The sequence below is a fragment of the Streptomyces sp. NPDC057697 genome (genome assembly GCF_042799335.1).
In the GTDB taxonomy this organism is placed as follows: domain Bacteria; phylum Actinomycetota; class Actinomycetes; order Streptomycetales; family Streptomycetaceae; genus Streptomyces.
In genome coordinates this window covers 55,985-153,716 of sequence record NZ_JBHVJA010000002.1, presented here as the reverse complement: position 1 = coordinate 153,716, position 97,732 = coordinate 55,985, and the positions used below count along the sequence as shown (strand labels likewise).

Sequence of the window (97,732 nt, the reverse complement as noted above, 5' to 3'; positions counted from 1 at the left end):
ACCTTGGGGGGGCGCATCTCTGGGTCGTATTTTATCTACGGGTGGTGTTGGGGGCTTACTGTTCCCCCTATCGGGCGAACGCTGGGGCCCGGGGCGCCCTGGCCCGCCGCGCCCGACTGCACACGTACTGCGGGGTTCTTCGCTCAGCCCTTGTCGGACTTGAGTGCCTCCATCGCCCGCTCGGTCACGTCGGTGACCTTGCCGAGCGCGGAGATGGTGACCACCAGGTTCTGGGCCCGGTAGTAGTCGATGATCGGCTCGGTCTGCGAGTGGTAGACCTCCAGCCGGGTGCGGACGGTGTCCTCGGTGTCGTCGTCGCGCTGGTACAGCTCGCCGCCGCAGACGTCGCAGACGCCCTCGGACTTCGGCGGGTTGTACGTCACGTGGAAGACGTGCGAGCCGTCGTTCCGGCAGATCCGGCGGCCGGCGATGCGCTTGACCACCTCGTCCTCGGGGACCTCCAGGTCCAGGACCGCGTCCAGCTTGGCGCCCTCGTCCTTGAGCATGGCGTCAAGGGCCTCGGCCTGACCCACGTTGCGCGGGAAGCCGTCCAGCAGGAAGCCGTTCTCGGCGTCCGGCTGGGACATGCGGTCCTTGGCCATCCCGATGGTGACCTCGTCCGGAACCAACTTGCCGGCGTCCATGAAGGAGCGGGCCTGCTTGCCAAGGTCGGTGCCCTGGCTGATGTTGGCGCGGAAGAGATCGCCCGTGGAGATCTGCGGAATCGACAGGTTCTTGGCAAGGTACGCAGCCTGCGTTCCCTTGCCGGCACCGGGCGGCCCGACGAGGACGATTCGCATCAGCGGAGGAACCCTTCGTAATTGCGCTGCTGGAGCTGACTCTCGATCTGCTTCACGGTCTCCAGACCCACACCCACGATGATCAGGATGCTCGTCCCGCCGAACGGGAAGTTCTGGTTTGCGCCGCCGAAGCCTGCCAACGCCATCGTCGGCACAAGAGCGATCAGACCCAGGTACAGCGAGCCCGGCCAAGTGATCCTGTTGAGCACGTAGCTCAGGTACTCGGCAGTAGGTCGACCAGCCCGGATACCCGGGATGAAGCCACCATACTTCTTCATGTTGTCGGCGACTTCCTCGGGGTTGAACGAAATCGCCACATAGAAGAAGGCGAAGAAAACGATCAACAGGAAGTACGCCGTGATGTAGTACGGGTGGTCGCCCTTGACGAAGTTGTCCTTGATCCAGGTCGCCCAGCCCGCGGTGGAGTTGGAGAACTGGACGATCAGGGCGGGAATGTAGAGCAGCGAAGAAGCGAAGATGACGGGGATCACACCCGCCTGATTCACCTTCAGCGGAATGTACGTCGAGGTACCGCCGTACGACCTGCGGCCGATCATGCGCTTCGCGTACTGCACCGGGATACGGCGCTGGGCCTGCTCGACGAAGACGACGAGGCCGACCATCACGAAGCCGATCAGGATGACGGTGCCGAATTCGATCCAGCCGTCGGCCAGCTTGCCGCTGGTCTTGATGGCCCAGAGGGCGCCCGGGAAGCTGGCGGCGATCGAGATGAACATCAGGATCGACATGCCGTTGCCGATGCCGCGGTCGGTGATGAGCTCACCGAGCCACATCACGGCCGCGGTGCCCGCGGTCATCGTGATGACCATCACGATGGTCGTGAAGATCGACTGGTTCGGCACGATCTGGTCGGCGACCGGGCAGCCGCTGAAGAGGGCGCCGCTGGTGGCGGTGGCCACCAGGCCGGTGCCCTGGAGGATGGCGAGCGCGACGGTCAGATAACGCGTGTACTGCGTGATCTTGGCCTGGCCGGACTGCCCCTCCTTCTTGAGCGCCTCCAGTCGGGGAATGACCACGGTCAGCAGCTGAAGGATGATGCTGGCCGTGATGTACGGCATGATGCCGAGCGCGAAGATCGTGATCTGCAGCAGTGCACCACCGCTGAACATGTTCACCAGGCCGAAGAGGCTGTTGTTGCCCTTGCTGGCCTGATCAACACAGGTCTGGACGTTCTCGTAGCTCACTCCCGGTACCGGGATGTGTGCCCCGAGCCGATAGAGCACGATGATGCCGAGCGTGAAGAGCAGCTTCTTGCGCAGGTCGGGCGTCTTGAACGCCCGGGCGAACGCGGTGAGCACGGTGCCTCCTGCGACCCCCGCGCAGAGCGTAGAGGTGACGGTCTTGAGGATCGACGAATACGTAAACAGTCAAAGGTCCCCGGGCGGGTGCCCAGGGGTTACCACACAACGACGCACGCCACCTTACCGGCGACCATGCCCCCCTAGGAACGACCAACCGGGGATGCCCCATATGAGAGGCATCCCCGGTCGGATGTTCAAGCCATCGAGTTGTCTCAGACGAGCTCGGTGACGGTGCCGCCGGCGGCGGCAATCTTCTCCTTGGCGGAGCCGGAGACGGCGTCAACCGAAACCTGCAGCGCCACGGAGATCTCGCCCTGTCCGAGGACCTTGACGAGGTGGTTGTTGCGCACCGCACCCTTGGCGACCAGGTCGGCCACGGTGACCTCTCCACCCTCGGGGTAGAGCGTCGCGAGCTTGTCCAGGTTCACGACCTGGTACTCGGTGCGGAACGGGTTCTTGAAGCCCTTGAGCTTCGGGAGACGCATGTGGAGGGGCATCTGCCCACCCTCGAAGCGCTCCGGAACCTGGTAGCGGGCCTTGGTGCCCTTGGTGCCACGACCGGCGGTCTTACCCTTGGACGCCTCACCACGACCCACACGGGTCTTGGCGGTCTTGGCGCCCGGGGCGGGCCGGAGGTCATGGGCCTTCAGCGGCTTGTTCTCCGCCATGTCAGTCGACCTCCTCAACCGTCACGAGGTGGCGGACGGTGTGCACCATTCCGCGGAACTCGGGGCGGTCCTCCTTGACAACCACGTCGTGCAGGCGCTTGAGCCCGAGCGAACGCAGGGTGTCGCGGTGGTTCTGCTTGCTGCCGATGTACGACTTCGTCTGCGTGATCTTGAGGCGAGCCATTACGCACCCGCTCCCGCACGCGCACGAAGCAGGGCCGCGGGGGCGACGTCCTCGAGGGGCAGACCGCGGCGGGCCGCGATCTCCTCGGGACGCTGCAGGCCCTTGAGGGCCTCCACGGTCGCGTGCACGATGTTGATCGCGTTGTCGGAGCCGAGCGACTTCGACAGGATGTCGTGAACGCCGGCGCACTCCAGAACGGCGCGCACCGGGCCACCGGCGATCACACCGGTACCGGGGGAAGCCGGCTTGAGCAGGACGACGCCCGCGGCCTTCTCGCCCTGGATCGGGTGAGGAATGGTGCCCTGGATGCGCGGAACCTTGAAGAAGTTCTTCTTGGCTTCTTCCACGCCCTTGGCGATGGCCGCGGGAACTTCCTTGGCCTTGCCGTAGCCGACACCGACGGTGCCGTCACCATCGCCCACCACGACCAGCGCGGTGAAGCTGAAGCGACGACCACCCTTCACAACCTTGGCGACGCGGTTGATCGCGACAACGCGCTCAACGTACGCGGTCTTCTCGGCGGCAGCTGCGCCGCCGTCACGGCCCTTCCGGTCCCGCCGCTCGCCGCCACCGGCACCGCTTCCGCGGCGCTGGGGTCCAGCCATTGGATTTACCTCTCTCTGTTACGTCCGCTGTGCGTAGGAACCGGGCTCAGAACTTCAGACCGGCTTCACGGGCGGCGTCAGCCAGAGCGGCAATCCGCCCGGCGTACTGGTTACCACCGCGGTCAAACACGACGGCCTCGACGCCTGCGGCCTTGGCGCGCTCAGCGACCAGGGCGCCGACCTGCTTGGCCTGGGTGCTCTTGTCGCCCTCGCCACCACGGATGGAGACGTCCAGGGTCGACGCCGACGCGAGCGTGTGGCCCGCGATGTCGTCGATGACCTGGGCCACCATGTGGCGGTTGGACCGCGTCACGACCAAGCGCGGACGCTCCGGCGAACCGGAGATGTGCTTGCGGACGCGGATGTGGCGACGCTTGAGGGCGGCACGCTTGTAGGCGTCGCCCTTGGCGATCTTCACGCCGTATGCCATGGCTACTTACCAGCCTTTCCGACCTTGCGGCGGATGACCTCGCCGGCGTACTTGACGCCCTTGGCCTTGTACGGGTCAGGCTTCCGCAGCTTGCGGATCTTGGCCGCGGTCTCGCCGACCTTCTGCTTGTCGATGCCCTCGACGGAGAACTTCGTGGGGGACTCCACCTTGAAGGTGATGCCCTCCGGGGCCTCGATCAGGATCGGGTGGCTGTAGCCCAGGGCGAACTCCAGGTTGGAGCCCTTCGCCTGGACGCGGTAACCGACACCACTGATCTCGAGCGCCTTGGTGTATCCCTGGGTCACACCGGTGATCATGTTCGCCACCAGCGTGCGGGACAGGCCGTGCAGGGCCTTGTTCTGACGCTCGTCGTTCGGGCGGGTGACGCTGAGGAAGCCGTCCTCACCCTTGGTGACCTCGATCGGCGACGCGACGGTGTGCGAGAGGGTGCCCTTGGGCCCCTTCACCGCGACCGTGCGGCCATCGATGGTGACGTCCACACCGGCGGGAACCTGGATGGGGAGCTTGCCGATTCGCGACATGAGCTATTCCTCCGTTCCCGACTACCAGACGTAGGCGAGGACTTCCCCACCTACGCCCTTCTTGCTGGCCTGCTGGCCGGTCAGGAGACCGTGGGACGTGGAGATGATCGCCACGCCCAGGCCGCCGAGGACCTTCGGCAGGTTGGTGGACTTTGCGTATACACGCAGACCCGGCTTCGAGATTCGCTTGATGCCGGCGATCGAGCGCTCGCGGTTCGGGCCGAACTTCAGCTCGAGGACGAGGTTCTTGCCGACCTCGGCGTCCTCGACCTTCCAGCCGGTGATGAAGCCCTCCTGCTGGAGGATCTCCGCGATGTGCGACTTGATCTTGCTGTGCGGCATCACGACGGAGTCGTGGTACGCCGAGTTCGCGTTACGCAGACGCGTGAGCATGTCTGCGATGGGATCAGTCATGGTCATGAATTGGCCTTCGGCCTCTCTCGCCGGGGTTTCCTGTATGCGCCATCCCTCTCCCCACTCAGAGGCAGGACGGGTGCGGTGCGGGGACCTACGGCGTAGTAAGTCGGTCTAGGGCGGCAGGCGCCCAACCCCACAAGCCTACGGCATGTGAGGGCGGGCTCCTGCCGACCAGATGCTTACCGAGAGCTTCCGTCAATTCCCAACGCCCAAAGGGCGAAGGAGAATTACCAGGAGCTCTTGGTCACGCCCGGCAGCTCGCCGCGGTGAGCCATCTCACGAAGGCACACGCGGCACAGGCCGAACTTGCGGTAGACGGAGTGGGGCCGGCCGCAGCGCTGGCAGCGGGTGTACCCGCGAACGCCGAACTTCGGCTTACGGGCGGCCTTAGCGATCAGAGCCTTCTTCGCCACGGTCAGTTCTCCTTGAACGGGAAGCCGAGGTGACGAAGGAGGGCACGACCCTCGTCGTCATTGGTCGCCGTGGTGACCACGGTGATGTCCATGCCCCGGACCCGGTCGATCTTGTCCTGGTCGATCTCGTGGAACATGACCTGCTCCGTGAGACCGAAGGTGTAGTTGCCACGGCCGTCGAACTGCTTCGGCGACAGACCACGGAAGTCACGGATACGCGGCAGCGCGAGCGACAGCGTACGGTCCAGGAACTCCCACATCCGGTCACCGCGGAGGGTGACGTGGCAGCCGATCGGCTGACCCTCGCGCAGCTTGAACTGCGCGATGGACTTGCGGGCCTTGGTGACGGCCGGCTTCTGACCGGTGATCGTGGTGAGGTCGCGCACGGCGCCGTCGATCAGCTTGGAGTCGCGGGCGGCGTCGCCCACACCCATGTTGACCACGATCTTGACCAGGCCGGGAATCTGCATGACGTTCTCGTAGGAGAACTCCTCACGCAGCTTGCCGGAGATTTCCTCGCGGTACTTCGTCTTCAGACGCGGAGTGGTGGTGGTAGCCATCAGATGTCCTCACCCGTCCGCTTGGCAACGCGGATCTTGTTGCCTTCGTCGTCGAAGCGGTAACCGACGCGCGTGACGACCTTGTTGCCGTCCTTCTCCACGACGAGCTGAACGTTGCTCACGTGGATGGGGGCCTCGGTCGTGACGATGCCACCGGTCTGCGAACCGCGAGCGGTCTGACCAGCCTTGGTGTGCTTCTTGACCCGGTTGACACCCTCGACGAGGACGCGGTCCTGAGCGGGGTAGGCCACGATGACCTTGCCCTGCTTGCCCTTGTCCTTACCGGTGATGACCTGAACCAGGTCGCCCTTCTTGATCTTCATGCTTACAGCACCTCCGGCGCGAGCGAGATGATCTTCATGAACTTCTTCTCGCGCAGTTCCCGGCCCACCGGGCCGAAGATGCGGGTGCCGCGGGGGTCACCGTCGTTCTTCAGAATGACGGCGGCGTTCTCGTCGAAGCGGATGTACGAGCCATCCTGACGGCGACGCTCCTTGACGGTGCGAACGATGACGGCCTTGACGACGTCACCCTTCTTCACGTTGCCACCGGGGATCGCGTCCTTGACGGTGGCGACGATGACGTCACCGATGCCCGCGTAGCGGCGACCCGAACCACCGAGAACACGGATGGTGAGGATTTCCTTCGCACCCGTGTTGTCGGCGACGCGAAGTCGCGACTCCTGCTGGATCACGTCTATCTCCTGATCGTCTGCCGGTTCCCGGCGGGGGCCGCTCCGTCACCGGAACGGGCCCCCGCCGAGCCTGGCGGAACTTGCCTGAGGGGAATGCCCCTCAGGAATTACTTGGCCTTCTCGAGGATCTCGACGACGCGCCACCGCTTCGTGGCGGACAGCGGCCGGGTCTCCATCAGGAGGACGCGGTCGCCGACGCCGGCGGCGTTCTGCTCGTCGTGCGCCTTGAGCTTGTTCGTACGGCGGATGACCTTGCCGTACAGCGCGTGCTTGACACGGTCCTCGACAGCGACGACGACGGTCTTGTCCATCTTGTCGCTGACGACCAGACCCTCACGGGTCTTGCGGAAGCCGCGGTCGGTGTTGCTGGTCTCAGTCACAGTCTTCTCGCTCATCAGGCGCTCTCCACCGTCTCGATGCCCAGCTCGCGCTCGCGCATCAGGGTGTAGATCCGGGCGATGTCCTTACGGACGGACTTGAGCCGGCCGTGGTTCTCGAGCTGCCCGGTCGCCGCCTGGAAGCGGAGGTTGAACAGCTCTTCCTTGGCCTCGCGGAGCTTGTTGAGGAGCTCCTCGTTGCCCAGCTCGCGCAGCTCGGACGCCTTGGTACCGGCCGACATCACGACTCACCTGCCTCGCGCCGAACGATCCGGCACTTCATCGGAAGCTTGTGAGCAGCGCGGGTGAGCGCCTCACGAGCAATCTTCTCGTTCGGGTAGGACAGCTCGAACATCACCCGACCCGGCTTGACGTTCGCGATCCACCACTCGGGAGAACCCTTACCGGAACCCATGCGGGTCTCGGCCGGCTTCTTCGTCAGGGGACGGTCCGGGTAGATGTTGATCCAGACCTTGCCGCCACGCTTGATGTGGCGGGTCATCGCGATACGAGCTGCCTCGATCTGGCGGTTCGTCACGTACGCCGGGGTCAGCGCCTGGATGCCGTACTCGCCGAACGCAACCTGCGTGCCACCCTTGGACATACCGCTGCGCTTCGGGTGGTGCTGCTTGCGGTGCTTGACCCTACGGGGGATCAGCATTTCGGTCAGGCCTCCGTTCCGGTGCTCTCGGCAGCCGGAGCGGCAGCGGCGGGAGCCTCGGCCTTGGGGGCCTCGGCAGCCGGAGCCGACTGCTGCTGCGGCTTGCGACCGCGGCCGCCACGCTCGCCACCGCGGCCACCACGGCCGGCCGGGCGGTCAGCGCCGCCACGGGCCGGGCGGTTGCCTGCGCGGGCGGCGGCGTTCTCGGCGCGGACCTCGGCGATGTTCTTGACGTCGCCCTTGTAGATCCAGACCTTCACACCGATGCGGCCGAAGGTCGTCTTGGCCTCGAAGAAGCCGTAGTCGACGTTCGCGCGGAGCGTGTGCAGGGGCACACGGCCCTCGCGGTAGAACTCCGAGCGGGACATCTCGGCGCCGCCGAGGCGGCCACCGCACTGGATCTTGATGCCCTTGGCGCCGGCCTTCATCGAGGACTGCATGCTCTTGCGCATGGCCCGACGGAAGGAGACGCGGGAGGAGAGCTGCTCGGCGACGGCCTGGGCCACCAGCTGAGCGTCCACCTCGGGGTTCTTGACCTCAAGGATGTTCAGCTGGACCTGCTTGCCGGTCAGCTTCTCCAGCTCGCCACGGATGCGATCGGCCTCGGCGCCGCGGCGGCCGATGACGATGCCCGGACGGGCGGTGTGGATGTCGACACGGACGCGGTCGCGGGTGCGCTCGATCTCGACCTTCGAGATGCCGGCCCGCTCCATGCCCTTCGTCATCATGCGACGAATGGCAACGTCTTCCTTGACGTAGTCCTTGTACAGCTTGTCGGCGTACCAACGGGACTTGAAGTCCGTGGTAATGCCGAGCCGGAACCCGTGCGGGTTTACCTTCTGGCCCATTACCGGGTTCCTTCCTTGCTGCTGACGACCACGGTGATGTGGCTGGTCCGCTTACGGATCCGGTAGGCACGGCCCTGAGCACGCGGACGGAACCGCTTCAGGGTCGGGCCCTCGTCCACGTACGCCTCGCTGATGACCAGCGAAGAGGCGTCGGTGTGGTCGTAGTTGTGTGCGGCGTTGGCAATGGCGCTGTCCAGCACCTTGCCAACCGGCACGCTCGCGGCCTGCGGGGCGAAACGCAGGACCGCCTGAGCCTCCGTGGCATCCATGCCACGGATGAGGTCCACCACGCGGCGGGCCTTCATGGGCGTGACGCGGATGTACCGCGCCTGGGCCCTGGCTTCCATGGTTGTCCCTTCGGTGTAAGTCATAGTCAGTCACCCCGCGTTAGCGGCGCTTCGACTTCCGGTCGTCCTTGACGTGGCCGCGGAAGGTGCGAGTCGGCGAGAACTCGCCGAGCTTGTGGCCGACCATCGACTCGGTGACGAACACCGGGACGTGGATCTTGCCGTTGTGCACCGCGATGGTGTGACCCAGCATGGCCGGGACGATCATCGAGCGACGGGACCAGGTCTTGATGACGTTCTTGGTGCCTGCCTCGTTCTGAACTTCCACCTTCTTGATGAGGTGGCCGTCGACGAAGGGCCCCTTCTTGAGACTGCGCGGCATCTAAACCCGCTCCTAGCGCTTCTTGTTCGTCTTGCGGCGGCGGACGATGTACTTGTTCGATGCCTTCTTCGGCGAACGAGTACGACCCTCCTTCTGACCCCACGGCGAGACCGGGTGGCGACCACCGGAGGTCTTGCCCTCACCACCACCGTGCGGGTGGTCAACCGGGTTCATCGCGACACCGCGGACGGTCGGGCGGACGCCCTTCCAGCGCATGCGGCCGGCCTTGCCCCAGTTGATGTTCGACTGCTCGGCGTTGCCGACCTCGCCGATGGTGGCGCGGCAGCGGGCGTCGACCAGGCGGATCTCACCCGACGGCATACGAAGGTGGGCCATGGTGCCCTCCTTCGCCAGCAGCTGCACGGAGGCACCCGCGGAGCGGGCGAACTTCGCGCCGCCGCCGGGCCGCAGCTCGATGGCGTGGATGGTCGTACCGACCGGGATGTTGCGCAGCGCCAGGTTGTTGCCGGGCTTGATGTCGGCGGCCGGGCCGTTCTCGACACGGTCGCCCTGCGACAGGCCACGCGGCGCGATGATGTAGCGCTTCTCGCCGTCCGCGTAGTGCAGGAGCGCGATGCGCGCGGTGCGGTTGGGGTCGTACTCGATGTGCGCGACCTTGGCCGGCACGCCGTCCTTGTCGTGACGACGGAAGTCGATCACTCGGTAGGCGCGCTTGTGGCCACCGCCCTGGTGGCGAACGGTCACACGACCGGCGTTGTTACGGCCGCCCTTGCTGTGCAGGGGGCGGACCAGCGACTTCTCCGGCGTGGACCGCGTGATCTCGACAAAGTCGGCGACGCTGGAGCCACGACGGCCCGGGGTCGTCGGCTTGTACTTGCGGATACCCATTTCTCAGTCCTCGTCCGATTCCGGACGATCCAGACCGCCCTCAGGCGGTCGGACCGCCGAAGATGTCGATACGGTCGCCCTCGGCGAGGGTCACGATGGCGCGCTTCGTGTCGGCGCGCTTGCCGAAACCGGTGCGGGTGCGCTTGCGCTTGCCCTGCCGGTTGATCGTGTTGACCCCGGTGACCTTGACCGAGAAGACCGCTTCCACGGCCTGCTTGATCTGGGTCTTGTTGGAGCCGGGCGCGACGATGAACGTGTACTTGTTCTCGTCGAGCAGCGCGTAGCTCTTCTCGGACACGACCGGCTTGACGAGAACGTCGCGCGGGTCCGAGTAGGTCTTGCTGGTAACGGTCGCCTCGCTCATCAGGCGTCGCTCCCTTCGGTCTCAGCGGTCTGGGGGCCAGACACGAAGGACTCGAAGGCGGCCTGGGTGAAGACCACGTCGTCAGAGACGATCACGTCGTACGTGTTCAGCTGGCCCGGCTCCAGGATGTGCACCTGGGGCAGGTTGCGGGCGGACAGCCACGCGGCCTCGTCGGCGCGGTCGACGACCAGGAGCAGGTTCTTGCGCTCCGAGATCTTGCCGAACAGCGTCTTGGCGGCCTTGGTGGAGACGGCACCCTCGACCACGCCGGTGACGACGTGGATGCGGGAGTGACGGGCCCGGTCCGAGAGGGCACCGCGCAGGGCGGCGGCCTTCATCTTCTTCGGGGTCCGCTGCGAGTAGTCACGCGGCTGCGGGCCGTGGACGACGCCACCGCCGGCGAACTGCGGCGCACGGGTCGAACCCTGGCGCGCGCGGCCGGTGCCCTTCTGGCGGTACGGCTTGCGGCCACCGCCACGGACTTCGCCGCGGGTCTTGGTCTTGTGCGTGCCCTGACGGGCAGCTGCCAGCTGGGCGACAACGACCTGGTGGATCAGCGGAACGCTGGTCTTGGCGTCGAAGATCTCCGCGGGGAGCTCGACGGTCCCGGCCTTGTCGCCTGCCGGCGAAAGGATGTCAATGGTGCTCATCGGTTCCTCAAGCCCCCTTGGCCGCGGTACGGACCAGGACGAGGCCGCCGTTCGGACCAGGGACTGCGCCCTTGATGAGGAGCAGACCCTTCTCCGCGTCAACCGCGTGGATGGTCAGGTTCTGGGTGGTGACCCGCTCGTTGCCCATACGACCCGCCATGCGCATGCCCTTGAAGACACGGCCGGGGGTGGCACAGCCACCGATGGAGCCAGGCATACGGTGCACACGGTGGGCACCGTGGGACGCCTTGCCACCCTTGAAGTTGTGACGCTTCATCACACCGGCGAAGCCCTTGCCCTTGCTCTTGCCCGTGACGTCGACCTTGACGCCGGACTCGAACACCTCGGCAGTGACCTCCTGGCCCAGCGTGTACTCGCTGGCGTCAGGGGTGCGGAGCTCCACCAGGTGGCGGCGCGGGGTCACGTCGGCCTTGGCGAAGTGGCCCTTGAGGGGCTTGTTCACCTTGCGGGGGTCGATCTCGCCGAAGGCGATCTGGACTGCCTCGTAGCCGTCGTTGTCGTTCGTGCGGACCTGGGTGACGACGCAGGGCCCGGCCTTGACGACGGTCACCGGGACGACCCGGTTGTTCTCGTCCCAGACCTGGGTCATGCCGAGCTTCTCGCCCAGGACGCCCTTAATGTTCTTAGCCATCTCGCGCGTCACCTCAGAGCTTGATCTCGATGTCGACGCCGGCCGGCAGGTCGAGACGCATCAGCGAGTCAACCGTCTTCGGCGTGGGGTCGAGGATGTCGATGAGGCGCTTGTGCGTGCGCATCTCGAAGTGCTCGCGCGAGTCCTTGTACTTGTGCGGCGACTTGATGACGCAGTACACGTTCTTCTCAGTGGGCAGCGGCACCGGGCCCGCGACCGACGCACCAGTGCGGGTCACCGTCTCGACGATCTTCTTCGCCGAGGAGTCGATGACCTCGTGGTCGTAGGCCTTGAGCCGGATGCGGATCTTCTGTCCCGCCATGGCTACTAGTAGTCCTGTCTCTCGTAACGCTCTGGAACCCGGGGGCTCTGACGACTCCACCTCCGACCCACGCGGTCGGGCGTGTCGCATCCCCTCTACGCAGATCTCCCGAAGGATTTCCCAACCAAGGGGGTGCGGGCCCGAGGACCGCAGGACCGGGGGCGAAACACCCACCGGGCGCCTGGCCGGTGCCCCACTGACGCTTCCCGGAAGATTCCCGTACGTCCGACCCGCGAGGGGTCGACGAGTACTGTGGGACTCGCTTCCGGTCCTCCCGGCGGGAGGCGCGCAGCATTGACACTCAACCGAGCAACCTGGTCAGTGTGCCATACGGGGCGTGAGCCTGGCCAATCGGGCGGAGGATCTTACCCCCCGCGCCCGCTCGGTCAAACGCGGGCGCGCAGCGGGCGCCGTGCCGGGCGCCCTCGTCCTAATTGGGTCGAGCGATGCGGACGGCCCCACCTAGAGTGACCGGCCGGGCCGGACCTTCGTCACCAGGGGCATCGATCATGCGTACGCACTACCCACGCACCGCCCATCTGCCCTGGTCCCCCGGAGCCACCTCGGACGACGTACGGATCGCGGATCTCGCCGCGCTGACCGGCCGCGAGGTCGTCGTCACCGAGAAGCTGGACGGCGAGAACACCACGCTCTACGCCGACGGGCTGCACGCCCGCTCCCTCGACTCCGCGCACCACCCCTCGCGGGGCTGGGTGAAGGCCCTCCAGGGCCGGATCGGGGCGCGGATCCCGGACGGGTGGCGGGTGTGCGGCGAGAACATGTTCGCCCGCCACTCCATCCCGTACGAGAACCTGGAGAGCTACTTCCACGGCTTCTCCGTCTGGGACGGGGAGCGCTGCCTGGACTGGGACCGGACCGTGGAGTTCCTGCGGGAGCTGGGGATACCGGCGCCGCCCGTGCTGTGGCGCGGGGTGTTCGACGCCCGCGCCCAGAAGGCGCTGCGGGCCCTGCGGCTGGACACCGCGCGGCAGGAGGGGTACGTCGTACGGCCCGCGGACGGCTTCGGGGCGGCGGACTTCGGGCGGCTGGTGGCCAAGTGGGTGCGGCCCGGTCATGTGCGGACCGATACGCACTGGATGCACGCCGCCGTCGTCCCGAACGCGCTCGGCCCGGCCGCCGCCCTGTGGGCCGTACGGTCCGGGGCACCGGTCGACGCGGCGGCGCTGGCCGCCGCCACGGGCACGGACGCGGGGGACGCCGGGGCCGCCGCCGCGATGGGCGACGCCCTGGACGCGCTGGGCCGGACGGGTGAGGACCGGCTGGCCGGGGTGCTGGCCGCGCTGCTGCACCGGGGCCGCCGCGCCGCGCTCGCCCCCGCGCTGGCCCCCTCGCTCGGGATGCCGCTCGCCCGCCGCGTCGCCGACCTGGTCGGCCTCCACCCCGGGCTGCACCGCCCCTACCCGGACGAGGAGCGCCGCACCGGACTGGTCCGGATGTCGTTCGCCGCCAATCTGCCGCTGCTGCACGCGCTGGCCGCCACGGTGGCGGACGGCGCCGGGGCGCGCGAGCAGGTGGAGTGGTCGGCGCTGCACGCGGAGGGCCTGGCGGAACCGGCCGGGCTGCGGGAGGCGTTCGCGGAGCTGGAGCCGGACGCCGCCGACCGCTGCCTGGCGCAGGCCCGTGAGGCGTACGCGCTGGGCCGGGTCACCACCGCCGGGGAAGCGGTCGCCGCGACCTGGCGCTGGCGGGACGGGGACTTCCCGCGCCTGGTCCAGCTGGTCGGCCCGTCCGGCAGCGGCAAGAGCACCTTCGGGCGCGCCCTGCCCGGCGTCGACACCTATCTCTCGCTCGACGATCTGCGCTCCGCCCGCGGCTCGCGCGCCGACCAGAAGGCCAACGGGGACGTGCTGCGCGAGGGGCTGGACCGGCTGGACGCCGCGCTCACCGCGGGTGCCACGGTGGTCTGGGACGCCACCTCCCTCAACGTCCACCAGCGTTCCCTGGTGCACGCGGTCGCCCGGCGCCGGGACGCGCTGCTCACCCATGCCGTGGCGCTGGTGGACGAGGCGGAGCTGATCCGCCGCAACGGGCGCCGCAGCCACCCCGTACCGCCCGGGGTGCTCACCTCGCAGCTGCGCAGATTCGTGCCCCCGTACCCCGGCCAGGCCCACCGCACCTGGTACATCGGCGCGAGCGGGACCGTGGAGGACCGGGCGTAGGGAGCGGCGGCAGAGCCGTCGCGGGTGACGACACCGCGGCGAGGCACGGCGCCTGGGCACACGGGCCCGGCGTGATCCGGACGGAAGGCCCTGAAATGCGTACCAGCGAGGAGATCTACCACCGGGTCCGCTGGGACACCCGGTTCGACCCGGCGCGCTTCGTGATGGGCGTGGCGCAGCGCGGCACCGTGCCCGAGCGGGTGCCGCTGCCCCGTTTCACGCCCGGCGGGGACATCCCCTGGCACCGGGTGCTGTTCATCGAGGCGGACGGCGAGGTGGTGTGGGACCGGTCCTCGGGTGTGGACCGGATCGACGCCACGGACGCCGGGCGGGTGCGCGCCCCGCGCCGGCTGCCCTCCCCGTACTTCGTCTCCCGCACCCCGCACATCTTCTCGGCGCCCGGCGCGGGCTGGGTGCCGGTGCCCGAGGACCCGCCGCCGCCCGTTCCGTCTCCCGGCCCGCTGACCCTGCTGACCTGGAACACCCTCTGGGACCGCTATGACAGCGACCGCATCGACACCGCCCGGCGCAGGCCGCTCCTGCTCGACGCGCTGCGCGCCGCCGACGCCGATGTCATCGCCCTCCAGGAGGCCGAACCGGCCCTGCTCGCCCTGCTGTTGGCGGCGCCCTGGGTCCGCGCGGACTACACGTTCTGGGCCGATCCGGCCGGCCGGGACGTCGCCGACTGCGGGCTGCTGCTGCTCAGCAGGGTTCCGGTGCGCGAGGCGGGCCTGCACGTCCTCGGTCCGCACAAGGCGGTCGCGGCCGTGGTCGTGGACGGTCCGGGCGGCCCGGTCACGGTCGCGGCGACCCATCTCAGCAGCGACCACTCGCCCGACGGCGCCCGCCGCCGCGATGCCGAACTGGCCGATCTGGCCACGGGGTTGGCGGCGATCGAGGGCGAGGTGGCGCTGCTCGGCGACTTCAACGACGGCGGGGACACCCCGCAGGACCGGCTGGGGATGACGGACGCCTGGAGCCGGGTGCACGGCGCGGAGGACCGGACGCCGACCTTCGACCCCTCGGTCAACCCGCTGGCCGCCGTCTCCTCCCTGACCGGGCGGGTGTCCCGGCTGGACCGGGTGCTGATCCGCCCGGACGGGCTGCGGCCCGCCTCGGCGGCGCTGCTGGGCGATGTGCCGACGGCGGACGGACTGTACGTCTCGGACCACTTCGGCGTACGGGTGGAGCTGGCCGCCGCCACGGCGGGGGTGACGGTACGGGCGGACCCGGCGGAGGAGGCGCGCGCGGCCGAGATCGTGCGCCGGGTGTCCGCCGCCCTGCCCGGCGGACGGGTCCTGTCGGTCGGCTCGCGCCGGATGGGCTGCGCGCTGCCCGGCGCGGACGTGGACCTGGTCGCGGCGCTGCCCGGTGCCGCGGATCCGGCGGGGGTACGGAAGCGGCTGGCCGCGGCCCTGCCGGACGCCGTGGATCTGCGCGAGGTGACCGGCGCCCGCGTACCGGGCCTGCGCTTCGCCCTCGGCGGCCTGAAGGTGGACCTGGTGACCGTGGCGACGGGCGGCCTCGACCCGGCCGGGGCGGTGGCCCGGCGCAGCGAGCTGGGCGGGGCGGCCGCCACGGCCCTGAGCGCGGTGAGCGACGCGGACGCCGTGCTCGCGGCGGCGGACCCGCACCGGGAGGCGTTCGCGGGGCTCGCCCGCGAGGTGAAGGCCTGGGCGCGGGCGCGCGGGCTGGACTCGGCGCCGTGCGGCGGGCTGCCGGGCCTCGCCTGGTCGGTGCTCGCGGCCCGTACCGCCCACGCGTCGGGCGACCTGCCCCCGCTCCCCCTGCTCAGGCACTTCTTCGCCACCTGGGCGGCCTGGGACTGGGACCGGGCGGTCGGCCTCGGCGGAGGCAAGGAGACCGTTGAGGCCGAAAGGACCAGCGGCACGGGCGGTACTGGCGGCACGGGCGGCGACGGCAGACCCGGTGGCACTGGCGGCACCGGCAATCCTGGCGGTACCGGCGGCACCGGCAATCCTGGCAGTCCCGGCGGCACCGACAGCACAGGCGACACAAGCGACACAGGTGGCACCAGCAGTCCCGCCAGCCCCGGCGGCACAGACTGCCCTGGCACTCCCAGCGGCACAGGCGGCCCCGACAGCACCAACCACACCGACAGCACAGGCGACACAGGCGATGCAGGCAGCACCGGCAGTCCCGACGGCGCCGACAACACAGACAGCCCTGGCAGTCCCGGCGGCACCGACAGCAGAGGCGGCACGGGCGACACAAGCGACGCAGGCAGCACCGGCAGTCCCGGCGGCACCGACAGCACAGGCGGCACGGGCGACACAAGCGGCACGGGCGACACAAGCGGCACCAACGACCCCGACAGCCCCGACCACACCAACACCCCCGGCGAACGCCCCCTCACCGTCCTGACCCCCACCGCCCCCGTCCGCTCCTGCACCGCGCAGGTCTCCCCCGCCGGCCGCGACCTCCTCGCCGAGGAGCTCTTCCGCGCCTGGGAGATCCTGGAGTCCACCCCCGACTCCGCCCCCGTACCACGCGCCCTGCTCCACGCCCCGCCCCCGATGGCCGCGCAGCACGCCGCCTGGGCCCTCGTCTCCGTGCGGCACGGCGCTGACGAGGGGCGCTTCCGCGGCCGCCTCCTGGCCCTGCTCGCCGCCCTCGCGGAGGCGGGCTCCCCGGACGCGCGCGCCTGGCCCCGCCCGTGCGGCACCGACGCCTCCCACACCCAGTACGCCATCGGTCTGGGCCGCACCCCGCCCGACGGGGCCCGGCTCGCGGAGATCGGCGCGCGGCTGCTGCGCGGCATCCCGGAGGCGCGGCTGCGCGGGGCCGACCGCTCCCAGGCGCCGGACCTGCGGTGACGGCCGTCGGCAGGAATCCCCCCATGGACACCGGTACCACCCGCCCCGCCCGCCCCGAGGACGTCGAGGCGCCGGCCGAGCTCCGGGCCGTCGCTATGCGGCCCGACCTGGAGCGGCTCGGGCGCCACGACGAGCAGCGGGTACGGCAACGGCTGCGGAACGGCCACGCCCCGGGGCACACCTCGGTCGTGGTCGTGGACGGCGGGATCGCCGGGACCCTCACCCTGCGCCCGGCCGAGGGCGGGCTGCGGCTGGAGAACTTCTGCCTCTCCCCCGCCCTCCAGCCGCGCGGCACCGGCGGTGCGGTGCTCCGTACGCTGCTCGCGCGCGCCGACCGGGCCGGTGCGGCCGTCCGGCTGGACGTGCTGCGAGGCACCGTCGCCCGCGCTCTCCACGAGCGGCACGGGTTCACCACGGAGCGGCAGGACCCGGTCGACGTGTTCATGGTGCGTACACCCGTGAGTTGAGCCGTCCGGGTCACATCATCGGATATGCAGGCAACCCGCCTCCTCGAATCTCCGTCTATCCCCCCGCAGCAGCGGCCGGTCCCCCGCCGTGGCCTGCACGGATTCGGCACGCAGCACAGGGCCGCACAGCCGCCCGCCGCTGCGGGGGAAGTGGACGGAGCACGGTGTGACGGATCGACCCGCCCTGCGCGCAGCCCGCTCGGGACCGCCGCGGCGCACGGTACTGGCGGCGGCGGGCGCGACCGGCCTCGCGGCGCTCACCGCCTGTACGGCGCCCGCGCCGCCCCGGCGCCGCGATCCCGCCGCCGACCCGATGCCCGGACTGCCGATCAGCACCTCGCACCCGGCCCTGATGATGCAGGTCCTCGCCCACCCGGACGACGACCTGTACTTCATGAACCCGGACACCCAGCAGGCCCTCGACTCCGGGACCCCGCTGGTCTGCGTCTATCTGACCGGCGGCGAGGCCACCGGCGTCAACCTGGTCCCCGGCCGCCCCGCGCCCCCGCCCGACAAGGCCGCCTACTCCTCCGCGCGTCACCAGGGGCTCCGCCAGGCGTACGCGACCCTGCTCGGCCTCGGCCGGTTCGACCCCTGGCACCGGACCGTCATCGAGCTGCACGGCGGCCATCGCGCCGAGATCAACACCCTCGCCCACCGCGGCCGCAGGGTCGAGCTGATCTTCATCAACACCGCCATGCACACCACGTACGGACGGCTGGGTCTGCCCAGCCTCTGGCAGGACCGGCGGCTGGTCCTGCCGACCGTCGTCGCCGAGGGCTCCCCGCTGAAGAAGGCGGGGTCGTACACCTACGACGGGCTGATCGACGCCCTGGCCGGGCTCTTCGAGCGGTACCGGCCGAGCATCCTGCACACCATGGACCCGGACCCCGACATCCAGCACAGCAGCGAGGCCGTCCGCCGCCGCGACAGCGAACAGAAGGGCTACTCCGACCACCCCGACCACACCGCCGCCGCCCTGTTCACCTGGGCCTCACTGATCCGGTGGGTGGCCCGGACCACCGCCAACGGCGGCGAGGTGCCGAGCTTCGCCACCACCGCGTTCCGCGCCTACTACAACCGGCACTGGCCGAAGAACCTGCCACCCGCCGTGCTGGCCGAGAAAGCCTCCCACCTGGTGCCGTACGGCGGCGCGGCCGACTGGCGCTGCGGCAACCCCGGGGGCTGCGGGGACTACAACGTCGGCGGCAACCGGCCGCTCACCAACCGGAAGGGCTGGGTGCGGTCCACCCACTACCGCTACCCCGGCCCCCGGCCCACCGTCGCCACCGAACCGGACGGCCGGCTCGTGACCTACGAGGTCCTGGGGCTGCGGGCGGTGCGCCGACGCGAGGACGCGCCGGGCAGCGGGGTGTGGGACGCGCCCGACGACCTCGGCGGCGGCCCGCTCGCCCCGGTCCTGGGCGGTGCGACGCTCCCGGACGGGCGCCATCTGCTCTTCGGCCTGCGCTTCTCGGCGCTCAGCGGGCACGGCGCCGACAACGAACGCGAGATCGTCGCACTGGAGCAGCGCGCGCCCGGCGGTGCCTTCCGCGCCTGGCAGGGGCTGGGCAACCCGGTACGCGGTCACGACGGCGGGCGCCGGATCGGTGTCCCGGTCGCCGTCGCCGCGCCCGACGGGCGGGTGCATCTCTTCGTCCGGAACGCGGAGAAGGGCCTCAGCACCCGGGTACGGGACACGGCCGGCCGGTGGAGCGACTGGCAGGACATGGGCGGCGGCGAGATCCAGGACGGGCTGAGCGCGGTCGTGGACACCGAGGGCCGCGTCCATGTCTACGCGGCGGGCCGCTTCGCGGTGCACCACTGGACGCAGGACGCTCCCGGCAAGGCGGTGACGGCGCGCACCCAGATCACCGGCGTTCCGGTGCCCGGGGACGGTCCGGCCGCGCTGGCGGGGGCGGACGGCAGCATCGAGCTGTTCTACCGCGCGGCGGCGAAGGCCGCCCTGACGACCGTGCGGACCGGGGAGACGGCGGACGAGACCGGCATCGACGGCTACGGACGCCTGATCCGGGACCGGACGGGCTTCGACGGGTACGGACCGGTCGCCGCCGCCGGGACGCCCGCCGCCCCGGTGCTGCTGGGACGCACCGCCGGGGGCCTCGTCCAGCTCCGTACGCCCGCCGGGCACTTCGTACGGCGGCGCGGGCCGGTGGCGCTGGACGGGCCCACGCTGCACATCGGGAACGACGGACGGCCGACGGTGGTCGCCCTGGGCCCCGACGCCCTGCCCTGGCTCTGGCGGCCCTGACGGCCCCGGCGCCCCGGACATGCCGAAGCGTCCCGGACACGAAGAAGGGCCCCGGTCCACCGCTCGCGCGGCGGGCCAGGGCCCTTCTCGGTGCTCTGTACGGAGCAACCAGGTCAGACAGTCAGGTAATTACTTGACGATCTTGGTGACCTGGCCGGCGCCCACGGTCCGACCACCCTCACGGATGGCGAACTTCAGGCCCTCCTCCATGGCGACCGGCTGGATCAGCTGGACCGACATGACGGTGTTGTCGCCCGGCATGACCATCTCGGTGCCCTCGGGGAGGGTCACGACGCCGGTCACGTCCGTGGTACGGAAGTAGAACTGCGGGCGGTAGTTGTTGAAGAACGGGGTGTGACGGCCACCCTCGTCCTTCGACAGGATGTAGGCCTGGGCCTCGAACTCGGTGTGCGGCGTGACCGAACCGGGCTTGATGATGACCTGGCCGCGCTCGACGTCCTCGCGCTTGATGCCACGGAGGAGCAGACCGACGTTCTCACCGGCCTGGCCCTCGTCGAGCAGCTTGCGGAACATCTCGATGCCGGTGACCGTGGTGGTGGTCTTCTCCTGCTTGATACCGACGATGTCGACGGTCTCGTTGACCTTGAGGACACCACGCTCGATACGACCGGTGACGACGGTGCCACGACCGGTGATCGTGAAGACGTCCTCGATCGGCATCAGGAACGGCTTGTCGACGTCACGCTCGGGCTGCGGGATGTTCTCGTCGACGGCCTTCATCAGGTCGAGGACGGTCTGGCCCCACTCCTTGTCGCCCTCAAGGGCCTTGAGCGCCGAGACCTTGACGACCGGCAGGTCGTCGCCCGGGAACTCGTACTCGGAGAGGAGCTCACGGACCTCGAGCTCGACGAGCTCAAGGATCTCCTCGTCGTCCACCATGTCGGCCTTGTTCAGGGCGACGACGATGTACGGAACGCCGACCTGGCGGGCCAGGAGCACGTGCTCCTTGGTCTGCGGCATCGGGCCGTCGGTGGCGGCGACCACGAGGATGGCGCCGTCCATCTGCGCGGCACCCGTGATCATGTTCTTGATGTAGTCCGCGTGACCCGGGCAGTCGACGTGCGCGTAGTGACGCGACTCCGTCTGGTACTCGACGTGCGCGATCGAGATCGTGATACCGCGCTGGCGCTCCTCGGGAGCCTTGTCGATCTGGTCGAAGGCCGAGGCCTCGTTCAGGTCCGGGTACGCGTCGTGCAGCACCTTGGTAATGGCGGCCGTGAGGGTCGTCTTACCGTGGTCGATGTGACCGATGGTGCCGATGTTGACGTGCGGCTTAGTCCGCTCGAACTTCGCCTTCGCCACTGGGTCCTCCTGTGGAGTGGTTCTGTACGCCTTGCTTCATCGGCGCCAGGTGATCTTTGCTGGGATGCCGGGGCCGGGGGCATTCGGCACAAAGCTTGCGCTCCGCGACGAATGCCCCACCAGGCTCCGGTGACAAGCCTAAAGCGTGAGCTCGGGAGAGTTACTCGCCCTTGGCCTTCGCGATGATCTCCTCGGCGACGTTCCGCGGAACCTCGGCGTAGGAGTCGAACTGCATCGAGTAGCTTGCGCGACCCGAGGTCTTGCTGCGGAGGTCTCCGACGTAGCCGAACATCTCCGAAAGGGGCACGAGGCCCTTCACGACGCGAGCGCCGCTGCGCTCCTCCATGGCCTGGATCTGGCCACGGCGGGAGTTGATGTCACCGATGACATCGCCCATGTAGTCCTCGGGCGTGGTCACCTCGATGGCCATCATCGGCTCCAGGAGCACGGGGGACGCCTTGCGGGCACCCTCCTTGAACGCCTGCGAACCGGCGATCTTGAACGCCAGCTCGGAGGAGTCGACCTCGTGGTAGCCACCGTCGAGAAGGATGACGCGGACGCCGACCATCTCGTAGCCGGCCAGGATGCCGAACTGCATGGCTTCCTGCGCACCCGCGTCCACCGAGGGGATGTACTCACGGGGGATGCGGCCACCGGTGACCTTGTTGACGAACTCGTACGAGGCCTCGCCGCCCTCGATGGGCTCGATCGCGATCTGCACCTTGGCGAACTGACCGGTACCACCGGTCTGCTTCTTGTGGGTGTAGTCGATGCGCTCGACGGCCTTGCGGATCGTCTCGCGGTACGCGACCTGGGGCTTGCCGACGTTCGCCTCGACGCGGAACTCGCGCTTCATGCGGTCGACGAGCACCTCGAGGTGCAGCTCGCCCATACCACCGATGATGGTCTGGCCGGTCTCCTCGTCGGAGTGCACCTGGAAGGACGGGTCCTCCTCGGAGAGGCGCTGGATGGCGACACCCAGCTTCTCCTGGTCACCCTTGGACTTGGGCTCGATGGCGACCTGAATGACCGGCGCCGGGAAGTCCATGGACTCCAGGATGACCGGGTTCTTGTCGTCGCACAGCGTCTCACCGGTGGTGGTCTGCTTCAGGCCCATGACGGCGATGATGTCGCCGGCGCCCACCGACTCGATCTCCTCACGCTTGTTCGCGTGCATGCGGTAGATCTTGCCGATGCGCTCCTTCTTGCCCTTGACGGAGTTCAGCACCGAGGTGCCGGACTCCAGGCGGCCCGAGTAGACCCGGACGAAGGTGAGCTTGCCGAGGTGCGGGTCGCTCATGATCTTGAACGCGAGGGCCGCGAGCGGCTCCTCGTCGGACGGCTTGCGCTTGACGACCTCCTCCGGGTCCTTGACGCTGTGGCCCTCGATGGCCTCGACGTCCAGGGGGGAGGGGAGGTAGCGCACGACGGCGTCGAGCAGGGGCTGGACGCCCTTGTTCTTGAACGCGGTGCCGCAGAACACGGGGGTGACGGTCGTCTCGCCGCCCTTGCCCGAGTTGATGGTGATGCGACGGATGCCCTCGTAGAGCTGCTCCACGGAAGGCTCTTCGCCCTCCAGGTAGAGCTCCATGAGCGCCTCGTCGTTCTCCGCGGCGGCTTCGAGGAGCTTGGCGCGGTACTCCTCGGCCTTCTCCGCGAGCTCGGCGGGGATGTCGACGATGTCGTACGCCTCGCCCTTGGTCGCCTCGACGGGGTAGACGAACGCCTTCATCGTCACGAGGTCGACGACGCCCGTGAAGTCGGCCTCGGCACCGATCGGGAGCTGCATGACGATCGGGGTCGCGCCGAGGCGGTCCGTGATCATCTGGACGCAGCGGAAGAAGTCGGCACCGGTGCGGTCGAGCTTGTTGACGAAGCAGATGCGCGGCACGCCGTAGCGGTCGGCCTGACGCCACACGGTCTCGGACTGCGGCTCGACACCGGCGACACCGTCGAACACGGTGACGGCGCCGTCGAGGACGCGGAGCGAACGCTCCACCTCGACGGTGAAGTCGACGTGACCCGGGGTGTCGATGATGTTGATGGTGTGGTCAACATCATTGAGCGGCCAGTGACAGGTCGTCGCGGCGGACGTGATCGTGATGCCGCGCTCCTGCTCCTGCTCCATCCAGTCCATCGTGGCAGCGCCGTCGTGGACTTCACCGATCTTGTACGAGACGCCGGTGTAGAACAGGATCCGTTCAGTGGTGGTCGTCTTGCCCGCGTCGATGTGGGCCATGATCCCGATGTTGCGGACCTTGGCCAGGTCAAGCGAAGTGGTGGCCATAAGGCTCAATCTTCTCTCGGTCTCGATGTGGGTAGCGACTACCAGCGGTAGTGCGCGAAGGCCTTGTTGGACTCGGCCATCTTGTGGGTGTCCTCGCGCTTCTTGACGGCAGCGCCAAGACCGTTGGAGGCGTCGAGCAGCTCGTTCATGAGGCGCTCGGTCATGGTCTTCTCACGACGGGCGCGGGAGTAGCCCACGAGCCAGCGCAGCGCGAGGGTGGAGGCACGACCGGGCTTGACCTCGATCGGCACCTGGTAGGTCGCGCCACCGACACGGCGGGACTTGACCTCGAGGGAGGGCTTGACGTTCTCAAGCGCGCGCTTCAGCGTGATGACCGGGTCGTTGCCGGTCTTCTCGCGGAGGCCCTCCATGGCGCCGTACACGATCCGCTCGGCGGTGGAACGCTTGCCGTCCAGCAGGATCTTGTTGATCAGCGAGGTGACAAGAGGAGAGCTGTAGACCGGGTCGATGATGACCGGGCGCTTCGGGGCGGGGCCCTTACGAGGCATTCTTACTTCTCCTTCTTGGCGCCGTAGCGGCTGCGGGCCTGCTTGCGGTTCTTGACACCCTGGGTGTCGAGCGAGCCGCGGATGATCTTGTAACGAACACCCGGCAGGTCCTTCACACGGCCACCACGCACGAGCACGATCGAGTGCTCCTGCAGGTTGTGTCCCTCACCCGGGATGTAGGCCGTGACCTCGATACCGGAGGTCAGACGCACACGCGCGACCTTACGGAGCGCCGAGTTCGGCTTCTTCGGGGTGGTCGTGAACACACGCGTGCAGACGCCGCGGCGCTGGGGCGAACCCTCGAGCGCGGGCGTCTTGTTCTTCTCGACCTTGTCCTGCCGGCCCTTCCGGACCAGCTGCTGGATCGTAGGCACTACTTCTCCGGTTTCTGTGTGCCGTTCGTGAAACTAACCTGGAACGTCACCGACCCACGCGGTCGGGTGTGTCGGATACTGCAGGCTTCTGCCGCAAGGCAGAGGGAGCGCAGATCGCGGTGGCCACTGACGGACTCGCCGTGCGGTTGAGGACACGCACACGAGCCCAGGCACACCCCAGGCACAAGGTCTGAGCGTACCTACCTCGTCGACTCCGGTCAAAACAAATGCTGTCCACCGGGACACGCCCGGCCGTGTGCCCGGCTTGTCCCGACCCGTACCCATGGCTTCCCGAGCCCCGGAAGCCCTCCACAGCCCCGTACAGGGCCTCCGGGCCCCGTTTCCGGGCCCCGTTTCCGGGCGGCGGCGGGGCCCCGGCCGGCGCACGGCAGTGACGTATCACACGCCGGAGGGCGGCCACCCCGTACGCAACGGGGTGACCGCCCTCCGGTCGATCAGGCGACTCGCCTACTGGTTGTACGGACCGTAGTCGTAGTCCTCCAGCGGAACGGCCTGGCCGGAGCCCGTGCCGAACGGCGAGTAGTCGATGTCGTCGTAGCCGACGGCCGAGTACATCGCGGCCTTGGCCTCCTCGGTCGGCTCCACCCGGATGTTGCGGTAGCGGGACAGACCCGTACCGGCCGGGATGAGCTTACCGATGATGACGTTCTCCTTGAGGCCGATGAGGCTGTCGGACTTGGCGTTGATCGCCGCATCCGTCAGGACTCGGGTCGTCTCCTGGAAGGAGGCGGCCGACAGCCAGGATTCCGTCGCCAGCGAGGCCTTGGTGATACCCATCAGCTGCGGACGGCCGGAGGCGGGGTGACCACCCTCGGTGACCACACGACGGTTCTCGGTCTCGAACTTCGACCGCTCGACGAGCTCGCCCGGCAGCAGCTCCGCGTCGCCGGACTCGATGATCGTCACGCGGCGCAGCATCTGCCGGATGATGATCTCGATGTGCTTGTCGTGGATCGACACGCCCTGCGAGTTGTAGACCTTCTGGACCTCGCCGACCAGGTGGACCTGGACCGCGCGCTGACCGAGGATCCGCAGCACGTCGTGCGGGTTGGTGGCACCCACGGTGAGCTTCTGGCCCACCTCGACGTGGTCGCCCTCGCCCACCAGCAGACGGGCACGCTTCGAGATCGGGAAGGGGATCTCGTCGCTGCCGTCGTCCGGGGTGACGACGATCTTCTTGGTCTTCTCGGTCTCCTCGATCCGGACCCGGCCCGCGGACTCCGAGATCGGGGCGACACCCTTGGGCGTACGGGCTTCGAAGAGCTCGACGACACGGGGCAGACCCTGGGTGATGTCGTCACCGGCCACACCACCGGTGTGGAAGGTACGCATCGTCAGCTGGGTACCGGGCTCACCGATGGACTGGGCGGCGATGATGCCGACCGCCTCACCGATGTCGACCAGCTTGCCGGTGGCGAGCGAGCGTCCGTAGCAGAAGGCACAGGTGCCGACCGCGGACTCACAGGTCAGGACCGAGCGGGTCTTGACCTCCTCGACGCCGGCGCCCACCAGGGCGTCGATCAGGACGTCACCGAGGTCGACGTTGGCAGGCGCGATGACCTTGCCGTCGACGACGACGTCCTCGGCGAGCATGCGGGCGTAGACCGAGGTCTCGACGTCCTCCGTCTTGCGCAGCACGCCGTCCGCACCCTTGACGGCGATCTTCAGCTTGAGGCCGCGGTCGGTGCCGCAGTCCTCCTCGCGAATGATCACGTCCTGCGAGACGTCCACCAGACGACGGGTCAGGTAACCCGAGTCGGCGGTACGCAGGGCGGTGTCCGCCAGACCCTTACGGGCACCGTGCGTGGAGATGAAGTACTCCAGAACGGTGAGGCCCTCACGGAAGGACGCCTTGATGGGACGCGGGATCGTCTCGTTCTTGGCGTTGGACACCAGACCACGCATACCGGCGATCTGACGCATCTGCATCATGTTTCCTCGGGCACCCGAGTCAACCATCATGAAGATGGGGTTCGTCTTGGGGAAGTTCGCGTTCATCGCCTCGGCGACCTCGTTGGTCGCCTTGGTCCAGATCGCGATGAGTTCCTGCGTGCGCTCGTCCTTGGTGATCAGACCGCGCTCGTACTGCTTCTGGACCTTCTCGTCCTGCGCCTCGTAGCCCGCGACGATCGCCTTCTTGGCCTCGGGGACCACGACGTCGGAGATGGCCACGGTGACACCGGAACGGGTCGCCCAGTGGAAGCCCGCCGCCTTCAGGTTGTCGAGCGTCGCCGCCACGATGACCTTGGGGTAGCGCTCGGCGAGGTCGTTGACGATCTCGGAGAGCTGCTTCTTGCCGACCGAGTAGTCGACGAACGGGTAGTCCTCGGGCAGCAGCTCGTTGAAGAGCGCGCGGCCCAGGGAGGTACGCAGCCGGAACGTGTCGCCCTGCTGGTACTCCTGCTCGCCCTCCTCGGCGACCGGCGGCACCCAGCCGCGCGGCGGGATGGTGCCCACCGGGAAGCGGATGTCGACCTTCGCCTGGAGCGACAGCTCGCGGGCGTCGAAGGCCATGATCGCCTCGGCCGTGGAGCCGAAGGAACGGCCCTGGCCGATGACCTCGCGCTCCTCCTCGTCCGTGGTGAGGAAGAACAGGCCCAGCACCATGTCCTGGGTCGGCATGGTGACGGGACGGCCGTCGGCCGGCTTCAGGATGTTGTTCGAGGACAGCATCAGGATGCGGGCCTCGGCCTGCGCCTCCGCGGAGAGCGGCAGGTGGACGGCCATCTGGTCACCGTCGAAGTCCGCGTTGAACGCGGTGCAGACGAGCGGGTGGATCTGGATGGCCTTGCCCTCGACCAGCTGCGGCTCGAAGGCCTGGATGCCGAGGCGGTGCAGCGTCGGCGCACGGTTCAGCAGAACCGGGTGCTCGGCGATGACCTCTTCCAGGACGTCGTACACGACCGTGCGGCCGCGCTCGACCATGCGCTTGGCCGACTTGATGTTCTGCGCGTGGTTCAGGTCCACCAGGCGCTTCATCACGAACGGCTTGAAGAGCTCCAGCGCCATGGCCTTCGGCAGACCGCACTGGTGCAGCTTGAGCTGCGGGCCGACGACGATCACGGAACGCGCGGAGTAGTCCACGCGCTTGCCGAGGAGGTTCTGACGGAACCGGCCCTGCTTGCCCTTCAGCATGTCGCTGAGGGACTTGAGCGGGCGGTTGCCCGGACCGGTGACCGGGCGACCACGACGACCGTTGTCGAAGAGGGCGTCAACGGCCTCCTGAAGCATGCGCTTCTCGTTGTTGACGATGATCTCCGGAGCGCCCAGGTCCAGCAGGCGCTTCAGACGGTTGTTGCGGTTGATCACGCGGCGGTACAGGTCGTTCAGGTCGGAGGTCGCGAAGCGGCCACCGTCCAGCTGCACCATCGGACGCAGGTCCGGCGGGATGACCGGCACGCAGTCGAGCACCATGCCCTTGGGCTTGTTGCTGGTCTGCAGGAACGCGGAGACGACCTTGAGGCGCTTGAGCGCACGGGTCTTCTTCTGGCCCTTGCCGGTACGGATGATCTCGCGGAGGCGCTCGGCCTCCTCGTCGAGGTCGAAGGACTCCAGGCGCTTCTGCAGGGCGGCGGCGCCCATGCAGCCGTCGAAGTACGTGCCGAAGCGGTCACGCAGCTCGCGGTAGAGCAGCTCGTCGCCCTCCAGGTCCTGGACCTTGAGGTTCTTGAAGCGGCTCCACACCTCGTCGAGGCGGTCGATCTCGCGCTGCGCACGGTCGCGCAGCTGCTTCATCTCACGCTCGGCGCCTTCGCGCACCTTGCGGCGCACATCGGCCTTGGCGCCCTCGGCCTCCAGCTCGGCCAGGTCGGTCTCGAGCTTCTTGGCGCGGGCTTCGAGGTCGGCGTCGCGGCGGTTCTCGATCTGCTGACGCTCGACGGAGACGTGCGCCTCCAGCGAGGGCAGGTCGCGCGTACGGCGCTCCTCGTCCACGAACGTGATCATGTACGCGGCGAAGTAGATGACCTTTTCCAGGTCCTTCGGCGCGAGGTCGAGGAGGTAGCCCAGGCGCGACGGGACGCCCTTGAAGTACCAGATGTGGGTGACGGGAGCGGCAAGCTCGATGTGACCCATGCGCTCACGGCGCACCTTGGCGCGCGTGACCTCGACGCCACAGCGCTCACAGATGATGCCCTTGAAGCGGACACGCTTGTACTTGCCGCAGTAGCACTCCCAGTCCCGGGTCGGACCGAAGATCTTCTCGCAGAAGAGTCCGTCCTTTTCGGGCTTGAGCGTGCGGTAGTTGATGGTCTCCGGCTTCTTCACTTCGCCGTGGGACCAGGTCCGGATGTCGTCCGCGGTGGCAAGGCCGATCCGCAGCTCGTCGAAGAAGTTGACGTCGAGCACTGGTCGTCAATCCCTCTTTCGGGGGTTCGAGCCCCCTCGCGTCAGGCGAGAAAACGGGGCACTTCAGCAATGGTCTGAACGGGTCCGGGGAGAGCCGGCCGGATCACGGGGATCCGGCCGGCCAACCCGTCAGACCTCTTCGACGCTGCTCGGCTCGCGCCGGGACAGGTCGATACCGAGCTCCTCCGCCGCGCGGAAGACGTCCTCGTCCGTGTCGCGCATCTCGATGGACATGCCGTCCGAGGACAGCACCTCCACGTTGAGGCAGAGCGACTGCATTTCCTTGATGAGCACCTTGAAGGACTCGGGGATGCCGGGCTCGGGGATGTTCTCGCCCTTGACGATGGCCTCGTAGACCTTCACGCGGCCGGTGACGTCGTCGGACTTGATCGTCAGGAGCTCCTGGAGGGCGTATGCGGCGCCGTAAGCCTCAAGGGCCCACACCTCCATCTCACCGAATCGCTGACCACCGAACTGGGCCTTACCACCCAGCGGCTGCTGGGTGATCATGGAGTACGGACCCGTCGAACGCGCGTGCAGCTTGTCGTCGACGAGGTGGTGCAGCTTGAGGATGTACATGTAGCCGACCGAGACCGGGTCCGGGAACGGCTCGCCGGAGCGGCCGTCGAACAGCTTGGCCTTGCCGGAGGGCTGCACCAGGCGGTCGCCGTCGCGGTTCGGGATCGTGGCCTCGAAGAGACCGGAGATCTCGTCCTCGCGCGCACCGTCGAAGACGGGGGTGGCGACGTTGGTGCCGGGGGCGACCTGGTCGGCGCCGATGGCCTGCAGGCGCTTGGCCCACTCGTCACCGAGGCCGGAGACGTCCCAGCCGCGGCTGGCGAGCCAGCCGAGGTGGATCTCCAGGACCTGTCCCGGGTTCATTCGGGACGGGACACCCAGCGGGTTGAGGATGATGTCGACCGGGGTGCCGTCCTCCAGGAACGGCATGTCCTCGATCGGCAGGATCTTCGAGATGACGCCCTTGTTGCCGTGACGGCCGGCGAGCTTGTCACCGTCGGTGATCTTGCGCTTCTGCGCGACGTAGACGCGGACCAGCTGGTTCACGCCCGGCGGCAGCTCGTCGCCCTCTTCGCGGTCGAAGACGCGGACGCCGATGACCTTGCCGATCTCGCCGTGCGGCACCTTCAGCGAGGTGTCGCGCACCTCGCGCGCCTTCTCACCGAAGATCGCGCGGAGCAGGCGCTCCTCGGGGGTCAGCTCGGTCTCGCCCTTGGGCGTGACCTTGCCGACGAGGATGTCACCGGCGACGACCTCGGCACCGATACGGATGATGCCGCGCTCGTCGAGGTCGGCGAGGACCTCCTCGGAGACGTTCGGGATGTCCCGGGTGATCTCCTCCGGGCCGAGCTTGGTGTCACGGGCGTCGACCTCGTGCTCCTCGATGTGGATCGAAGAGAGGACGTCGTCCTGCACGAGGCGCTGCGACAGGATGATCGCGTCCTCGTAGTTGTGACCCTCCCACGGCATGAACGCCACGAGCAGGTTCTTGCCGAGGGCCATCTCACCGAACTCGGTGGCCGGACCGTCGGCGAGGACCTGGTCGGCGACGACCCGGTCGCCCTCGGAGACGACGACCTTCTGGTTGACCGAGGTGCCCTGGTTGGAGCGCATGAACTTGGCGATGCGGTACGTGGTGTACGTGCCGTCGTCGTTGGTGACGGTGATGTAGTCCGCGGAGACCTCCTGGACCACACCGTCCTTCTCGGCCTTGAGCACGTCACCGGCGTCGGTGGCGCAGCGGTACTCCATGCCGGTGCCGACGAGCGGGGCCTCCGACTTGATGAGCGGCACCGCCTGCCTCATCATGTTCGCGCCCATGAGGGCACGGTTGGCGTCGTCGTGCTCCAGGAAGGGGATCATCGCGGTGGCGACGGACACCATCTGGCGCGGCGAGACGTCCATGTAGTCGACGTCGGTGCCGGGGACGTAGTCGACCTCGCCGCCACGGCGGCGGACCAGCACGCGGGACTCGGCGAACCGGAGCTCGTCGGTCAGCGGCGCGTTGGCCTGCGCGATGACGAAGCGGTCCTCCTCGTCGGCGGTCAGGTAGTCGACCTCGTCGGTGACCTGGTCGTCGACGACCTTGCGGTACGGCGTCTCGATGAAGCCGAACGCGTTGATCCGGCCGTAGGAGGCCAGCGAGCCGATCAGACCGATGTTCGGTCCTTCCGGCGTCTCGATCGGACACATGCGGCCGTAGTGCGAGGGGTGCACGTCACGGACTTCGAAGCCGGCCCGCTCACGGGAGAGACCACCGGGGCCCAGCGCGTTGAGACGGCGCTTGTGCGTCAGGCCGGACAGCGGGTTGTTCTGGTCCATGAACTGGGACAGCTGGCTGGTGCCGAAGAACTCCTTGATGGAGGCGACGACCGGCCGGATGTTGATCAGGGTCTGCGGCGTGATCGCCTCGACGTCCTGAGTGGTCATGCGCTCGCGCACGACGCGTTCCATGCGGGCGAGACCCGTACGGACCTGGTTCTGGATCAGCTCGCCGACGTTGCGGATACGACGGTTGCCGAAGTGGTCGATGTCGTCGGTCTCGACCATGATCGAGCGGCCGGACTCGCCGACCGTCTCGGTCTCACCGGCGTGCAGCTTGACCAGGTACTTGATCGTCGCGATGACGTCGTCGCTGGTGAGCACACCGGCGTCGAGCGGCTCGTCGGCGCCGAGCTTCTTGTTCACCTTGTAGCGGCCGACCTTCGCGAGGTCGTAGCGCTTCGGGTTGAAGTAGAGGTTCTCCAGCAGCGTCTGAGCGGCCTCACGGGTGGGCGGCTCGCCCGGACGGAGCTTGCGGTAGATGTCGAGCAGCGCGTCGTCCTGGCCCTGGGTGTGGTCCTTCTCCAGGGTGGCGCGCATGGACTCGTACTCGCCGAACTCCTCAAGGATCTGCTCGGTCGTCCAGCCGAGAGCCTTCAGGAGAACGGTGACGGACTGCTTGCGCTTGCGGTCGATGCGGACACCGACCATGTCGCGCTTGTCGATCTCCATCTCCAGCCAGGCACCCCGGGAGGGGATGATCTTGGCGGAGAAGATGTCCTTGTCGGACGTCTTGTCGATGGAGGAGTCGAAGTAGACACCCGGCGAGCGGACCAGCTGCGACACGACGACACGCTCGGTGCCGTTGATGACGAAGGTGCCCTTGTTGGTCATGAGCGGGAAGTCGCCCATGAAGACCGTCTGGGACTTGATCTCGCCGGTCTCGTTGTTGGTGAACTCGGCGGTGACGAAGAGCGGGGCGGCGAACGTGAAGTCGCGCTCCTTGCACTCGTCGATCGAGTTCTTCGGGGGCTCGAAGCGGTGGTCGCGGAAAGTCAGCGACATCGACCCGGAGAAGTCCTCGATCGGCGAGATCTCCTCGAAGATCTCTTCCAGGCCGGACTTGGTCGGGACGTTTTGCCCGCTGTCCAGAGCAGCCTCGACGCGAGCCTTCCACGCGGCATTGCCGAGGAGCCAGTCAAAGCTCTCGGTCTGCAGCGCGAGGAGGTTCGGAACCTCGAGGGGCTCCTTGATCTTTGCAAAGGAGATGCGCAGCGGGGCGGTGCTGGCACCGTTGTTCGTATTCGCGGTCGAGGCGTTGCGCGAGGCGGCCAAGAGGGGGTCCTTCCGAGGGCTCGGACTCACTACGCGCGTACCGGTCCCAAGCCGGACACGGAGACAGTCGGTTCCTGATTCGACCGGAAAAGGCCAGGTCAGAGACGATCAGTCATCGGTGCTCAAGCGAGGGCATGCCCCTGGTGACGGGCAGGAGGCAGCTAACAGGCAGCGCAAAGGGTCAGTGTAGCCAAACGGCACACTGATGTCCAGTCGGGGTTCTCAGAGACCCACGTTGCTCTCAACAGCTCTTCTCAACACCTATGGCTAGCCCTTGCGCGTGGTGCGCTCTTCTTTACTGCCCGCTTCGCCCACGATCCATGCCTCGGATTCGGATCGATGTGACGACGCGTCCTGAGAATTGCGCGCCGCGTGCGGTTCGTCAAGGCCCCCCTGCGGGGACGGAGCCCCGAGGTCCTCGCCCGACGGCCTCCCGGCGCCGGTCGGCCGCCCCTGAGAGGCAACGGCGATGATCACCATACTCGTCGCCACGGGAAGAGCAAGGCAGCCGCCTCGGGTACGCCGAAGGGCGACCACCCGGATGGGTGATCGCCCTTCGTCAGATGACGTCCGTGCCGTGCGGCACGGGGCGCCAGGAGGAGTCAGCGGACTCCTTGAGTCACTTGACCTCGACGGAAGCGCCGGCGGCCTTGAGGGACTCGGCAGCCTTCTCGGCGGCCTCCTTGGCGACCTTCTCGAGGACCGGCTTCGGGGTGCCGTCGACGAGGTCCTTGGCCTCCTTCAGACCCAGCGAGGTCAGCTCACGCACGACCTTGATGACCTGGATCTTCTTCTCGCCGGCGCCGGTGAGGATGACGTCGAACTCGTCCTTCTCCTCGACGGCCTCGGCAGCGGCACCCGGGCCGGCCGGGCCGGCGACGGCGACGGCCGCGGCGGCGGTGACGTCGAACTTCTCCTCGAAGGCCTTCACGAACTCGGAGAGCTCGATGAGGGTCATCTCTTCGAACTGCGCGAGCAGGTCGTCCTGGGACAGCTTCGCCATGATGGCGTCCTTCCACTAATTCGGCAGGTGCCGGATGTACATGTAGGCGGGCGTACGTTCGGCCCGCTGCGACCGTCTCCCTGGTGGGCGGCGGTCATTGCGCGAGCCGAGTTACTCGGCACCGCCCTGCTCTTCGAGCTTGACGCGAAGCGCCTCCGCGGTGCGGACGAACTTCGACGGCAGCGCCTGGAGGAGCGAAGCAGTCTGGGACTGCTTGCCCTTGAAGGCACCGGCCAGCTTGCTGAGCAGAACCTCGCGGGACTCGAGGTCCGCAAGCTTCTTGATCTCATCGGCGGACAGCACCTTGCCATCAAGGACACCGCCCTTGATGATCAGGTTCGGGTTCTCCTTGGCGAAGTCACGAAGACCCTTCGCCGACTCCACCGGGTCACCGGTGATGAAGGCAACCGCCGTCGGACCAGTGAACTGGTCGTCCAGCGAAGTGATCCCGGCCTCGTTGGCCGCAATCTTGGTCAGCGTGTTCTTCACCACGGCGTACTGGGCGTTCTCACCGAGCGAACGACGCAGCGTCTTGAGCTGCGCCACGGTGAGACCCCGGTACTCGGTCAGCACGGCGGCGTTCGAGCTGCGGAACTGGTCCGCGAGCTCGGCTACCGCGGCAGCCTTGTCGGGCCTTGCCATGAGCGTCGGCCTCCTTCCGGGTGATGAGGACCGCTCAGAAGGGGCCGGGAAAGACGAAACGCCCCGGCGCAGGCGCCAGGGCGTAGCTCGACCGAACGAAGTCCGGGAGCTTTCCACAGTCACCTGCGCAGGTCGCCCGTACTCAACGGATCCTTCGGTCACTGTCCCTCTTGCGAGAGCACAGCAACGACCAGCGGTCTTTGGCTTCTGTAGGAGAGTACGCGACCGGGGTCGCGCCGAGCAAATCCGTCCTCCGCGGGGCGGAGCGGGCCGTCAGGAGGCGCCCGCGCCCGCCGCCTGCTGCTGCTTCAGCAGCTCGGCGAAGTCGACCGTGTCACCGGCCGGGGGCTGCTCGACCGAGACCTTGGTCCCGTAGTCGCTGTAGTAGATCGTCGAGTTGAGCTCGCCGGTCTTCATCTGGCCGCGCTCGGTCTTCTTGACCAGCAGGTCGTTGTCGTCGACCCAGATGTCGACCGTCTCCGTGGTGATACCGGCGTCGTTGAGCTGCTTCTTCAGCTGCTCCAGCTGGCCGGCGTCGAGCTCGGAGTTCTTCGCGGTCAGGGAGGCGACGTCGACGGTGCCGGAGTAGTGCGTGGCGGAGACGCCCCGGACGTCCTCCTTGCCGACCTTCTTCACGTCCCCGGAGGCCAGCAGCGACTTCACGCCCTGGTCGGGGGTGGTGTTCTGCATCTGCTGCTTCATCGCCTCGCCGGAGGCGCCCGCCAGCTTGGCGAGGTCGGTGTAGCCGTAGCTGATCCAGTGCTTGCCGCCGGTCTGCTTCGCGAAGCCGTCGCCCATGTTGACGACGTAGCCGTCCTTGAAGTACCTGGCCTGCATGGTGCCGGTGCCGCCGGTCTGCTTCATGGCGTCGGCCATGCTGCCGCCGGTGTACGTGATCTCCATGGCGCCGGTGAGACCGTCGGTCCAGTCGATGGCGCCGGTCTGCTTCATGGACATCTGGGTGCCCATCTGGGTGGTGCCCTCGACCTTGGCCGACTTCTCCCCACCGGTCTTCTTCTGCACACTGAGCAGCGCGGCGATCGGGTCGGCCTTCACGACGTCGCCGCCGCGGTTGTCGCTCTTGCCGCCGTCCGATCCGCTGCACGCCGCCACCGACGTCAGCGCCGCCGCCACCGCGACCGACAGACTCACGCGTCGTACGGTACTGGTCCTCATGTCCGCTTCCACCCCTCGTTCGGCTCCGTCGGTGCCTCACGCTAACGCACGGCTCCGACACCGCCCCGGCAATACGGATACAAGGACGGGCCCCGCACCTCGAAAGGTTGCGGGGCCCGAACATGTCACACGTGACGCGGCTTGCTGCCGAGCGCGGGGGCTCAGACGGCGGCCGGGTCCTCCTCGACGAGGAGGTTACGGGTGCGGTTGGCGTCCAGCGGGATGCCGGGGCCCATCGTGGTGGCCAGGGTGGCCTTCTTGATGTAGCGGCCCTTGGCGGCGGACGGCTTCAGACGGAGGATCTCCTCCAGCGCCGCTGCGTAGTTCTCCACCAGCTTGGTGTCGTCGAACGACGTCTTGCCGATGATGAAGTGCAGGTTCGAGTGCTTGTCGACGCGGAACTCGATCTTGCCGCCCTTGATGTCGTTGACGGCCTTCACGACATCGGGGGTGACGGTGCCGGTCTTCGGGTTCGGCATCAGACCACGCGGACCGAGCACCCGGCCGAGGCGGCCGACCTTGCCCATGAGGTCCGGAGTGGCGACGACGGCGTCGAAGTCCAGACGGCCCTTCGCCACCTCGTCGATGAGCTCGTCGGCGCCGACGATGTCGGCTCCAGCGGCTTCCGCGGCCGCAGCACGGTCACCGGTCGCGAAGACCAGGACCCGGGCGGTCTTGCCGGTGCCGTGCGGGAGGTTCACGGTGCCACGGACCATCTGGTCGGCCTTGCGCGGGTCGACACCCAGGCAGAACGCGACCTCGACGGTGCCGTCGAACTTGGTGGAGGCGGTGTCCTTGGCGAGACGGACGGCCTCGAGCGGCGCGTAGTTGCGCGACCGGTCGACCTTGGCGTCCGCAGCGCGGAGGTTCTTGCTGCGCTTCACTTCTACTCCTGTGGGTTTCAGGGTGTGGAGTCGTGGTGCGGGCCAGCGCTTGGCCCTACCACTGGGGATGTGAGGGGCTGAATCAGCCTTCGACCGTGATGCCCATGGAACGGGCGGTGCCAGCGATGATCTTCGACGCGGCGTCGAGGTCGTTGGCGTTCAGGTCGGGGAGCTTCGTCGTGGCGATCTCACGGACCTGGGCAGCCGTCAGCTTGGCGACCTTGGTCTTGTGCGGCTCGCCGGAGCCCTTCTCCACGCCCGCGGCCTTGAGGATCAGCTTCGCGGCCGGCGGAGTCTTGGTGACGAAGGTGAAGGAACGGTCCTCGTAGACCGTGATCTCCACCGGCACGACCATGCCACGCTGCGACTCGGTCGCGGCGTTGTAGGCCTTGCAGAATTCCATGATGTTGACGCCGTGCTGGCCGAGCGCGGGGCCGACCGGCGGGGCCGGGTTGGCCGCACCGGCGTTGATCTGGAGCTTGATAAGCCCCGTGACCTTCTTCTTCTTGGGAGGCATTGCTCTCTCCGGGTCCTAGTGAGAGTGTTTCGCCGCCGTCCGATCATCCGGATGGAGGCATACCGCACAACGATAACGGGTATAGCTGCGCGACCAAAAACCGAGCAGGTCAGACGGGCTTCTCAGCCGGTCTGACCTGCTCGGTAGGCATGTGTCCAGAAACTGGCGGGAAGCCGCTAGTTCTTCTGGATCTGGTCGAAGCTGAGCTCGACCGGGGTCTCGCGGCCGAAGATCTCCACGAGACCCTTGACCTTCTTCGAGTCGGCGTTGATCTCGTTGATCGTCGCCTGGAGCGTGGCGAACGGGCCGTCGGTGACGGTGACCGAGTCGCCCACCTCGAAGTCGAGCACCTGGACCTCGACCTTGCGGGCCGGAGCCGGCTTGCCCTCGGCCTCTGCGGCCTCGCGGGCGGCCTTCTCCTCGGCCTCCGGGGCGAGCATCTTGACGATCTCGTCCAGGGTCAGCGGGTACGGGTCGTAGGCGTTGCCCACGAAGCCGGTGACGCCGGGGGTGTTGCGGACGACGCCCCAGGACTCGTTCGTCAGGTCCATGCGCACCAGGACGTAGCCCGGGAGCTTGTTCTGACGGACGTTCTTGCGCTCGCCGTTCTTGATCTGGACGATCTCTTCCTCGGGCACTTCGGCCTGGTAGATGAAGTCCTCGACGTTGAGCGAGACGGCGCGCTGCTCCAGGTTGGCCTTCACACGCTTCTCGTAGCCGGCGTACGTGTGGATGACGTACCACTCGCCGGGAAGGCCGCGCAGCTCGTCACGGAGGGCGGTGACGGCGTCGACGGGGGCGGCCGGCTCGGCCTCCTCCTCGTTCTCGTCGCTCCCGGACTCGGCGTCGGCCTCGGCGGCCTCTTCCTCGTCCTCGGCGTGCACGGCGGCCTGCTCGGCGGGCTCGCCCGCGGCGGCGTCGGCAGCTTCGGCCTGGTCCGGGTCCTCGGCGTCCGCCGCCTCGACGATGTCGAGCTCGTCCTCGGCGGACTCGAAGGCGCCCGCCGTCGGCTCGACGGCGTCGTTCAGGTTCGGGTCAGACACGGTGGCTGCTTCTTCCTGGATACAAATGGGTGGAACATGCGAAAGGGGCGCCCATGAGGCGCCCTCCGCGGGATCAGCCGAAGACGTACTTGATGACCCGCTGGAATCCGAAGTCAATCACGGTAACCAGACCGATCATGACGACGACGAAGACAATCACCACTGTGGTGTAAGTCGTCAGCTGGCTGCGAGTCGGCCAGACGACCTTGCGCAACTCGGCGACGATCTGGCGGTAGAACAGCGCGAGACGGCCGAGAGGGCCCTTCTTTCCGCGCTTGCCGCCCTTCCGGGTCTTCTTCTTCGACTCGGGTACTTCATCCTCGGCATCAGGCATGTCGATGGAGCCCACGGCGTCCGTCACGCTTCTCACCTGATTCCGGGTCGTGGCCGTGCCGCGCCCGGTGGAGCCGCACGGCGGTGCATTGAAGTACGTACATGCGCACACATCCTGGCGAAGGAGTGTGTAGCAGGGCCGGAGGGACTTGAACCCCCAACCGCTGGTTTTGGAGACCAGTGCTCTACCAATTGAGCTACGACCCTTTGTGGTTTCCACCAACCTACCGCATCTTCCCGGATGGTCCCGGTGCAGGAACGGTGCGGCTGGTGAAGGCCAACGACAGGTGAGTGTACGTGTTCAGCGGCCCGGCGTCGAACAGATAGCTCCCGACAACTCCTGGTCGCATCTTGTCCGCATGCTGTCCGAGTCGTGTCCGGTCCCTGGAACCCCTGCGCCGACCGGGGTCACATTCTGGGACCATGGGGGTCATGAGCGCTGCAATCCCCCCCTCCGAGCGCCGGGTCTCCGCCCGCGTCGGTGCGATCTCCGAATCCGCCACTCTCGCCGTCGACGCCAAGGCCAAGGCCCTCAAGGCCGCCGGTCGTCCGGTGATCGGCTTCGGTGCCGGTGAGCCCGACTTCCCGACCCCCGGCTACATCGTCGACGCCGCGGTCGAGGCCTGCCGCAACCCGAAGTACCACCGCTACACCCCGGCAGGAGGGCTTCCGGAGCTCAAGGCCGCCATCGCGGAGAAGACGCTGCGCGACTCCGGCTACGCGGTCGACGCCTCGCAGATCCTCGTGACCAACGGCGGCAAGCAGGCCATCTACGAGGCGTTCGCCGCGATCCTCGACCCGGGCGACGAGGTCATCGTCCCCGCCCCGTACTGGACCACCTACCCCGAGTCGATCCGGCTGGCCGGCGGGGTCCCGGTGGAGGTCGTGGCCGACGAGACCACCGGCTACCGGGTCTCCGTCGAGCAGCTGGAGGCGGCGCGCACCGAGCGCACGAAGGTCGTCCTGTTCGTCTCGCCGTCGAACCCCACCGGCGCGGTGTACAGCGAGGCCGACGCCGAGGCGATCGGCCGCTGGGCCGTCGAGCACGGCCTGTGGGTGCTGACCGACGAGATCTACGAGCACCTGGTCTACGGCGACGCGAAGTTCACCTCGCTGCCCGCGATCGTGCCCGAGCTGCGCGACAGGTGCGTCGTGGTCAACGGCGTCGCCAAGACGTACGCGATGACCGGCTGGCGGGTGGGCTGGCTCATCGGCCCGAAGGACGTCGTCAAGGCCGCGACCAACCTCCAGTCGCACGCCACGTCCAACGTCTCCAACGTGGCCCAGGTCGCCGCGCTGGCCGCCGTCTCCGGGAACCTGGACGCGGTCGCCGAGATGCGCACGGCCTTCGACCGGCGGCGCCGGACCATCGTCCGGATGCTCGACGAGATCGACGGGGTGCTGTGCCCGGAGCCCGAGGGCGCGTTCTACGCGTACCCCTCGGTGAAGGAGCTGCTCGGCAAGGAGATCCGCGGCAGGCGCCCGGCCACCTCGGTCGAGCTGGCGGCGCTGATCCTGGACGAGGCCGAGGTCGCGGTCGTACCGGGCGAGGCCTTCGGCACGCCGGGCTATCTCCGCCTCTCGTACGCCCTGGGCGACGACGACCTGGTCGAGGGTGTCTCGCGGCTCCAGAAGCTGCTGGGCGAGGCCAGGGCGTAGGACGTTCCGCACGGTCCGCGGCGACCCCCGGCCCCGGCCGGGGGTCGCTTCTCTGTTCGGTGGTCAACTCGATGGGGAAAGCGGCTACCGCTCGGCCCCCCGGGTGCGGCAGGATCTTGGGATGGAGCGTGATGTACGGCTGTTGCCCAAGGCCCACCTGCACCTGCATTTCACCGGGTCGATGCGGCCGACGACCCTGCTCGAACTCGCCGACAAGTACGGCGTGCACCTGCCGGACGCCCTGACCGGCGGCGAACCGCCGAAGCTGCGGGCCACGGACGAGCGCGGATGGTTCCGCTTCCAGCGGCTCTACGACATCGCCCGGTCCTGTCTCCGGGCCCCCGAGGACATCCAGCGGCTGGTGCGCGAGGCGGCCCAGGAGGACGTCGCGGACGGCTCCGGCTGGATGGAGATCCAGGTCGACCCCACGTCGTACGCCCCGCTGCTCGGCGGGCTGATCCCGGCGATCGAGATCATCCTGGACGCGGTCGACGGCGCCTCGCGCGAGACCGGGCTGCCGATCCGGGTGGTGATCGCCGCGAACCGGATGAAGCACCCGCTGGACGCCCGTACGCTCGCCCGGCTCGCGGTGCGGTACGTGGACCGGGGCGTGGTCGGTTTCGGGCTCTCCAACGACGAGCGCCGCGGGATGGCCCGGGACTTCGACCGGGCCTTCGCCATCGCCCGCGAGGGCGGTCTGCTGGCGGCGCCGCACGGCGGCGAGCTGTCCGGCCCGGCCAGCGTGCGGGACTGCCTGGACGATCTCGACGCGGCCCGGATCGGGCACGGTGTCCGGGCCGCCGAGGACCCCCGGCTGCTGCGCAGGCTGGCGGAGCGCGGGGTGACCTGCGAGGTCTGCCCGTCGTCGAACGTGGCGCTGGGCGTCTACGAGAAGCCGGCCGACGTGCCCCTGCGCACGCTCTTCGAGGCCGGGGTGCCGATGGCGCTGGGCGCGGACGACCCGCTGCTCTTCGGCTCCCGGCTGGCCGCGCAGTACGACCTCGTACGGCGCCATCACGGGTTCACGGACGCGGAGCTGGCGGAGCTGGCCCGGCAGTCGGTCCGGGGCTCCGCCGCCCCGGACCAGGTCCGGGCGGAGCTCCTGGCGGGCGTCGACGACTGGCTGGCGAAGCCCGCGGGCTAGGGGCTGTCTTCGAAGTGCCGTCGTCCGGCCACAGGCCGGGCCGCGCGGTGTCCGGTGCGTGCGAGCGCAGGGCGAGGACGACTCCGACAGCGCGGCGGGCGTGCGTGCCGGACAGCGCACGGCAGGCGGCGGTTCGAAGACGGGTCCCTGCGCGGGTCGCGCGGGGGGCTTACGCGCCGATGCCCCGGGTCAGCGTCCTCGCCAGGGACGCGGCGAACTCGGCGAGGGGCTGCGGCGGGGTGCCGTCCGCCGTGGCCTCGTAGGCGAAGGCCCGCTGCGCGCAGGCTCCCAGCAGCAGCGAGGCGGCCGCGTAGGTGTCCGCGTCGGCCCGCACCCGGCCGGCCGCCCGTTCGGAGCGCAGATAGGCGTCGACGCCGCGGATGGGCATGTGCGGACCGGTGCCGAGCTCCCTCATCGCCTCGTTGTGGCGCTCCCTGAGCCGGGGTTCGGCATACAGCGAGGCGGCGATCGGGAAACTCTGCTCGTAGAAGAGCGCGGCCTGGCGGGCGATCTCGGTGAGGTTCTGCTCGACGGTGCGCTCCCCCGCCCCCGGGGAGACGATGAGCCGTTTCAGCAGCGGGTCGAGCCGGGGCAGCCGCTCCTTGAGCACGGCCACGAACAGCTCCTCCTTGCTCGCGAAGTGCTTGTAGAGCGCGGCCTCGGAGCAGCCCGCGGCTCGGGCGATCTCCTTGGTGGTGGCGCGGGCCAGGCCGATGGTGAGCATCAGCCGATGGGCGGCGTCGACGATGCGGACGCGGGCCGGCTTCTGCTCCATGCGCACTCCAACGAAGCTTGACGAGGTGGTGAGTATCCACTCACTCTATGGGTGAGTGAGTACTTACCCACCCTGGGAGGGTGCGCAATGAGGATCACGGTGTTCGGTGCCACGGGAGGCGTCGGTCGGGAGATCGTGCGCCAGGCGGTGTCGGCGGGCCATGAGGTGACGGCGGTGGTCCGCGACCCGGCACGGCTGCCCGTCCCGCTCTCGGGCCTACGGGTCCATCAGGTCGCGCGCGTGGACGAGCCGGAGGCGCTGCGCGAGGCGGTGGCGGGCCGGGACGCGGTGCTCTCCGCGCTCGGCTCGCGCGGCCGGAGGGCGGACGGGGTCGCCGAGCGGCTCACCGGTTCGGTGCTGACGGCGATGGAGGCCGAGGGGGTGCGGCGGCTGGTGGTGGTCAGCGCGGCACCGGTCGGCCCCCGCCCGGCCGACGAACCGCTGCTGGACCGGCTGGTGCGCAAGGTGGTCGGGGCGGTCCTGAAGGAGGTCTACGCGGACCTGACGCGGATGGAGGCCGCGCTGGCGCGGAGCACGGCGGACTGGACGTCCGTACGGCCGCCGAAGCTCACCGACGGGCCGCTGACGGGGAAGTACCGCACGGTCGTCGGGGGCACCCCGCGCAGCGGCCGCACCCTGTCCCGCGCCGACGTGGCCCACGCGATGCTGGCGCTGGTCGACGACCGGGCGTCGGTGAGGCAGGGCGTGGGCGTGGCGTACTGAGCGGGCGGACCGCGCCCGGCTTCCACAGGGGCGGGTGGCTCCAGGGCCTGTTCTAGAGGGTCACGCCGACTGTGACGGGTTCGTTGACCAGCGTGACGCCGAATGCCTCGTGGACCCCGGCGACGACCTCGCGGGCGAGCGCGAGGAGGTCCTCGGTGGTCGCCTCGCCCCGGTTGGTGAGGGCGAGGGTGTGCTTGGTGGAGATGCGGGCGGGGCCGGTGCCGTACCCCTTGGTGAAACCGGCCTTGTCGATGAGCCAGGCCGCCGAGGTCTTGACGCGTCCCCCGTCCGCGGGGAAGGCGGGGGGCGTCGTCCCGGGGCCGAGCCGGTCCTCGGCGCGGGCGAGGAAGGCCGCGTACTCGGTCTCGTCCAGGATCGGGTTGGTGAAGAAGGAGCCCGCCGACCAGGAGTCGTGGTCCTCCGGGTCGAGCACCATGCCCTTGCCCGCGCGGAGCCCGAGCACCGTCGCGCGGGCGGCCGCCGCGGGCACGCGCTCGCCCTGCTCGACGCCCATGGCACGGGCCGTCTCGGCGTACCGCAGCGGCGCGGACAGCCCGCCCGCGTCCTCCAGCTCGAAACGGACCCGCAGCACCACGAAACGGTCGGGTTCGGCCTTGAAACGACTGTGCCGGTACGAGAACGCGCAGTCGGCGTTCGGGATCGTGACCGTTTCCCCGGCGCGCCGGTCGTAGGCGACGACCTCCGTGATGGTGGAGGAGACCTCCTGGCCGTACGCGCCGACGTTCTGGATCGGTGTCGCGCCCGCCGAGCCCGGGATTCCGGCGAGGCACTCGATGCCCGCGAGGCCGGCTTCGACGGTGCGGGCCACCGCGTCCGTCCAGGTCTCGCCCGCGGCGAGCTCCAGCGTCGTGCCGTTCAGCGCGAAGCCCTCGGTCGCGATGTGCAGGGCGGTGCCGTCGAAGCCCTTGTCGCCGATGACCAGGTTGCTGCCGCCGCCGATGACGAGGAGCGGGGTGCCGTTCCCGTCGGCCTCGCGCACGGCTTCGATCACCTCGGCGTCGGTGGTCGCCGTGAGGAGGCGGGTGGCGGGGCCGCCCAGCCGGAAGGTGGTCAGGGGGGCGAGGGGCGCGTCATGGAGTTCCTGCACGGAAACAAGGGTACGGTCCGCGCCCCCGCCGCTCGGGCAGGGCACGGACCGTACCCGTGGCACCGCGGCGCTCAGGCGGCGACGGGGGCGCGCTCCCCGGCCGCCGCGGGCTCCGGGGCAGGGGTGGCGCGGCGGCCGGGTATCAGCAGGGCGACGAGGGCGGCCAGGCCCACCGCCGCGGCGCCGATCCAGACCGCCGGAACGGTCCCGTCCGTGAAGGACCGCGCGGAGTCGAAGCCGCCGTGCGAGGAGAAGACCGTGGCGAGCACGGCGACCCCGAGGGTTCCGCCGACCTCGCGCAGGGCGTTGTTGGTCCCGGAGGCGATGCCCTGCTCCTCCGGGCGGACGCTGGACATCACGATGCTGGCGGCGGGTGCGAAGTACAGGGCCATGCCGACCCCGCCGACGATCAGTCCGGGCAGCTGCGAGGCGTACGAGGCATCGGGCGCGATGATCATCGCGAAGAACGCCAGTCCGGCCGCCTGGAGGGCGAGTCCGGCCACGACCACCGGGCGGCCGCCGAACCGGTCGGAGAGCATCCCCGCGACGGGGGCGACGAGCATCGGCATCCCGGTCCACGGCAGCATCCGCAGGCCTGCCTCGGTGGGCGAGTACCCCAGCACGCCCTGGAAGTACTGGCTGAGCAGGAAGATCGACCCGAACATACCCAGGAACATCAGCATGCTCGCCATGTTGATCCCGAAGAACGCCCGGTTCCGGAAGAGCCGCATGGGCAGCATGGGGCGCTTCGCGCGCAGCCCGTGCCGGACGAAACCGGCCAGGAGCACCGCGCCCGTGATCAGCGAGCCGAGGACGGTGGGGCTGGTCCAGCCGTCGGAGTCGGCGTTGACCAGTCCGTAGACGATGCCGAACAGCCCGCCGCTGACCAGGAGCGTGCCGGGGACGTCGAGCCGGGCGTCCGGCGCGTACGACTCCTTCAGGCGCAGCCGTGCCAGCGGCAGCAGGACCAGGCCGACCGGGACGTTCAGCCAGAAGATCCACTGCCAGGAGAGGTGTTCGGTGAGGCTGCCGCCGATCAGGGGGCCACTGGCCACGGCCAGTCCGGTGACGGCGCCGAAGATGCCGAGCGCGGCGCCCCGGCGGGCGGGCGGCACGGCGGCCGTGAGCAGGGTGAGCGTCAGCGGCATCATGATCGCGGCGCCCACGCCCTGGACCGCCCGGAAGGCGATCAGTTCATTGATCCCGGGCGAGAGGGCGGCCGCGGCGGAGGCGCCGGTGAAGACGGTGAGCCCGGTGAGGAAGAGCCGTCGGCGGCCGAACCTGTCGCCCAGGGACGCGCCGAGCATCAGCAGGACGGCGAAGGTGAGGGTGTAGGCGTTGACCGTCCACTCCAGCTCGGCCAGTTCGCCGCCGAGACCCTTGCGGATGGAGGGCAGTGCGGTGGTGACGACGAGGTTGTCGAGGGCCGCCATGAATCCGGCGACGCTGGTGATGACGAGGGCCCAGACCGCTGCCGAGCGGTCTGTCGTGGGCTGGTTCACTGCTCCCCCTGCGGGTTGGTTATCGCTGACTCACTTCTCCGGGCAGAAAACCGGGCGGACGCCCGGGTCGCGCCGGTCAGGTGATCGGCCTGGCCTCGTCGTAGAACCCCGACCAGACCCGGTGCCCGGCCGGGAAGCCGAACGAGGCCAGTGTGTTGATGAGCATGCCGAACGCCCAGAACGACGTCGTCTCCTCGATGTCGCCCCCCAGGGCGAGATGGATCTCGTCCCACATCTCCAGCCAGGCGGCACGCGCCGCCTCGACGAATGCGTGGTCCCCGGACGCCTCGGCGGTCGCGACGGCGGCGTAGGTCTGCATCTGCATCTGGAGCTTGTCGGGGTCCTCGACGATGAGCCGCCGGTACGCGGAGGCCATCGCCCGCACCGCCTCCTCGCCCTCAAGGCCCTCGGCGACCTCGGCGAAGACCGCGCGGGTGTCGGCGAGACACCGCTCGACGGCCGCGAGGAACATGGCCTGCTTGTTGGGGAAGAGGCGGAAGAGGTACGGCTGCGAGACGCCGACGCGTCTGGCGATCGCCTCCGTGGAGGTGCCGCTGTACCCGCCCCGGGCGAATTCGACGATCGCCGCGCGGATGACGCTCTCGCGCCGCTCTTCTGCACTCATCCTGACCATGCCGGAAAGTTAGTGCTCAATCACTAACTTGGTCAAGCGGCTCCGCCGGGTCGCGGGCGCACCGCCCGGCACGGGTGAGGGGCACGGCCCCGCGGACCGTGCCCCTCACCCGTACTGCCGGTACGGGCTCAGCCGAGCCGCACCACGGCGCGGGACATGCCCAGCACCTTCTTGCCCTCGCTCATGGCCGTGAGGTCCACCCGCACCTGCCGGTCCTCCAGCAGGGCGGCGACCTTGGCACTGACCTCGATCAGGGCGCCCTCGTCGTCGTTCGGCACGACGACCGGCTTGGTGAACCGCACGCCGTACTCGACGACCGCACCCGGGTCGCCGACCCAGTCCGTGACCACCCGGATCGCCTCGGCCATGGTGAACATGCCGTGCGCGATCACGTCCGGCAGCCCGACCTCGCGGGCGAACTTCTCGTTCCAGTGGATCGGGTTGAAGTCGCCGGAAGCGCCCGCGTACTGCACCAGCGTCGCCCGGGTCACCGGGAAGGACCGCGCCGGCAGCTCCGTACCGACCTCGACCGACTCGTATGCGACCTTCGCCGTCATCACGCCTCCTCGGCGGCGCGCGCCACCAGCTTCGTCCACGCGGTCACCACGTGTTCACCGGACTCGTCGTGGACCTCGCCGCGGACGTCCAGGATGTCGTTGCCCGCCAGGGACTTGATGGCCTCGATCGTCGAGGTGACCGTCAGCCGGTCCCCCGCCCGGACGGGGCGCGCGTAGACGAACTTCTGGTCGCCGTGCACCACCCGGCTGTAGTCCAGACCCAGCTGCGGGTCCTGGATCACCTGCCCGGCGGCCTTGAAGGTGATCGAGAAGACGAAGGTCGGCGGCGCGATCACATCGCTGTGGCCGAACTCCTTCGCGGCCTCGGGGTCGACGTACACCGGATTGCTGTCGCCCACCGCCTCGGCGAACTCTCGGATCTTCTCCCGGCCGACCTCGTACGGCGGGGTGGGCGGATAGGTCCGCCCCACGAAGGACTGGTCGAGCGCCATGAGCTCGCTACCTCCTGGATGAAAGATGAACAGGCCGAAGAACAGCCTTCATACAACGACACGAGGCCGCCCCCAATGGGGACGGCCTCGTGTACGAGCCTGTTTTTCAGCGCGTTTCGCGGTGCGCGGTGTGCGAGTTGCAGCGCGGGCAGTGCTTCTTCATCTCAAGACGGTCCGGGTTGTTACGCCGGTTCTTCTTGGTGATGTAGTTCCGCTCCTTGCACTCCACGCAGGCCAGCGTGATCTTCGGGCGGACGTCGGTGGCAGCCACGTGAGTGCTCCTTGGACGGACGGATGGACGGATGAACGCAAAAAAGAGTAGCCGATCGAAGGACCGACCCCGCAATCGGCTACCGTAAGTAGCGGTGACCGGACTTGAACCGGTGACACAGCGATTATGAGCCGCTTGCTCTACCGACTGAGCTACACCGCTTTGATGACGAGTCCCCCCGCCGAAGCGGGGTTTCCCGATCACCAGAGCCCCAATGCGGAATCGAACCGCAGACCTTCTCCTTACCATGGAGACGCTCTACCGACTGAGCTATTGGGGCGAGCGATGAAGACATTACACGGTCTGTCGCCGATCGCCCAAATCCGATTCGGGGACCCTTCCGGCGGCCTCGATCGGCGCCCCGCCGATCCCTGTGGCGACGGCCCGCGGGAGCGCCCGCGGGGCGCCTGAGCAGCGCCTCGGCCTCCTCGTGGTGCTCTGCCGCCACAGCTGTGCACCCCCGCCCCACGCGTCCCCCGGAACCACACCGGTACGACTATTCCGCTCCTCCTCGAACCCGGCCGAACACGCCCCTAGGGTCGTGCGTCTGGGACGCCGGAGCACACGGGCCCGGCCTGATCCGACCAGAAGACCCTGGGCTCGACTCACTCCGCGTGATCTTGTCCCCTTTCCCGGGAGCGCGATGCCCGACAGCCAGCCGTGGCAGCCGGACGACCACGACGCCGACGCGACCGACGGCCCCGGCACCGTCCCCCCGGCCGAGGCCGGCCCGGTGCTCTGCGGCGCCCGCCTCACCGACGGCCGCGTGGTGGACGTACGGCTCGGCGGCGGCCGCATCGAGGCCGTCGGCACGGCGGGCAGCCTGGCCACGTCCGGCCCCCGGCTGGACCTGCGCGGCTATCTGCTGCTCCCCGCCCCCGTCGAGCCCCACGCCCACAGCGACACCGCGCTCACCGCCGACGGCGCGGGACCCGGCGTCCCGGGGCCGGCGTCGCACCGCCCCGAGGACATCCGGCGCCGCACCACCGAGGCCGCCCTGCTCCAGCTCGGCCACGGCGCCACGGCGCTGCGCTCGCACGTACGGATCGGGGACGTCCAGGGCCTCGCCCCGCTCGAAGCCGCGTTGCAGGCACGCCGTTCGCTGCGCGGGCTGGCCGACCTGACCCCGGTCGCCGTGCCCCGGCTGCTCACCGGAGTCGCGGGCGCCGGCAACCTGGCCATGCTGCGCGACGCGGTGAAGATGGGGGCCGGCGCGGTCGGCGGCTGCCCGGACCTCGATCCGGACCCCGCCGGGTACACGGAGGCCGTCCTGGAGGTCGCCGCCGAGCAGGGCTGCCCGGTCGACCTGCACACGGACGGCGACGATCCGGTCCGGCTCGCCCGGCTGGCCGCCATGGCCGGAGGGCTGCGGCCCGGGGTCTCCCTCGGCCCGTGCGCCGGCCTCTCCCGACTCCCCGCGCAGGCCGCGGGCCGCGCCGCCGACCAGCTGGCCGCGGCCGGGGTGACGGTCATCTGCCTCCCCCAGGGCGGCTGCTGCGGCGCGGAGGACCGGGGCAGCGCCCCCGTACGGCTGCTGCGGGCGGCCGGGGTACGGGTCGCGGCGGGCAGCGGGGCGCTGCGGGACGTCGCGAACCCGGTGGGCCGGGGCGACCCGCTGGAGGCCGCCTATCTGCTCGCCTCTCAGCACGGACTGCCCGCGGCGGAGGCGTACGAGGCGGTGTCCTCGGCGGCCAGGGCGGCGATGGGGCTGCCCGGGGTCCGGGTCGAGGCGGGCTTCCCCGCCGAACTGCTCGCGGTGCGCGGGGAGCGGCTCTCGGGCGTGCTCTCGCTCGCCTACAGCCGGATCGTGGTGCATCGCGGACGGGTGGTGGCGCGTACGAGCGCGGTACGCGAGTACTGCGACTCGGAGACCGTCGTCGCCCTCGATCTGCCGCGCCAGGGGAGACCGGATCCGGGTCCCTGCGGCGGGCCCTGAGCGCGGCGGGCCGTCGCGGCGTACGGTCGTGACCATGCGCATTGTCATCGCAGGTGGACATGGTCAGATCGCGCTGCGGCTGGAGCGGCTGCTCGCCGCGCGCGGGGACGAGGCCGTGGGCATCGTCCGCAATCCGGACCAGGGCGAGGATCTCCGGGCGGCGGGTGCCGAGCCGGTCGTCCTGGATCTCGAATCCGCCTCCGTGGAGGAGGTGGCGCAGGTGCTGCGCGGGGCGGACGCGGCGGTCTTCGCGGCCGGGGCGGGCCCAGACAGCGGCGCGGCACGCAAGGAGACGGTGGACCGCGGGGCGGCGGTGCTCTTCGCCGACGCGGCGGAACGGGCGGGCGTGCGGCGCTACGTCGTGGTCTCGTCGATGGGCGCCGACCCGGAGCACCGGGGCGACGAGGTCTTCGACGCGTATCTGCGGGCCAAGGGCGCGGCGGACGCGTACGTGCGCTCCCGGAGCGCGCTCGACTGGACGATCCTGCGGCCCGGGATGCTCACGAACGACGCGGGCAAGGGGACGGTCCTGCTGACCGCCTCGACCGGCCGCGGGCCGGTGCCGCGCGACGACGTGGCGGCGGCGCTGCTGGAGCTGCTGGAGACCCCGGCGACGGCGGGGCTGACGCTGGAGCTCATCTCCGGGAACGTACCGGTGGCGGTCGCGGTGAAGGACGTCGCGGGAAACTGACCGGGCGGCCCCGCATGGGGTTCAGGCGCCCGGGGCCGGGCGGACGGTGATGCCGTTGCGCTCCAGCAGCGCGGCGGTGACGCCGTCGCCCGCGCGGAGCTCGCCGGTGAACGTACCGTCATGGACCGTTCCACGCCCGCAGGAAGGGCTGCGGGCCATCAGTAGCGCCTCGGTGCACCCGGTCCGGCGCGCGGCCTCCAGCGCCCGCCGCGCGCCGTCCAGGAACGCCTCCGTCACATCGCTCCCGGTGTCGTCGACGACGCGGGCGCGGCCGTCCAGCACGTCGTGGCCGTCGCCACCGACGATCTCGGCGGGGCGGCGCGGGGTGGGCAGTCCGGCGGACACCTCGGGGCAGAAGGCGACGGGGCGGCGGGCGCCGATGGCCGCGGTCATCTCGGCGGAGCCCTTGGCGCGGCCGTCGAAACGGCAGGGCACACCCTGGAGACAGGCGCTGACCAGCACGGATTCCATGTTCATGGCCTCTCGCGACAGCGACGCGGCAGCACCGCGAGGGAAACGCGGCGGATCCGCGACGAGAACCAAAGAAGGCCCCTGTCTGAGACAGGGGCCTTACCTTGTGGCGGCGCCAGGGTTCGAACCTGGGTAGGCTGAGCCGGCAGATTTACAGTCTGCTCCCTTTGGCCACTCGGGCACACCGCCGGGGATTGCCGCCATGAGAACCGCTTTGGGGCGGTGCTCCTTGGCAACGACGTAAACGATACCCGATGCCCGGGGGTGGTCCGCCACCGGATTGATCAGCGGCCCGATCGGGCGCGGGTGGCTAGGCTTTGATCGGCACCGCGGGGCCGAGAGGCCCGCTGCCGCCCCTGTGCACCGCGTTTTCCGAAACCCCGATTCCCCGATACAAGGAGCCACACGTCATGGCCGACTCCAGTTTCGACATCGTCTCGAAGGTCGAGCGGCAGGAGGTCGACAACGCCCTCAACCAGTCCGCCAAGGAGATCTCGCAGCGTTACGACTTCAAGGGCACCGACGCCTCGATCTCCTGGTCCGGCGAGAAGATCCTGATGCAGGCGAACGGCGAGGAGCGGGTCAAGGCGATCCTCGACATCTTCCAGTCCAAGCTGATCAAGCGCGGCATCTCGCTGAAGTCGCTGGACGCGGGCGAGCCGCAGCTGTCCGGCAAGGAGTACAAGATCTTCGCCACGATCGAGGAGGGCATCTCGCAGGAGAACGCCAAGAAGGTGGCGAAGATCATTCGCGACGAGGGCCCGAAGGGCGTCAAGGCGCAGGTCCAGGGCGACGAGCTGCGGGTCAGCTCGAAGAGCCGGGACGATCTGCAGGCCGTCCAGGCACTGCTGAAGGGCCAGGACTTCGACTTCGCCGTGCAGTTCGTGAACTACCGGTAGGTCCCGCACTCCACCGGGATGCGGAGCGGGATGCTCCGCTCCGCATCCGGAGTGCGATGTCCGAAAACCGCCGGTCATGCCGGAGCGCGGGACGCAGACTTGTCCATGTCGGGCGACGATCCAGTCGAATCCCGGCATGACGTGCAGGAAAGGGACGAGTCATGACCATGTACACAACGGTCGACAGCCCGCTGGGTGAACTGCTGCTGGTCGGCGAGGAGACCACCGGCGGGACGGCGCTCGCCTCGCTCTCGCTGCCCGGCCAGAAGGGTGCCGCGGTCGTCCGGGACGGATGGGTCCGCGCGCCGGAGGCCTTCGCGGGGATCGCCGCCCAGCTGCGCGAGTACTTCGAGGGCCGGCGGACCCGCTTCGACATCGTGTACGCGGACGGCGTGGGCACCGCCTTCCAGCGCCGGGTGTGGGCCGCGCTGGACACGGTCCCGTACGGGGAGACCGTGTCCTACGGAGAGATCGCGGAACGGGTCGGCGCCCCGGGGGCGGGGGTACGGGCCGTGGGGACGGCGATCGGGCGCAATCCGCTGCTGGTCGTGCGGCCGTGCCATCGGGTGATCGGCGCGGACGGGGCGCTGCGGGGGTACGCGGGCGGCCTGGAGAGCAAGGAGCGGCTCCTGGGGCTGGAAGGCGCCCTGGCGGTGCGCTGAGATGTCCGGGCTCTTCCCCAGGCCGCGCGCCGTCGTCGCGCCGGGGGCCGTGCACGTGCCCGAGTGGCTGCCGCCGGAGCGGCAGCGGGAGCTGGTGGCGGCCTGCCGGGAGTGGGCGCGCGGGCCCGTGCCGCTGCGGCACACGGTCCTGCCGGGTGGCGGGGTGATGTCGGTGCGGACGGTCTGCGTGGGGTGGCACTGGCAGCCGTACCGGTACTCGCGCACGGCCGACGACGTGAACGGTGCCCGGGTGGCCGGATTCCCTGAGTGGCTGGCGGAGTTGGGCCGCGAGGCGCTGACCGCCGCGTACGGGGACAAGTGGCCGGTACGGACGTACGCGCCGGACACCGCGCTCATCAACTTCTACGAGGGCGCGGCGCGGATGGGCATGCACCAGGACAAGGAGGAGCGGTCCTCCGCCCCGGTGGTGTCGCTCAGCATCGGCGACACCTGCGTCTTCCGCTTCGGGAACACCGAGAATCGCGGAAAGCCTTACACGGACGTGGAGTTGGCCTCGGGCGATCTGTTCGTCTTCGGCGGGCCCTCGCGTCACGCGTTCCACGGTGTGCCGAAGGTGTGGCCGGGGACCGCCGGCCCCGCGACGGGGATGAGCCATGGGCGGCTCAATGTGACCCTGCGCGAGACCGGGCTGGGCGGCTGAGGGTCGAACGGGGGTCAGCGGCGGGCGCGGGAGTTCCCGAACAGCATCCGATAGAGGATCAGCAGCACGAGCGATCCGCCGATGGCGGAGAGCCATGTCGCCAGGTCGAAGAAGTCGTTGGAAATGGGGCGGTCGAGGAAGCGCGACGATATCCAGCCACCGAGAAACGCCCCGACGATGCCTATGAGGGTGGTGCCGACCAGGCCGCCCGGGTCACGGCCCGGGAGCAGGACCTTGGCGATGACTCCTGCCACCAGCCCGAGAATGATCCATCCGATAATGCTCATGCGTGCGAACCTACCCGCGACTCGTTCCTGGAATCCAGGACGCCGCGACCGATGGCTCCGTTGCCCGCCCGGCCCTCCGCCGGGCCACGAGCAACCGCCCGGTGTCGTTCATGCGTTCATGATGAATGACGGCACCGACGACCGGGCGGGCCGCCGGAGGGTCACTCCACGGGCCTGCTCCGGATGTCCCCGTCCGCGACCGGGGCCGATACTGACCATGCGGGGCGACGACGGGGGAACACCCTCGGAAGGCGAGTGACCATGAAGCCCATACAGCTGATCCTGAACATCGTGTGGGTGGTGTTCTGCGGGTTCTGGATGGCCCTCGGCTACCTGCTCGCCGCCCTCATCTGCTTCGTGCTGATCGTGACGATCCCGTTCGGCATCGCGTCCCTGAGGATCGCCGGATACGTGCTGTGGCCGTTCGGGCGGACCACCGTGGAGCGGCCCGACGCGGGTGCGCCGTCCTGCGTCGGCAATGTGATCTGGCTCGTCTTCGCCGGGTGGTGGCTCGCGCTGGGGCATCTGATCACCAGCATCCCGCTCTTCGTGTCGATCATCGGCATCCCCTTCGGCTGGGCGAACCTGAAGCTGATCCCCATCTCGCTGATGCCGCTGGGCCGTGAGGTGGTCCCGAGCGACGAGGCCTTCGGCACCCGCTGAACTTCGGCACCCGCTGAACGCGGCGAGCGGCCCCGGACGACGTGTCCGGGGCCGCTCTCGTCTCCGCGTGGTCCGGGCCGCGTCTCCCGAGGGGTCTCAGCGGCGCGGTCCCGCCATCTGCTCCAGCCGGGCGATGCGCTCCGCCATCGGCGGGTGCGTGGAGAACAGCTTGGACATGCCCTGGCCGGGGCGGAACGGGTTGGCGATCATCATGTGGCTCGCGGTCTCGATCCTGGGCTCCGGGGGCAGCGGCAGCTGTTTGGTGCCCGCGTCGAGCTTGCGCAGGGCGCTGGCCAGGGCCAGCGGGTCGCCGGTCAGCTGGGCACCGGAGGCATCGGCCTCGTACTCGCGGGAGCGGCTGACGGCCAGCTGGATGACGGACGCCGCCACCGGCCCGAGGATCATGATCATCAGCATCCCGAGGATGCCGGGGCCGTCGTCGTCGTTGGACCGGCCCACCGGAATCAGCCACGCGAAGTTGACCAGGAACATGACGACGGAGGCGAGCGCTCCGGCGACGGACGAGATCAGGATGTCGCGGTTGTAGACATGGCTCAGCTCGTGCCCCAGGACGCCGCGCAGCTCCCTCTCGTCCAGGATCTGGAGGATGCCCTCGGTGCAGCAGACCGCGGCGTTGCGTGGATTGCGGCCGGTGGCGAAGGCGTTGGGGGCCTGGGTCGGGGAGATGTAGAGCCGGGGCATGGGCTGGCGGGCGGCGGTGGAGAGCTCGCGGACCATGCGGTAGAGCTGTGGCGCCTCGAACTCGCTGACGGGGCGGGCCCGCATGGCCCTGAGCGCCAGCTTGTCGCTGTTCCAGTACGCGTAGGCGTTGGTGCCGACGGCCACGAGGAGCGCGACGATCAGGCCCGTACGTCCGAAGAAGCTTCCGATGACGATGATGAGTGCGGACAGGCCCCCGAGGAGTACGGCGGTTCTCAGCCCATTGTGCCGGCGGTGCACGGTACGCCCTCCAAGTGGTGCGGCAGGGGGACCCTTTGCTTGGTGGTCTCCACTCCCCCAGTGGAGCCTCCCGTACCGGTCAACGCCAGGCGAGAGGAGCTAGTTCCCTTGTGCGCACCGCCGCGGAGCAGGGCCTGTCCGGCGGATGGGGGCCGGACCAGGCTCTGGGCCGTACGGGTCAGTGATCGTGTGCGTACCGGCGCGGGGCCGGGCGGCTCAGCGCTGGGCGGGGAGACCGGCCACGGCGAGGGCCTCCGGGTCCGGCTCGATCTCGCTGGTGCAGTGGGCGCAGCGGCTGGCGATGGCCGGGATCTCGGTGTAGCAGCGGGGGCAGTCGCGCGTGGCGGCCTTGATGTCGACCTTCTCCGCCTTGGCGAACCGGTTCTGGACCTTCGCCATGGGGACGACGACGCAGAAGTAGAGGACGGCGGCGGTGATCAGGAAGGCGATGGCGGCGGCGAGGAACTTCCCGTAGGGGAAGATGGCGCCCTCGACCGAGAACTCGGCCGAGCTGAAGTCTCCGACGGAGCCGGTGGCGAGGCCGATCAGCGGGGTGATGAAGGCCGTGCTGAATCCGGTGACGACCGCGGTGAACGCCGCTCCGACGGCCAGACCGATGGCCATGGAGATGACGTTTCCGCGCAGGATGAAGTCCTTGAACCCGTTCAGCACTGCTCTTGCTCCTCAGGAATGCGTAGGTGTGGGGGGCGTGCGGGCAAGACCATGCCCTGTACGGGCCGCCCCGGGCAAACCGATCTTCGGTATGTCAGAAGAGACTGACCGCGGCGAACCTGAGGACCGTCTGCGGAGCGCCCGAGAGCAGCACACCGGCCACGGCGGTGAGCGCGATCGCGGCGGTGAGCGGAGCCGGGACTCCGTGCCTGGTGGGGACGGGTACGGCACCGTCCGCCGGAGCCCCGGCGCCGACCGCTTCCGCCGGGGTGCCCTCCGGGGCGCGGAAGAGCGTCGCGGTCCACTGGAGGTAGTAGTAGAGCGCGATCACCACGTTGACGGCCATGACGACGGCGAGCCAGCCGAGTCCGGCGTCGACGGCCGCGGAGAAGACGGTGACCTTGGCGAAGAGGCCGATGATGCCGGGCGGCAGTCCGGCCAGGCAGAGCAGGAAGAAGGCCATCGCCAGGGCGGCGAGCGGGCGGGTGGCGTACAGGCCCCGGTAGTCGGTGAGCCGGTTGCCGGGGCTGGTGCGGGCGACCAGGGCGGCGACCGCGAAGGCGCCGAGGTTCACGACGGCGTACATGAGGGCGTACGCGACGGTGGAGCCGATGTGCTCGTCGCTGGAGTACGCGGCGGCCGCGATCGGCACCAGCAGGTAGCCGGCCTGTCCCACGGACGACCAGGCGAGCAGGCGTACGGCGCTGCGGGCCCGGTCGGCGCCCTGGCGCAGGGCGGCGACGTTGCCGATGGTCATGGTGAGCGCGGCGAGGACGGCGAGGGCGGGTCCCCAGACGTCGGCGTACGCGGGGAACGCGATCACGGTGACGAGGATGAGGCCGGAGAAGCCGACCGCCTTGCCGACGACCGAGAGGTAGGCGGCGATCGGCAGCGGGGCACCGACGTAGGTGTCGGGGACCCAGAAGTGGAAGGGCGCGGCGGCCGTCTTGAACGCGAAGCCGACCAGGGTGAGGACGACGCCCGCCTTGGCGAGGGTGTCGAGCCGGCCGGGCACATCGTCGAGCCGGGCGGCGATCTCGGTGAGGTGCAGGGTGCCGGTGGTCGCGTAGACGAAGCTGACGCCGAGCAGCATGACGGCGGTCGCGACGACGGAGGAGAGGAAGAACTTCAGGGCGGCCTCGGAGGACCGCCGGTCGCCGTGCTTGATGCCGACGAGGGCGAAGGCGGGCAGCGAGGCGACTTCGAGGGCGACGACGAGGGTGGCGAGGTCGCGGGCGGCGGGCAGCAGTACGGCTCCGGACGCGGAGGACAGCAGCAGGAACCAGAACTCCCCGGCGGGGAGCTTGCGGGTGTCCGCGAGCGAGAGCAGGGCGGTGAGCAGGGCGCCGCCGAGCACGAGGGCCTGGATGACCAGGGCGAAGTGGTCGGCGGTGTAGCTGCAGGCGTCGGCGGCGCCGGGTCCGGCGGCCGCCTCGTTCAGGCAGAAGGTGGACCGGTCGCCGTCGCGGAGCGGGACGAGGAGGACCAGGGCGGCGAGAAGTCCGGCGATGGTCAGCGCGCCGAGGAGCGGTTTGCGGCGGGCGGGCAGGAAGAGATCGGCGACCAGGACGATCAGGGCCGTGGCGGCGACGGCGACCGGGGGCGCGATCGCGAGCCAGTCGACGGACTGGACGAGGCTGGTGGTGCCCTCGGCCGCGGTGGTGACGGCGCCCGGGGGGACGGCGGCTGTGGTCACGACTTGCCTCCTGCGAGGAGCTTCTGCACGGCCGGGTCGGTGAGGCCGAGGAGGACGGCGGGCCAGAGACCGGCGAGGACGGTGAGCGCGACGAGCGGGGTCCAGGAGGCGAATTCGTATGTCTGGACGTCGGCGAGCCGCGGCTCTTCGCGCTTCTCGCCCATGCAGACCCGGCGTACGAGCATGAGCATGTACGCGGCGGTGAGCAGGGTGCCGAACGCGGCGATCGACATGAAGGTGAGGAAGGCGGGCCGGCTGAGCCCTTCGGCGGGGTCGAAGGAGCCGAACAGCGCGAGCATCTCGCCCCAGAATCCGGCGAGCCCCGGCAGGCCCAGGGAGGCGACGGCGGCGAAGGCGAGGAGGCCGCCGAGGCGGGGTGCCCGGCCGTAGAGGGCGGCTCCGGTGGCCCCGGAGAGGGTGTCGAGGTCGGCGGTGCCGTACCGCTCCTTGACCGCGCCGACCAGGAAGAACAGCAGGCCGGTGATGAGGCCGTGGGCGATGTTGGCGAAGAGCGCGCCGTTGACCCCGGTGGGTGTCATGCTCGCGATGCCGAGGAGCACGAAGCCCATGTGTCCGACGGAGGAGTACGCGATCAGGCGCTTGAGGTCGCCCTTGGAACCGGGGCGGACCAGCGCCAGGCAGGCGAGCGATCCGTAGACGACGCCGACGGCCGCGAAGGCGGCGAGGTAGGGCGCGAAGGTGTGCATCCCGTCGGGGGCGACGGGGAGCAGGATGCGGACGAATCCGTAGGTGCCCATCTTCAGCAGGACGCCCGCGAGCAGGACCGAGCCGACGGTCGGGGCGGCGGTGTGGGCGTCCGGCAGCCAGCTGTGCAGCGGCCACATCGGGGTCTTCACGGCCAGCCCGATGCCGATCGCCAGAACGGCGATGACCTGCACGGACGAGGTGAGCCCACGGCCGTTGTCAGTGGCGAGTGCCACCATGTCGAAGGTGCCGCTCTTCAGTCCGATGAGGAGCAGCCCGAGCAGCATGACGACCGAACCGAGCAGTGTGTAGAGGATGAACTTCCAGGCGGCGGCCTGCCGCTGCGCACCGCCCCAGCGGGCGATGAGGAAGTACATCGGGATGAGCACCATCTCGAACGCCAGGAAGAACAGCAGCAGGTCGAGGACGGCGAAGGTGGCGAGGGTGCCGGACTCCAGGACGAGCAGGAGGGCGACGAAGGCCTTCGGGGAGGGGCCCGCGGGCGGCTTGAAGTAGCTGTGGAGCGCGCAGAGGAAGGTCAGCAGCGCGGTCAGTACGAGGAGGGGGAGCGAGATGCCGTCGATGCCGAGGTGGATGCGGACGTCGAGCGCGGGGATCCAGCTGATGTCGGTGGTGGCCTGCATCTTCGACGGGTGGTCGTGGTCGAAGCCCGCGGCGAGGACGAGCGCGGCGACGAGGACCGCGCCGGTGGCGGTGACGCCGTGGCGCAGGACGGCCTGGTCGGGGCCGGTCCCCTTGAGTCCCGGCGGGGCCGGGAGCAGGGCGGCCACGGCGCCGATCAGCGGGATGACGACGATGAACGCGAGAAGGAACTGCATCACGGATTCACTGATATCGATCACGGCTCACGACCCGGCGTTGACGTTGGCGAAGACGACGGCGGCGATCACCAGGACCAGGGAACCGGCGAGCAGCGCGCCGAGGTAGGTCTGCACATTGCCGGTCTGGGCGCGGCGGACGGCGGTGCCGAGCCATCGGGCGAGGGTGCCGGAGCCGCGTACGTAGGTGTCGACGACCTCGCGGTCCAGGAAGCGGACGAGGCTCGCCGCGCCCTGGACGGGGCGGACGAACAGCGCCGTGTACAGGGCGTCGAGGTGGAAGCCGGCGGCGGCGTGGTGGTGGAGCGGGCCGAGCAGCAGGCGGCCTGGGTCGGCCGGATCGGGGGCGTCCCCGTCGGCTCCGTAGGCGGCGGTGTGGGCCGTCATGGCCTGGGCCTCGATGAGTGCGGGTTCGGCGTCGGGGTGGGCGACGACGGTGCCGACGCGGGTGCGGGCGGCGAGCGCCGAGGTGTGGCGCCAGGTGCCGTAGGTGACGAGGCCGCCGACGAGACCGACGCCGGTGGAGAGGACGGCGGTGGTGACGGTCGGGGTGAGGCCGTGGCCGTCGAACCAGTCGGCGATCGCGCCGACGGTCAGGCCGAAGGCGATGGTGGGGACGGCGAGGACCCAGAGGACGGCGGTCATGGCGACGGGCTGCCTGCCGTGGTCGGGGGTCTCGGCGCCCCGGCCCCGGAAGGCGAGGAGCCAGAGGCGGGTGGCGTACGCGGCGGTGAGGACGGCGGCGAGCAGTCCGGCGACCAGCACGGTCCAGCCGGCGGCGGCGGGGGCGACGTGCCGCTCCCCGAGTGCGGTGTGCTCGGCGGCGACGAGGATCGCTTCCTTGGAGAAGAAGCCGGCGAAGGGAGGGATGGCGGCGAGCGCGAACAGGGCGACGGTCATCGTCCAGTAGGCGTCCGGGACGCGCTTCGTCAGGCCGCCCATGCGGGACATGGCGGCCAGCGAGTTGGTCCCGGCGGCGTGGATGACGACACCGGCCGCGAGGAAGAGGACGGCCTTGAACGCGCCGTGGGAGAGGAGGTGGAAGACGGCGGCCGCGCGGTCGCCGACGGCCAGGGCACCGGCCATGTAGCCGAGCTGACCGATCGTCGAGTAGGCGAGGACGCGTTTGATGTCGTCCTGGGCGAGGGCGGCGAGCCCCGAGCCGATCATCGTGATCGCCGCCATGACGGCGAGTACGACGAGGGCGGCGCCGGACTGGGCGAAGACGGGGAGGAGCCGGGCCACGAAGTAGATGCCGGCGGCGACCATCGTCGCGGCGTGGATGAGCGCGGAGACGGGGGTGGGGCCGGCCATCGCGTCGGGCAGCCAGGTGTGCAGGGGGAACTGCGCCGACTTTCCGGCGACGCCCGCGAGGAGCAGCAGGGCGATGAGGGTGGGGTGGTCGAGGCCGCCGTTGGCGACGGCGCCCAGGATGCCGGTGATGCGGAAGGTGCCGGTGTCGGCGGCGAGCGCGAACAGACCGATCAGGAAGGGGACGTCGCCGAGCTTGGTGACCAGGAAGGCCTTGAGGGAGGCGGCGCGGGCTTCGGGCGTCTCCCAGTAGTGGCCGACGAGGAAGTACGAGCAGATGCCCATGATCTCCCAGCCGACCAGGAGCACCATCAGGTCGCCGGAGTAGACGACGAGCAGCATCGCGGAGGTGAAGAGGGAGACCAGGGCGGCGTAGGAGGGGTAGCGGGGGTCGTCGCGCAGATAGGCGGTCGAGTAGATCTGCACGCAGGTCGCGACGAGCCCGACCAGGACGGCGACGAGGACCGCGAAACCGTCGAGGTGGAGGGCGAGGTCGATCGGGACCGAGCCGGTGGGGGTGAGCTGGGTCGCGGCGTCGATGGCCCGGCCGCCGCCCTGGCGCGCGGCGACGACGGCCGCGAGGACGGCGGCGGCGAGCGTGGGCAGTACGGCCAGCGGGCGTACGAAGCCGGGGGCGGTGCGTCCGAGGAGGAGGCCGGCCGCGGCGCCGAGGAACGGGAGGAGGGGGACGAGGACGGCGAGGGTCGTGGTGGTCACGCGGTGGCCTCTGCCTTCTTTGCCTTTCCTGCCGCAGCAGTGGCCTGGTCTTCGGTGCCGGTGTCGGACTCGTCGTCCGGGAGGGTCTCGGCGGCGTCGGTCTCGGCGGTGTCGCGGAGGCGGTCGATGTCCGAGCTGCCGCGGTTGCGGTACACGGCGAGGACGATCGCCAGGCCGATGCCGATCTCGGCCGCGGCGATGGCGATGGTGAAGAGGGTGAGGGCCTGGCCGGAGTGCAGGGTGTCGCGGAGCCAGACGTCGAAGGCGACGAGGTTGAGGTTGACGGCGTTGAGCATCAGCTCGACGGACATCAGGACCAGGATCGCGTTGCGGCGGGCGAGCACTCCGTACAGCCCGGTGCAGAAGAGGAGGGCGGCGAGCACGGCGGGATAGGCGAGGTGCATCAGCTCTGCTCCTTACCGCGCTTGCGGGACAGGACGATCGCGCCGACGAGGGCGGCGAGCAGCAGGACGGAGAGTGCTTCGAACGGCAGCACCCAGTGCCGGAAGAGGAAGGAGCCGGTCACCTCGGTCGAGCCCTGGGCCGGTCCGTCCAGGTCGATCCAGGTGGTCCGGAAGGCGTCGACGACGACCCAGACGAGGGCGCCGGCGGAGGCGACCGCCACGGCGAGGGCCGCCCAGCGGTTGCCCGAGTCGGCGTCCGGGGAGCGGCCGATGGGGGCCTTGGTGAGCATCAGCCCGAAGAGAAGGAGGACGACCACGGAGCCGACGTAGATGAGGACCTGGACCCAGGCGATGAACTCCGCGGTGAGCAGGAGGTACTCGACGGCGAGACCGCCCAGCGCCACGACCAGCCAGAGTGCGGCGTGCACCAGCTGCTTGGTCGTGACGGTGAGGAGGGCCGCGCCGAGGGTGGCGAGGCCGACGAGCACGAAGGCGATCTCGATGCCGGTCGGGGAGAGGAAGCCGGAGTGGGCCGGGTGGGCCGGATTGGCCGGGTTGGCTGACTGGGCGGCGAGGACGGAGTACGCGGAGTGTGCGGAGTGCGCCGCGGCGGCTGCGAGTGTCACTCCTCCCCCTCTGCTTCCTTCTTGGTCGGCTGGGCTTGCTGCGCTTCTTGGGCCTGGGCTTCTTGGGCCTGCTGGGCTTCCAGGGCGCGCTGGGCTTCGAGTTTCTCCGCCGTCTTGCGGGCGGCGGCGATCTCCTTCGGCTCCTCGGCGCCCGGGTCGAGCGCGGGCGGTTCCGGCACCGTCCACATCCATGCGCGGAGCTTGTCGCGCTCATGGGTGAGTTCCAGGATGTCCGTCTCCGCGTACTCGAACTCCGGGGACCAGAAGAGCGCGTCGAAGGGGCACACCTCGATGCAGATGCCGCAGTACATGCAGAGCGAGAAGTCGATCGCGAAGCGGTCGAGGACATTGCGGCTGCGTTCGCGGCCGCCCGGGGCGGCGGCGGGCACCGTCTCCTTGTGGGAGTCGATGTAGATGCACCAGTCCGGGCACTCGCGGGCGCAGAGCATGCAGACCGTGCAGTTCTCCTCGAACAGCGCGATGACGCCGCGGGAGCGGGGCGGCAGTTCGGGCTGGACGTCCGGGTACTGCGCGGTGACCGTCTTCCTCGTCATCGTCCGCAGGGTGACGGCGAGGCCCTTGGCCAGGCCGGAGCCGGGGATCGGAGGCATCAGCTGATCGCCACCTTCACGATGCCGGTCAGCGCGATCTGCGCGAGAGCGAGCGGGATGAGCGTGGTCCAGGCGAGTTTCTGCAACTGGTCCTCGCGGAGCCGGGGGTAGGACACCCGCAGCCAGATGACGACGAAGGCGAGGACCGCGGTCTTGAGGAGCGTCCAGACCCAGCCCAGTCCGTCGGCGCCGAACGGGCCGTGCCAGCCGCCGAGGAAGAGGACGGTGGTCAGTGCGCACAGGACGACGATGCCCGCGTACTCGGCGAGCAGGAACAGGGCGAAGCGCAGGCCGGTGTACTCGGTGTACGCGCCGAAGATGATCTCCGAGTCGGCGACCGGCATGTCGAACGGCGGGCGTTGCAGCTCGGCGAGTCCGGCCACGAAGAAGACCAGTGCGCCGACGATCTGCCAGGGCAGCCACCACCACTCGAAGGCATCGAGGATGCCCGGGAGGGAGACGGTGCCGGCCGCCATCGCGACGGACGCGGCGGCAAGCAGCATCGGCAACTCGTACGCGAGCAGCTGGGCCGCGGTGCGTACGCCGCCCAGCAGGGAGAACTTGTTCGCCGATGCCCAGCCGGCCATCAGCGAGCCGAGCACGCCCACACCCATGACGGCGAGCACGAAGAAGATGCCCGCGTCGACGACCTGGCCGACCGCGCCCTCGCCGGGGCCGATCGGGACGGCGACGAGGACGAGGAGGTACGGGAGCAGCGCGACGGCCGGGGCGAGCTGGAAGATACGCCGGTCGGCCTCGGCCGGGACGATGTCTTCCTTCTGCGCGAACTTCACGCCGTCCGCGACGAGCTGGGCCCAGCCGTGGAAGCCGCCGGCGTACATGGGCCCGAGGCGGCCCTGCATATGGGCCATCACCTTGTGCTCGGTCTGCCCGACGACGAGCGGGAGGACCATGAACACGGCGAAGACGATGATGAGGCGGAGGGCGACGTCCAGTACGTCGTTCACTCGGTACCGCCTCCGGTGGTGTGGTCGGGGGTCTCTCGGGACTCGGGGGTTTCCGGGGACTCTTGGGACTCGGGAGTCTGCGAGGACTCTTGGGACTCCGGGGCTTCCGGGGACTCGTGGGACTCGGGAGCCTGCGAGGACTCCGGGGACTCGGGAGCCTGCGAGGACTCCGGGGTCTCCGGGTGCGTCGACGGTGCCGGAGGTTCGGGGCGATGCGCGGGGGCGGCCCCGGCGTCCGTACCACCAGCGCTCGCGTCCGTACCACCAACACTCGCGTCCGGGGCAGTGCTCGCGCCCTTGCCCGCGCCAGCGTCCGCGTCGAAGGCCGGGCGGGCGTGGTGCCACGGGGCGTCGCTGGTTCCGGAGTTCGGCTCTGCCGCTCCGGTACCCGCTCCGGTCCCTGTTCCGGTGCCCGCTCCGGTTCCAGGGGTCGGCTCCGGCGTTCTCTCCGGGTTGCTCGTCCGCTGCTGGCTCGCCGAGCCCTGGGACGCGCTCCGGGTGCGGCGCGGGGGCCTGGTGCGGGGCGTCGTTTCCGTACCCGCGTCGGCGCTCGTGCCCGCGCCCGTTTCAGGAGCGGGAGTCACCTCAGGGGCGGGAGCCGCTTCCGGCGCCGGGGCAGCCGTCGGCGTCCGCTGGGCGGCCGAGCCCTCGCTCGCACTGCGGGTGCGGCGGGCCGGGCGGTCGCCCGCGGCGCGCGGGGTGCGGGCCGGGCGGGACGGGGCGGGCGGGAGCTGGCCCTTCAGCGGCCCCCATTCGTTCGGGTCGGGTACGCCGGGCGGCAGCATGGTGCGCCGCTTCGGGCCGCCGTGCTCCGACTCGCCCGGCTCCTTCGCGCCGGGCCATGCCTTCGCGACCCGTGCCGCCAGCACGAAGTCCTTGCGCAGCGGGTGGCCCTCGAAGCCCTCGGGCAGCAGCAGCGGGACCAGGTGCGGGTGGCCCTCGAAGCCGATGCCGAACATCTCGTGCGTCTCGCGCTCGTGCCAGGCGGCACCCGCGTAGACCTCGACGGCGGTGGGCAGGACCGCCGCCCCGTGCGGAACGGTCGTACGGAGCATGAGTCGGCGCACGCCCCCGCCCAGGGCCGCGACATGGGCGCAGACCCGGAAGCCGGTGCCCGGTTCGTCGACCGCGCTCAGCCAGTCGAAATACGTGCAGCCCAGCCGGTCGCGGGCCGTTTCGAGGGCGGTGATCCAGGCGGTGGGCGGTACGTCGACGGTCAGCAGGTCGTAGGCGTACTCCGCCGTCGCGCCCTCGCCGAAGAGCTCGGCGGCGGCGTCCGGCAGGCGGCCGTACGCGTCGTCGGCCGGGTCGGCGCCCGGGGCACCGGCCGGGGGTGTGGTGGTCATGCGCGGTCCTCCCCGGGGCTCGGATCCGAAGCCGGGCCGGAACCCGAAGCCGGGCCGGAACCCGGAGCCGGGCCGGAACCCGAAGCCTGATCGGGAGCCGGGGTCGGGGCCGGGCCGGGAGACGGGGTCTGCGGGGCGGTGACCAGACCGCTGCGCAGGGCGGCGGTGGAGGGACGGCTGCCGCCGCCCGTCGCGTACCGCTCTCCCAGCGACTCCCGGGCGATCTTCTCCTGGAGCTTGAGGATGCCCTGGAGCAGTGCCTCCGGCCGGGGCGGGCAGCCGGGGACGTAGACATCGACGGGGATGATCTGGTCGACGCCCTTGGTCACGGAGTACGAGTCCCAGTACGGGCCGCCGCAGTTGGAGCAGGCGCCGAAGGAGATGACGTACTTGGGCTCCGGCATCTGCTCGTACAGCCGCTTCACGGCCGGGGCCATCTTGTCGGTCACCGTGCCGGAGACGATCATGAGGTCGGCCTGGCGCGGGCCCGGCGCGAACGGGATCACGCCGAGCCGGATGAAGTCGTGCCGGGCCATGGAGGCGGCGATGAATTCGATGGCGCAGCAGGCGAGTCCGAAGTTGAAGACCCAGAGGCTGTAGCGGCGGCCCCAGTTCAGGACCACCTTCATCGGCTCGGGCGCCAGGCGCGACAGCACGCCGAGCCGCTTGGGCTCCGGCAGGAAGGTCGGCACGGGCTGCGGCTCGGGCCCCTCGTCGGCCTGCGGGCTCGTCACGTCCATTCGAGGACGCCCTTCTTCCATGCGTAGAGCAGTCCTACGGCCAGGAAACCGAGGAAGATGAACATTTCGACCAGCGTCGTCGCCCCGTATCCGGGTGCGGCGAACACGGTCGCCCACGGGAACAGGAAGATCGAGTCGACGGCGAAGATCACGTACAGGAAGGCGTAGACGTAGTAACGGACCTGGGTGTGTGCCCAGCCCTCGCCCACCGGGTCCACGCCGCACTCGTACGTCAGAAGCTTCTCCGGCGTCGGGACCACGGGGCGCAGCAGTCGGCCGGCCCCGAAGGCGACGGCGACGAACAGCACGCCGATCACGGCGAGCAGTCCGACCACTGAATAGCCGCGGAAGTACTCCGACGCGAGAACGGTCGACTCCGGCAGGTCCGCCACGTCCGCCCCTCGCTCCCTCGAATCCGTCCGGTGATCCGTACGCACGGGAGTCTAGGCCCTGTTAAAGAGACGGTAAGCAGCCGCATCGGCCAAGGGGTGGGGTTATCCCCACTTCACCTCACCCACGAGCCCCATGGCGTGCGCCGGTCCGCCCCGGCAGGCTGGTGCCATGACCATGAGCCCCCAGGTGCCCGACAACGACCGGCCACCGCCCGCCGGCCTCGCCCTCGACCGATGGACGTGGAAGGAGATCGCCCATCTCCTGGTCGATCTCCCCATGGCCATCGTCGGGTTCGTCTACACGGTGGTCATGATCGCCGTGGGCGTGGGGCTCGCGGTCACGGTGATCGGTCTGCCCCTGCTCGCGGTGGGGCTGCACGGGGCGCGGCTGATCGGCAGGGCCGAGCGCGCGCGGGCGCGGGCGATGCTCGGGGTGCGGATCGAGGAGCCGAGCCCGATGGAGCTGGCCCGCCGGGACAGGGGGTTCTTCCCCTGGCTGTGGTCGAGCATCAAGGACCCGGTGGGGTGGCGGGCCGCGCTGTACTCGTTCGTCCGGCTGCCCTGGGGCGTCCTCACTTTCGGGGTGACGCTCGTGAGCCTCCTCGTGCTGTGGCCGGTGCTCCCCCCTGTCGCGCGGTTCCTCAGCAATGTGGACCGGTCGATGGTGCGCGGGCTGCTCTCGCCCTCCGACGAGCTGGAGCGCCGGATCGCGGAGCTGGAGGCGGACCGGGGGGTGGTCGTGGACACCGCGGCCGCCGATCTGCGCCGCATCGAACGCGACCTCCACGACGGCGCCCAGGCCCGCCTCGTCGCCCTCGCCATGGGCCTCGGCCTGGCGAAGGAGAAGCTCACCGACGACCCCGAGGCCGCCGCCCGCATGGTCGACGAGGCCCACGGCGAGATCAAGGTCGCCCTCCAGGAACTCCGCGACCTCGCACGCGGCATCCACCCCGCCGTCCTCACCGACCGCGGACTCGACGCCGCCCTCTCCGCCATCGCCTCTCGCTGCACCGTCCCCGTCACGGTGTCGGTGGACCTGCCGGGGCGGCCCGCGGAGGCGATCGAGGGCATCGCGTACTTCACGGTCTCCGAGCTGCTCCAGAACGTGAGCAAGCACAGCGCGGCGCGTTCGGCCACCGTCGAGGTGTGGCGGACCGGGGACCGGCTGCTGCTCCAGGTCACCGACGACGGACGCGGCGGCGCCCGGATGGACGGCGGTACGGGCATGGCGGGGCTGGCCGAGCGGCTGGGCGCCGTCGACGGGCTGTTCGTCCTGGACTCGCCGGTCGGCGGGCCCACGACCGTCACCGCCGAGCTGCCCTGGCGGGACCGCGAGCGGCAGCCGACCGGGGAGCCGAAGGGCGCGGGCAAGGGAGTGGGGAAGGGCGCGGGCAGGGGCAAGCGCCTCCTGGGCCTCTAGAGAGCCTCCGTGAATCCGGCCCGGCACCCCGGTCTCCGCAGACCCGGCTTCCCGGCAGGCAGCGCCCCACGGGCCCCGGCCCCGACCCAGTCCGCCCCGGCCCAGTCCGGCCCGGCGGGCCGGGAGCCCCATGGTGGGGAAAACCCCCGGCCGAAGAGGGATACCCCCCTCATGGTGGTCCGGGCCGCGACACAGCACCCTGGTCTTCTCGGCACTGGAGTGGCGAGAAGAATGAGAAGAAACGGACGGCATCCATGGCCACGGCATACGGGCCGGACACTCGGGACCACCAGCGGTCCGGTGCCGGTCACGGGGACCGCACCCCGGTGAAGCACTTCTTCCCCGCCGCGCTGCGCGCGCCCGTCGAGGGCAGGACGTGGCGGGAGTTCACCTACCTGATGCTGAGCCTGCCGATCAGCCTGGTGCTGTTCGCGTTCTCGATCAGCCTGACGTCGCTGGGCATCGGCATGCTGATCACCTTCCTCGGGGTCCCGATCCTGGCCGGCACGCTGGCCATGTGCCGCGGTTTCGGGGCGGTGGAGCGGACGCGGGCGCGCGGGCTGCTGAAGCTGGACGTGGCGGCCCCGGCGCCGGTGCGCGGCCGGACCGGCGGAGCGATGTCCTGGGTGGGGGCGATGCTCAAGAGCGGGGCGTCCTGGCGGCATCTGCTCTACACGCTGCTGCACCTGCCGTGGGCGGTCTTCGCCTTCGGTGTCTCGTTGACGCTCTGGAGCTTCGGGTGGTCGGCGCTGACCTATCCGCTGTGGCACTGGATCTTTCCCGCGTACGTGGGCGTCGGCGGCATCCAGCTGTACGGCGACCGGGGCCACACGGTCTATCTGGACTCCGGCCTGGAGCTGGGCCTGACCAGCGCGGTCGGCCTGGGATTCGTCCTCGTCACGCCGTGGATCATCCGGGGTCTGGTGAGCGTGGACCGGGTGATGGTGGCCGGGCTGCTCGGGCCGTCCCGGCTGGCCACCCGTGTCTCGGAGCTGGAGTCGGACCGCGGGGTGGTCGTGGACACCGCCGCCGCCGATCTGCGCCGCATCGAACGCGACCTCCACGACGGCGCCCAGGCCCGCCTCGTCGCCCTCGCCATGGATCTGGGCCTGGCGAAGGAGAAGCTCACCGACGACCCCGAGGCCGCCGCCCGTATGGTCGACGAGGCCCACGGCGAGGTCAAGGTCGCCCTCCAGGAGCTCCGCGACCTGGCCCGAGGCATCCACCCCGCCGTCCTCACCGACCGCGGACTCGACGCGGCCCTCTCCGCCATCGCCTCCCGCTGCACCGTCCCCGTCACGGTCGAGGTGGATCTGGCCGCCCGCCCGGCGCAGGCGATCGAGGGCATCGCGTACTTCACGGTCTCCGAGCTGCTCCAGAACGTGAGCAAGCACGCCCGCGCCACCCGCGCCTCGGTCGACGTGTGGCGAGCGGGCGACCGGCTGATGCTCCAGGTCACCGACGACGGACGCGGCGGCGCCGACCCGTCGGCGGGCAGCGGGCTCGCCGGGCTGACCGAACGGCTGGAGGCGGTGGACGGCGTGCTGGTCGTGGACTCCCCGCAGGGCGGCCCCACCCGGGTCACGGCCGAGCTGCCGTGGCGCGGCTGAGCCCGCTGTCGCGCGGCCGGGTCGCCGCGGCGGGACCCGGCCGCCGTGCGGACGCGCTTGTGCGCGGCTGAAGTCCGCCCGGCGGCCGAGGACAGGACGCCTCCGATGCTGGGATGCTGGGACCGTACACGCGGGACCGGCGAACAGTGGGGGCCAGGGCTTCATGGTGGAGGACAGGGTGCGGGTAGTCATCGCCGAGGATTCGGTGCTGCTCCGGGAAGGACTCACCCGGCTGCTGACCGATCTGGGGCATGACGTCGTCGCCGGGGTCGGGGACGCCGAGGCGCTGCTCAGGACGGTGGGCGAGCTGGCCGCGCAGGACGCACTGCCCGATGTGGTGGTCGCCGACGTGCGGATGCCCCCGACCCACACCGACGAGGGTGTGCGGGCGGCCGTGCGGCTGCGGAAGGACTACCCGGGGATCGGGGTCCTGGTCCTTTCGCAGTACGTGGAGGAGCAGTACGCGACTGAGCTGCTGGCCGGGTCCAGCCGGGGCGTGGGGTATCTGCTGAAGGACCGGGTCGCCGAGGTCCGGGAGTTCGTGGACGCGGTGGTCCGGGTGGCGCAGGGCGGGACGGCGCTGGACCCGGAAGTGGTGGCGCAGCTGCTCGGCAGGAGCCGCAAGCAGGACGTCCTGGCCGGGCTGACGCCGCGCGAGCGCGAGGTCCTGGGCCTGATGGCGGAGGGGCGGACGAACTCGGCGGTGGCCCGGCAGCTGGTGGTGAGCGACGGCGCCGTGGAGAAGCACGTCAGCAACATCTTCCTGAAGCTGGGCCTGTCCCCCAGTGACGGGGATCACCGCCGGGTGCTGGCCGTGCTGACCTATCTGAACTCCTGACGAACTGACACCCTGTCAGATATGTCCGTGCGGTGGCCTCCGCGCGGGCGGCCCGAGCCGCCGCGGCGGCTCGGGCGGTGCCGGAGCACCTCGCCGGGGCCCTGGGCCCGGTCTTCGAACTGCGGTCGTCCGGCGCACGGCAGACGGCAGTTTGAAGACAGGGCCTAGCACCAAAGGATGAGTGCACAGCGTCTTCATCGAACGACTGGGGGGCTTGCAAAACATGACAAACCACTATCAAAGTGCGTCTCGAAATGGCGTTCACCCTTTGATTTGTCCAGGAAAGGCGACCCTTACCGACGTAAGGTTGGCCTCGGGACCGTCGGCGGGCCGGCGGGACCAGAGCCGCCGCTCCGAGGGAGGTCCAGTTCAGTGACCAGCCAGGTCAGTAGCCCAGCCGGACAGGCCGATGAGGCCGGCGAGGCGCTCGTCGGGGGGCAGCGCGCTCCCCGCTCCGGTGCCACGGGCGCCGGCGACAAGGAGATCAGACGTCTCGACCGGGTGATCATCCGCTTCGCGGGTGACTCCGGGGACGGCATGCAGCTCACCGGTGACCGCTTCACTTCGGAGACCGCGTCGTTCGGGAACGATCTCTCCACACTGCCGAACTTTCCCGCCGAGATCCGCGCCCCCGCAGGGACCCTGCCGGGGGTTTCTTCGTTCCAGCTGCATTTCGCCGACCACGACATCCTCACGCCCGGGGACGCGCCGAACGTGCTGGTCGCGATGAACCCGGCCGCGTTGAAGGCGAACATCGGCGATGTGCCGCGCGGTGCGGAAATCATCGTCAACACCGATGAGTTCACCAAGCGGCCGATGGCGAAGGTCGGCTATGCGACCAGTCCGCTGGAGGACGGTTCGCTGGACGGCTACCAGGTCCATCCGGTGCCGCTGACGACGCTCACGATCGAGGCGCTGAAGGAGTTCGGCCTCTCCCGCAAGGAGGCCGAGCGCTCGAAGAACATGTTCGCGCTCGGGCTGCTCTCCTGGATGTACCACCGGCCGACCGAGGGGACCGAGGCGTTCCTGCGGCAGAAGTTCGCGAAGAAGCCGCAGATCGCCGAGGCGAACGTGACGGCGTTCCGCGCCGGGTGGAATTTCGGGGAGACCACCGAGGACTTCGCCGTCTCCTACGAGGTGGCGCCCGCCTCGCAGGCGTTCCCCGCGGGCACGTACCGCAACATCTCGGGGAACCTGGCGCTGTCGTACGGGCTGATCGCCGCCTCCCGCCAGGCCGACCTGCCGCTGTACCTGGGCTCGTACCCGATCACTCCGGCCTCCGACATCCTGCACGAGCTGAGCCGGCACAAGAACTTCGGCGTGCGCACCTTCCAGGCCGAGGACGAGATCGCGGGGATCGGGGCGGCGCTGGGCGCGGCCTTCGGCGGTTCGCTCGCGGTGACGACGACGTCGGGGCCGGGGGTGGCGCTGAAGTCGGAGACGATCGGGCTCGCCGTCTCCCTGGAACTGCCGCTGATCGTGGTCGACATCCAGCGCGGCGGCCCGTCCACCGGCCTGCCGACCAAGACCGAGCAGGCCGATCTGCTCCAGGCGATGTACGGGCGCAACGGCGAGGCCCCGGTCCCGGTCGTGGCCCCCAGGACCCCGGCGGACTGCTTCGACGCCGCGCTCGACGCCGCGCGGATCGCCCTGACCTACCGCACCCCCGTCTTCCTGCTCTCCGACGGATACCTCGCCAACGGCTCCGAGCCGTGGAAGATCCCGGAGACCGACGAGCTGCCCGATCTGCGGGTCCGGTTCGCGACCGGCCCCAACCACGAACTGGCCGACGGCACCGAGGTGTTCTGGCCCTACAAGCGCGACCCGCTCACCCTGGCCCGCCCCTGGGCGGTGCCCGGCACCCCCGGCCTCGAACACCGCATCGGCGGCATCGAGAAGCAGGACGGCAGCGGCAACATCTCCTACGACCCGGCCAACCACGACCTCATGGTCCGTACCCGCCAGGCCAAGATCGACCGCATCGAGGTCCCCGACCTCCAGGTCGACGACCCCTCCGGCGCCAGCACGCTGGTGCTGGGCTGGGGCTCCACGTACGGCCCCATCACGGCCGCCGTACGCAGGCTGCGCGCGGCCGGCGAGCCCATCGCCCAGGCCCACCTGCGCAACCTCAACCCCTTCCCGGGCAACCTCGGCGAAGTCCTCGGGCGGTACGACAAGGTCGTCGTCCCCGAGATGAACCTCGGCCAGCTCGCCACCCTGATCCGGGCCAAGTACCTCGTCGACGCCCGCAGCCACAACCAGGTCAACGGCATGCCGTTCAAGGCCGAACAGCTCGCGACGGCACTCAAGGAGGCCATCGATGCCTGATGCCAACCAGCTCCTGCACCTGGTGCCCAAGGCCGAGGCGAAGCAGTCCATGAAGGACTTCAAGTCCGACCAGGAGGTGCGCTGGTGCCCCGGCTGCGGGGACTACGCCGTCCTCGCCGCCGTGCAGGGCTTCATGCCCGAACTGGGCCTGGCGAAGGAGAACATCGTCTTCGTCTCCGGGATCGGCTGCTCCTCCCGCTTCCCGTACTACATGAACACCTACGGGATGCACTCCATCCATGGCCGCGCCCCGGCCATCGCCACCGGGCTCGCCTCCTCCCGCCGCGATCTGTCCGTCTGGGTCGTAACGGGTGACGGCGACGCCCTGTCCATCGGCGGCAACCACCTCATCCACGCCCTGCGCCGCAATGTGAACCTCAAGATCCTCCTGTTCAACAACCGGATCTACGGCCTCACCAAGGGGCAGTACTCCCCCACCTCCGAAGTCGGCAAGATCACCAAGTCGACGCCGATGGGCTCCCTGGACGCCCCCTTCAACCCGGTCTCCCTGGCCATCGGCGCGGAGGCCTCCTTCGTCGCCCGCACCATCGACTCCGACCGCAAGCACCTCACGAGCGTGCTGCGGGCGGCGGCCGACCACCCGGGCACGGCGCTCGTGGAGATCTACCAGAACTGCAACATCTTCAACGACGGCGCGTTCGAGGCGCTCAAGGACAAGGAGCGGGCCCAGGACGCCGTCATCCGCCTGGAACACGGCCGGCCCATCCGCTTCGGCGCGGACAACGGCAAGGGCGTGGTGCGCGACCCGGCCACCGGAGACCTCCGGATCGTGGCCGTGACCGAGGAGAACGAGTCCCGCGTCCTCGTCCACGACGCGCACAGCCCGTCCCCGACCACCGCCTTCGCCCTCTCCCGCCTCGCCGACCCCGACACCCTCCACCAGACCCCGATCGGCGTCCTGCGCGACGTCGAACGGCCGGTCTACGACACCCTCATGGCGGAGCAGCTCGACGCCGCCGTCGAGCAGAACGGCAAGGGCGACCTCGCCGCGCTGCTCGCGGGCAACGACACCTGGACGGTCGTCGGCTAGGACTTCCCCCGCGGTCCGCGCGGGGCGTGCCCTCGTCGGACGGGCTGAATTTCGGCCCGTCCGGCGACGGCGTACCGGGGGTGCGGCCGGCCACCGCGCACGATGTGGCCATGACCCTCGACCGTCCCGTGTACCGCGTCAAGCGGCATCTGCTCGGCAAGCCGCTCACCACCGAGCGCATCAGCGAGGAGAAGCTGAACAACCGGACGGCGCTCGGTGTGCTCGCCTCCGACTGCATCAGTTCGTCCGCGTACGGCTCCGAGGAGATGCTCCGGGTCCTCGTGCCCGTCGTCGGGGCCGCGGCGTTCACCCTGCTGATGCCGGTGACCGGCGCGATCCTGCTGGTCCTGCTGCTGCTGACGCTCTGTTACAGCGATGTCGTCATGATCTACACCCGGGCCGGCGGCTCCTATGTCGTCGCGCGGGAGAACTTCGGGCCGGACATCGCGCAGATCGCCGCCGTGGCCCTGCTCGTCGACTACATCGTCACCGTCGCCGTCCAGGTCTCGGCGGGCACCAACGCCCTGATCTCCCTTGCCCATCTGGTCGGCGGCGACTTCACCGGCCTCGACCACCTCCAGCTCCCGGTCTCCATCGGCGTCATCGTGCTGCTCGCCTACGGGAATCTGCGCGGCATCCGCGAGGCGGGCCGGGCCTTCGCGCTGCCCGCCTATCTCTTCATGGCCGCCATCGGTCTCGTCCTCGTCGCCGCAGCGGTGCGCGGGCTCGTGGGCGAGCTGCCGCACGCCGATCTGCACGCCGACGGCGTCGTACCGCTCGGCACCCCGGGCGAGGGCTGGCTCTACGGCGCCTCGCTCTTCATCGTGCTGCGCTCGTTCGCCAACGGAGGCTCCTCGCTCACCGGCCTCGAAGCGATCTCCAACGGCATCTCCGCCTTCCGCGAACCGCAGGGCCGCAACGCCCGGCGCACCCTGATCACGATGAGCTGTGTGCTCGGCGTGCTGGTCCTCGGCGTCTCCACACTGGCGCACTTCACCCATGCCGTCCCGTACACCGACGGCACTCCGACGGTCATCGCGCAGGAGGCCCATCTCGCCTTCGGCGGCGGGCCGCTCGGGACGGCCGGGCTGGTCTTCGTGCAGCTGGCGACCGCCCTGGTCCTCTACACCGGTGCCAACACGCCGTTCACCGGCTTCCCGTTCCTGGCCAGTTTCGTGGCCGAGGACCGCTTCCTGCCGCGGCTGCTGACCCGGCGCGGGCACCGGCTCGCGTTCTCCAACGGCATCATCGCGCTGGCCGTGGTCTCGCTGGCGCTGCTGGTGGTGACCGGGGCCAGTGTGGACAAGCTGGTGGCGCTGTACGCGATCGGCGTGTTCACCGCCTTCACCATGGCCGGGGCCGGTCTCACCGCGTACCACCTGCGGCGCCGGGAGCCGCACCGCCGACTCAAGATCGGGGTCAACGGGCTGGCCGCGGTGATCTCGGCCGCCGTCGTGCTGATCTTCGCAGTCACCAAGTTCACCGAGGGCGCCTGGCTGGTCGTGGTGATCTTCCCGCTCGGGGTGTGGGCGCTGATCCGGATCAACCGCGAGTACCGGCGCGAGGCCGCGGTGCTCCAGAGCATCCAGGCACCGGGCGCCGACCGGCCCCGGGACCTGCGCCACCGGGTGTTCGTCCTCGTCGAGTCGCTGGACCTGGCGACGCTGAAGGCGCTGCGGTACGCGCACGAGCTGCGCCCGGACGAGATCCGGGCCGTGCACTTCGCGATCGACGAGGCGTACGGCAGACGGCTGGCCGCCCGGTGGGAGGCGACGGCCGCCACCTCCGTCCCCCTGGAGCTGGTCGCGTGCCCGGACCGGCGGCTGCGCCACGCGATGAAGGAGCTCGCCACCCGGACCACGGAGGACGGCCGGACCTCGCTGACGGTGCTGGTGCCGCGGCGGATGTACACCAATGTGCTCGGGAAGATGCTGCACCGGGGCACCGGCGAGCAGATGGCGAAGGCGCTGGGGCAGCTCCCGCACGTGGCGGTGACGATCCTGCCGTTCGACGTGTCGCGCGCGCTGCGCACGCTGGAGGAGGGACGTGCGCCGGAGCCGGACTGACCGCGCGGGGCGTGCGCCTCGACGGAACCGGCCGCGCGGGGCGTGCGCCTCAGCCGGGCCGCCCCTGCGGGGTGCGCGCCTTCCGTTCGTCGTACGCCGCCCGCGCCGCCTGCACCGCGCTCAGGCGGTCCTCTGTCCAGCGGCCCAGCGCGCGCACCTGCTCGGCGGCCTCCCGGCCCAGGCCGGTGAGCGAGTAGTCGACCCGCGGCGGGATCACCGGCTTGGCGTCCCGGTGCACGAGACCGTCGCGCTCCAGCGTCTGGAGGGTCTGGGCCAGCATCTTCTCGCTGACGCCGCCCACCTCGCGGCGGAGTTCGCTGAAGCGGTACGAGCGCTCCAGCAGCGCGATCAGGATCAGGACGCCCCAGCGGCTGGTGACGTGTTCGAGCACCAGCCGGGAGGGGCACATCTGCCCGTTCGCATCGGGCCACGGGCCCAGGTCGCTCACCTTCACACCAGTACCTTACTTCGAAGTGGGTACTTTCTTTTGGATAGTGCACCCCGTACGGTGAGTGGTACCGGCCCGAACACGGACAAGAGCCACCCAGAAGGAGAAACCCCCATGAGCATCGTCGTCACCGGAGCCACCGGAGCCCTCGGCCGTCTCGTCGTCGAGGAGCTGCTGGCCACCGTGCCCGCGAGCGGGATCGCCGCCGTCGTGCGGGACGCGGAGAAGGCCGCCCCGCTCGCCGCCCGGGGCGTGGAGCTGCGCGTCGCGGACTACGACCGGCCGGAGTCCCTCAAGGACGCCTTCCGGGCGGGCGACCGGGTCCTGCTCGTCTCCGGCAGCGAGGTCGGCCGGCGCGTACCGCAGCACACCGCGGTCATCGACGCGGCGAAGGCGGCGGGAGTCGCCCAGCTCGCGTACACCGGCATCCTGGGCGGCCCCGACGCCGACTTCCGGCTGGCCGACGAGCACAGGGCCACCGAGCAGCTGATCCTCGACTCCGGCCTGCCCCACACCTTCCTGCGCAACGGCTGGTACACCGAGAACTACACGGCCAACCTCGCCCCGGTCCTGGCGCACGGCGCCGTCGTCGCCAACGCGGGCGACGGCCGGGTCGCCTCCGCCACCCGCGCCGACTACGCCGCCGCGGCCGCCGCCGTGCTCACCGGCGAGGGCCACATCGGCGCGGCCTACGAGCTGAGCGGCGATGTCGCCTGGTCGCTGGCGGAGTACGCGGCGGAGATCGCGAAGGCCACCGGCAAGGAGATCGCGTACCGGAACGTCCCCGCCGCCACGCACCAGGAGATCCTGGTCGGAGCCGGTGTGCCCGAGTTCTTCGCGGAGATCCTCGTCGATGTCGACGAGGCGATCGGGCGCGGCCGCCTCGCCACCACGACCGGCGATCTGGCCCGGCTGATCGGCCGCCCGACGACTCCGCTCGCCGAGACCGTGGCCGCCGCGGTGGCCGCCGCGTAACGCCGGTTCCCTCCTGCCTCGTGGGCCCCATGTCATGACCGTATTGCGATACGGGTATGACATGGGGTCCTCTCCGGCGCTACCTTCGTGCAGTTGACGCAGACACGCCTGGAGGGCCCGTGAAGGGGATCGACGAACAGCGGGCGGGACTCCTGTCCGGCTTCAGCGCCTACGGCCTGTGGGGGCTCGTCCCGCTCTTCTGGCCGCTGCTGAAACCGGCCGGCGCGATCGAGATCCTCGCCCACCGCATGACCTGGTCCCTCGGTTTCGTGGCCGTCACCCTGCTGGTGCTGCGCCGCTGGTCCTGGATCGGCGAGCTGGTCCGGCAGCCGCGGAAGCTCGGTCTGATCTCGGTGGCCGCGGCCACGATCACGGTCAACTGGGGCCTGTACATCTGGTCCGTGAACAACGGCCATGTCGTCGAGGCCTCGCTCGGCTACTTCATCAATCCGCTGGTCACCATAGCCATGGGCGTCCTGATCCTCGGCGAACGGCTGCGCCCCGTGCAGTGGGTCGCGGTGGGCACCGGCTTCGCGGCGGTGCTCGTGCTGGCGATCGGCTACGGGCGGCCGCCGTGGATCTCGCTGACCCTGGCGTTCTCCTTCGCGACCTACGGCCTGATGAAGAAGAAGGTCGACATGGGCGGCCTGGAGTCGCTCACCGCCGAGACCGCCGTGGTGTTCGTGCCCGCGCTCGGCTATCTACTGTGGCTGGGCGCCCGGGGCGAGTCGACGTTCACCTCCGAGGGCGTCGGCCACGCGGCACTGCTGGCCTCGGCGGGCCTCGTCACGGCGGTGCCGCTCATCCTGTTCGGGGCGGCGGCGATCCGGGTGCCGCTCTCCACCCTGGGTCTGCTCCAGTACCTGGCGCCGGTCTTCCAGTTCGTCCTCGGCATCCTCTACTTCCACGAGGAGATGCCGCCGGAGCGGTGGGCCGGGTTCGCCCTGGTGTGGCTGGCGCTCGCCCTGCTGACGTGGGACGCGTTCCGGACGGCACGGCGCACCCGGATCCAGGTGCGCGAGGCGCACCGCGCGGCCGGGCGGGCGCCGAGGCCGAATCCGCCGGCCGATGAACCCGCCCCCTCGGCACAAATTTAGTTACCCAGTTGCTTTTTTAACTCGGTTGCGTTTCCCTGGGTGTCCATGGACCCACGACCGAGGAGCCCCATGCCCGCGTCCGCGCACTCCCCCGCACCCACGGCCCCCGTGCCCGTACTGATCATCGGTTCGGGCCCCACGGGCCTGACCCTCGCCTGCGACCTGGCGCGGCGCTCCGTGGGCGTCCGGATCATCGACAAATCCCCTGGCTTCCCGCGCAGCTCGCGGGCCAAGGGCCCCAACCCCCGTTCCCTGGAGGTGCTGGAGGACCTGGGCGTCGTCGACCGGGTGCTGGCCTCGGGGTCGGCGCCGCTGCCCATGCGCAAGTACCGCGACGGGCTGCCGGTCGCCGAGACCGACCCGTTCGCGTCCTCGCGGCCGACGCCGGACGTCCCGTACGACCGGGGCGCGCTGATCGCCCAGTGGCAGCTGGAGGCGATCCTGCGGGAGCGGCTGGCGGAGTACGGCGTGCGCGTGGAGCTCGGCTCCGAGGCGGTCGGCCTGTCCCAGGGCTCCGGGTCCGTGACCGTCGCCCTCGCCGACGGCCGGAGCATCGAGGCCCGGTACGCGGTGGGCTGCGACGGCGCCCACAGCCCGGTGCGCAAGATGCTCGGCGTCGCGTTCGAGGGGCAGACCTCCGAGGAACAGACGATGGTCTGCGGGGACGTGGAGGCGGACGGCCTCGACCGCGGCGTCTGGCACCAGTGGTTCGACGAGGACGGGGCCGTGATGCTGTGCCCGATCCCGGGCACGCGCTCGGGCTGGTGGTTCCAGGCCGGGCCGGAGCGCGACGCGGCGGGAGCCCCCGTGCCCCCGTCCCTGGAGAGCTTCCGCCGCCTGTTCGCCAAGCACACCCGCCTCCCGGCGGACCACCTGTCGAAGGCCGCCCTGCTCTCCACGTACCGGGTCAACGAGCGCATGGCCGACCGCTACCGGGTGGGCCGCGTGCTGCTGGCCGGGGACGCCGCGCACGTGCACTCCGTGGCCGGCGGGCTGGGCATGAACACCGGCATCCAGGACGCGTTCAACCTGGGCTGGAAGCTCGCCCGGGTCGCCGGGGGCCGGTCCGGCGAGCGCCTGCTGGACACCTACGAGGAGGAGCGGCTGCCGGTGGCCTCCTGGACCCTGGACATCACGGCGGACCGGCTGCGCGCCACCCTGGAAGCGATCCGGCGGCCGGGCGGCGGCCTGGATTCGGCCGTCTCCGCCGACACGTCGTGCCTCGGCACCGGCTACCGCTGGAGCTCCCTCTCCGCCACCGGCTCCACCTCCCGCCTCCGGGCGGGCGACCGCGCCCCCGACGCCCCCTGCCACGACACCGCGACGGGCGCGCCGGTCCGCCTGTTCGAAGCGTTCGCGGGCCCGCACTTCACCCTCCTGGGCTTCGGCCCCGGCACGGCCGGGGCGCTGCGCGCGGCGGAGGCGGCGTACGGCGACACGGTGCGGGCGTACGGCGTGGACGCCGGGGCCCCGCGCGACCTGACCGACGACGCGGGCCACGCCCGTACGGCGTACGGCGTCGGCCCGGCCACCGCCCTCCTCGTCCTGGTCCGCCCCGACAACCACGTGGCCCTGATCGCCCCGGCCACGGAGAGCGGGGCGATCGGCGCCTACCTCGACGGCCTGGGCACCCCGGCCTGACGGCGGGGAGCCCGGCCGAGGGGGCCGCACGGGCGGCCCGGCGCGACGCCGGGCTGTCCGTACGGTGCCCCGACTCCATCCGGAACAGGCCCAGTTCCCGGAAGGCCGAGGAAGGGCAGTGCGGATCAGCTCGGGCTGATGGCGTTCAGGATCGCCGATGTGACGTGATCGGCGGCGTTTCGGTGGCCCCTTGCGTTGGGGTGCACGAGGGCCACCTCGTGGGCGTTGGCGAGGATGCCCTCCACCCACTTGCCGGAGTCGCAGACGCTGTGGTTCCGGGAGCTGCTGTAGAGGTCGACGAAGTCGGCGGCCTTGTGCGCGCCGGCCGACTTCTCGATGGCCTTGTTGAGGGGTTCCATGACGTCCTGGCGCAGCCAGTCCAGGTCGCCCCGGGTGATGGAGCCGAACTGCTCCAGGTCGTCGTACCGGCACTTGGACGTGTCCTCGGGGACGACCGTGGGGTAACCGACGGCGAGGATCTTTGCCTTCGGGGCACGCGCGTGGAGCACGGTGAGCATCCGGTCGTAGTCGCTGCTCACCTTGGCCAGGCGGCCGGGAATGCTGTCGGCCAGCCCGTCCTTGCAGGGGGTTCCCACACCACCGCTGCCCGTACCCGACTGCAGGCACTGGAGGAGGATGTCGGCGAACCCGAGGGTGTTGCCGCCCACGCCGACCGTGATCACGTCGGTGCCGGGCCCCACCGCCTCGGACTGGGGAGGCACTGGCGGGAACGGGTAATCGGGGTCCTCGGAGAAGGGTGGCAGATGGCGCCCGATCGGCTCCTGGGCCCGGAAGGTGACGTCATCGATCGTGGCGGCGCCGCAGCTGACGTTGGTCAGGTCGACGAGCCCTCCGAGGTCACGGTCGATGACCTGCGGGTAGGACCGGTCGGTGCGCTCGCAGCCGTCGCGGGGGATCTCGAAGGTGTTACCCGCGGCGGGGATGACCCCTGCGGTGTACGAATCACCCAGGGCGACCCAGTTGTAGGCCCCGGCGGCGACCGCCGGGCCCGCGCCGGCGAGTTGCACGGGCACCTGGGCGCAGGCGGCGAGGGCGACGGCCGAGCCCAGCACCGTCAGTCGAGTACGGATGCTTGTCATGAGTCCTCCAGATAGACGTCTTCGGTGACGCTGCGACCTGAAACAGCGAGTCACGACATGAACTGGATCTACTACGGAAAGTTACTGCGCAATGGCCTGTCCGCCCTCGGCGCAGGACGTACGGACAGCGTGTACGTGCGGTCCACGTCCGGGACGACGACGAGCAGCGGGGCGCCGGTCCTGATGTGTGCGCGGGCGGCGCGTTGGCTCTCGCGGTCCTCGTACCAGGCGCGGAGATCCCCGGAGTGGCCGAGGGCGGGATCGGCCGACGAGCGCATGAACGGCCGCACCCACACCGGGCGTCGCGGATCGGGCTCCAGCCGGTCCACGATCCACAGCGCCTGACCGCCGAGCCACCGCAGCGCGAGGACGGGGGAAACGGTCCGGAAGGTACCGAGGACGTACCGAGCCGTTTCGTCGAGGCCGCACCCAGACTCCTCGGCGAGTACCTCGCACCGGTAACCCACCGGCTCCGCCCGCCCGTTCACGCCGGACCGTCCATCCACATCACCCACGGCCGCTCGACCGTCTCGGCGAAGCTCGTGTGGTCGGGATGGGCCCGCCAGTGACCGAACGCCCAGCCCTGCGCCTCGCCGGGGTCGGCGCACGCCGCGGAGCACGCGCCGCACTCGTCGTCGTGGTCGTCCAGCGTGACGCAGCGGAACCGGTGAGCGGTCCGGGGTGCGTCGGCCTCGGTGTCGGGCCGCAGCGTCCACTTGACGAAGCGGAACCTGCGCCCGGTCACAGGATGCGCCCCGCGCTCCGGGCGTTGCACCGCGCGTTCTCGGCCCGCAACCGCTCCATAGGGCTTGCCACCCGCACGTTCACGGGCTCCACCTCCCACTCCGCGCCCCCGCAGACCGGCCGCAATGACCAGTACGGACCGGCCACCCCACGGAACTCCCCCACCCGGTCGCGTTGACCGGTGTCCACCAACAGGGTTCCGGTGGGCGGTACTTGCGCGGGCTCCTGGTCGCTCGGGGGGTTATTTACCGCACACACGAGTCGCTCCTCTCCGTAACCATTCCGCTACCAAGGGGGATCAGCGTGGCCTAGGGTCGAAGGAGTCATCAACGTTCGAGATGCGGAGGATACGTTGGTAAACCGCAAGGAGTTAAACCCCGACGCAAGCCCGGAAGCGGCCTACGGAGCCCGGCTTCGCAGTTCGCGCGAGGCCCGCGGCTGGAAGCAGGACGATCTCGGTGAACTGATCGGCTACTCGGGCAGGCACATCTCAGGTGTAGAAACGTGCTGCAAACCGCCAACCCGTAAATTCTCGGTCGCCGTCGATGCCGCATTCGGGACCGAGGGGGCGGCAGACTCGTTCGAGCGCGCGTGGAACGAGATCCGGCACGGCGTGCTGTTGCAGGGGTTCCCCGAGTACGTGGGCTACGAGGGTCGCGCGGTGGAGATCCGGCTGTACGAGATCGGGATCATTCCTGGTCTGCTCCAGACACCGGAGTACGCCCAGGTGCTGGCGGACAGCGCCGTACGGCGGGGTGCGATCACCCCCGAGCAGGCCGCCGAACGCGTCGCGTTCCTGGCGGAGCGCCAAGCAACACTGGAACGACCCAAGCCCCCCATGGTGTTCGTGACCATGGACGAGAGCTGCATCCGTCGCCCCATCGGCGGGGCCGACGTCATGGATGCCCAGCTGGCACGGCTGCAGGAGTTCGCCGAGCTGCCGAACACACTGCTGCAGGTGGCACCGTACGCGATAGGAGAGCGCCGGACGTTCGACCTGCCGGTCAATCTCCTGACGCTCTCGGACCGGTCCGTGATCTGCTACGCCGAGTCCCAGTCCAAGGGACATCTCGACCGCGAAAGCGCGTCCGTATTACCCATGTTGACGGCCTACCATCAACTGCAAGGCGAAGCGCTGTCACCGGCAGCGTCCATGGCCATGATCAGCCAGTTGCGAAAGGGCACCCCGTGACGACCGAATCCCCCCGCTGGTACAAGTCCTCGTACAGCAACAACGGCGGCAACTGCATCGAGGTCGCCGCCAACCTCGCCGCTCCGCTCGGCGTGGTCCCCGTCCGCGACTCCAAGAACCCGGACGGCCCGGCGCTGAACACCTCCGCCGCCTCGTTCACCGCCTTCGTGACCAGCGTGAAGACCGGGCACTTCGGCACCGCCTGACCAACCATCGCAGCGGCGAAAGCCCCGCCGTACTCCCGGGTCGGGAGCGCGGCGGGGCTTCTTCGGTCACGCTGTCACCGCATCCGGCTCCCGGTGTCCTGGTGCCACGGTCGGGACGATCCCCTAGTTCCGAGCCTGATCGCTTGGTGATCATGCTCGGCCGCGACATCCTGCACGAGGGAGCCCCGGCGAGGCGGGGACCACGACCCCAGCGTTCTCACCGGTGGGATGTGGTTTCGCCTGAAGAACGCCGGTTCGCCGTTCCGGTGTCGCTGGCTCAACTGATCGAGGCCTCAGCGAGCGCCTCGACGGAGACCCGCCGCGAATCGAACAGCGGGAGCGGCAAGACCACTCGATCGGCGGAAGGTGGCCCGCGAAGCCGGTCACGGCTCGTGGACTGCCGCACGATGGCTGGGCCGCGGCACGCTTCCGGGTCGCGGCTCCCACTTCAGGAGGGGTTTCCCATGGCTGACAAGGCATTCGCTCCGTACACGCAGGCGGCGGCCGTCGTGAACAAGGACGGTTCGGTGGTCCGATCCAAGGCCGTCACCGAGGTGAAGAAGGTGGGTAAGGGCGACTACCGGATCATCGTGGACGCGGACATCCCGCTCGGCCGGGCGGTCCCGATCGCGACCCTGAACCGCTCGGCGCACTGGGGCAGCGAGATCTACGTGAAGACCACGGACACCTCCGGCTCCGACCACACCTTCCAGGTCCTCACCGGCGTCGACGGTGCCGCGAGTGACCAGCCCTTCCACGTGATCGTCCCCTGATCCGGCGGTACGTGGGCGCCCTCAGGCGCCGATGTCAAAGGCCAGGGCGTGGTCCTTCAAATGCACCTGGTCATGACGCTTGTTGGCCCACGTGCCCCCCTTCTTCCACGCGTCGGCAAAGGTGAGGGTGTACGTGCCGGTGGGCAGCTCGCCGAGCGCGAACTCCCGCGAGAACTCCATCTCGTACGGCACCTTCCCGCCGCTCACCGTGACGCTCTCGCTGCTCACAACGGCGCCCGAGGGGCCGGTGAGCGTCAGCGTCCCGGTGAGCTGCGGGATGTACTCGTGGGACAGGTTCAGGTATTCCGCGTTCCACTTCACCGCCTCCCAGTAGTACGGCTTCGCCCAGAACGACACCGTGGCCTTCTGATAGCCCGCGCCGTCCCACCCGAGGGCGAGGCCGAGGTGCGAGGAGACACTGCTGACGAGTTTCGGGCCCCCGCCCCGGTCGTCGTGGTGGCCGGAGGCGGGGCTGCGCAGGGAGCGGTACGTGTCGTCGTCGGCCTTCTCCGAGGTGATGACCCAATCGACGGAGCCGCGCCCCGTCACCGTCCACGTGTGAACGAACAGGTGCTCACCCAGGCGCATACGCCGAGCGGTCCCAGCCGGGTGCGTGCGTCCGTCCGCGTCATGGGAGCGCGCGAACAGGGCCTCGGCCGCTCGAGCCGGGATGCGCTCCCGCAACTCGGTCAAGGCCTCTCTCCCGTTCGCGCCCGACATATCGGCGCCCTGTTCGATCTCCAGCCGTCCCACGCGCCCGTACTCGACCGTGAACGACCACTTGACCGGCACGGTCATGCGGGTCTGCGTGGCCAGACCGGTGAGGCTCAGCCCGCCGTTCTGCTCCTTTACCGGGACGAAGGCGGTGAACTGCCGCAGCAGATCGTCGAGGTCCCCGGCCGAGGAGGCGAACACCGGGGAGACTGTCGCCCTCAGCGTCTCCTTGTCCCCCTCGTTGAACGCCTCCACGAACTCCCGGACAGCCCGCTCCGTCAGGTCCGCCGTCTTGATCATGTACTCAGCCTTTCACCAGGTCTTCTCGACGTCGGCCCCTCACCTCGGGCCTCGGCCGACGACACGCATCGACCAACGAAGCGTCGATCCCGGAGGAAACGGCCTAGTGACCTGAGTCGGAGATTCGTCGGCAGGGCCTGGCAGAACGCCAGGCAGCGCTGTCTGATCCGGAGCCCGAGGCCCGGGGCCGGCGGTGTGCCGGGGCCCCGGTGGGCGGCCCGTGCGGCGAAGTGGGCGGCCGTCTCCGCCCGCACCAGGAGCAGTTGGCCCCTCAGCCAGGTGTGCACCTCCATGAGCTTCCCGGCGAGGGTGGTGATCTCACGGGGCGCCTCCCGGCCCCCGGGCCCGACGGGTTCCAGGGCCACGACCGGGAGGGGCCGGGAGGTCCGGGCCTGGTAGTCGGCGTATCCGGGGGCCACCCGCACGGCGTGCGCGAAGAGTTCCTCGCGCCGCGCCCCCTCGGCCGGGACCGCGAGGGCCTGGAACGTACGGGTGCCGAGCTCCACCCGGACCACGGGGTGGGCGAGCAGGTTGTGGTACCAGTCGGGGTGGTGCGGGGCGCCGAGGTTGGAGCCGATGACCAGCAGCGCGTCGCCGCGGCGGACGAGGGCGAGCGGGGTGGTGGTCTCCTTGCCCGACCTGGCTCCGGTGGTGGTCAGCAGGAGCAGGTCCGCGCCTTCGAAGGGACCACCGACCTTTCCGCCGTTGGCGCGGAACTCCTCGATGACGGACGTGTTGAATGGTGTGGGCATGCGTTCTGTGTCTCCGTGGGAACGGCCGAGCGCGATGCGCGGGCCCGTGACGGTGCACGGTGCCGGGGCATGCGAAGGGGAAAAGGGCGACCGGAGGTCGCGGCTGCGTCAGACGCAGGGCGCGGAGTGTGAACTCATGACGGGCCCCTCGGTGAAGGGTGTTCGCCCGAGCACCGGCCGGCCCACTGCTCTTTGGCCGGCGTCACGCGACACCGGGTTCATTACACGCATCCCGGCCGGGGCCTGTCAACGCGTCCCCGTCCGCGTTCCGGACGCTCCTAGTCTTGTGCCATGTCCAGCCCACCCGCATACGCCCTCGTCGCCACCGACCTGGACGGCACCCTGCTGCGCCGCGACGACACCGTGAGCCGCCGCACCCGCGCCGCGCTCGCCCTGGCCGCCCGCGCCGGCTCCCGGCACCTCGTGGTCACGGGGCGGCCCGTGCCCGGAATACGCGGACTGCTCGCCGCGCTGGACTACCGGGGGCCCGCGGTCTGCGGGCAGGGGGCCCAGCTGTACGACGCCGGGTCCGGGCGGCTGGTGCACGCCCTGACCCTGGACCGGGAGGCGGCCGACACCGCGCTCGGCAAGATCGAGGCCCAGGTGGGGCCGGTCTTCGCGGCCGTGGACCAGGACGGGCCCGAGGGGCGGACCCTGATCGAGCCGGGGTACGCGATGCCGCACCCGGCGCTGCCCGCCCAACGGACCCGGAACCGCCACGAGTTGTGGTCCGCTCCGGTGCTGAAGGTGCTCGTCCGGCACCCGGAACTCACGGACGACGCGCTGGCCGAGGCGGCCCGCGCCGCCGTCGGCGACCTCGCCACCGTGACGCTCTCCGGCCCCGGCACGGTCGAGCTCCAGCCGTACGGCGTCGACAAGGGGACCGGGCTCGCGCTGGCCGCCGACTACCTCGGCATCGCCGCCGATTCCGCGATCGCCTTCGGGGACATGCCCAACGACCTGCCGATGTTCCGGGCGGCCGGGTACGGAGTGGCGATGGCCGACGCCCATCCGCACCTGCTGTCCGCCGCCGACGAGGTGACCTCGTCGAACGAGGACGACGGGGTCGCTCAGGTGCTGGAGCGGGTGTTCGGCTGAGCCGTCCGCAGGGGCCGGCCCGGTCTCAGAGCGACATCAGGCAGTACAGGCGGTGGGGGCCGGGACGGGTCCGCGCCTCCTCGGCCAGGTCCGCCAGCGCGTCCAGGAAGGCGGCGAGCTCGTGGGGCGGGGTGTCGCCGCCGAACTCTTCGATTCGCGACCAGGTCTCCGCCACCGCCGTGAACCCCCCGGATCCCGTCGCGGCGAGCGCGTCGCGCAGCTCGTCCGTGAGCGTGACCAGCCAGCGGGACTCGTCCTCGGGGGAGCTGAGCAGCCGGTTGAAGCGCGGGAGCACGGTGACGTCGTCGTACGGCATGCCGGTGAGCAGGCTCTCGGCCCGGCCCAACTGCACGTACGGGTCCACGCCCTTGACCGGGAGCACCGGGAGACCGGCCGCCTCGATCCCCTGGCCGAAGGCGGCCAGGGCCGTGGGGTCGTCCGGTGCGCTGAAGTAGTCGTACAGGTTTCCCATGCCCCGCATGCTGCCACGCCCCTCCGACAGTCCCCCCGGCCTCACGGCTCCGGCGGCACCCCGATCGCCCGCAGCACATGCGTGACCAGCGCCGCGATCTCCCCCTCGTCCCGCATCGGCTTGCGCAGGACGAGGCGGTAGTACATCGGGGCGTACAGCATCTCCACGACCAGCGGGAGGTCGGCGTCCTGCGGGATCTGCCCCTGCTCCTGGGCCCGGCGCAGACGGGCGACCGCCTCGTCGCAGCGGGGGTCGACGAGCTTTGCCCGTACCGTCTGCGCGAGTGCGTCGTCGTGGTGCATCTCGGAGAGGATCCCGGCGTACGCGGGGCCGTAGGGCGGTGTGGAGACGAGCTTCGCCGCGCCCGCCAGGTTGTCCCGGAGGTCGGCGGCGATGTCGCCGGTGTCGGCGAAGGGTGTCGTGCCGACGAGCGCCTCGGTGAAGGCCTCCAGGATCACCGCGCTCTTCGACGGCCACCAGCGGTAGATCGTCTTCTTGCTGACGCCCGCTCTGGCCGCGATGGCCTCGACCGTGACGCGGCCGTACCCCTTCTCCGTGCACAGTTCGAGAGCGGCCTCCAGGGTCGCTTTCCGTGATCTCTCGCTGCGGCGCAGTGAACTCGGCGATGTGATCATTCGGTGAGCATAAGCGCGGCCGGGACCTCCGTTGTTGACAGCCTGTCGCCAGAGACCGAACATTACCCAGGCGGAAACGGAACGTGCCGTGTCGCATCGTTCCCGCACTTCGCACCGTTCGTGCCGTTCGTGCCGCGACGAGCCGATCGGGGGACGGCTCGCCGGGCCGACGGCACGGGCGGACCGTTGCGCCCCGTGCGCCCCGTGCGTCAGGCGGTGATGTCCTTGGTCGTGAACCGGGCCCAGGCCGCCGAGCCGAACACCGCCGCGTACACCCCTTGAAGGCTCAGGTTCCTGACCACCTCGTCCCAGTAGACGGGGGCGCGCAGCAGGTCCGCGTACGACATCCAGTAGTGCGGGAAGAGATACGGGTGCAGCGCGCTCAACTGCGGGATGCCGTCCATGATCTGGACGGTGATCAGCAGTCCTACGGTCGCGGCCATGGCCGCGATGCCGCTGCCGGTGAGGGTCGAGACGAACAGGCCGATCGCCGCGAAGCCGGTCAGCGACGCCGCGACCACGACCGCGATCAGCCCGGCCCGCAGCAGCCCCTCGCCGATGCCGATCCGCGTCCCCGAGATGGTGGTGACCTCGCCCACGGGAAAGAGCAGCGCGCCCACGGCGAGCGCGGAGAGAGCCACCACCAGGGTCGCGACCAGGCAGAACGCCAGCACCGAGGCGTACTTCGTCAGCAGCAGCCTGGTCCGTCCGGCCGGGGCGACCAGCAGGTAGCGCAGCGTCCCCGCGCTCGCCTCGCCCGCGACCGAGTCGCCCGCGACGACCCCGACGGCCATCGGCAGGAAGACCGGGAGCGTCACGGCGAGGGCCGCGAAGACCAGGAAGAGGCCGTTGTTGGTGACCTGGGAGAGGAACGCCGGGCCCCCCTCGCCGCCGCCCGGTCCGGGCGAGGAGCCGTGGCCGGTCTCGATCCGCACCGCGATGCCGATCAGTACGGGCACGGCGGCCAGGACACCGAGCAGCGCGAGGGTACGCCAGCGGCGGAGGGTGGTGGTCAGCTCGGAGCGGAGGATCCCGAGGCTCCGGAGCGGGTTCGGCGCCCTTCCTGTCCCCGGCTCCGGCTCCGGCTCCGGCCCTCGTCCCGGTCCTGACTCCTTCCCCGGTCCCGCGCCCACACCCACGCCTGCTCCCGCTTCCGTTCCTGTCCCCGTCCCCGTTCCCGTTCCCGCTCCCGATTCGTCAGCCCGTGACATCGAAACCCTCCCCGGTGAGTGCGACGAAGGCGTCCTCCAGCGAGGCCCGCTGGACACCGAAGGACCTCAGGCGTACGCCGGCGTGCACCAGCGCGGCGCTGAGGTCGGCGAGTTCGACGCCGTCCGGCGGGGCCTCGGCGCTCACCCGGTCGCCGTCGACCGCGATCCCGGTGACGCCCCGTTCGCCGAGGACCCGGGCGGCTTCGCCCGGGTCGGGGGTGGTGACGGTCAGTCGGCCGCGGGCGCCCGCCGCCAGTCCGGCGACCGGACCCTGGGTGATCAGCCGCCCCCCGGCCATCACCGCGGCGTGTGTGCAGACCTGCTCGATCTCGTCGAGGAGGTGCGAGGAGAGGAAGACGGTGGTGCCGTCCGCCGCCAGCTCCCTGACCAGGGCGCGGATCTCCCGCATGCCCTGCGGGTCCAGTCCGTTGGTCGGCTCGTCGAGGACGAGCAGGCGGCGCGGCTGGAGCAGGGCGGCGGCGAGGCCGAGGCGCTGCTTCATGCCGAGCGAGTAGGCCCTGGCCTTCTTCCCGGCCGCCGCGGCGAGACCGACCCGGTCCAGGGCCTGTCCCACCCGGGCCCGGCGGGTCCGGGGGTCGGCGGTGGGGTCGGCGGAGTCGTAGCGCAGCAGATTGTCCCGGCCGCTCAGGAAGCCGTACAGCGCGGGCCCCTCGATCAGGGCGCCGACCTGCGGGAGCACGGTGCGGGCCGCGCCCGGCACGGGGTGGCCGAGGAGTCGCGCGGTGCCGGACGTCGGCTCGATCAGGCCCATCAGCATCCGGATGGTGGTGGTCTTGCCGGAGCCGTTGGGGCCCAGGAACCCGAAGATGCTCCCGGCGGGGACGTCGAGATCGAGGCCGTCGACGGCGAGCTGGCCGCCTCGGTACCGCTTGGTCAGGCCCCGGGTCTCGATCACGGCCCCCGGCTCGGTGACCGGTGCCGGACCTGCGGCGGTCCCGGACTCTGTCATGCGTACTCCCATGGGTCGCGCAGCGCCCGTCCGCGGGACGGACGAGGGCCTGCCGTCGAACTGTCGCCGTCCGAAGGGCGGCCCTGCGGCGTCCGGCGCGTGCGCGCGCCCGGACACGGCCGGGTGCCCCGTGGCAGGCGCCGCCGCGGCGCGTGTGCCCGGCGCCGTGCGGCGGAGAGCGGTCCGGCGGCAGGCCCGCAGGCGGACCGCCCCGCCGTACGGAGCGTACGGCGGGGCGGCTGAGCGGTGCGGGGCACGCGGTCCAGGACACACGGTCCGGGACGCGCGCTGCGCCCCGCGGCGTCAGGAGGCGTCGTTCGCCGCCTTGACCAGCGCGTCCTTGGTGACCGCGCCGATGTACACCTTGCCGTTGTCCGTCATCAGGGCGTTGACCACGCGGGTCTTGAAGACCGTGCCCGAGCCGAACTTCCCGGAGACCTTGTCGCCCAGCGCGTCCAGGAACTGCTGGGCCTCGGCCGGGACGTCGTCCGATCCCTTCGAGGGGAGCGCGGCGGCGCCCGGGGTGGTGATCTCGGCGATGGCGCCCCAGCCCTCGCCGATGACCCTGGTGTCCTCGGCGCCCCGGCCACCGGCGCCCAGCCCCTCCGCGCCCGGGAGGAACTCGCCGAGGCCCTTGTCGGCCCCGTGCCGCGCCTTCGCGTCGTCGGCCTCGGTCACCGAGGTGCCCTTGGGCGGGGTGAAGGTGAACGAGGAGGCGTCCGGCTCCGAGAAGTCGACCTTGGTGAATCCGGCGTCCACGATGGCCTTGCCACCGGCGCTCGGCAGCAGCGTGAACTTCAGCGGCACGCCGTTCTCCGCGTCGACCGCGATCGTGGCCGAACCGATCGTGGAACCGCTCTGCTTCGGCTTGACGACCAGCTTGTACGCGTCGCGTCCGGCGACCTGCGCGGTGCCGTCGACCGTCACCGACGTGGTGGGTCCGGCGGCCGCCAGCACCTGCTCGGCGAACGCCTTCGGGGTGGTCGGCACGCCCTCGGGAACCGGGTGCGCGGGCTTCTTCCCCGCGTCCCGGCCGGCGCCCTCGGTGGCGTGGTACGCCTCGTCGGACTCGCTGTCGTACGCCCAGAGCTGGTCGCCGTTGCGGATCAGGCTGTACTCGGCGGCGTCGTCCAGGATCGACACCCGCTGCTTGTCGGGGCCGTCGGCGGCCACCCGGAGGGTGTGCGTGCCGGAGGCCAGCTCCGTCATCCGCTCCTGCGGGTCGGCGCTCGAACCGCCCTTGCCGCCGGCGGCACCGGAGGCGAAGGACTCGGCCAGTCCGCCGAGCGAGGGGAGGCCGAGGTCCGTGCTGATCCTCACCGTGCCGGAGAGCTGCTCGGTGTCGGACGCGGCGATCTTCTCGATGAGCTCCTGTGCGCTGATCTTCGGCAGATCGGGGTCTCCGGAACTCGCGAGTGCCGGGACCAGCCCGATCGTCGCGGCCGCCACCCCCGCCACCGCGACCGGGACGAAGTAGCGCGCCGCCTTGCGGCGGCCCGCGGCGGTGCCCCTGGTCCCGCCGCTGGTCCCTGCGCTGTCGTTCGGTGCCATGTGTGCCCTACCTCCGTGGTCGGCGGCTTCCGTCCGGTTGCACTCGTCCACTCCGCGCCGCCATGCTCACCTGGTGTGGTCAGGAGTGGATGTTCTCCATCCGACCAAACCTGCGGCACGGAAGCGTCAGCCCCCGGGAGCAACTCCGCGTACCTCTTCGGTATGACACCGTACGGCGATCGCCGCCCCGTCCAGTAGGGGGAAGCCCGCACGAGGGGTCAGCCCGCGCGGTGCACCACCGCGTCGCACAGCTCCCGCAGCGCGGCCTTCGCATAGCCCTCGGGCAGCGGCGCCAGCGTGGCGCTCGCCTCCTGGGCGTACCGCACGGTGTCCCGCCTGGCCTGCTCCAGCGCAGGGTGGGCGCGCAGCCTGCGCAGCGCCTCGGCGTGCCGGGCGTCGTCGCTGAGGTCGCCGTCGAGCAGTTCGACGAGCTCCAGGTCCTCGGGCTTCTTCTCGGCCGCCGCCTGCGCCCGCAGATGGAGCACGGGAAGCGTCGGGATGCCCTCGCGCAGGTCGGTGCCCGGGGTCTTGCCGGACTCGTGGGAGTCGGAGGCGATGTCGAGTACGTCGTCGGCGAGCTGGAAGGCGACGCCGAGCCGCTCCCCGTACTGGGTGAGGATGTCGACCGCGGTCTCGTCGGCACCGGCCATCATCGCGCCGAACCGGCACGCCACGGCGACCAGCGAGCCGGTCTTGCCGCGCAGCACCTCCAGGTAGTGCTCGACCGGGGCGACGCCCTCGGCCGGCCCCGCGGTCTCCAGGATCTGGCCGGTGACCAGCCGCTCGAACGCCTCCGCCTGGATGCGCACGGCCTCCGGGCCGAGGTCGGCCAGTATGTGCGAGGCGCGGGCGAAGACGAAGTCCCCGGTCAGCACGGCCACCGAGTTGCCCCAGCGGCTGTTGGCGCTGTCCACGCCGCGGCGCACGTCCGCCTCGTCCATCACGTCGTCGTGGTAGAGCGTCGCGAGGTGGGTCAGCTCGACGACCACGGCGGCGGGCACCACGCCCGGCGCGTCCGGATCGCCGAACTGGGCGGCCAGCATCGCCAGCAGCGGCCGGAAACGCTTGCCCCCGGCGCGTACGAGATGCTGCGCGGCCTCCGTGATGAAGGGCACGCCGCTCTTGGTGGCATCGAGCAGCCCGGACTCGACAGCAGCCAGCCCGGCCTGGACATCGGCCTCAAGCGCCTGGTCCCGCGCGCTCAGCCCGAACGGCTCGACGACGGTCACGAGGGGGTCTCCTGTCTACTGACGATCACACGGAATGTCGATGTGTCGCTGTCATCACTCAAGTCAGCGTATCCGGTCCCCTTTGGATCGCCGTGGGCGCCTTCCCGCCACCGCCGGTATGTTCGGGATCAGCTCATACGATCAGGAGTTCTCCCTTTGTCCCACACGGCCACCGACACCGCACCGAGTCAGCCGCCGCCCGAAGACGACCATGCCTTTTTCGGCCAGCCACGCGGGCTGATGACCCTGTCCGGCCTGGAGGTCTGGGAACGCTTCTCGTTCCTGGGCATGCAGGCGATCCTTGTCCTCTACTTCGCGGACACGGTCGCCCATGGCGGGATGGGCATGGAGGCGGGGACCGCGGCGTCGGTCTCGGCCGCCTACGGCACCCTCGTCTACCTGGTCTCCGTGGCCGGGGGCTGGCTCGCCGACCGGATCCTCGGCTCCTACCGCGCGGTCCTGTACGGCGGAATCCTCATCGCCTGCGGGCATTACGCCATGGCGGTGCCCACCGACACCATGACCTGGGTCGGCCTCGGTCTGATCAGCGCCGGGACCGGTCTGCTCAAGCCCAATGTGGCGACCATGGTCGGCAAGCTCTACCGCACCGAGGACCAGCGCCGCGACGCGGGCTTCGCCCTCTATTACATGGGCATCAACATCGGGGCGTTCCTCGGCCCGCTGGTCACCGGCTGGCTCGGGGACCACGCGAGCTGGCACTGGGGCTTCTCGGCCGCCGCCTTCGGCATGACCCTCGGCCTGATCCAGTACGTCCTGGGCCGGCGTCACCTGGCCGGGCGAAAGCACAGCGCGGAATTCGCGCTGGCACCGGCACCCATGCGCCGCGCCGTCCGGCTGATCGTGGCCGGGGCCGTCGTGGTCGCCGCCGTCGCCACCGCGCTCGCCCTGGCGGGCCTGCTGACCATGGACCGCTTCGTCGACCTGCTCACCCTGATCTCGGTGATCGCGCCGGTCGTCTACTTCGTGGTGATGTTCCGCAGCCCCCGGGTCACCTCGGAGGAACGCGGCAGGCTGCGCCCGTACGTGGTGCTGTTCCTGGCCTCCGTCGTCTTCAACTTCATCCTCTTCCAGGCGTACTCGACGATGATGCTGCTCGCGTCGACCAACGCCCGTACCGAGATCCTCGGCTTCCACTTCCCGGCGAGCTGGTACGCCTCCGCGCTCGGCGCCTTCGAGGTCGCGCTCGCCCCGGTGGTCGCCGCCGTCTGGGCCCGGATGGGCCCGCGCCAGCCGCATGCCTCCAACAAGATCGCGATCGGGGTGATCCTCGGCGGACTGTCGTTCCTGCTGATGGTGGTGCCGACCTCGGGGCACACCGGCGACACCTACAGGATGGCCGCCTGGTGGATCGTCGGCTCGTACCTGCTGCTCGGCCTCGGCGACATCCTGCTGGAGACCTCCGGCATGTCCGCGACCACCAAGCTCGCCCCGAAGGCGTTCGCCAGCCAGACGATGGCCCTCTGGTTCCTCTCGCTGGCGCTCGCCAACGGCATCCAGGCCCAAGTCGTGAAGCTGTACGGCGAGGTCTCCAACCCCGCCTACTTCGGTGTCAATGGCGCGATCGCGGTGGTGGCCGGTGTGGCCGTGATCGCCGCCGCACCCTGGCTCAAGCGCACCATGCACCCCGTCCACTGAGGTACCGCCATGCACATCCGCACCACCTTCCCGTACGAGACCACCCATGAGGACGTCCGCATCCCGCTGCCGGACGGCACCCGGCTGTACGCCCGGATCTGGCGGCCCGTCACCGACGAACCGGTGCCCGCGCTGCTGGAGTACCTCCCCTACCGGCTGAGCGACTGGACGGCGCCGCGCGACTGGCAGCGCCACCCCTGGTACGCGGGCCACGGCTACGCCTCCGTCCGGGTGGACGTGCGGGGACACGGCAACAGCGAGGGGCTGCCGGGCGACGAGTACGACGCGACGGAGCTGGCCGACGGGGTCGCCGTCGTCCACTGGCTCGCACAGCAGGAGTGGTGCTCCGGCCGGGTCGGCATGTTCGGCATCTCGTGGGGCGGCTTCAACTCCCTCCAGATCGCCGCGCTGGCGCCCGAGCCGCTGAAGGCCGTCGTCACCGTCTGCTCGACCGACGACCGCTACGACAACGACGTCCACTACATGGGCGGCTCGGTCCTCGGCGTCGACATGCACGCCTGGGCGGCCACCATGCTGGCCTTCGTCTCCCGGCCGCCGGACCCGGCGCAGATCGGCGAGGGCTGGAAGGACATGTGGCTGGAGCGGCTGGAGACCGTCCAGCCCTTCATCCACACCTGGCTGGCGCACCAGACCCGCGACGACTACTGGAAGCACGGCAGCGTCTGCGAGGACTACTCCGCGATCCGGGCGAAGGTCCTCGCGGTGGGCGGCTGGCACGACCCGTACCGCGACACCGTCCTGCGGCTCGTCGAGCACCTGCCGGCGGACCGGGTCCGCGGGCTGATCGGGCCGTGGTCGCACCAGTACCCCGACCGGGGCCTGCCGCCGGGGCCGTCGATCGGCTTCCTCCAGGAGACGCTGCGCTGGTGGGACCAGCACCTGAAGGACGAGGACACCGGTGCGATGTCCGAGCCGCTGCTCCGGACCTGGATCAGCGACTCGCACCGGCCCGCCACGGTGTACGAGACGCTGCCGGGCCGCTGGGTGGGGGAGAACAGCTGGCCGTCGCCGGACGTCACACCGGTCGAGTACGCCCTCGGGGGCGGCCCGCAGATCGTCGACTCGCCGCAGCAGACCGGGCTGGACGCCGGGCGTTTCTTCCCGTTCGGCAACGACGCCGACCTGCCGCCCGACCAGCGCGACGAGGACGCCAAGTCGGTCTGCTTCGAGTTCCCGGTCGAGGGCGCCCCGATCGAGATCCTCGGCCGCCCCCGGGTGAAGCTGCGGATCCGGATGGACGTGCCGCGCGGCCAGGCCATCGCCCGGCTCTGCGACGTGGCGCCGGACGGCTCCTCCACGCTGGTCACCCGGGGCGCGCTCAACCTCGCCGCCCGCGACGGCCGCGACCGCGCCGAGGACTGGCCGGTGGGCGCCACCGAGGAGGTGACCTTCGAGCTGAACGGCATCGGGCACAGCTTCCCGCCCGGCCACCGGATCCGGCTCGCGGTCTCCTCCTCGTACTGGCCCTGGATCTGGCCGCAGGCCGGTTCGACGGGCTTCGTCCTGGACGCCGACGGCAGCCTCGTCGAACTGCCGGTGCGCCGGTCCGCCGGGGGCCCCGCGATCCGGTTCGAGGAGCCGGAGCAGTCGGAACCGCTCGGTGTCGTGTACCCGGTGACGCTCGACGAACAGCGCCCGGAGCGGCTGGTGGTCCGCGACGTCGCCAAGGGCGAATGGCGGCTGGAGGTCGATCCGCGCTACGGCGGCACCCGGGTCTACCCGGACGGCCTGGAGTTCACCGAGGACGCCCTGGAGACGTACACCATCCAGGAGGGCGACCCGCTCTCCGCACGCACCCGCTCCGACTGGGCGATCCGGCTGCACCGGCCGGAGATGGCGTGGGACGTGACGATCGAGACGCGCTCCGAGATCGGCGCGGACGACACCGACTTCATCACCTCCGACGAGGTGGTCTGCAAGGAGGGCGGCGAGGTCGTCTTCCACCGGACCTGGGAGAAGCGGATCCCCCGCACGGCCGGCTGAGCGCCCCGGCACCGGGCCCGGCGGCTCCGGCGTACGCGCCGGGGTGCCGCCGGGCCCGCCGTTCGCCGCCGTGCCCCGGCGCACCCCGGGCATGGCGGAACTTTCCGGTCATCAGGGGCGGTTGGGACACTCCCGCGAACAGGCGGCCCCGACGTAACGTGTCCCCCAAGCGACCTGGAAAGCGAGGCGGCAACACATGCCCGAGCAGAGCAGCCCGCTCGATCTGGCCGAGGGCGACCCCTTCGGTCCGCACAACCTTCCCTACGGAGTGTTCTCCACCCCCGACCACCCCGAGGACCGCCGGGTCGGCGTCCGCATCGGCAACCACGTGCTGGACGCCGGAGCCGCGGCGCACGCGCTCGGCTCGCCCTACGCGCAGCTCCTCGCGCAGCCCGACCTGACCGCACTGCTCTCGGCGGGCCGCACCGCCTGGCGGGACGTCCGGCGGGCGCTGACCGCGTGGGTGACGGTCCCGGCGCACCGCGCCGACATCGAACCGCTGCTGCACCCCGTCGACGCCGTGACGCTCCATCTGCCGTACGCGGTCGCGGACTACGTCGACTTCTACGCGAGCGAGAACCACGCCACCAACGTCGGAAAGATCTTCCGGCCGAACGCCGAGGCGCTGACGCCCAACTGGAAGCACCTCCCGATCGGCTACCACGGCCGGTCCGGCACGGTCGTCGTCTCGGGCACCGACGTGGTGCGCCCGTCGGGCCAGCGCAAGGCGCCCACCGATCCGGCCCCGGTCTTCGGCCCCTCCGTCAAGCTGGACATCGAGGCCGAGGTCGGCTTCGTCGTCGGCGTGGGCTCCGAACAGGGCCGCCCGGTCCCGCTCAGCGCCTTCCGCGACCATGTCTTCGGGCTCTGCCTGCTCAACGACTGGTCGGCACGGGACATCCAGGCCTGGGAGTACGTCCCGCTCGGCCCGTTCCTCGGCAAGTCCTTCGCCACCTCCGTATCGGCGTGGGTGACGCCGCTGGAGGCCCTGGAGTCCGCGCGGATCGCGCCCCCGGCCCGGGACTTCCCGCTGCTCCCCTATCTGGAGGACGCCGGTGAGGAGGAGGCCGGCGGTCTCGACCTGCGGATCACCGTCGCGATCAACGGACAGGTGGTCGCCGAGCCGCCGTTCGCCACGATGTACTGGACGGCGGCCCAGATGCTGGCCCAGATGACGGTGAACGGCGCGTCGCTGCGCACCGGCGACCTGTACGGCTCCGGCACGGTCAGCGGAGCCGAACCCGGCCGGCGCGGCTCGCTCCTGGAGCTGACCTGGAACGGCAGCGAGCCGCTGGACCTCCCGGACGGCAAGCGCACCTTCCTGGAGGACGGCGACACGGTGACGATGACCGCCTGGGCCCCGGGCCCGGACAACACCCGGGTCGGCCTCGGCGAGGTCACCGGACGGATCGTGCCCTCCGCATGACCGCGCCCGTCCCGGAGCTCACGCTCCCCGAGGAACTGCTGCTGCTCGCGCTGGACCCGCGGCGCGGCAGTCCCTGCTGCTCCGGCCGTTCCCTGGAGTACGGGACGGCGGGCGCGGTCCTGCGGGAGCTGGAGCTCCAGGGCCGGGTCACCGGAGAGGGCGGCCGGATACGGGTGCTGGACCCGCTCGCTCCGCCGGACCCGTTCCTCGCCCAGGTCCTGGGGAGCCTGTCGGCCCCGGGCGCGGGCCGGTACCCGGGCGACGCCGACACCCGGCGGTGGGTCCGGCAGACCGGCCGGTACGTCCAGGAGCTGTGCCTGGAACACCTGGTGCGCCGCTCGGTCCTGCGCAAGGAGACCCACCGCTTCCTCGGCCTGCTGCCGTACCACCGGCACCCCGCCGCGGACCCGGCCCTGTCGCTCGCCGTCCGCGACCGCTTCGCGGCCGCCGAGGCGGCCGGTTTCCCGGATCCGCGCGGCCGGACCCTGGCCGCCCTGGTCTCGGCGGTCGGCCTCTCGGGCGCGGTGGCCCGGGGCGGCCTGCGGAGCCGTTGGACGATGCAGGGCCTGGTGGACGAGGAGTGGACCGCGCACGCGGTGCACCGGAACGTCCGCCAGGACCGGGCGAACCGCAGACGCGGAAGCCACCTCAGCGGCGGGGGCGGGTCCTCCGGGGGCGACTGACCGAGGCGGACCGGCCCCGGGGAACACGCTGGTCAGCGGTGCGCGAGGCGTTCACACGTTCGGGGGAGCCATGCCCCGTTCCCGGCGGATACGCTGGAAAGTCCCGCGAGACTCCGCGTCATGGGAGCACTGACGAGCGTCGGACCCGAGGCCCCCGAGCCGCGGTGGGCGGTTCCGCCCGTGGGCGGCTGGACCGCCGATGACCTGGACACACTCCCCAATCTGCCTCCGCACACGGAGCTGATCGACGGGAGCCTTGTTTTCGTGGGTCCGCAGCCCCTGTTCCATCTGCGAACGGTCGACTTCTTCAATTGGCAGTTGCAGTCGCTGGTGCCGCATGACCTTGAAGTCGTGCGCGAGTTCACCATCGACATCGACCGCTACAACCGGCCCGAACCCGACGTGATCGTCGTGGACGGCGAGATCGTCCACGATCCGAGCCGGACCCGCTTCCCTGCCGAGTCCGTACAGCTGGCCATCGAGGTCGTTTGCCCGGAATCCCTGAACCGGGACCGGGAGACCAAGCCCGTGAAGTACGCGCGGGCGAAGATCCCCCACTACTGGCGGGTGGAGAACCACGACGGCCGGGCGGTGGTCTACGTC

The 97,732-nt window shown here is 70.2% G+C and carries 100 protein-coding genes, 4 tRNA genes and 1 pseudogene (1 of these 105 only partly in view); 31 read left to right on the top strand and 74 right to left on the bottom strand.

Going from position 1 to position 97,732, the window contains the following annotated elements:
- Positions 1-143 precede the first annotated feature (143 nt).
- The 23 genes from ACFVFH_RS05835 to rpsJ all read right to left on the bottom strand — a co-directional run bounded on the left by ACFVFH_RS05835 (position 144) and on the right by rpsJ (position 12,027).
- Entirely contained in the window at positions 144-800 is a 657-nt protein-coding gene (locus tag ACFVFH_RS05835; protein WP_383763923.1) for an adenylate kinase, read from the bottom strand.
- Positions 800-2,119: a preprotein translocase subunit SecY gene (gene secY, locus ACFVFH_RS05830; RefSeq protein ID WP_329818620.1), complete on the bottom strand. Its 1,320-nt coding sequence runs from the start codon at positions 2,117-2,119 to the stop codon at positions 800-802. The genes ACFVFH_RS05835 and secY overlap by 1 nt, the downstream gene beginning before the upstream one ends.
- Before the next feature lie 215 nt (positions 2,120-2,334).
- Positions 2,335-2,790: a 50S ribosomal protein L15 gene (gene rplO / locus ACFVFH_RS05825; protein WP_018550610.1), complete on the bottom strand. Its 456-nt coding sequence runs from the start codon at positions 2,788-2,790 to the stop codon at positions 2,335-2,337.
- Between the two features lies 1 nt (position 2,791).
- Complete coding sequence (gene rpmD, locus ACFVFH_RS05820) at positions 2,792-2,974, bottom strand: 50S ribosomal protein L30 (RefSeq protein WP_018550611.1); 183 nt, start codon at positions 2,972-2,974, stop codon at positions 2,792-2,794.
- On the bottom strand, positions 2,974-3,579 hold the full coding sequence (gene rpsE / locus ACFVFH_RS05815; protein WP_072485533.1) for a 30S ribosomal protein S5: 606 nt from the start codon (positions 3,577-3,579) through the stop codon (positions 2,974-2,976). Before rpsE ends, rpmD begins: the two co-directional genes overlap by 1 nt.
- A gap of 46 nt (positions 3,580-3,625) precedes the next feature.
- Positions 3,626-4,009, bottom strand: coding sequence for a 50S ribosomal protein L18 (gene rplR, locus ACFVFH_RS05810; protein WP_093540756.1), 384 nt, complete (start codon positions 4,007-4,009; stop codon positions 3,626-3,628).
- Positions 4,010-4,011: 2 nt separating this feature from the next.
- On the bottom strand, positions 4,012-4,551 hold the full coding sequence (rplF, locus tag ACFVFH_RS05805) for a 50S ribosomal protein L6 (RefSeq protein ID WP_093540757.1): 540 nt from the start codon (positions 4,549-4,551) through the stop codon (positions 4,012-4,014).
- Positions 4,552-4,572: 21 nt separating this feature from the next.
- Positions 4,573-4,971, bottom strand: a complete 399-nt coding sequence (gene rpsH / locus ACFVFH_RS05800; RefSeq protein ID WP_037688013.1) for a 30S ribosomal protein S8 — start codon at positions 4,969-4,971, stop codon at positions 4,573-4,575.
- A gap of 224 nt (positions 4,972-5,195) precedes the next feature.
- Entirely contained in the window at positions 5,196-5,381 is a 186-nt protein-coding gene (locus tag ACFVFH_RS05795) for a type Z 30S ribosomal protein S14 (protein ID WP_003948630.1), read from the bottom strand.
- Between the two features lie 2 nt (positions 5,382-5,383).
- Positions 5,384-5,941, bottom strand: coding sequence for a 50S ribosomal protein L5 (gene rplE, locus ACFVFH_RS05790; RefSeq protein ID WP_072485537.1), 558 nt, complete (start codon positions 5,939-5,941; stop codon positions 5,384-5,386).
- Complete coding sequence (rplX, locus tag ACFVFH_RS05785; protein ID WP_003966949.1) at positions 5,941-6,264, bottom strand: 50S ribosomal protein L24; 324 nt, start codon at positions 6,262-6,264, stop codon at positions 5,941-5,943. The genes rplE and rplX overlap by 1 nt, the downstream gene beginning before the upstream one ends.
- A 2-nt stretch (positions 6,265-6,266) precedes the next feature.
- Positions 6,267-6,635 carry a 50S ribosomal protein L14 gene (gene rplN / locus ACFVFH_RS05780; protein WP_003966950.1) on the bottom strand — a complete coding sequence of 123 codons (369 nt, stop codon included), beginning with the start codon at positions 6,633-6,635 and terminating at the stop codon, positions 6,267-6,269.
- 107 nt (positions 6,636-6,742) lie between these two features.
- On the bottom strand, positions 6,743-7,030 hold the full coding sequence (rpsQ, locus tag ACFVFH_RS05775) for a 30S ribosomal protein S17 (protein ID WP_383763919.1): 288 nt from the start codon (positions 7,028-7,030) through the stop codon (positions 6,743-6,745).
- Entirely contained in the window at positions 7,030-7,254 is a 225-nt protein-coding gene (gene rpmC / locus ACFVFH_RS05770) for a 50S ribosomal protein L29 (RefSeq protein ID WP_015035581.1), read from the bottom strand. Before rpmC ends, rpsQ begins: the two co-directional genes overlap by 1 nt.
- Positions 7,254-7,673 carry a 50S ribosomal protein L16 gene (rplP, locus tag ACFVFH_RS05765; protein WP_014047785.1) on the bottom strand — a complete coding sequence of 140 codons (420 nt, stop codon included), beginning with the start codon at positions 7,671-7,673 and terminating at the stop codon, positions 7,254-7,256. The genes rpmC and rplP overlap by 1 nt, the downstream gene beginning before the upstream one ends.
- Positions 7,674-7,678: 5 nt before the next feature.
- Positions 7,679-8,521, bottom strand: coding sequence for a 30S ribosomal protein S3 (rpsC, locus tag ACFVFH_RS05760; protein ID WP_093540760.1), 843 nt, complete (start codon positions 8,519-8,521; stop codon positions 7,679-7,681).
- Positions 8,521-8,868 carry a 50S ribosomal protein L22 gene (rplV, locus tag ACFVFH_RS05755; RefSeq protein ID WP_004571827.1) on the bottom strand — a complete coding sequence of 116 codons (348 nt, stop codon included), beginning with the start codon at positions 8,866-8,868 and terminating at the stop codon, positions 8,521-8,523. Before rplV ends, rpsC begins: the two co-directional genes overlap by 1 nt.
- 40 nt (positions 8,869-8,908) lie before the next feature.
- Complete coding sequence (gene rpsS / locus ACFVFH_RS05750; protein ID WP_093540761.1) at positions 8,909-9,190, bottom strand: 30S ribosomal protein S19; 282 nt, start codon at positions 9,188-9,190, stop codon at positions 8,909-8,911.
- A 12-nt stretch (positions 9,191-9,202) separates the two neighbouring features.
- Positions 9,203-10,039 carry a 50S ribosomal protein L2 gene (gene rplB, locus ACFVFH_RS05745; RefSeq protein WP_072485540.1) on the bottom strand — a complete coding sequence of 279 codons (837 nt, stop codon included), beginning with the start codon at positions 10,037-10,039 and terminating at the stop codon, positions 9,203-9,205.
- Between the two features lie 40 nt (positions 10,040-10,079).
- Entirely contained in the window at positions 10,080-10,403 is a 324-nt protein-coding gene (gene rplW / locus ACFVFH_RS05740) for a 50S ribosomal protein L23 (protein WP_189544130.1), read from the bottom strand.
- On the bottom strand, positions 10,403-11,053 hold the full coding sequence (rplD, locus tag ACFVFH_RS05735) for a 50S ribosomal protein L4 (RefSeq protein ID WP_327369309.1): 651 nt from the start codon (positions 11,051-11,053) through the stop codon (positions 10,403-10,405). Before rplD ends, rplW begins: the two co-directional genes overlap by 1 nt.
- Before the next feature lie 7 nt (positions 11,054-11,060).
- The gene (rplC, locus tag ACFVFH_RS05730; RefSeq protein WP_072485542.1) at positions 11,061-11,705 is read right to left on the bottom strand and encodes a 50S ribosomal protein L3; all 645 of its coding nucleotides are present in this window, start codon (positions 11,703-11,705) and stop codon (positions 11,061-11,063) included.
- 13 nt (positions 11,706-11,718) lie between these two features.
- Positions 11,719-12,027, bottom strand: coding sequence for a 30S ribosomal protein S10 (gene rpsJ, locus ACFVFH_RS05725; RefSeq protein ID WP_003948644.1), 309 nt, complete (start codon positions 12,025-12,027; stop codon positions 11,719-11,721).
- A 509-nt stretch (positions 12,028-12,536) separates the two neighbouring features.
- Here rpsJ and ACFVFH_RS05720 point away from each other — a divergent pair.
- The 4 genes and pseudogenes from ACFVFH_RS05720 to ACFVFH_RS05705 all read left to right on the top strand — a co-directional run bounded on the left by ACFVFH_RS05720 (position 12,537) and on the right by ACFVFH_RS05705 (position 19,783).
- Positions 12,537-14,207, top strand: coding sequence for an RNA ligase family protein (locus ACFVFH_RS05720; protein ID WP_383763916.1), 1,671 nt, complete (start codon positions 12,537-12,539; stop codon positions 14,205-14,207).
- A 95-nt stretch (positions 14,208-14,302) separates the two neighbouring features.
- Positions 14,303-16,054: pseudogene (locus ACFVFH_RS05715) on the top strand (poly(A) polymerase); the annotation flags it as partial.
- Between the two features lie 1,013 nt (positions 16,055-17,067).
- Positions 17,068-17,511 carry a GNAT family N-acetyltransferase gene (locus tag ACFVFH_RS05710; RefSeq protein WP_383763914.1) on the top strand — a complete coding sequence of 148 codons (444 nt, stop codon included), beginning with the start codon at positions 17,068-17,070 and terminating at the stop codon, positions 17,509-17,511.
- A 166-nt stretch (positions 17,512-17,677) separates the two neighbouring features.
- Positions 17,678-19,783, top strand: a complete 2,106-nt coding sequence (locus ACFVFH_RS05705) for a PIG-L family deacetylase (protein WP_383763911.1) — start codon at positions 17,678-17,680, stop codon at positions 19,781-19,783.
- A 129-nt stretch (positions 19,784-19,912) separates the two neighbouring features.
- Here ACFVFH_RS05705 and tuf read toward each other — a convergent pair whose 3' ends face one another.
- The 14 genes from tuf to ACFVFH_RS05635 all read right to left on the bottom strand — a co-directional run bounded on the left by tuf (position 19,913) and on the right by ACFVFH_RS05635 (position 38,064).
- Positions 19,913-21,106, bottom strand: coding sequence for an elongation factor Tu (tuf, locus tag ACFVFH_RS05700; protein WP_356479249.1), 1,194 nt, complete (start codon positions 21,104-21,106; stop codon positions 19,913-19,915).
- 160 nt (positions 21,107-21,266) lie between these two features.
- Positions 21,267-23,393: an elongation factor G gene (gene fusA, locus ACFVFH_RS05695; RefSeq protein WP_383763908.1), complete on the bottom strand. Its 2,127-nt coding sequence runs from the start codon at positions 23,391-23,393 to the stop codon at positions 21,267-21,269.
- 38 nt (positions 23,394-23,431) lie between these two features.
- Entirely contained in the window at positions 23,432-23,902 is a 471-nt protein-coding gene (rpsG, locus tag ACFVFH_RS05690; RefSeq protein WP_007445917.1) for a 30S ribosomal protein S7, read from the bottom strand.
- A gap of 2 nt (positions 23,903-23,904) precedes the next feature.
- Positions 23,905-24,276, bottom strand: a complete 372-nt coding sequence (gene rpsL / locus ACFVFH_RS05685) for a 30S ribosomal protein S12 (protein ID WP_003948652.1) — start codon at positions 24,274-24,276, stop codon at positions 23,905-23,907.
- Positions 24,277-24,744: 468 nt separating this feature from the next.
- The gene (locus ACFVFH_RS05680) at positions 24,745-28,644 is read right to left on the bottom strand and encodes a DNA-directed RNA polymerase subunit beta' (protein WP_383763905.1); all 3,900 of its coding nucleotides are present in this window, start codon (positions 28,642-28,644) and stop codon (positions 24,745-24,747) included.
- Between the two features lie 129 nt (positions 28,645-28,773).
- Entirely contained in the window at positions 28,774-32,259 is a 3,486-nt protein-coding gene (gene rpoB / locus ACFVFH_RS05675; protein ID WP_383763902.1) for a DNA-directed RNA polymerase subunit beta, read from the bottom strand.
- A gap of 619 nt (positions 32,260-32,878) precedes the next feature.
- Positions 32,879-33,262 (bottom strand): 50S ribosomal protein L7/L12, encoded by a 384-nt coding sequence (gene rplL, locus ACFVFH_RS05670; protein WP_032779341.1) that lies wholly within the window; start codon positions 33,260-33,262, stop codon positions 32,879-32,881.
- Positions 33,263-33,373: 111 nt separating this feature from the next.
- Positions 33,374-33,904 carry a 50S ribosomal protein L10 gene (gene rplJ, locus ACFVFH_RS05665; protein WP_383763900.1) on the bottom strand — a complete coding sequence of 177 codons (531 nt, stop codon included), beginning with the start codon at positions 33,902-33,904 and terminating at the stop codon, positions 33,374-33,376.
- Between the two features lie 273 nt (positions 33,905-34,177).
- On the bottom strand, positions 34,178-35,080 hold the full coding sequence (locus tag ACFVFH_RS05660) for a hypothetical protein (RefSeq protein ID WP_383763897.1): 903 nt from the start codon (positions 35,078-35,080) through the stop codon (positions 34,178-34,180).
- 161 nt (positions 35,081-35,241) lie between these two features.
- Entirely contained in the window at positions 35,242-35,964 is a 723-nt protein-coding gene (gene rplA / locus ACFVFH_RS05655) for a 50S ribosomal protein L1 (protein WP_093540773.1), read from the bottom strand.
- Positions 35,965-36,046: 82 nt separating this feature from the next.
- Positions 36,047-36,481 (bottom strand): 50S ribosomal protein L11, encoded by a 435-nt coding sequence (gene rplK / locus ACFVFH_RS05650; protein ID WP_006126872.1) that lies wholly within the window; start codon positions 36,479-36,481, stop codon positions 36,047-36,049.
- A 176-nt stretch (positions 36,482-36,657) separates the two neighbouring features.
- Positions 36,658-37,524 (bottom strand): transcription termination/antitermination protein NusG, encoded by an 867-nt coding sequence (gene nusG / locus ACFVFH_RS05645; RefSeq protein ID WP_383763894.1) that lies wholly within the window; start codon positions 37,522-37,524, stop codon positions 36,658-36,660.
- Between the two features lie 73 nt (positions 37,525-37,597).
- Positions 37,598-37,885: a preprotein translocase subunit SecE gene (gene secE / locus ACFVFH_RS05640; RefSeq protein ID WP_093540775.1), complete on the bottom strand. Its 288-nt coding sequence runs from the start codon at positions 37,883-37,885 to the stop codon at positions 37,598-37,600.
- 106 nt (positions 37,886-37,991) lie between these two features.
- A tRNA-Trp gene (locus ACFVFH_RS05635) sits at positions 37,992-38,064 on the bottom strand.
- A gap of 225 nt (positions 38,065-38,289) precedes the next feature.
- Here ACFVFH_RS05635 and ACFVFH_RS05630 point away from each other — a divergent pair.
- Together ACFVFH_RS05630 and ACFVFH_RS05625 are read left to right on the top strand one after the other, a co-directional pair.
- Positions 38,290-39,516 (top strand): pyridoxal phosphate-dependent aminotransferase, encoded by a 1,227-nt coding sequence (locus tag ACFVFH_RS05630; protein WP_383763891.1) that lies wholly within the window; start codon positions 38,290-38,292, stop codon positions 39,514-39,516.
- A 121-nt stretch (positions 39,517-39,637) separates the two neighbouring features.
- Positions 39,638-40,660, top strand: a complete 1,023-nt coding sequence (locus ACFVFH_RS05625) for an adenosine deaminase (RefSeq protein WP_383763888.1) — start codon at positions 39,638-39,640, stop codon at positions 40,658-40,660.
- Positions 40,661-40,829: 169 nt separating this feature from the next.
- On the opposite strand, the gene ACFVFH_RS05620 is transcribed toward ACFVFH_RS05625, so the two are convergent.
- Positions 40,830-41,435, bottom strand: coding sequence for a TetR/AcrR family transcriptional regulator (locus tag ACFVFH_RS05620; protein WP_383763885.1), 606 nt, complete (start codon positions 41,433-41,435; stop codon positions 40,830-40,832).
- Between the two features lie 87 nt (positions 41,436-41,522).
- On the opposite strand from ACFVFH_RS05620, the gene ACFVFH_RS05615 reads away from it, so the two are divergent.
- The gene (locus ACFVFH_RS05615; protein WP_383763882.1) at positions 41,523-42,158 is read left to right on the top strand and encodes an NAD(P)-dependent oxidoreductase; all 636 of its coding nucleotides are present in this window, start codon (positions 41,523-41,525) and stop codon (positions 42,156-42,158) included.
- 52 nt (positions 42,159-42,210) lie between these two features.
- On the opposite strand, the gene ACFVFH_RS05610 is transcribed toward ACFVFH_RS05615, so the two are convergent.
- The 8 genes from ACFVFH_RS05610 to ACFVFH_RS05575 form a co-directional block, all read right to left on the bottom strand.
- Positions 42,211-43,341, bottom strand: a complete 1,131-nt coding sequence (locus ACFVFH_RS05610; protein ID WP_383765547.1) for a UDP-N-acetylmuramate dehydrogenase — start codon at positions 43,339-43,341, stop codon at positions 42,211-42,213.
- Positions 43,338-44,768: a DHA2 family efflux MFS transporter permease subunit gene (locus ACFVFH_RS05605; protein WP_383763879.1), complete on the bottom strand. Its 1,431-nt coding sequence runs from the start codon at positions 44,766-44,768 to the stop codon at positions 43,338-43,340. The genes ACFVFH_RS05610 and ACFVFH_RS05605 overlap by 4 nt, the downstream gene beginning before the upstream one ends.
- A 76-nt stretch (positions 44,769-44,844) precedes the next feature.
- Complete coding sequence (locus tag ACFVFH_RS05600; RefSeq protein ID WP_383765545.1) at positions 44,845-45,393, bottom strand: TetR/AcrR family transcriptional regulator; 549 nt, start codon at positions 45,391-45,393, stop codon at positions 44,845-44,847.
- 137 nt (positions 45,394-45,530) lie between these two features.
- Positions 45,531-45,959: a MaoC family dehydratase gene (locus tag ACFVFH_RS05595; protein ID WP_383763876.1), complete on the bottom strand. Its 429-nt coding sequence runs from the start codon at positions 45,957-45,959 to the stop codon at positions 45,531-45,533.
- The gene (locus ACFVFH_RS05590) at positions 45,959-46,411 is read right to left on the bottom strand and encodes a MaoC family dehydratase N-terminal domain-containing protein (RefSeq protein WP_383763873.1); all 453 of its coding nucleotides are present in this window, start codon (positions 46,409-46,411) and stop codon (positions 45,959-45,961) included. The genes ACFVFH_RS05595 and ACFVFH_RS05590 overlap by 1 nt, the downstream gene beginning before the upstream one ends.
- 106 nt (positions 46,412-46,517) lie before the next feature.
- Positions 46,518-46,682, bottom strand: coding sequence for a 50S ribosomal protein L33 (rpmG, locus tag ACFVFH_RS05585; protein ID WP_003956487.1), 165 nt, complete (start codon positions 46,680-46,682; stop codon positions 46,518-46,520).
- 89 nt (positions 46,683-46,771) lie between these two features.
- A tRNA-Met gene (locus ACFVFH_RS05580) sits at positions 46,772-46,844 on the bottom strand.
- A 45-nt stretch (positions 46,845-46,889) separates the two neighbouring features.
- A tRNA-Thr gene (locus tag ACFVFH_RS05575) sits at positions 46,890-46,962 on the bottom strand.
- 363 nt (positions 46,963-47,325) lie between these two features.
- Here ACFVFH_RS05575 and ACFVFH_RS05570 point away from each other — a divergent pair.
- Together ACFVFH_RS05570 and ACFVFH_RS05565 are read left to right on the top strand one after the other, a co-directional pair.
- Positions 47,326-48,618, top strand: coding sequence for an amidohydrolase family protein (locus ACFVFH_RS05570; RefSeq protein WP_383763870.1), 1,293 nt, complete (start codon positions 47,326-47,328; stop codon positions 48,616-48,618).
- A 34-nt stretch (positions 48,619-48,652) separates the two neighbouring features.
- Complete coding sequence (locus tag ACFVFH_RS05565) at positions 48,653-49,309, top strand: SDR family oxidoreductase (protein WP_383763867.1); 657 nt, start codon at positions 48,653-48,655, stop codon at positions 49,307-49,309.
- Between the two features lie 21 nt (positions 49,310-49,330).
- Here ACFVFH_RS05565 and ACFVFH_RS05560 read toward each other — a convergent pair whose 3' ends face one another.
- On the bottom strand, positions 49,331-49,780 hold the full coding sequence (locus tag ACFVFH_RS05560) for a DUF523 domain-containing protein (RefSeq protein ID WP_383765543.1): 450 nt from the start codon (positions 49,778-49,780) through the stop codon (positions 49,331-49,333).
- Positions 49,781-49,887: 107 nt separating this feature from the next.
- Positions 49,888-49,969: transfer RNA gene (locus ACFVFH_RS05555), tRNA-Tyr, on the bottom strand.
- A gap of 221 nt (positions 49,970-50,190) precedes the next feature.
- Here ACFVFH_RS05555 and ACFVFH_RS05550 point away from each other — a divergent pair.
- From ACFVFH_RS05550 to ACFVFH_RS05540, 3 genes are all read left to right on the top strand, one after another.
- Entirely contained in the window at positions 50,191-50,679 is a 489-nt protein-coding gene (locus ACFVFH_RS05550; protein ID WP_093543568.1) for a YajQ family cyclic di-GMP-binding protein, read from the top strand.
- A 161-nt stretch (positions 50,680-50,840) separates the two neighbouring features.
- On the top strand, positions 50,841-51,341 hold the full coding sequence (locus ACFVFH_RS05545) for a methylated-DNA--[protein]-cysteine S-methyltransferase (RefSeq protein ID WP_383763865.1): 501 nt from the start codon (positions 50,841-50,843) through the stop codon (positions 51,339-51,341).
- Position 51,342: 1 nt separating this feature from the next.
- On the top strand, positions 51,343-52,002 hold the full coding sequence (locus tag ACFVFH_RS05540) for an alpha-ketoglutarate-dependent dioxygenase AlkB family protein (RefSeq protein ID WP_383763862.1): 660 nt from the start codon (positions 51,343-51,345) through the stop codon (positions 52,000-52,002).
- A gap of 14 nt (positions 52,003-52,016) precedes the next feature.
- Here the strand turns inward: ACFVFH_RS05540 and ACFVFH_RS05535 are convergent, their stop codons facing one another.
- Complete coding sequence (locus ACFVFH_RS05535; RefSeq protein WP_383763859.1) at positions 52,017-52,289, bottom strand: GlsB/YeaQ/YmgE family stress response membrane protein; 273 nt, start codon at positions 52,287-52,289, stop codon at positions 52,017-52,019.
- Positions 52,290-52,550: 261 nt separating this feature from the next.
- Between ACFVFH_RS05535 and ACFVFH_RS05530 the strand changes: the two genes are divergently transcribed.
- On the top strand, positions 52,551-52,952 hold the full coding sequence (locus ACFVFH_RS05530) for a YccF domain-containing protein (protein WP_383763856.1): 402 nt from the start codon (positions 52,551-52,553) through the stop codon (positions 52,950-52,952).
- Positions 52,953-53,048: 96 nt separating this feature from the next.
- On the opposite strand, the gene htpX is transcribed toward ACFVFH_RS05530, so the two are convergent.
- The 12 genes from htpX to ACFVFH_RS05470 all read right to left on the bottom strand — a co-directional run bounded on the left by htpX (position 53,049) and on the right by ACFVFH_RS05470 (position 64,939).
- Positions 53,049-53,912: a zinc metalloprotease HtpX gene (htpX, locus tag ACFVFH_RS05525; protein WP_383763853.1), complete on the bottom strand. Its 864-nt coding sequence runs from the start codon at positions 53,910-53,912 to the stop codon at positions 53,049-53,051.
- A 216-nt stretch (positions 53,913-54,128) separates the two neighbouring features.
- The gene (gene mscL, locus ACFVFH_RS05520; RefSeq protein ID WP_383763850.1) at positions 54,129-54,584 is read right to left on the bottom strand and encodes a large conductance mechanosensitive channel protein MscL; all 456 of its coding nucleotides are present in this window, start codon (positions 54,582-54,584) and stop codon (positions 54,129-54,131) included.
- A gap of 94 nt (positions 54,585-54,678) precedes the next feature.
- Positions 54,679-56,280, bottom strand: coding sequence for an NADH-quinone oxidoreductase subunit N (locus tag ACFVFH_RS05515; protein WP_383763847.1), 1,602 nt, complete (start codon positions 56,278-56,280; stop codon positions 54,679-54,681).
- Complete coding sequence (locus ACFVFH_RS05510; RefSeq protein ID WP_383763844.1) at positions 56,277-57,824, bottom strand: NADH-quinone oxidoreductase subunit M; 1,548 nt, start codon at positions 57,822-57,824, stop codon at positions 56,277-56,279. Before ACFVFH_RS05510 ends, ACFVFH_RS05515 begins: the two co-directional genes overlap by 4 nt.
- A gap of 27 nt (positions 57,825-57,851) precedes the next feature.
- Entirely contained in the window at positions 57,852-59,852 is a 2,001-nt protein-coding gene (locus ACFVFH_RS05505; RefSeq protein WP_383763841.1) for an NADH-quinone oxidoreductase subunit L, read from the bottom strand.
- Positions 59,849-60,256 (bottom strand): NADH-quinone oxidoreductase subunit NuoK, encoded by a 408-nt coding sequence (nuoK, locus tag ACFVFH_RS05500; protein ID WP_383763837.1) that lies wholly within the window; start codon positions 60,254-60,256, stop codon positions 59,849-59,851. The genes ACFVFH_RS05505 and nuoK overlap by 4 nt, the downstream gene beginning before the upstream one ends.
- The gene (locus ACFVFH_RS05495; protein ID WP_383765542.1) at positions 60,256-60,759 is read right to left on the bottom strand and encodes an NADH-quinone oxidoreductase subunit J; all 504 of its coding nucleotides are present in this window, start codon (positions 60,757-60,759) and stop codon (positions 60,256-60,258) included. Before ACFVFH_RS05495 ends, nuoK begins: the two co-directional genes overlap by 1 nt.
- Before the next feature lie 119 nt (positions 60,760-60,878).
- Positions 60,879-61,493, bottom strand: a complete 615-nt coding sequence (locus tag ACFVFH_RS05490; RefSeq protein ID WP_383763835.1) for a NuoI/complex I 23 kDa subunit family protein — start codon at positions 61,491-61,493, stop codon at positions 60,879-60,881.
- On the bottom strand, positions 61,493-62,461 hold the full coding sequence (locus tag ACFVFH_RS05485; protein ID WP_383763832.1) for an NADH-quinone oxidoreductase subunit H: 969 nt from the start codon (positions 62,459-62,461) through the stop codon (positions 61,493-61,495). Before ACFVFH_RS05485 ends, ACFVFH_RS05490 begins: the two co-directional genes overlap by 1 nt.
- Positions 62,458-63,807, bottom strand: a complete 1,350-nt coding sequence (locus ACFVFH_RS05480; protein ID WP_383763830.1) for an NADH-quinone oxidoreductase subunit C — start codon at positions 63,805-63,807, stop codon at positions 62,458-62,460. Before ACFVFH_RS05480 ends, ACFVFH_RS05485 begins: the two co-directional genes overlap by 4 nt.
- On the bottom strand, positions 63,804-64,547 hold the full coding sequence (gene nuoB, locus ACFVFH_RS05475) for an NADH-quinone oxidoreductase subunit NuoB (protein WP_383763827.1): 744 nt from the start codon (positions 64,545-64,547) through the stop codon (positions 63,804-63,806). The genes ACFVFH_RS05480 and nuoB overlap by 4 nt, the downstream gene beginning before the upstream one ends.
- Positions 64,538-64,939, bottom strand: coding sequence for an NADH-quinone oxidoreductase subunit A (locus tag ACFVFH_RS05470; RefSeq protein ID WP_383763824.1), 402 nt, complete (start codon positions 64,937-64,939; stop codon positions 64,538-64,540). The genes nuoB and ACFVFH_RS05470 overlap by 10 nt, the downstream gene beginning before the upstream one ends.
- A 169-nt stretch (positions 64,940-65,108) precedes the next feature.
- Here ACFVFH_RS05470 and ACFVFH_RS05465 point away from each other — a divergent pair, with 169 nt between their 5' ends.
- The 6 genes from ACFVFH_RS05465 (at position 65,109) to ACFVFH_RS05440 (ending at position 74,252) form a co-directional block, all read left to right on the top strand.
- Positions 65,109-66,359, top strand: coding sequence for a sensor histidine kinase (locus ACFVFH_RS05465; protein ID WP_383763821.1), 1,251 nt, complete (start codon positions 65,109-65,111; stop codon positions 66,357-66,359).
- 254 nt (positions 66,360-66,613) lie between these two features.
- Positions 66,614-67,969: a sensor histidine kinase gene (locus ACFVFH_RS05460; RefSeq protein WP_383763818.1), complete on the top strand. Its 1,356-nt coding sequence runs from the start codon at positions 66,614-66,616 to the stop codon at positions 67,967-67,969.
- 163 nt (positions 67,970-68,132) lie between these two features.
- The gene (locus tag ACFVFH_RS05455) at positions 68,133-68,807 is read left to right on the top strand and encodes a LuxR C-terminal-related transcriptional regulator (protein WP_383763816.1); all 675 of its coding nucleotides are present in this window, start codon (positions 68,133-68,135) and stop codon (positions 68,805-68,807) included.
- Positions 68,808-69,179: 372 nt separating this feature from the next.
- Positions 69,180-71,135, top strand: coding sequence for a 2-oxoacid:acceptor oxidoreductase subunit alpha (locus tag ACFVFH_RS05450; protein WP_383763813.1), 1,956 nt, complete (start codon positions 69,180-69,182; stop codon positions 71,133-71,135).
- Complete coding sequence (locus tag ACFVFH_RS05445) at positions 71,128-72,186, top strand: 2-oxoacid:ferredoxin oxidoreductase subunit beta (RefSeq protein ID WP_383763811.1); 1,059 nt, start codon at positions 71,128-71,130, stop codon at positions 72,184-72,186. Before ACFVFH_RS05450 ends, ACFVFH_RS05445 begins: the two co-directional genes overlap by 8 nt.
- Before the next feature lie 110 nt (positions 72,187-72,296).
- Positions 72,297-74,252 carry an APC family permease gene (locus ACFVFH_RS05440; RefSeq protein WP_383763808.1) on the top strand — a complete coding sequence of 652 codons (1,956 nt, stop codon included), beginning with the start codon at positions 72,297-72,299 and terminating at the stop codon, positions 74,250-74,252.
- Positions 74,253-74,301: 49 nt separating this feature from the next.
- Here the strand turns inward: ACFVFH_RS05440 and ACFVFH_RS05435 are convergent, their stop codons facing one another.
- Positions 74,302-74,661, bottom strand: coding sequence for a winged helix-turn-helix transcriptional regulator (locus ACFVFH_RS05435; RefSeq protein WP_383765540.1), 360 nt, complete (start codon positions 74,659-74,661; stop codon positions 74,302-74,304).
- Positions 74,662-74,814: 153 nt separating this feature from the next.
- On the opposite strand from ACFVFH_RS05435, the gene ACFVFH_RS05430 reads away from it, so the two are divergent.
- The 3 genes from ACFVFH_RS05430 to ACFVFH_RS05420 all read left to right on the top strand — a co-directional run bounded on the left by ACFVFH_RS05430 (position 74,815) and on the right by ACFVFH_RS05420 (position 78,413).
- On the top strand, positions 74,815-75,675 hold the full coding sequence (locus tag ACFVFH_RS05430; protein ID WP_383763805.1) for an SDR family oxidoreductase: 861 nt from the start codon (positions 74,815-74,817) through the stop codon (positions 75,673-75,675).
- A gap of 119 nt (positions 75,676-75,794) precedes the next feature.
- Positions 75,795-76,772 carry an EamA family transporter RarD gene (gene rarD, locus ACFVFH_RS05425; protein WP_383763803.1) on the top strand — a complete coding sequence of 326 codons (978 nt, stop codon included), beginning with the start codon at positions 75,795-75,797 and terminating at the stop codon, positions 76,770-76,772.
- 69 nt (positions 76,773-76,841) lie between these two features.
- Positions 76,842-78,413, top strand: coding sequence for an FAD-dependent monooxygenase (locus tag ACFVFH_RS05420; protein WP_383763800.1), 1,572 nt, complete (start codon positions 76,842-76,844; stop codon positions 78,411-78,413).
- Between the two features lie 125 nt (positions 78,414-78,538).
- Here the strand turns inward: ACFVFH_RS05420 and ACFVFH_RS05415 are convergent, their stop codons facing one another.
- The 4 genes from ACFVFH_RS05415 to ACFVFH_RS05400 form a co-directional block, all read right to left on the bottom strand.
- Positions 78,539-79,513, bottom strand: a complete 975-nt coding sequence (locus ACFVFH_RS05415; protein ID WP_383763798.1) for an SGNH/GDSL hydrolase family protein — start codon at positions 79,511-79,513, stop codon at positions 78,539-78,541.
- Positions 79,514-79,584: 71 nt separating this feature from the next.
- A complete protein-coding gene (locus tag ACFVFH_RS05410; protein ID WP_383763795.1) occupies positions 79,585-80,001 on the bottom strand; it encodes a hypothetical protein in 417 nt (138 codons plus the stop codon).
- Positions 79,998-80,258, bottom strand: coding sequence for a hypothetical protein (locus ACFVFH_RS05405; protein ID WP_383763793.1), 261 nt, complete (start codon positions 80,256-80,258; stop codon positions 79,998-80,000). Before ACFVFH_RS05405 ends, ACFVFH_RS05410 begins: the two co-directional genes overlap by 4 nt.
- On the bottom strand, positions 80,255-80,515 hold the full coding sequence (locus tag ACFVFH_RS05400) for a hypothetical protein (protein ID WP_383763790.1): 261 nt from the start codon (positions 80,513-80,515) through the stop codon (positions 80,255-80,257). The genes ACFVFH_RS05405 and ACFVFH_RS05400 overlap by 4 nt, the downstream gene beginning before the upstream one ends.
- 94 nt (positions 80,516-80,609) lie before the next feature.
- Between ACFVFH_RS05400 and ACFVFH_RS05395 the strand changes: the two genes are divergently transcribed.
- The 3 genes from ACFVFH_RS05395 to ACFVFH_RS05385 all read left to right on the top strand — a co-directional run bounded on the left by ACFVFH_RS05395 (position 80,610) and on the right by ACFVFH_RS05385 (position 82,428).
- Positions 80,610-81,449: a helix-turn-helix domain-containing protein gene (locus tag ACFVFH_RS05395; protein ID WP_383763788.1), complete on the top strand. Its 840-nt coding sequence runs from the start codon at positions 80,610-80,612 to the stop codon at positions 81,447-81,449.
- Positions 81,446-81,655 carry a DUF397 domain-containing protein gene (locus ACFVFH_RS05390; protein ID WP_383763785.1) on the top strand — a complete coding sequence of 70 codons (210 nt, stop codon included), beginning with the start codon at positions 81,446-81,448 and terminating at the stop codon, positions 81,653-81,655. Before ACFVFH_RS05395 ends, ACFVFH_RS05390 begins: the two co-directional genes overlap by 4 nt.
- A 464-nt stretch (positions 81,656-82,119) precedes the next feature.
- Positions 82,120-82,428 carry a hypothetical protein gene (locus ACFVFH_RS05385; RefSeq protein ID WP_383763783.1) on the top strand — a complete coding sequence of 103 codons (309 nt, stop codon included), beginning with the start codon at positions 82,120-82,122 and terminating at the stop codon, positions 82,426-82,428.
- A 21-nt stretch (positions 82,429-82,449) separates the two neighbouring features.
- Here the strand turns inward: ACFVFH_RS05385 and ACFVFH_RS05380 are convergent, their stop codons facing one another.
- Both ACFVFH_RS05380 and ACFVFH_RS05375 read right to left on the bottom strand, forming a co-directional pair.
- Complete coding sequence (locus ACFVFH_RS05380; protein ID WP_383763781.1) at positions 82,450-83,442, bottom strand: hypothetical protein; 993 nt, start codon at positions 83,440-83,442, stop codon at positions 82,450-82,452.
- The gene (locus tag ACFVFH_RS05375) at positions 83,439-84,194 is read right to left on the bottom strand and encodes a nitroreductase family deazaflavin-dependent oxidoreductase (protein WP_383763779.1); all 756 of its coding nucleotides are present in this window, start codon (positions 84,192-84,194) and stop codon (positions 83,439-83,441) included. Before ACFVFH_RS05375 ends, ACFVFH_RS05380 begins: the two co-directional genes overlap by 4 nt.
- A 291-nt stretch (positions 84,195-84,485) precedes the next feature.
- Here ACFVFH_RS05375 and ACFVFH_RS05370 point away from each other — a divergent pair, with 291 nt between their 5' ends.
- On the top strand, positions 84,486-85,292 hold the full coding sequence (locus ACFVFH_RS05370; protein WP_383763777.1) for an HAD family hydrolase: 807 nt from the start codon (positions 84,486-84,488) through the stop codon (positions 85,290-85,292).
- A 25-nt stretch (positions 85,293-85,317) separates the two neighbouring features.
- Here ACFVFH_RS05370 and ACFVFH_RS05365 read toward each other — a convergent pair whose 3' ends face one another.
- The 6 genes from ACFVFH_RS05365 to ACFVFH_RS05340 form a co-directional block, all read right to left on the bottom strand.
- Entirely contained in the window at positions 85,318-85,764 is a 447-nt protein-coding gene (locus ACFVFH_RS05365) for a hypothetical protein (RefSeq protein WP_383763774.1), read from the bottom strand.
- Positions 85,765-85,805: 41 nt separating this feature from the next.
- Positions 85,806-86,399 (bottom strand): TetR/AcrR family transcriptional regulator, encoded by a 594-nt coding sequence (locus ACFVFH_RS05360; protein WP_383763772.1) that lies wholly within the window; start codon positions 86,397-86,399, stop codon positions 85,806-85,808.
- A 209-nt stretch (positions 86,400-86,608) separates the two neighbouring features.
- Complete coding sequence (locus ACFVFH_RS05355) at positions 86,609-87,610, bottom strand: ABC transporter permease (RefSeq protein WP_383763768.1); 1,002 nt, start codon at positions 87,608-87,610, stop codon at positions 86,609-86,611.
- On the bottom strand, positions 87,597-88,580 hold the full coding sequence (locus ACFVFH_RS05350; protein ID WP_383763766.1) for an ATP-binding cassette domain-containing protein: 984 nt from the start codon (positions 88,578-88,580) through the stop codon (positions 87,597-87,599). Before ACFVFH_RS05350 ends, ACFVFH_RS05355 begins: the two co-directional genes overlap by 14 nt.
- Positions 88,581-88,883: 303 nt before the next feature.
- Positions 88,884-90,131 carry an outer membrane lipoprotein carrier protein LolA gene (locus ACFVFH_RS05345; protein ID WP_383763764.1) on the bottom strand — a complete coding sequence of 416 codons (1,248 nt, stop codon included), beginning with the start codon at positions 90,129-90,131 and terminating at the stop codon, positions 88,884-88,886.
- A 218-nt stretch (positions 90,132-90,349) separates the two neighbouring features.
- Positions 90,350-91,360, bottom strand: coding sequence for a polyprenyl synthetase family protein (locus tag ACFVFH_RS05340; RefSeq protein WP_383763762.1), 1,011 nt, complete (start codon positions 91,358-91,360; stop codon positions 90,350-90,352).
- Positions 91,361-91,516: 156 nt separating this feature from the next.
- Here ACFVFH_RS05340 and ACFVFH_RS05335 point away from each other — a divergent pair, with 156 nt between their 5' ends.
- From ACFVFH_RS05335 to ACFVFH_RS05315, 5 genes are all read left to right on the top strand, one after another.
- On the top strand, positions 91,517-93,016 hold the full coding sequence (locus ACFVFH_RS05335) for a peptide MFS transporter (protein ID WP_383763759.1): 1,500 nt from the start codon (positions 91,517-91,519) through the stop codon (positions 93,014-93,016).
- Positions 93,017-93,025: 9 nt separating this feature from the next.
- The gene (locus ACFVFH_RS05330; protein WP_383763756.1) at positions 93,026-95,020 is read left to right on the top strand and encodes a CocE/NonD family hydrolase; all 1,995 of its coding nucleotides are present in this window, start codon (positions 93,026-93,028) and stop codon (positions 95,018-95,020) included.
- A 196-nt stretch (positions 95,021-95,216) separates the two neighbouring features.
- Positions 95,217-96,446, top strand: coding sequence for a fumarylacetoacetase (fahA, locus tag ACFVFH_RS05325; protein WP_383763753.1), 1,230 nt, complete (start codon positions 95,217-95,219; stop codon positions 96,444-96,446).
- The gene (locus ACFVFH_RS05320) at positions 96,443-97,129 is read left to right on the top strand and encodes a GPP34 family phosphoprotein (protein ID WP_383763750.1); all 687 of its coding nucleotides are present in this window, start codon (positions 96,443-96,445) and stop codon (positions 97,127-97,129) included. Before fahA ends, ACFVFH_RS05320 begins: the two co-directional genes overlap by 4 nt.
- Before the next feature lie 120 nt (positions 97,130-97,249).
- Positions 97,250-97,732 carry the 5' portion of a Uma2 family endonuclease gene (locus ACFVFH_RS05315; RefSeq protein ID WP_383763747.1) on the top strand. 138 nt of this gene lie beyond the right edge of the window, so the window shows 483 of its 621 coding nt (coding positions 1-483); its start codon is at positions 97,250-97,252; the stop codon falls past the right edge of the window.

Bases quoted from the DNA above. Each gene is read 5' to 3' on its own strand.
- ACFVFH_RS05835 (WP_383763923.1), bottom strand. From the start codon at position 800: ATGCGAATCGTCCTCGTCGGGCCGCCCGGTGCCGGCAAGGGAACGCAG.
- rplO (WP_018550610.1), bottom strand. From the start codon at position 2,790: ATGGCGGAGAACAAGCCGCTGAAGGCCCATGACCTCCGGCCCGCCCCG.
- rpmD (WP_018550611.1), bottom strand. From the start codon at position 2,974: ATGGCTCGCCTCAAGATCACGCAGACGAAGTCGTACATCGGCAGCAAG.
- rpsE (WP_072485533.1), bottom strand. From the start codon at position 3,579: ATGGCTGGACCCCAGCGCCGCGGAAGCGGTGCCGGTGGCGGCGAGCGG.
- rplR (WP_093540756.1), bottom strand. From the start codon at position 4,009: ATGGCATACGGCGTGAAGATCGCCAAGGGCGACGCCTACAAGCGTGCC.
- rplF (WP_093540757.1), bottom strand. From the start codon at position 4,551: ATGTCGCGAATCGGCAAGCTCCCCATCCAGGTTCCCGCCGGTGTGGAC.
- rpsH (WP_037688013.1), bottom strand. From the start codon at position 4,971: ATGACCATGACTGATCCCATCGCAGACATGCTCACGCGTCTGCGTAAC.
- rplE (WP_072485537.1), bottom strand. From the start codon at position 5,941: ATGGCTACCACCACCACTCCGCGTCTGAAGACGAAGTACCGCGAGGAA.
- rplX (WP_003966949.1), bottom strand. From the start codon at position 6,264: ATGAAGATCAAGAAGGGCGACCTGGTTCAGGTCATCACCGGTAAGGAC.
- rpsQ (WP_383763919.1), bottom strand. From the start codon at position 7,030: ATGAGCGAGAAGACTGTGACTGAGACCAGCAACACCGACCGCGGCTTC.
- rpmC (WP_015035581.1), bottom strand. From the start codon at position 7,254: ATGTCGGCCGGTACCAAGGCGTCCGAGCTGCGCGAGCTGGGCAACGAG.
- rplP (WP_014047785.1), bottom strand. From the start codon at position 7,673: ATGCTGATCCCCCGTAGGGTCAAGCACCGCAAGCAGCACCACCCGAAG.
- rpsC (WP_093540760.1), bottom strand. From the start codon at position 8,521: ATGGGCCAGAAGGTAAACCCGCACGGGTTCCGGCTCGGCATTACCACG.
- rplV (WP_004571827.1), bottom strand. From the start codon at position 8,868: ATGGAAGCCAGGGCCCAGGCGCGGTACATCCGCGTCACGCCCATGAAG.
- rpsS (WP_093540761.1), bottom strand. From the start codon at position 9,190: ATGCCGCGCAGTCTCAAGAAGGGGCCCTTCGTCGACGGCCACCTCATC.
- rplB (WP_072485540.1), bottom strand. From the start codon at position 10,039: ATGGGTATCCGCAAGTACAAGCCGACGACCCCGGGCCGTCGTGGCTCC.
- rplW (WP_189544130.1), bottom strand. From the start codon at position 10,403: ATGAGCGAGGCGACCGTTACCAGCAAGACCTACTCGGACCCGCGCGAC.
- rplD (WP_327369309.1), bottom strand. From the start codon at position 11,053: ATGAGCACCATTGACATCCTTTCGCCGGCAGGCGACAAGGCCGGGACC.
- rplC (WP_072485542.1), bottom strand. From the start codon at position 11,705: ATGGCTAAGAACATTAAGGGCGTCCTGGGCGAGAAGCTCGGCATGACC.
- rpsJ (WP_003948644.1), bottom strand. From the start codon at position 12,027: ATGGCGGGACAGAAGATCCGCATCCGGCTCAAGGCCTACGACCACGAG.
- ACFVFH_RS05720 (WP_383763916.1), top strand. From the start codon at position 12,537: ATGCGTACGCACTACCCACGCACCGCCCATCTGCCCTGGTCCCCCGGA.
- ACFVFH_RS05710 (WP_383763914.1), top strand. From the start codon at position 17,068: ATGGACACCGGTACCACCCGCCCCGCCCGCCCCGAGGACGTCGAGGCG.
- fusA (WP_383763908.1), bottom strand. From the start codon at position 23,393: ATGGCCACCACTTCGCTTGACCTGGCCAAGGTCCGCAACATCGGGATC.
- rpsG (WP_007445917.1), bottom strand. From the start codon at position 23,902: ATGCCTCGTAAGGGCCCCGCCCCGAAGCGCCCGGTCATCATCGACCCG.
- rplL (WP_032779341.1), bottom strand. From the start codon at position 33,262: ATGGCGAAGCTGTCCCAGGACGACCTGCTCGCGCAGTTCGAAGAGATG.
- rplJ (WP_383763900.1), bottom strand. From the start codon at position 33,904: ATGGCAAGGCCCGACAAGGCTGCCGCGGTAGCCGAGCTCGCGGACCAG.
- ACFVFH_RS05660 (WP_383763897.1), bottom strand. From the start codon at position 35,080: ATGAGGACCAGTACCGTACGACGCGTGAGTCTGTCGGTCGCGGTGGCG.
- rplK (WP_006126872.1), bottom strand. From the start codon at position 36,481: ATGCCTCCCAAGAAGAAGAAGGTCACGGGGCTTATCAAGCTCCAGATC.
- ACFVFH_RS05630 (WP_383763891.1), top strand. From the start codon at position 38,290: ATGAGCGCTGCAATCCCCCCCTCCGAGCGCCGGGTCTCCGCCCGCGTC.
- ACFVFH_RS05625 (WP_383763888.1), top strand. From the start codon at position 39,638: ATGGAGCGTGATGTACGGCTGTTGCCCAAGGCCCACCTGCACCTGCAT.
- ACFVFH_RS05620 (WP_383763885.1), bottom strand. From the start codon at position 41,435: ATGGAGCAGAAGCCGGCCCGCGTCCGCATCGTCGACGCCGCCCATCGG.
- ACFVFH_RS05615 (WP_383763882.1), top strand. From the start codon at position 41,523: ATGAGGATCACGGTGTTCGGTGCCACGGGAGGCGTCGGTCGGGAGATC.
- ACFVFH_RS05600 (WP_383765545.1), bottom strand. From the start codon at position 45,393: ATGAGTGCAGAAGAGCGGCGCGAGAGCGTCATCCGCGCGGCGATCGTC.
- ACFVFH_RS05595 (WP_383763876.1), bottom strand. From the start codon at position 45,959: ATGACGGCGAAGGTCGCATACGAGTCGGTCGAGGTCGGTACGGAGCTG.
- ACFVFH_RS05590 (WP_383763873.1), bottom strand. From the start codon at position 46,411: ATGGCGCTCGACCAGTCCTTCGTGGGGCGGACCTATCCGCCCACCCCG.
- ACFVFH_RS05570 (WP_383763870.1), top strand. From the start codon at position 47,326: ATGCCCGACAGCCAGCCGTGGCAGCCGGACGACCACGACGCCGACGCG.
- ACFVFH_RS05565 (WP_383763867.1), top strand. From the start codon at position 48,653: ATGCGCATTGTCATCGCAGGTGGACATGGTCAGATCGCGCTGCGGCTG.
- ACFVFH_RS05560 (WP_383765543.1), bottom strand. From the start codon at position 49,780: ATGGAATCCGTGCTGGTCAGCGCCTGTCTCCAGGGTGTGCCCTGCCGT.
- ACFVFH_RS05550 (WP_093543568.1), top strand. From the start codon at position 50,191: ATGGCCGACTCCAGTTTCGACATCGTCTCGAAGGTCGAGCGGCAGGAG.
- ACFVFH_RS05545 (WP_383763865.1), top strand. From the start codon at position 50,841: ATGACCATGTACACAACGGTCGACAGCCCGCTGGGTGAACTGCTGCTG.
- ACFVFH_RS05540 (WP_383763862.1), top strand. From the start codon at position 51,343: ATGTCCGGGCTCTTCCCCAGGCCGCGCGCCGTCGTCGCGCCGGGGGCC.
- ACFVFH_RS05535 (WP_383763859.1), bottom strand. From the start codon at position 52,289: ATGAGCATTATCGGATGGATCATTCTCGGGCTGGTGGCAGGAGTCATC.
- ACFVFH_RS05530 (WP_383763856.1), top strand. From the start codon at position 52,551: ATGAAGCCCATACAGCTGATCCTGAACATCGTGTGGGTGGTGTTCTGC.
- ACFVFH_RS05510 (WP_383763844.1), bottom strand. From the start codon at position 57,824: ATGCAGTTCCTTCTCGCGTTCATCGTCGTCATCCCGCTGATCGGCGCC.
- nuoK (WP_383763837.1), bottom strand. From the start codon at position 60,256: ATGCACCTCGCCTATCCCGCCGTGCTCGCCGCCCTCCTCTTCTGCACC.
- ACFVFH_RS05490 (WP_383763835.1), bottom strand. From the start codon at position 61,493: ATGCCTCCGATCCCCGGCTCCGGCCTGGCCAAGGGCCTCGCCGTCACC.
- ACFVFH_RS05480 (WP_383763830.1), bottom strand. From the start codon at position 63,807: ATGACCACCACACCCCCGGCCGGTGCCCCGGGCGCCGACCCGGCCGAC.
- nuoB (WP_383763827.1), bottom strand. From the start codon at position 64,547: ATGGACGTGACGAGCCCGCAGGCCGACGAGGGGCCCGAGCCGCAGCCC.
- ACFVFH_RS05465 (WP_383763821.1), top strand. From the start codon at position 65,109: ATGACCATGAGCCCCCAGGTGCCCGACAACGACCGGCCACCGCCCGCC.
- ACFVFH_RS05460 (WP_383763818.1), top strand. From the start codon at position 66,614: ATGGCCACGGCATACGGGCCGGACACTCGGGACCACCAGCGGTCCGGT.
- ACFVFH_RS05455 (WP_383763816.1), top strand. From the start codon at position 68,133: ATGGTGGAGGACAGGGTGCGGGTAGTCATCGCCGAGGATTCGGTGCTG.
- ACFVFH_RS05445 (WP_383763811.1), top strand. From the start codon at position 71,128: ATGCCTGATGCCAACCAGCTCCTGCACCTGGTGCCCAAGGCCGAGGCG.
- ACFVFH_RS05440 (WP_383763808.1), top strand. From the start codon at position 72,297: ATGACCCTCGACCGTCCCGTGTACCGCGTCAAGCGGCATCTGCTCGGC.
- ACFVFH_RS05435 (WP_383765540.1), bottom strand. From the start codon at position 74,661: ATGTGCCCCTCCCGGCTGGTGCTCGAACACGTCACCAGCCGCTGGGGC.
- ACFVFH_RS05430 (WP_383763805.1), top strand. From the start codon at position 74,815: ATGAGCATCGTCGTCACCGGAGCCACCGGAGCCCTCGGCCGTCTCGTC.
- ACFVFH_RS05420 (WP_383763800.1), top strand. From the start codon at position 76,842: ATGCCCGCGTCCGCGCACTCCCCCGCACCCACGGCCCCCGTGCCCGTA.
- ACFVFH_RS05415 (WP_383763798.1), bottom strand. From the start codon at position 79,513: ATGACAAGCATCCGTACTCGACTGACGGTGCTGGGCTCGGCCGTCGCC.
- ACFVFH_RS05385 (WP_383763783.1), top strand. From the start codon at position 82,120: ATGGCTGACAAGGCATTCGCTCCGTACACGCAGGCGGCGGCCGTCGTG.
- ACFVFH_RS05380 (WP_383763781.1), bottom strand. From the start codon at position 83,442: ATGATCAAGACGGCGGACCTGACGGAGCGGGCTGTCCGGGAGTTCGTG.
- ACFVFH_RS05375 (WP_383763779.1), bottom strand. From the start codon at position 84,194: ATGCCCACACCATTCAACACGTCCGTCATCGAGGAGTTCCGCGCCAAC.
- ACFVFH_RS05370 (WP_383763777.1), top strand. From the start codon at position 84,486: ATGTCCAGCCCACCCGCATACGCCCTCGTCGCCACCGACCTGGACGGC.
- ACFVFH_RS05365 (WP_383763774.1), bottom strand. From the start codon at position 85,764: ATGGGAAACCTGTACGACTACTTCAGCGCACCGGACGACCCCACGGCC.
- ACFVFH_RS05360 (WP_383763772.1), bottom strand. From the start codon at position 86,399: ATGATCACATCGCCGAGTTCACTGCGCCGCAGCGAGAGATCACGGAAA.
- ACFVFH_RS05355 (WP_383763768.1), bottom strand. From the start codon at position 87,610: ATGTCACGGGCTGACGAATCGGGAGCGGGAACGGGAACGGGGACGGGG.
- ACFVFH_RS05350 (WP_383763766.1), bottom strand. From the start codon at position 88,580: ATGACAGAGTCCGGGACCGCCGCAGGTCCGGCACCGGTCACCGAGCCG.
- ACFVFH_RS05345 (WP_383763764.1), bottom strand. From the start codon at position 90,131: ATGGCACCGAACGACAGCGCAGGGACCAGCGGCGGGACCAGGGGCACC.
- ACFVFH_RS05330 (WP_383763756.1), top strand. From the start codon at position 93,026: ATGCACATCCGCACCACCTTCCCGTACGAGACCACCCATGAGGACGTC.
- fahA (WP_383763753.1), top strand. From the start codon at position 95,217: ATGCCCGAGCAGAGCAGCCCGCTCGATCTGGCCGAGGGCGACCCCTTC.
- ACFVFH_RS05320 (WP_383763750.1), top strand. From the start codon at position 96,443: ATGACCGCGCCCGTCCCGGAGCTCACGCTCCCCGAGGAACTGCTGCTG.